Source organism: Streptomyces sp. ITFR-6, assembly GCF_031844725.1.
Lineage (GTDB): Bacteria > Actinomycetota > Actinomycetes > Streptomycetales > Streptomycetaceae > Streptomyces.
Window position 1 is genome coordinate 288,358 of sequence record NZ_CP134612.1, and the last position, 115,343, is coordinate 403,700.

Here is a 115,343-nt window from a genome sequence, read left to right on the forward strand (position 1 = left end):
AGCAGGCCCGATTCCGCGTAGACCCGGACGGTCCAGAAGCTGTCGGACTTCCAGCCGGGGATGGTGAAGGCGCCCTCGGAGAGCGATTTGGAGTCGCCGTAGAGCTGGGTGAGGCCGATGTCGGAGACGCTGCCCCGGCCCTCGCAGCGCGTGCACATGCCGCCGGTGCGGTTGAAGGTCGCCTTCACCGCCTTCTTCGCGCCGCGCTCGACGGTGATGGCCCCGCTCGCCCGGACCGAGGGAACGTTGAAGGCGTACGCGCCGGGCGGGCCGATGTGCGGCTTCCCGAGGCGGCTGAAGAGGATCCGCAGCATCGCGTTGGCGTCGGTGGCCGTGCTGACCGTGGAACGCGGATCGGCGCCCAGTCTCCGCTGGTCGACGATGATCGCGGTGGTCAGTCCGTCCAGGACGTCGACCTCCGGCCGCGCCTGCGTCGGCATGAAGCCCTGGACGAAGGCGCTGTACGTCTCGTTGATCAGCCGCTACGACTCCGCGGCGATCGTGTTGAACACCAGCGAGGTCTTGCCCGAGCCGGAGACCCCGGTGAAGACCGTGAGCCGCCGCTTCGGGATCTCGATGCTGACGTCCTTGAGGTTGTTCACGCGCGCGCCGTGCACGCGGATCACATCGTGGACGTCGGCAGCGTGCGGCGCGGGCGACGCCGCGCCCTTCCTGGTGGCCATGGTTGTCGGTTCTCCATCTGTCTGTCGGCCGGTAGGTCGGGCCATGATGACGTGATCGCGGCTCAGCTGTCCTGGAGCAGCCCGAGGACGTTGCCGTCGGGGTCCGTGAAGGTGGCCACCAGGCGGCCGCCGCCGACATCGTGCGCGGGCTCCTTCACGGTGGCGCCCGCGGCCGTCACCTCGGCCAGCTTCGCCTCGATGTCGGGCACCTCCCAGTAGCTCACGGGCGAGGCCATGCCCTCTCCTCCCCCGTCCGGTACCAGCCCGACGTGCTGGCCCCCGGCCTCGTAACCGACGTAGTAGGGCGCGTCCGCCGTCGGCGCCACGCCCAGCAGGGCCGTGTACAGCGCCTTGGCGGCTGCCAGGTCGGACACGGGATGCAGAACGGTCTTGATTCCCTGAGTGGCAGAGCCGGTCATGGTCGCTCCTGTGGTTCGTGGGGCGCATCGTCCCCGTGCGGACGTTCGCGCCGGGGTACGGGCCCGGCGGTCGCGGGCGGCGCGCGGTGTCCGTGCGCTCGGTGTCTGGCCATCACGCTAGCCGCGGCCCGGTGACCTCGCTTCTCCATTCCTGACCGGTCCGCGGGGCCGTCCGTGACGCGGCCGCGGCCCTTCGCCCGCCCGCACGCGTCCCAGGTCAGGGCTGTGCGCAGGACGTATTGCCACCTTCCGGCACCGGGTCCATGCTTATGTGCATGGGTGACGAGGCCGGCCCCGAGCTCATCGCGTATGTCGAGCGCGCCCTGCGAGTGATGGAGGCGGCAGGGGCGCACTCGTCGGATGTCCCTGTGCGGCAGCTGGCCCGGGAGGCGGGTCTGCCGATGGCCACCGTCGAGCGGCTGCTGAGGGTGCTCGCGCGGGACGGCTACCTGACCGAGCCGGCCGACGGCGTGTTCACTCTCCCCGCGGAACGCCTGTCACCGGGCGCCGGGCGCGGGCTGCCCAACCGCATCCGGCCGGTCCTGAAGACCTTGCGGGACGATCTCTCGGCCGCGGTCTACCTGACGTTGTACGAGGAGGGCGAGATCCGGGTCATGGAGATCGTCGACAGCGCCCGCGCGCCGCGTGTGGACCTGTGGGTCGGGTTCCAGGACGCCGGGCACGCCACGGCTCTCGGGAAGAGCGTGCTGCGGGAACTGGACGGGGCGGCGCGCGCCGAGTACTTCTCCCGGCACCCGCTGACCGACCTCACGCCCCGCACCATCACGCGCAGGGAGGAGTTGCTGCGGCAGCTCGACTCGCCGCCGGCGCCGCCGGTCGTCATGGATCGGGAGGAGTACGCGCGGGGTACGACCTGCATAGCCGTGCCCGTGTACAGCGGTGACCAGATCGGTTCGCTCGGCATCTCCTTCCGGTCGGACCGGATGTACCGGACCACCCAGGTCAGGGCCGGGCTGCTGTCCACGGCGATGCGCGTCACCATGGGCCTCTCGCTTCCCGACTGAGCCCCGCTGAGCGGGGGTTCGAGGGCATTCCGTGGCGTGCGCCCACGGCCGTGAGCCGACTGCGTACCGGACTCGCCGCCCGCGTGGGCCCGCCCCGGTGCGGGGCGGCGTTGCCCGGGAGGCCCGGTGGCGGGCCGCCTGCTAGGGTGATCACGCTGTTCAGCATGTACGGAGGAGATCAGACATGGCGGGTGACGACGACATCTCCGGGTGATACCCGGAGCTGACGGCCACCGGCGGGCGCCCAGGAGCGCAGCCGAAGTGGCCATGTCGTTGTTCCCTCTGTCCACTGCCCCGGGGCCGCACTCCGTGCTGTCCCGGAATCAGCCGCGAGGTCTCCCGCATGTCCGACGCTTCCATCATCTGCTCGGGTCTCTCCTTCTCCTGGCCCGACGACACCCCCGTCTTCCACTCGGTGGGCGGCGCCCTCGGCTACCTTCCGCAGAGCCTGCCCCTGACCGGTGATCTGACGGAGGCCGAGGTCCTGGGGATCGACGCCGTGATCCGTGCCCTCGACGCCGTCGAATCCGGCGATGTGGGCGAGGACCACTTCGCGGTGATCGGTGACGACTGGGCCATCGAGGAGCGCACCCGCGCCCAATTGGACCGGCTCGGCCTGGCCGGTATCGCGCTCGACCGGAACATCGGCACGCTCAGCGGCGGGCAGGTCGTCTCCCTCGGCCTGGCGGCCCAGTTGCTGAAGCGGCCCGATGTACTGCTGCTCGACGAGCCGACCAACAATCTGGACCTCGGAGCCCGGCACTCGCTCTATGACGCGCTCGACGCGTGGGGCGGCACCCTGCCGCTCGTCAGCCACGACCGTGCGCTGCTCGGCCGCATGGACCGCATCGCTGAACTCGGCAGCGACGAACTGCGCCTCTACGGGGGCACCTTCACCGCCTACGAGGAAGCCGTTCGGGCCGAGCAGGAGGTGGCGGAGAAGAACGTGCGCAACGCCGAGCAGGAACTGAAGCGGGAGAAGCGGGAAATACAGCAGGCCCGCGAGCGCGCCGAGCGCCGGGCGAGCAACGCGGCCCGCAATCTCAAGAACGCCGACCTCCCGCGCATCTTCGCGGGGAACATGAAGCGTGGCGCCCAGGAGTCCGCGGGCCGGGCAGACCCATGCCGCCCGGGTGGGCGAGGCCAGGGCGCGGCTGGACGAAGCCGGTCGCGCGGTACGCGACGAGCAGCGCATCACCCTCGAACTGCCGGACACCGTCGTCCCCGCCGGACGCACCGTCCTGCTCGCCGAGCGGGTGCGGGTGCGCCTCGGCGGACGGGAGCAGTTCACCGGGGAGGGTGTCGACCTGACGATCCGAGGCCCGGAGCGCATCGCGCTCACCGGCCCCAACGGTGCCGGAGAAAGCACCGTGTTGCGTCTGATCAACGGCGAACTCCAGCCGGAGGCAGGCGAGATCAGGAGGTCCGAAGGACGGATCGCCTATCTGTCGCAGCGGCTCGACCTGCTCGACCTCGACCGCTCGGTGGCGGAGAACTTCGCCGCGTCCGCCCCGCACCGGCCGGAGGCGGAACGGATGAACCTGCTCGCACGCTTCCTGTTCCGGGGCGACAGCGCCCACCTGCCCGTCAGGGCACTGTCCGGTGGCGAGCGCCTGCGGGCCACCCTCGCCTGTGTCCTGTGCGGCGAGCCGGCCCCGCAACTGCTGCTCCTGGACGAGCCGACCAACCACCTAGACGACGAGGCCGCCGCCTTCGTGGAGGAGCAGCTGCGCGGGATGCCGGGGCCCGTCGTGATCGCCAGTCACGACCGGGCGTTCCTGGACGCGGTCTGCACGGATCTGATCGATCTGGATCCGGCCGTCGACGGTCCCGTGCGGTACGGCGGGGGCTACAGCGCCTACCTTGCCGTGAAGCGGGCGGAGCGGGCGCGCTGGGAACGGCGTCACGCAGAGGAGCAGCAGGAGATCGAGGCGCTGCGCCGCTCGGCGGACGTGACGGCGCGGCAGGTCGCACCGGACCGGGGTCCGAGGGACAGCGAGAAGATGGGGTACGGCCTGCGGGCGGGCCGGGTGCAGAGCCAGATCGCGCGCCGGGTCCGCAACGCCTCGCGGCGACTGGCGGAGCTGGAGCGCCGTCGGGCCGGAGAGCCTCCGCAGCCTTTGCGGTTCCGGCACTCGGGGCTCGCGGACGCGTCGGCGGAGGGCACTCTCGTGTCCCTGCGCGGGGTGCGGGTGCCGGGGCGCCTGGCGGTCGACCGGCTCGATGTGGCGGCGACCGAACGGCTGCTGGTCACGGGCGGCAACGGGGCGGGGAAGTCGACGCTACTCGCCGTGCTCGCGGGGCGCCTGACCCCGCAGGGCCAGGTGAGCAGGCGGCCGGGGCTGACGGTCGGACTGCTCGCACAGGACACCCGGTTCGCCCGGCCGGACCGTACCGTCCGTGACACGTACGAACGCGCCCTGGGCGCGGACCGGGCCGAGGAGGTGCCGCTCACCTCGCTCGGCCTGATGCACGAGGCGGATCTGGACAAGCAGGTGGGGCGGCTGTCGGCCGGCCAGCGCCGCAGGCTCGCGCTGGCCCTGCTGACGGCCCGGCCTCCGCAGCTCCTGCTGCTCGACGAGCCCACCAACCATCTGTCCCCGCTGCTCTGCGACGAGTTGGAGGAGGCGTTGGGCACGGGCCCCGGCGCCGTCGTGCTGGCCAGTCATGACCGCTGGCTGCGCGAGCGCTGGCAGGGCTGCGGCATCCGGCTTCAGCCGGAGCGGGCCGCCGTCGGGTAGCGCACGAAGAGGATGCCGTGCACGTCGGCCTCCGGTGCGCGGTAGATGTGGGGGATGTCGGCCCGCCACCGCGCGGACGCACCGGGGCCGACCGTCCGGGTATCGTGCGGCGGGCCGACGACCGCGGTGCCCGTCAGCACCATCAGGCTCTCCCCCGTGCCGGGGACGTGCGCCTCCGACTCCTGGGTCGCGCCCGCCCGGATGATCACCCGGAAGACATCGGTGACGGCTGACGCGTCCTCGTGCCGCTCCAGCAGAACCGCGGTGACGGCGCTGCCGGAGACCCCGGGGAGGCTGCCGTCGGGGCCGCCACCGAACACCGCTCCGGCGCCCGGTTCCGGACCGGGGCGACCGGGGCTGCCTTTCGGCGGCGGATCGCTGAGCAGCGCGCTGAGCGGCCGGCCTAGCGCGATGGCGAGTGCGTACAGGGTCTCCAGGGTGGGGTTGCGCCGGCCGCTCTCCAGCTCGGAGAGCGTGCCCTTTCCGACCCGCGAGCGCCGGGACAACTCCGAGAGGGACAGTTCCTGTTGGTGCCGGAGCGCCCGCAGCCGGCGCCCCACGTCCTCGTTCAGCCCCATCGGCGTCCACCCACCTCCATTCCCGGTTGACGGGTGTCAGCCCGCCTCTCTACTGTTCCATAAACAGAACGTTCCGTATACGGAACACGCTCGCGGCACGCCGGTCCCGTCGCTGGTCAACGGCGTCCCGCACCGCACAGGGGAAGTGGCTCACTCATGTTCGTGATCGCCCGCATTCGCTCGGCCGCGCCGCCCTCGGCCGTGGCCGCCGGACTGATCGCCGTCATGGTCGGGGTCACCAGCTCCGCGGCCCTGGTCTTCACCGCGGCGAAGGCCGCCGGGGCGGACTCGCGCGAGATCTCCTCCTGGATGCTCGCGCTCGGCGTCGGCCTGGCCTGCACCTGCGTCGGCCTGTCGCTGCGCTACCGGGCCCCCGTCGTCACCGCGTGGTCGACGCCCGGTGCGGCGCTCCTCGCGACCGGCCTCAGTGGTGTCTCCATGCCCCAGGCGGTCGGCGCGTTCGTCTTCTCCGGGGTGCTCATCCTGCTGAGCGGGGTGACCGGCTGGTTCAGCCGCCTCATGGGCCGCATCCCGGTACCGCTGGCGGCCGCACTGCTGGCGGGGGTCCTGCTGCGGTTCGGCACCGGCCTGTTCAGCACGATGCACGGCAGTTTCGCGGTCGCCTTCCCGATGTTCGTGCTCTATCTGCTGGGGCGGCGCCTGCTCCCCCGGTACGCGGTGCTGCTGGCACTCGGCGCCGGGGTGGTGGCCACCCTGTTCACCGGCGGCTGGCAGCCGGACAAGGTCCGGTTCGCCCTGGCCACCCCGGTGTTCGTCACCCCGGAGTTCGACTGGAAGGTGCTCGTCAGCGTCGGCGCCCCGCTGTTCGTGGTCACGATGGCGTCCCAGAACCTTCCCGGGGTGGCGGTGATCCGGGGCGCCGGCTACGACGTACCGGTGTCCCCGCTGATGACGTGGACCGGGGCGGCCAACGCCGTACTGGCACCGTTCGGCGCGTTCGGCCTCAACCTCGCCGCCATCACGGCCGCCATCTGCACGGGCGAGGAGGCCCACCCGGACCGCGACAAGCGCTACCTCGCAGCGGTCTGGGCGGGGGTCTTCTACCTCTGCGTGGGACTGCTCGGCGCGACCGTCGCCTCGCTCCTGACCGCGATGCCGCACGCGCTGGTCCTGGCGATCGCCGGAATCGGCCTGCTCGCCACCATCGAGTCCTCCCTGTTTACGGCCCTGGCCGACAAGTCGTCCAGGGAGGCGGCGATCGTGACCTTCCTCGCCACGGCCTCCGGGGTGACGCTCCTGGGCATCGGCTCGGCCTTCTGGGGGCTGCTGGCGGGCCTGATCACCAGCGCAATCGCCTCGCTGGGGCGGACCGGCCGCGACACCCCCGCCCCGGCCCCCGAGCCGGAACCCTCACCGCGCGAACTCCGCGTCCCGTAGAGCCGGCCGGGGCCGGTACCCGGCAGACCGGCCGCGTGCGCGGCGGCCCCTGTCCTGTCCGTGGAACGGAGTTGCCGCGCACGGCGTGAGCACGGTGGGATGGACTCCATGCCGAAAGCGCTTGCGCCCGTCTCCGCCGAATCCCTGGCCCCCTTCGACCACCTGGACCACCGCTACTGCGGTGAGAACCCGGTACGCACCCTCGGTCATCTGTTCCGCCCCGACCGCGGCCGGCTGGCACTCGCGGTGCTCGTCTTCGTCGTGAAGCACAGCCCGATCTGGCTGCTTCCACTGATCACCGCGACCGTCCTCGACGTGGCGTCCGTGGAACAGATGATGCAGCAGAGCGCGGACATGGGTCTCGCGCCGTGGTGACCCTGATCGGCGGCCTCGTCGTCATCGGTGTGCGCGTACCGGCGTTCCTGCCCGTCTTCCTCATGGTGGTGCCGGCCGCCGGGTTCCTGGTGATGAAGCTGCGCGCGCGGCTGCGCAGCCACGACGAGTCCTTCCGCCGGGAGGTCGAGCAGCTCTCCTCCCGGGTGGGCGAGATGACCACGCTGATCCCCATCACCCGCGCCCACGGACTGGAGCGGACCGCGCTGGGCCGGGTCGACGGTTCGCTCCGCCAGGTGTTCGCGGCCGGGCTTCGCCTGGACACGGTCAACGGCCGGTTCGGCTCGCCGGCCTGGGTCATCCTCAACACGCTCGGGGTGCTGTGCCTGACGGGCTCCGCCCTGGTCGCCTATCACGGGTGGATGCCGGTCATCGCGGGCGACGTGGTGATGCTCAGCTCCTTCTTCACCGTGCTGACCGGTTCCGTGACCACGCTGCTCGGTCTGGCTCCGGTGCTCACCAAGGGCCTGGAGTCGGTGCGTTCGGCCGGCGAGGTGCTCCAGGCCCCGGACCTGGAACAGAACGCGGGCAAGGCGCAGGTGGAGCGGGTCACCGGCCATATCGACTTCGAGAACGTCGGATTCGCCTACGACGAAGCGGACCCGGCGGTCGCCGGATTCACCCTCTCGGCGCGGCCGGGCGAGACGATCGCGCTGGTGGGCGCCTCGGGCGCGGGGAAGTCGACCGTACTCAACCTGCTCATCGGCTTCTCCGGCCCACCTCCGGCCGCATCCTGCTCGACGGCGTCGACATGGCCGGGCTCGACCTGCGCAGCTACCGGCGTTTCCTCTCGGTGGTGCCGCAGGAGTCGATCCTGTTCGAGGGCAGCATCCGCGACAACGTGACGTACGGGATGGGCGACTCGGACGAGGCCACCCTGACCCGCGCCCTGGCGGACGCCAACGCCCTGGAGTTCGTACGGGAGCTGCCGCTCGGCCTGGACACGGTCGTCGGCCAGCGGGGCGCACGGCTCTCGGGCGGTCAGCGGCAGCGGCTCGCGATCACCAGGGCGCTGATCCGCGACCCCCGGGTGCTGGTGCTCGACGAGGCGACCTCCGCGCTCGACAACCGCTCGGAGGCCCTCGTCCAGGAGGCGCTCTCCCGTCTGGTGCACGGGCGGACCGTCTTCGTCGTCGCCCACCGCCTCTCGACGATCCGGAACGCGGACCGCATCGTGGCGATGGAGGGCGGCCGGATCGCGGAGGTCGGTTCGCACAACGAACTGCTGGACAGCGGCGGGGTGTACGCGGGGCTCCAGCCGGCCCGCCCCTGACACACGCCTGAAGTCCTCGTCCGGGTCATGCCGGGCGGGGCGTGAGGACCCGGTGGCCCGGGTCAGGGGCGCACGGTGCAGAGAGCCAGCAGGCACAGGTTGAAGCCCTGTACGCCGTGGTAGGCGGGCACGGCCCAGGCCGCCGGCTGCGCCGCCCGTATGGAGCCGCCGGCCGGGGCCGTCCGCCCGGCCGCTCCCGCACCGGCCGCCGACGTGATCACCAGTACTCCCGCGGCTGCCAGGGCCGCACACCAACGCGGGACTGCTGAGGGGATGTTCATGGACGCTCCAGAGATCTCGTGAGTACTCGACATCCGACATGGACGATGCGAGGCCGACGGGCCCCCGGCTTGCCCGACGGCTCGCATTGATTACTCATCCGACTGATACGCACTCGTGAAGCGCAAACCCCTCCCCCACCACGCTATGTCCCGCGTCACACCACCAATCCAACACCTCTGTGACTCCGAACGACTGATGTGACAGCCCAATTGGGGCGACGGTGGCATTTCCGGAGGTGTGCGGGGCCGTGCTGGTGCGTCAGAGGTGTGGTTCACAGCAGCGATGCGTGAACGCGCCCCGGCCCGTACTCATTCCGCCCTGCCCCGGCGCTCCGCCACGGGCCGTCCCCGCACCGCAGGCCTTCCACAGAGGTGAGAACGCGTGACCGACGCACCGCACACAACGACTTCGCATGATGATGTTCCGCTGACCTCGGCCCAGCGTGGCATCTGGTTCGCGCAGCGCATCGGCGCGGACAGCGCGGCGTACAACGTGGCCGAGTACGCCGATGTGCGGGGACCGCTGGACCCAGCCGTCCTGCGGACCGTGGTCGGCCGTGTGGTGGACGGCACCGAAGCGCTGCGGGTGACCTTTATCGAGCGTGACGGCGTTCCCGTACGACGGGTGCACCGGACCGGCGCCACGGACCGGTCTCCGCTCGACGTCCCGCTGGTCGACCTCTCGGGCCATCAGGACCCCCACGGCGAGGCGTTGCGGCGGATGGAGACGGCGCTGCGGCAGCCCGCTGACATCGCCACCGGCCCGCTGGTGCGTCTGACCCTCTACCGCCTCACGCAGACGCGGCATCTCTTCCACCAGCAGGTGCACCACCTCGCGCTCGACGGCTACGGCGCCGCCCTGGCGCTCGCCCGGATCGCCGACGCCTACACCGCCGCGCTCACCCCGTCCGGGGCGGAACCACCGCTGACCGGCGGTGCGCTCGCGCCGCTCATCGACGAGGAACGCGCCTACCGGGCGTCCGGGTGGCACTCCGAAGACCGCGAGTTCTGGACGCGCTATCTGTCGGGCTCCCCCGTTCCCGCCCGTCCGGACGCGGGTCACTGCGGGTTCGCGCCGAGGTGCCGCCCGGCCGGGCGGACCGGCTGCGCGCAGCGGCCAGGGAGTCGGGGGTGGGCTGGCCGACGTTCTTCATGACCGCGCTGGCCGTCTACACGCACCGGAGCCGAGGAGTCGGCGAGGCCGTCCTGGGCCTGCCGGTCACGGCGCGGCGCCCCCGTTATGTTTTTCGCGGTCCTGCAATGGGGCCGCTGGCCTCCGGGCCCGGCATGACTTGGTCCCCCTGTCCGAGATGACCTGGGGGGTGGTGTCACCGGGCCCGGGGGTGTTCGTCGGAGACGCTGATCAGAGGTCCGGCCACCGTCCGGTCCGGCGCAACGCCGGACAGTTCGCGGGCGGCAGGTCTGCATAACGTGGATGCGCGAGCACGACACCCGAGCCGAGGCCAGCACCGTCAAAACCCCTGGAAGGGCGCGATGTTCGAGATCGAAGACGTGGGCGTGTTCCTCGGCCTGGACGTCGGCAAGTCCGCCCACCACGGACACGGACTCACCCCGACCGGGAAGAAGGTTTTCGACAAGCCGCTGCCCAACAGCGAACCCAAGCTGCGGGCCGTGTTCGACAAGCTGACCGCGAAGTTCGGCACCGTCCTGGTCATCGTGGACCAGCCCGCCTCCATCGGCGCCCTGCCCCTGGCCGTCGCCCGCGACGCAGGCTGCCGCGTCGCCTACCTGCCCGGCCTGGCCATGCGCCGCATCGCCGACCTCTACCCAGGAGAGGCCAAGACCGACGCCAAGGACGCAGCCGTCATCGCGGACGCCGCACGAACCATGCCGCACACCCTGCGCTCGCTCGAACTGACCGACGAGATCACCGCCGAGCTGACCGTACTGACCGGCTTCGACCAGGACCTCGCCGCCGAGGCCACCCGCACCAGCAACCGGATACGCGGCCTGCTCACCCAGTTCCACCCCTCCCTGGAACGCGTCCTGGGACCGCGCCTGGACCACCAAGCCGTCACCTGGCTCCTGGAGCGTTACGGCTCCCCGGCCGCCCTGCGCAAGGCCGGCCGCAGCCGGCTCGTGGAACTGATCCGCCCGAAGGCCCCACGCATGGCCGCTCGACTGATCGATGAGGTCTTCGACGCGCTCGACGAGCAGACCGTCGTCGTCCCGGGCACCGGCACCCTCGACATCGTCGTCCCCTCCCTGGCCGCTTCCCTGACCGCCGTGCACACCCAACGCCGGGCTATGGAAGCCCAGATCAACGCCCTGCTGGAGGCCCACCCTCTTTCCCAGGTCCTGACCTCGATGCCCGGCGTCGGCGTCAGGACCGCCGCTGTCCTGCTGACCACCGTCGGCGACGGCACCAGCTTCCCCACCGCCGCACACCTGGCCTCCTACGCCGGCCTCGCACCGACGACAAAGTCGTCGGGCACCTCGATCCACGGCGAACACGCACCCCGAGGCGGCAACCGGCAGCTCAAACGCGCGATGTTCCTCTCCGCCTTCGCCTGCATGAACGCCGATCCGGCCTCCCGGACCTACTACGACAGACAACGAGCCCGCGGCAAAACCCACACCCAAGCCCTCCTCCGCCTCGCCCGCCAACGCATCAGCGTCCTGTTCGCCATGCTCCGCGACGGCACCTTCTACGAATCCCGGACACCGAAGGACGTCGAGCTCGCCGCATAACCCCAGCACCCCGAACCACACCAAACCCGACAGGGCCGCCTTGACGAAGGACATAGAGGCACCCCCTGGCCCGTGCCACGCCGGGCATGCTCAGCTCCATCCTGCCGATGCGTCTGGCGCTCGCCCCGTCCGACCGGGTGTCCGACGTGGCGAAGCGGGCGTCGGCGGAGGCCCGCAAGGTGCTGCGGCATCAGCGGTACGCGACGGAGGAGCTCCGGAACGATCTCGGACTCACCGGTACGGATGTGCCGTTGAGCGGCCCCACGGTCAACATCCTGGCGTTCGACGACAGTCTCAGCTTCGGCCCGCACCGGGCCACGCTGCACAACCTGTCCATCGGCCCGGTGGACGGTTTCGCCGTCGCCGTGCACGCCTCGTACGCGGACGGCGGGCTCCACATCGACCTGCACGGCAACTCCGCCCGCTACACAGCCGAGGAGCTGGCCGGGCACCACCGCCGGCTGTGCCGGCTGATCGAGCAGTTCACCGACGACCCGTCCCGCACGGTCGGCTCGCTGGACTTCCTCAGCGAGGCCGAACGCCGGCTGGTCCCGGGCCTGGCCGCGCCGCACCGCGCCTCCCCCGACAGCACCGGCAGTGTGCCGGTCACCCTGCCCGAGCAGCTCGACCGGCAGGCACTGGCCACCCCGCACGCGACCGCGGTCGTCTCGGGGAGCACCCGGCTGACGTTCGCGGAGCTGAACGGCCGGGTCGACGCCCTCGCCGCGGTGCTGGCCGCCGCCGGGGCGCTGCCCGGCGCGAAGATCGCCGTCGGCCTGCCCCGTTCCACCGAACTCGTCGTGGCGATGCTGGCCGTGATGCGCGCGGGAGCCGCGTACCTGCCGCTCGACCCCTCGTATCCGGCGGAGCGGCTCGCCCTCATGATCGAGGCCTCGGCCCCGGCCGCGCTGGTCGCGCGCTCCGGGTCCGCGCACGTCATCGATCCCGCACGGGCCCTGCCGCTGGTGGATCCGGAGCTCGTCCGGCAGGAGCCCGATGTGAGCACACCGGTCGGCCCCGGGCCGAGGGACGCCGCGTACGTCATCTACACCTCCGGCTCCACCGGAAGGCCCAAGGGCGTCGTCGTCGAGCACCGCTCGCTCAGCAATCTTCTCGAACACCACCGGCAGGAGTCCCACGCCCTGGCGGAGGAGACCTACGACCGGGGGCTGCGGGTCACTGTGACGGCGGCCACCTCCTTCGACGCGTCCTGGGACCCCGTTCTGTGGATGGCGGCGGGACACGAACTGCACATCATCGACGACGACGTCCGGCGCGATCCGCAGGCGCTGGTGAACCACCTGGTGCGGGAACGGATCGACGCCATCGAGACGACACCCACCTATCTGCGGCAGATGCTCACCGCCGGCCTGCTCACCGCCCCTGACCACCGGCCCCGTGTCATCGCTCTCGGCGGCGAACCCGTCGACGAGGCCCTGTGGAGGGAGCTCTCCGAGCGGGACGATCTCCTCGTCTTCAACTTCTACGGACCGACGGAGGCCACGGTCGACGCGGTCACGACCCGGATAGCCGGCCGGAACCCGGTCATCGGACGGCCGGTCACCGGCGCCCGCGCCTATGTGCTCGATCCCTCGCTCCACCCGGTACCGCGCGGCGGCAGCGGTGAGCTGTACCTCTCCGGGGAGGGCGTGGCCCGCGGCTACTCCGGACGGCCAGGACTCACTGCGGAACGCTTCATGCGGGACCCGTTCGGGCCGTCCGGCGGCCGGATGTACCGCACCGGGGACCTCGCGCGGTGGGGCGACGACGGGATGCTGGAGTTCCTCGGCCGCGGCGACGGCCAGATCAAGATCCGCGGTCACCGCGTGGAGACCGGCGAGATCGAGGCGGCCCTGCGCCGGCTGCCCGGGGTGAGCGAGGCCGCGGTGACGCCGGTCGCGGTACCGGGTGGCGAGGAGCGCCTCGCCGCCTATCTGGTGCCCACCGACGCGGGTGCCGCCCTCGGCCTCGAAGCCGTACGGGACGCCCTTGCCCTGGTCCTTCCCGGTCACATGGTGCCGTCCGCCTACGCGACGGTGGAACGGCTGCCGCTCACCCCCAACGGCAAACTGGACCCCGGCCGGCTGCCCCGGGCCCGCCCGGTGGCCGTCCGGGGCGGCGCGCCGCGCACACCGCAGGAGGAGCGGATGTGCGCCGCGTTCGCCGAGTGCCTCGGCCTGACCGAGGTGGGCCGGGACGACGGCTTCTTCCTGCTCGGCGGACATTCGCTGCTGGCGACCCGTCTGGTGGGCCTGATCCGGACAGAGTTCGGCGTCGAGCTGCCGATCCGGGCCCTGTTCGAGGCACCCACGCCGGCCGGGCTCGTCGCGCTGCTGGACACCGCGCCGCCCGCGCGCCCCGCGGTGGGCCCGGTGCTTCCCCGCCCGCGGCGGCTGCCCGCCTCGTTCGGGCAGCAGTGCCTGTGGATCACGGAGGCGATGGGCGACGCCGGAGCGGCCTACCACATGCCGCTGGCGCTGCGCCTGTCCGGCGCGCTGGACCGGGACGCCCTCCGCGCGGCGCTCGATGACGTCGTCACACGGCACGAGAGCCTTCGAACGGTCTTCTCCGAGGACTCCGAAGGGGTCCGGCAGCACGTACGTGAACCGGGTGCGGCCGGTTCGCTCCTGGTCGTGCGGGAGGCCTGCGCCGTGCGCGACGTACGGCCCGACCCCGCCCCGTTCGCGCTGGACCGCGAACCGCCGCTGCGCGCGGAGCTGTTCCCGACGGGCGCCGATGAGCACGTGCTGCTGCTGGTGCTCCACCACATCGCCGCGGACGGCTGGTCGGTCGGCCCGCTGCTGCGGGACCTCTCCGCCGCCTACGCCGCCCGCACCCTTGGCAGTGCGCCCCGGTGGGAGCCGCTGCCGGTGCAGTACGCCGACTACGCGCTGTGGCAGCGGTCGCTGCTCGGGGACCCGGGGCAGCCGGACAGCGTGGCGGGACGCCAGCTCGCGCACTGGACCACTGCGCTGGAGGGCCTGGCCGAGCAGTCCGGATTCCCCTCGGACCGGGCGCGGCCGGCCAGGTCCTCCGGCCGTGGCGGGCGTGTCCCGGTCGTCGTCGGCCCGGCCGCGCACCGGGCGCTGCTCGATCTGGCCGCAGAGAGCGGGGCCAGCGGGTTCATGGTCCTGCACGCCGCGCTCGCGGCCCTGATGAGCAGGCTGGGCGCGGGCGACGACATCGCGATCGGGACCCCGGTGGCGGGCCGCACCGACGAGAGCCTCTCCGAACTGGTCGGGTTCTTCGTCAACACCCTGGTACTGCGGGCCGACACCTCCGGAGCACCGAGCTTCCGGGAGCTCGTGGCGCGGGTGAAGCACACCGACCTCGCGGCCTACGCGCATCAGGATCTGCCCTTCGAGCGCGTCGTGGAGGCACTGGCCCCGGAGCGCTCCGCCTCCCGGCATCCGCTCTTCCAGGTCATGTTCAGCCTCAACAACACCCCCGTTCCCCGCCCGGAGCTGCCGGGCCTCACGGTCGGCCACGAGTCCTCGGTGCGCGGCACGGACGCCAAGTTCGATCTCACCTGGGACCTGGCCGAGCGCTTCGACGGGGCGGGGTGCCCACCGGGATCGAGGGGGAGCTGGAGTTCAGTCACGATCTCTTCGACCCGTCCACGGCGAAACGGTTCGCCGAGCACTTCTCCCGGCTGCTCACCGGCTTGCTCGCCGGTCCGGACGGGCCCGCCGACGACGTCTGCTTCCTCACCCCGGCCGAGCGCGCCGAGGCCCTCGACGAACCGTCGCGGCAAGCCGGCACCCGCCCGTCGCCGGGATCCTCCGACAGCGGCCTCCCGGACCGGACGGTGCTGGACGTCCTGGCCGCGCGCGCCGCCCTGCAGCCCGGCCGTACCGCCGTGGTCTCGCCCGACGGCCGGCCGGCCTTCGGTGAGCTGCTGGCCCGCACCGAGGACCTCGCCCGGCGCATCCGGCAGGCGGGGGCCGGCCACGGCGACCGGGTGGCCGTCGCCATGCCCCGTACCACCGGGCACATCGTGGCGCTGCTGGCCGTACTGCGCGCCGGGGCCGTCCACGTACCGCTGGACCCCGCCCAGCCGGCGGCCCGCAACCAGCTGATCCTCGACACGGCCGCGCCCCGGCTCCTGCTGACCACGGCCGGCACGGAGAGCTCCCTTCCCGCGACGACGCCCCGGCTGCTCCTGGACGGGCCGGTTCCCGGGGGCGCCGCCGCAGGTCCGCTGCCGCCCGCGCCCCGGTCGGCGGACGCCGCGTACCTCCTGCACACCTCGGGCTCCACCGGGCTGCCCAAGGGCGTCACGGTGGAGCACGGCGCCCTGGCCGCCCTGTACGCGAGCCACCGGGAGCGGCTCATGGAACCGGCGGAGGCCTTCAACGACGGCCGTCCGCTGCGGGTCGCGCTGACGGCGGCCATGACCTTCGACGCCTCCTGGGACCCGCTGCTCTGGATGATCGCCGGACATGAACTCCACCTGGTCGACGACGCCGCCCGGCGGGATCCCGAGGCTCTCGCCGCTCTGGTCCACGACCGCGCGATCGACGTCATCGAGACGACCCCGTCCTTCCTGGGACAGCTCGCGGCGAACGGTCTGTTCACCGCCGAAAGGCGCCGCCCGAAGGTGGTGGCGCTGGGCGGCGAGGCCCTGGGTGACCAGCTCTGGGAGGAGCTCGCCGCGCTCCGCGACGTCACCGTGTGGAACCTCTACGGGCCCATAGAGACCACCGTCGACAGCGTGATGGGCCGGGTTGTCCCCGGCGTCCGCCCGCATCTGGGCCGTTCGGTCGCGGGCACCCGGGCCCGGGTTCTGGACGCCCGGCTGCGGCCGGCCGCCCCGGGCACGACCGGCGAGCTCTATGTGTCGGAGGCAGGGCTGGCCCGCGGCTACGAGAACCTCCCGGCCGCCACCGCGTCCCGCTTCGTCCCCGACCCGTACGGGGCTCCCGGTGCCCGCATGTACCGCACCGGCGACCTCGTATGCCGGCAGGACGGGCTGCTGGTCTTCGTGGGACGGGCCGACGGCCAGGTCAAGGTCCGGGGTTTCCGGGTGGAGACCGGCGAGGTCGAGAGCGTGCTCGCCGGCCATCCGGATGTGGACCGGTGCGCGGTCGCCGCGGTCGCGGGGGCGGACGGCGGCGGGCGGCTCGCCTGCTGGGTCGTCCCGAGGAACGGCAGCCGTCCCTCCGCGCGCGAGCTGCGTTCCTTCGTGGCGGAACGGCTGCCCGCGTACATGGTGCCGGCCACCGTGACGCTCCTCCGCTCGATGCCACTGACACCGCACGGCAAGGTCGACTTCCGGGCGCTCCCGCTGGGCGAGGACGCCCCGCCCCGCCGGGACGCGGACGCTGACGGGGCGACAGCGCAGTCGCCGCGATCGCCGCGGGAGGAGATCCTGTGCGCGCTGTTCGCCGAGTGCCTGGGCCACGAGCACGTCGGCAGGGACGAGGACTTCTTCGAACTGGGCGGCCACTCGCTGCTGGCCACCCGCCTCGTCGGCCGGATCCGGACCGCCTTCGGTGCCGAACTCCCGTTGCGCGCGCTCTTCGAGTCCACGACCCCTGCGGCCCTCGCGAGACGACTGGACGGGGCGGACGGGGCCCGGCCCGCGCTGCGTCCGACGGTGCGTCCCGCTCGCCCCGCACTGTCCCCGGCCCAGCAGCGGCTGTGGTTCCTGCACCAGCTGGATCCGGAGGGAGCCTCGTACCACATCGCCTTCGCCGTGGATCTGGACGGCGTGCTGGACCGTTCCGCGCTGCGTCTGGCCGTGGCGGACCTGGTGGCCCGGCACGAGAGCCTGCGGACCCTCATCGCCGTCCACGACGGCGAGCCGTTCCAGGCCGTCCTTCCCCCCGACCGTGCACGGCCCGCCATGCCGGTCCGGACGGTGCCGGAAGGAGAGGTCCGGACCGGCACTGCGCGAGGCGGCGGGGCGTCCGTTCGACCTGGCCCGTGAGATCCCGCTCCGCGCGGAGCTGTTCCGCACGTCGGCGGAACGCCACACGCTGCTCCTGGTCGTGCATCACATCGCGGCCGACGGATGGTCGATGGGCCCGCTGGCGCGGGACCTGGCCGAGGCCTACGCGGCCCGGACCGCCGGGCGGCCGCCCGGCCGGGCACCGCTGTCGGTGCAGTATCCGGACTACGCCCTGTGGCAGCGCGGCCTGCTGGGGGAGACCGACAGCCCCGACTCGCTGATGTCTGGCCAACTGGCCTACTGGAAGGCGGAGATGGCGGGCGCGCCGGAGGAGACACCGCTGCCCGCCGACCGCCCCAGGCCGGTCGTGCCGAGCGGCCGGGGCGGTTCGGTCGCCTTCCGTGTTCCCCCGGCGACGACGGCGGGCATCACGCGGCTGGCCAGGAAGTCGGCCGCCAGCACCTTCATGGTGCTGCACGCCGCGCTGGCCGCCGTTCTGCACCGGACCGGCTCCGGTGACGACATCACCATCGGTACCCCCGTGGCGGGCCGGACCGACGAGGCGCTGGAGCCGCTGGTTGGGTTCTTCGTGAACACCCTGGCCCTGCGCGACGACATGAGCGGCGGCCCGGACTTCGACGAGCTGCTGGCCCGGGTGCGGGAGACCGATCTCGCCGCCTACGCCCACCAGCACCTTCCGTTCGAGCGGCTGGTGGAGGAGGTGCGGCCGGCGCGTTCGCTGAGCCGCCATCCGCTCTTCCAGGTGATGCTGACCCTCAACAACACCCTGCCGCCCCGCGCGGAGCTGGCCGGACTGCGTAGCCGCGTCCACGAGGTCGATACGGCGGCGGCCGAGTTCGACCTGTCGTTCAGCTTCACGGAACGGCAGGACGGCGACTCCGACGGCGGCACCTTCCTCGACGGCACGCTGGAGTTCGGCCGGGACCTCTTCGACACCGCCACCGCTCGCCGGATCACCGAGTGGTTCCTCACCCTGACGGCGCACGCGGTCGAGGCGCCGGACACATTGCTGGCCGATCTGCCGGTGCTGGCCGGCCCGGAGCGGTCCCGGCTGCTCGCCCTCGGCTACGGCGGCGACGGCGCGGCCGAGGCGGGAACCGTCCTGTGCCGGTTCGCCGAGACGGTCGCCGCACACGGCGAGGCCGTCGCGGTGGTCGCCCCGGACGGCGAGGCGACCTTCGCACGGCTCGACGCCCGCTCCGACCGCATCGCGGCCCTGCTGCGCGCCGAGGGTGTCCGGCCGGGTGCGTGCGTCGCGGTGCTGCTGCCCCGGTCCCTCGACTCCGTCGCGGCGCTGCTCGGTGTGCTGAAGGCGGGCGCGGTCTACGCGCCGCTCGACGCGAGCCTCCCGGACGGCCGGATCGAAGCGGTGCTGGACAACGCCCGGCCCGCGCTGGTCGTCGTCGCCGGGGCGACCGGGCACCGGCCGGCCGGCCGGTGGCGTCGGCTGGTGCTCGGCGGCGCCGGGGAACCGGAACCGGCCACCGCCACTCCCCCGCCCACGGTCCGCCCGTCCCCGGGCGACGCCGCGTACCTGATCCACACCTCGGGTTCCACCGGCCGTCCCAAGGGAGTACGGGTGGGACACGGTTCGCTCGCACGCCTGCTGGACCATCACCGGCACCAGGTCTTCGCACCCGCCGTCCGGGCGCGCGGAGGGCGACGGCTGCGGGTGGCGCTGACCGCGGCGCTGTCCTTCGACGCCTCCCTCGACCCCCTGCTGTGGATGATCGACGGTCATGAGCTCCATCTGCTGGACGACGGCACCCGACGCGACTCCGAGGCCCTGGTGGACGCCGTGCGCTCCCGGGAACTCGACGTCCTGGAGTCGACCCCGACCCATGTCGGCCATCTCCTGGAGGCGGGGCTGCTCTCGGCCGGAAGGGGCCATCGCCCGACGGCCCTGATCCTCGGCGGCGAGGCGGTCCCGGCCGCGCTGTGGACGGCGCTGCACGGCATTCCGGACGTACAGAGCTGGAATTTCTACGGTCCCACGGAGGCCACTGTCGACACCCTGGTCGCCCGGATCTCCGACACGGTCCGCCCGGTGCTCGGCGGGCCCATGTCCGGCACCCGGGTCTCGCTGCTCGACGAGCGGCTGCGCCCGGTCCCGCCGGGCGTGACCGGGGACCTGTACCTCTCGGGAGAGAGCCTGGCGCACGGCTACCACAACAGGCCGGCCGAGACCGCCCGCGGCTTCGTTCCCGACCCCTACGGCCCCGCGTCCAGCCGGATGTACCGCACGGGCGACCGCGCGGTGCGCGCGCAGGACGGCTCGCTGCTCTTCACCGGCCGCGGTGACGGACAGATCAAGGTGCGCGGCTTCCGGGTAGAACCCGACGAGCCGGCGACGGTGCTGACCACGCATCCCGATGTCGTGGCCGCCGCCGTGGTCGCGCGCGGGGACGGCACGGCGGGGACCCGGCTCGACGCCCATGTGGTGCTGTCCGTCCCGCCGGAGGGTGAGAGCGCCCCGGCGGAGCCCGAACGCCTCGCGGCGCTCAGGGAGTACGCGGCCCGGCAGCTGCCCGGTTACATGGTCCCGTCCGGCTGGCAGTCCCTGGACCGCCTCCCGCTCACCCCGAGCGGGAAGCTGGACCGCAACGCGCTGACCCGCCCGGTGCCCCTCGCTGTGACGGACACCGCGGGTCGCACCCCCGCAGCCCTCGCGAGGACGTCCTGTGCACGCTGTTCGCCGAGGTGCTCGGCGTCGAACGCGTCCTGATCGACGACGACTTCTTCGCGCTGGGCGGTCACTCGCTGCTCGCGACCCGGCTGGCCGGACGCATCAGGACCGCGCTGGGCGTCGAGCTCAGCATCCGCACCCTGTTCGAGGCGCCGACGGTGGCCCGGCTCGCGGAACGGCTCCTCGACGGCGCACAGGACAGCCCGCTGACGACGCTCCTCCCGCTGCGGACCACGGGTAGCCGGCCCCCGCTGTCTGTGTCCACCCGGCGGGCGGGCTCGCCTGGTCCTACGCCGGTCTGCTGCCCCATCTGGATCCCGGCCAGCCGGTGTACGGGCTGCAGACGCCGAATCTGGACGGCGGCGAACCGTTCCCGGAGAGCATCGAGGAGATGGCCGCCGTCTGCGTGCGCGAGCTCCGCGCCGTACAGCCGGCCGGGCCGTACCACCTGATGGGCTGGTCCTTCGGCGGCAACGTGGTGCAGGAGGTCGCGGTCCAGCTCCAGGAGGCCGGGGAGCAGGTGGCGCTGCTCGCCATTCTGGACGCCTTCCCGCTGGCTCCGCTGGACGACCTCGACAACGCGGACCGGGACACGGTGTTCCGGGCGCTGCTCTCCAACATGGGGGTGGGCGAGGAGGACCTCGGCCAGGAGGGCCCGGTCGAGGCGGGCGCCGTACGGGACGCGTTCCGCCGCAGCGGGAGCCCGCTCGGTTCGCTGGAGCCCGCCGTCATCGACGCGATGGTGGACAACTTCGCCGGCCAGGCCCGGCTGATGCGCACATACACACCCCGGCGCTTCGAGGGTCCGGCCCTCTTCTTCACCGCCACCGAGGGCCGCCCCGCCGGCACCTTCGGACTCGGCCTCTGGGCCCCGTACATCAGCGGCCCGGTCGAGAACCACGACGTGGCGTGCGCGCACGCCCAGATGATGCGGCCCGACGCCCGCGCGCGGATCGGGACCACGCTGGCCGCCGCACTCGGCGCCGGCCACGACACCACTCAGGGAGAGACCCGATGACCAACCCCTTCGACGACCCGAAGACCCAGCACCGTGTCCTGGTCAACGACGAGGACCAGCACGCCCTGTGGCCCTCCTTCGCCGAGATTCCGGCAGGGTGGCGGCCCGTGTACGGGCCCGCCGGCCACGCCGCGTGCCTGGACTACGTCGAGGTGCACTGGACGGATCTGACGCCCAGGAGCGCCCGCGTCGCCATGGCCTGACCCGCCCGATCAACGCGACCGCACGACGAGAGGCAACCATGACGGAGCGGCGCAACCAGCCGGCGATACGTGCCGAGGGGCTCACCAAGAGGTACGGCGACAGACATGCGCTGGCCGGGGTGGACCTGGAAGCGGCACCCGGCACCGTACTGGGTGTGCTCGGGCCCAACGGGGCGGGCAAGACCACGGCGGTACGGATCCTCTCCACCCTGCTCCGGCCGGACGTCGGCGAGGCCTGGGTGGCGGGGCACGACGTCCGCAAGGACCCCGAGAGCGTCCGGAAGAACCTGGGCCTCTCCGGCCAGTACGCGGCGGTCGACGAGAAGCTGACGGGCCGGGAGAATCTGTATCTCGTCGCCCGTCTCTACGGAATGGGCCGGCATGCCGCCCGGCGGAGAGCGGGGCAGTTGCTGGAGAGTTCCACCTCGAAGAGGCCGCGGACCGGCCGAGCGGCACCTATTCGGGTGGCATGCGCCGGCGCCTGGATCTGGCGGGCGCTCTCGTCGCCCGTCCGGTCGTCGTCGTCCTGGACGAGCCGACCACCGGCCTTGACCCACGGGGCCGGGCCGACACCTGGCGTTCGATCCAGGAACTCGTCGCGGGCGGCACCACGGTCCTGCTGACCACGCAGTACCTGGAGGAAGCCGACCAGCTGGCGGACACCATCGTCGTCATCGAGCACGGCCGGGTCGTCGCCCGGGGCACCGCCCCGGAGCTGAAGCGCCGGGTCGGCGGCGAGCGGCTGTCGCTGACCGTGCACGAGCCGCGTCTCGGGCCGACGGCCGTGGAGATCCTGGCGGGCCTGGGACCGCACCTCCCGGTGCTCGACCAGCGGACGGGGCGGCTCACGGTCACCACCGAGCACGGGGCCCTCACCCTGGAGGACGCGCTCGGACGGCTGCGGCTGGACGGGATCCGGGTCCGGGACGTGGAGCTCGCCCCGCCGACCCTGGACGACGTGTTCATGAGCCTGACCGGGCAGCCCGATCCGGCGCGCGGGCAGAGCACGCAGCCGGTCGGTGCGGCCGGCGGCGGGGAGGTGGCGCGATGACCGAGATCGGCCGGCTGGGCCGCGACGCCACCATCGTCGCCTGGCGCAATCTGCTCAACCTGCGCCGCACACCGGGTTCGGTGATCGCCGCCCTGGTGCAGCCGGTGATGTTCGTGCTGCTTCTGGCGTACGTGTTCGGGGGCAGCCTCGGCGGCGCCGGGTACCGCACCTTCCTGATGGGAGGGATCTTCGCCCAGGCGGTCACCTTCAACGCGGCGTTCACGGCCCTGGGGCTGGCCAACGACATGGACAAGGGGATCGTCGACCGCTTCCGCGCCCTGCCCATGCCCCGGCTCGCCGTGCTCCTCGGCCGCACCCTGTCGGATCTGGTCATGAGCGCGGTGACCCTGACCGTGACGTCGCTGTGCGGTCTGCTGGTGGGCTGGCGCATCACCGGGTCCGTGGCCGACGCGGTCCTCGCCTATCTGCTCGTGCCGCTCTTCGCGTTCGCCATGTCCTGGGTCGGGGCGGCCATCGGTCTGCTGGCCCGGAGCGTGGAGGTCGCCCAGAGCGCCGGCCTGATCTGGCTCTTCCCCGTCACCTTCGTGTCGTCGGCCTTCGTCTCGACCCACACCATGCCCGGCCCCCTGCGCGGCGTCGCCGAGTGGAATCCGGTCTCCGCCACGGCGACGGCGGTGCGCGGGCTCTTCGGCAACCCGCCACCGGTGGGCATGCCGGAGAGCGGGGCGTGGCCCGTCGTGCACGCGTTGCCGTACGCGCTGTGCTGCGCCGGGGCCGTGGTCGCCGTGTTCATGGCGCTCTCCCTGGCCCGCTTCCGGCGGATCACGCTCGGCTGACTACCAGGGTCCGGCCGCCGCCCTGAGGGGCAGGAGGGCGCCGACGGCCAGCACCAGTACCGTGGTCGTGGTCACCGTGGGCGGAACGGGCCGACGACGGCGCACACGGGAAGAATTCCGTGTGCCTTTCGCGGGGGCTGTGCCCGAGCCGGTCGTCGGGGCGACAGCGAACCACATTTCTCCGGGATGGATTCACGTATTTCCCGGGAATGATTTCTGGCTGCGCGCCCATCTTTCGACATAACCGCAGCTGAAGGCGTGAATGCGGCCCGTCGACCTCAAGTCAATTTTACGGAGAACACGCCGCCCCGTGTAGGCCATAAGTGACACCATCCGCTTATTGCGAACCTATCGCGTTAAGCGGTGGCCTCTCGCCCGCCGCAGCAGTACAAACATTCACCCGGGCGACAGGCTGTCCAGTCGGTAAATCATCTCAACGCCATCAGCTTTCGGGGGATCCTGACCAATTTCGCCCGGACGGCAATCCGTAGCCCACTCGGCTACGGATCACTTAGGAACGGCCGGACCAACGGCACCCGCGACGGCTTCGGAGAAGGGTTCGGACAGAGCCCAACCATTTCCCGTCAACGCGTTTCCGGTTATCGATAATTCGCGTGACGAATAGTCGGTACCGAATTTCGGTGTTGCCTTTCTCCTTGCAACCCGCACGAAACCGCTCACCCGTCCCGTAAGCACAGGAGGAAATGGTGTCCGACGTTCATATGCTGACCGGTGCGTACGCACTGGACGCGTTGGAGGGGCGGGAGCGCACAGCCGTCGAGGCCCACTGTGCGGGTTGTCCCACGTGTCTTCGCGAGTGCGAGGAGTTCCGGGCGACCGCCGCCCGTCTGGGGATGGCGTCGACGACGGTCCCGCCCGCGGCTATGAAGGGGCGGGTACTCGGCATCGTCCGCGCGACTCCCCGGCCACCGCCGTGGCGGCTCAGGATGAGCGGACTGGGGCGGCGTCTTCGCCATCGAGCGGCCGTCCGGCTGCTGAGCCGCGCCTTCCACTGAGCGGGACACGAACAGCCCCCCGGCGCACCGGAGGGGGCGGCACCGCGAAAAGCCCCGCTGCGGACCCGGACCGGGGGCCGATTCCGGCCGGGTCCGCAGCGGGGCGGCTCTGTGCGGGCTGCGCCCGCGACTACTTGGGCATCAGGACCGTGTCGATGATGTAGACCGTCGCGTTGGCCGTGGGCACGTTGCCGCACACCACGCCGGCACTGTCGTTGACCTTGTAGGACTCATCGGATCCGGAGGTGGTGAGCTTGGACTTCTCCAGGGTGTCGAAGCTGCCGTTCTCCAGCTGCTTCGGGGTGAGCTTCTGCCCCACGACGTGGTAGGTCAGGATCTTGGTGAGCGTCGCCTTGTCGCTGAAAACCTTGTCCAGGTCGGCCTTCGGGATCTTGGCGAAGGCCTCGTTGGTGGGTGCGAACACCGTGATGTCCTTGGCGTTGTTCAGCGTGTCGACCAGGCCGGCCTTCTTGACCGCCGTCACCAGGGTGGACAGGTCGGGGTTGTTAAAGGCGGCCGTGGCGACCGGGTCCTTCGACATCCCGTCAAAGCTGCCCGCGCCTTGCTTCGGGACACCCGCGCAGGCCGGGCCGAACGGCTTGTCCATCGAGGCGGAGTCGGCCGTGGCCGGCTCCGAAGCGTCCGGAGCGGCGGCAGCGGCACTGGACTTGCTGTCCGACGCCTTGTCGGAGCTGTCGTCCGAGCACGCGGTCAGCGCCAGCGGAAGAACGGCGGCTGCGGCGACGGCGACGGCTGCACGACGGTAGCGAAGGGCGTTCATGGTGTTCTCCTTGATGGAATGCGAGTTGGTGGAACGCGAGTTGGTGGAACGCGAGTTGATGGCTTACGGGTTCTGGAATACGGGGAACGGAGGTCGCGGCCGGCGGCTGCGTCCGCGACGGATGCCGGGCGGGGCCGGTCAGGACGGCCCGGTACTGAGCGCTCGCACCGGCGGGAAAGGCAGTGAGGTGCCTCCGGTCCGGACGCCACCGGCCCGGCCGATGGCTCGGGCAGCGGGCACGGTACGAATCGGAGTGGTCCGGAGGATCGTCACGCAACTGGTTCGGTGCCGACCGCCCGGCGGATTGGTCGATCACTCGATCAGGAGAAGAATTCCCGAAAGGCTGACAGCCGGGGCCGGTGAGGCTATGACAGCCGTTGTCCTGGTACACGCCGTTGTGCCGGCAGGCGCCGTTCTCCCGGTACGCGCCCTCGCGCCGAACGCCGTCCCGCCGGGCGGTCGATCATATGGTGATGTATGTGATCGTTCGTGAGCATGCGCTGAACACAAGTGGTAGCCGGCACCCGGGCTACCTGGCCGCGGCGGTGGTGTTCGCCATCGGGATGGCCGGTACCACGCTGCCCACGCCGTTGTACGGGCTCTACCAGCAGCAGATCGGCTTCTCCGAGCTGATGGTGACCGTGGTCTTCGCCGTCTACGCCGTGGCGGTCATCACCGTGCTGCTGCTGGCGGGCAACTACTCGGACAAGGTCGGCCGCAGACCCGTACTCCTGTGCGCGATGGCCCTGTCGGCGGCGAGTGCCGGATGCTTCCTCCTGGAGCGCGGTCTGCCGCTGCTCTTCGCGGGACGGCTGCTGTCCGGTTTCGCGGCGGGGCTGCTGAGCGGCGCCGCGACGGCCGCTGTCATCGAACTGGCCGGGCCCGGTCAGAAGGCGCGGGCCGGATTCGCCGCCACGGCCGCGAACATGGGAGGGCTGGGCTGCGGACCGCTGCTGTCCGGGCTCCTCGCCCAGTACACGCCCTGGCCGCTGACGCTGCCGTTCTGGGTCCATCTGGGGCTGGTGGCCGTGGCATCCGGGATCACCTGGTTCCTTCCGGAGACCGTCGCGGAGCCGCAGCGGTGGCCGCGCCCGGCGCCCCAGGGCATGGCGGTGCCGCCCGAGGTCCGGAGTGTGTTCGTGCCCGCCTCCGTGGCGGCCTTCGCCGGCTTCGCGCTGCTCGGGCTGTTCACGGCGGTCGCGCCGAGCTTCGCCTCGCAGACGCTGGGGGTGCACAACGCGGCCGTCATCGGGGCCGTGGTCTTCTCGGTGTTCCTGGCCTCGACGTTCGGGCAGTCCCTGACGCAGCGTTTCGGCGCCCGCCGCGCGCTCCCGGCCGGCTGCGGCATCCTCATGGCGGGCCTGGTGCTGGTGGCGTCGTCGCTCATCGCCGAGTCCCTGCCGCTGCTGATCCTGGGAGCGGTGTGCGGGGGCACCGGCCAGGGCCTCGCCTTTCGCGCGGCGCTCACCCTGGTCAGCGGCGCGGCCCCGGCCGAGCACCGCGGCGGCACCATCTCGGCCTTCTTCGTCGTCGCGTACACCGGCATCTCGGTACCGGTCGTCGGGGTCGGCGCCATCGCCACCTGGCTCGGGCTGCGCCAGGCCGGAATCGTCTTCACGGGCTGCGTGCTGCTGCTGGCGGCCGGGGCGGGAACGTACGCCGCGCTCAGGCCACCGCCGGGGGCGTGAGCAGCGGCGGGACGAACCAGGGGCGGGCCGGGCCCGGCCCGCCGCTCAGTCGGCGGCGCGAGGCCCTCAGTCGGCGGTGCGGCGCAGGACCAGACTGACGAAGCCCCAGGTGTCGCGGTAGCCGCGCAGCCATTCGGTGCGACGGGTGGCGGACAGGGCGAGCGTCTCGGCGCCGTCCGGGTGGGCGGGGTGGTCGAGCGCCCGGTGGCGCGTGTACGGGCATCCGCCAGCGCGCCCTCGGAGATGTCGACGCCCTCGGCCCGCAGTTCCGGCCGGCCGGACAGTGCGCGCACGAGCCACTCCCCGCCGCCGCAGCCCAGGTCGAGTGCGCGCTCGTCGCCGCGCGTGATGCCGTGGTCGAGCAGCTGACGTACCGATTCGTCGTCGAGCGGGGACTTGATGGGGTGGTGGGCATGGGCGATTCTGGAGATCTCTTCTCGGTTCACCGGCGCAGCGTGACAGCACCGGAGACCACGCGCATCCGCTTTTCCAGCCCGGTGCCCGGCGACGCGACGGGCACGTTTCAGACGGTGGCGATCAGCAGGTCCTCGCCGCTCGACGCGCGGAGACCGTCGGTCCGGTCCGCGAAGTAGCGTGCGGCCAGCTCGGGTCCCGACACGTGCCGGGCGCTCTCGAATCCGGCGGCGCGGGCCAGGGCGAGCATCTCCTGCGGGGTGTGGAAGCTGATGAAGGGTGTTCCGGACGCGCGCGCCTTCGGTTTGGTCTCCTCCAGCCGTTCGCGGTCCGCGTCATCGACGAGTTCGGCCGGCAGCATGAACGTCATGGCGAGCGTCGAGCCGGGGGCGAGCCCGCCGAGCGTGCGCAGGGTCGCCGCGATGGCCTCCCGGGTGAGGTACACCGTGACGCCGGCGCAGACGACGAGCGCCGGCCTGCCCGGGTCGAAGCCGGCGTCCGACAGCTGCTGCCACCAGTCGCCGCCCGCCTCGAAGTCGACCGGCACCAGTCGCAGCCGGTCGGGGATCCCGTAGCCGAGCTCGATCAGCCGCCGGCGTTTCCAGGCCTGGGTGGCCGGCTGGTCGATCTCGAAGACCCGGAGCCGGGAAGCCGTCTCGGGCCGGCGCTGGACATAGGTGTCCAGGCCCGCTCCCAGGATGACGTACTGGTCGATGCCCTGGCCGATCTCCTCCGCGACCAGGTCCTCGACGAACCGGGCGCGGCACACAGTGGAGGCCCGGAACCCGCTGGTGGCGTCCGGGTCCATGTCGGGGCGGCTCCGCCAGTCCTCTTCCGGCGCCACCAGCCGCAGGCCGATCTCGTCCTCGAACACGTGTGGCTCGGCGTCGACCTGTACGTGCATCGCCCGCCAGAGCGCGACCCGCACCGCGGTGTTGTCCGGCTCCTCGTACTGCTCGTCCGCCATGGCTGTCCCCACTCCTTACGGTCGGCTCCGGGCCGAGAACCACCTTACCTAAATAGTTTTATATATGGACTTTCAAGTTATTTGCCACAACCGGCACACCGATCACTTCGCGACGGCCTCCGCGCATGGCTTCGGGCTTCCGGGGAAGGGGCCCAGACCGCCGGGGTTCGCCCGGCGTCAGACGTACGGCCATCGAAAGGGCAGCACACGACGTGTCGGCACAACACACGATCCAGGTAGCGGGAGAGTGGCGAGCCGCCGCATCCGGCGCCACGCGCGAGGTTCTCGACCCCGTGGACGCGACAGCGTTCGCCGTCGTCTCCGAGGGGGACGCCGCGGACGCGGACGCCGCCGTCGCCGCGGCCCGGACCGCCTTCGACGCGGGTCCCTGGCCGCACACGCCCGTCGCGGAGCGCGCCGCGCTGCTCAGGCGGGTGGCCGGTCTGCTGGAGCGCGACCGGGAGCGGATCGGCGCGCTGGAGTGCCGGGACGCCGGGAAGACGCTCGAAGAGGGCCGGGTCGACGTGGACTGCGTGCGGGACGCCTTCCGCTACTTCGCCGACCTCGTCATGAACGAGAGCGGCGGACGTGTCGTCGATGCCGGGTCCGAGGAGATCCACAGCGTCGTGGTGCATGAACCCGTCGGTGTCTGCGGGCTGATCACCCCATGGAACTATCCGCTGCTCCAAGCCAGTTGGAAGATCGCGCCGGCTCTCGCCGCGGGCAACACCTTCGTGATCAAGCCGAGCGAGATCACACCGCTGACCACGGTCGCGCTGATCGCGCTGCTCGCGGAGGCCGGACTGCCGGCCGGGGTCGCCAACATCGTCACCGGCCCCGGCGCCACCGTCGGAGCCCGGCTCGCTGAACACCCCGGGGTCGACCTGGTCTCCTTCACGGGCGGGCTCAGCAGCGGGACGAAGGTGATGCGGGCCGCCGCGGAGTCGGTGAAGAAGGTCGCGCTCGAACTCGGCGGCAAGAACCCCAACGTGGTGTTCGCGGACGCCTGCGCCACAGAGGAGGGCTTCGACACCGCCGTGGACCAGGCGCTCAACGCCGCCTTCATCCACAGCGGCCAGGTGTGCTCCGCCGGATCGCGGCTGATCGTCGAGGAGCCGGTGCGCGAGCGGTTCGTCACCGAGCTCGCCCGGCGGGCCGAGCTCATCCGAATCGGCCGCGGCACCGACGACGGCGTCGAGTGCGGTCCGCTCGTCTCGGCGCGACAGCTGGCCAGGACCGAGGAGTTCGTCGCCTCCGCGCTCCACGAGGGTGCGGTGCTGCGGGCGGGCGGCGAACGCCCGGACGGGCCCGGGTACTTCTACCGGCCCACCGTCCTCGACCACTGCGACCGCTCCATGCGCGTGGTGCGCGAGGAGGTCTTCGGACCGGTCCTGACCGTCGAGACGTTCCGTACCGAGGACGAGGCCGTGACTCTCGCCAACGACACGGAGTACGGGCTGGCCGGCGGCGTGTGGACCGCCGATCCGGGGCGCGGCCGCCGGGTCGCGGCCCGGCTGCGCCACGGCACCGTCTGGATCAACGACTTCCACCCCTACCTGCCGCAGGCCGAGTGGGGCGGCTTCGGCAAGTCCGGCATCGGCCGGGAGCTCGGCCCGACGGGTCTCGCCGAGTACCGCGAGTCCAAGCACATCTACCAGAACCTCGCCCCGCGCCCGGTGCGCTGGTTCGCGGGCTGACAGGAGCAGAGGCGATGGAGAACATGACCCACTACGACTATGTCATCGTCGGCGGCGGCACCGCGGGCTCTGTGATCGCTTCCCGGCTCACCGAGGACCCCGACGTCACCGTCGCCCTCATCGAGGGCGGCCCCAGTGACGTGGGACGGGACGACGTGCTGACCCTGCGCCGCTGGATGGGCCTCCTGGGCGGCGAGCTGGACTACGACTACCCCACGACCGAGCAGCCCCGCGGCAACTCGAACATCCGGCACAGCAGGGCCAGGGTGCTCGGCGGGTGCTCGTCCCACAACACCCTGATCGCCTTCAAGCCGCTGCCGTCCGACTGGGACGAGTGGGCAGAGGCGGGCGCGGACGGCTGGGACGCCTCGTCGATGGACCCGTACTTCGCACGGCTGCGCAACAACATCGTTCCCGTGGACGAGGCCGACCGGAACGCCATCGCCCGCGACTTCGTCGACACGGCGCAGACGGCTCTCGGAGTCCCGCGCGTCGAGGGCTTCAACAAGGCGGCCTTCCAGGACGGTGTGGGGTTCTTCGACCTCGCCTACCATCCGGAGAACAACAAGCGTTCCTCCGCCTCTGTCGCGTATCTGCACCCCTTCCTCGACCGGCCGAACCTCCATATCGCCCTGGAGACCTGGGCGTTCCGGCTGGAGCTGGACGGTGACCGGGCGACCGGAGTACGGGTGCGGACCTCTGACGGCACGGAGCGGCTGGTGCGCGCCCGGCGCGAAGTGGTGCTGTGCGCGGGCGCGGTGGACACGCCGCGGCTGCTGATGCACTCCGGGATAGGCCACCGCGCGGAGCTGGAGAAACTCGGCATACCCGTGGTGCACGACCTGCCGGGTGTCGGTGAGAACCTGCTCGACCACCCGGAGTCGGTCATCGTCTGGGAGACCCACGGACCGATTCCGGAGAACTCCGCGATGGACAGCGACGCCGGGCTGTTCGTCCGCCGGGACCCGGAAAGCCCGGGGCCGGACCTGATGTTCCACTTCTACCAGATCCCGTTCACGGACAATCCGGAGCGGCTCGGATACGAGCGTCCCGAGCACGGGGTCTCCATGACGCCGAACATCCCGAAGCCGAGGAGCCGCGGCCGGCTGTATCTGACCAGCCCCGACCCCGAGGTCAAACCCGCCCTGGACTTCCGCTACTTCACCGACGCGGAGGACTACGACGGACGGACGCTCGTCGACGGGATAAGGATCGCCCGTGAGATCGCCGCGCGGCAGCCGCTGGCCGGCTGGCTGAAGCGGGAGGTCTGTCCGGGGCCCGAGGTCACCTCCGACGAGGATCTGAGCGAGTACGCGCGCAGGGTCGCGCACACCGTGTACCACCCGGCCGGAACGTGCCGGATGGGCGCGGCCGACGACGCGCTCGCCGTGGTCGCACCCGATCTGCGGATCCGCGGTCTGGACGCCGTCCGGATCGCCGACGCGTCGGTGTTCCCTACGATGCCGACCGTCAACCCGATGATCGGGGTCCTGATGGTCGGGGAGAAGTGCGCGGAGCTGCTCGGCGCCACGACTGGGGGTCATGCCCGATGAACACACCGCCGGACGTCTTCTCCGTGAACAACCTCTGGAAGGTCTTCGGACCGAAGGCCGGCCGGGTGCCCGCAGACGCCGCACTGGCCGAGCTCGACGCCACGGAACTGCGCGAGCGGACCGGCTGCACCGCCGCCGTGCGCGACGTCTCCTTCGACGTCCGCAAGGGCGAGGTGTTCGTCGTGATGGGCCTGTCCGGTTCCGGCAAGTCCACCCTCGTGCGCTGTCTCACCCGGCTCGTCGAACCGACGTCCGGCCGGATCACCATGGACGGCGAGGACGTGCTCTCGATGAGCGCGGGACGGCTGCGTGAACTGCGCCGCCACCGCGCCTCCATGGTCTTCCAGCACTTCGGTCTGCTGCCGCACCGCTCGGTCGTCGACAACGTCGCGTACGGGCTGGAGATCCAGGGCATGGGACGGGCCCAACGCCGTTCCCGGGCAGCTGAGTTCATCGCCAAGGTCGGCCTCGACGGGCTGGAGGACCGCCGTCCCGGGCAGCTCTCCGGCGGTCAGCAGCAGCGTGTCGGGCTGGCGCGGGCCCTCGCCGTCGACCCCGAAGTGCTGCTGTTCGACGAGCCGTTCAGCGCCCTCGACCCGCTCATCCGGCGGGACATGCAGGAGGAGGTGGTACGCCTGCACCGCGAGGAGGGCCGCACGATGGTCTTCATCACCCATGACCTGAACGAGGCGCTGAAGCTCGGGGACCGGATCGCGCTGATGCGGGACGGCCGGATCGTCCAGCTGGGCACTCCGGAGGAGATCGTGGGATCCCCGGCCGACGACTACGTACGGTACTTCGTGCGCGATGTTCCGCGCGAACAGGTGCTGACCGTGCGCGCGGCGATGCGTCCGGCCGACGGTACGGAGAGTGTCTCGGGTCCCGCGCTGGCACCAGGAACCACCGTCTCCGAGGCGATCGAGGCGGTCGTCCGTACCGGTGAGACCGCACGGGTGGTCGACGAGGGGCGCTGCCTGGGCGTGGTCGACCACGCCTGCCTGCTCGGCGTCGTGGCCGGGATTCCGGCCATGAAGGAGGCCGCGTGATGCGGACGACCCTCCCGGATGCCCCGCCGGGCCGCCCCGCGCCGGGTTCGCGCCCGGCCGCGAGGCCCGCCGTGCTGGGCCGGAGGTGGCAGCGATGACCGCGACCGCCACCCCCGCACGTCCCACGGGTCTCGTCCCCTCCGGGGCCGCCGCCGCCTTCGCCCAGCACCGCACCGCCCTCCTGCTGGGCGCCGCGGTCGTGCTGCTGGTCCTCGGCAGCGTCCTGGCCGGCCGGGGAGCCTGGCCGGGGGACCTCACCGTCGACCTCACCGGTCCGCTGGGCGGCGTCAGCGACTGGATCATCGACAACCGCGACACCCACCCGCTGTTCCTCTACTTCTTCGGGCACATCAGCAACGGCGTCGTGCTCTCGGTGCGCGCCGTCTACCTGGTCCTGCTCGCGGCCGGCTGGGCCGGGGTCACCGCGGCGGTCGGGCTGATCGCCTGGCGGGTGGCCGGTGTCCGGCTCGCGCTGTCCGGGGTCGTCGCGTTCCTGCTCTGCGGGCTGCTCGGCATGTGGGTGCCGACCATGCAGACCCTGGCGCTGATGGTGGTCGCGGTCCTGGTCTCGGTGGCGCTCGGAGCGCTGCTCGGACTGGCCGCGGGCCTTTCTGACCGGGTCTTCCGCCTGCTGCGGCCGGTGCTCGACACCATGCAGGTGATGCCGGCCTTCGCGTATCTGCTGCCGGTGGTGCTCGTCTTCGGCATCGGCGTGCCGGCCGCCGTGCTGGCGACGGTCGTCTACGCGGCACCGCCGATGGCCCGGCTGACCGCTCTCGGGCTGCGCGAGGCGGACGCGGGTGTCATGGAGGCGGCGGCCTCGCTCGGCGCCACCGGACGGCAGCGGCTGCTGACGGCCCGGCTGCCGCTGGCCCGCAAGGAGCTGCTGCTCGGCCTCAACCAGACGATCATGATGGCCCTCTCGATGGCGGTCATCGCCTCGGTGATCGGCGCCGGCGGTCTCGGTGACCGCGTCTACCAGGCGCTGGCCTCCGTCGATGTCGGAGCCGCGCTCGCGGCCGGCGTCCCGATCGTGCTCCTGGCCGTGGTGCTCGACCGGGTCACCGGCGCGGCCGGCAACGGGCTCGACACCGCGCCCCGCGCCGGATCGGCCCGGCTGGGCTGGGCCGTCGCCGCGGCCGGCACCGTGGTCGTCGCCGTCGTGGCGCGCCTCGTCTCCGGGACGACCTGGCCGGACGGCCGGACATTCGCGGTGGCCGAACCCGTCAACCGGGCCGTCGACTGGATGACCGACCACCTGTACTCAGGCGTCCCGGTCGTCGGCGGTACGGCGGACTGGGCCGGACGCTTCACCACCTGGGTCCTGGACCCGGTGCGCGACGGACTCCAGTGGCTGCCCTGGTGGGCGGTGCTGCTGCTGATCGCCGTGCTCGCCATGCTGATCGGCACCTGGCGCACCACGGTGACCGCCGTCCTCGCGATGGCCGCCATCGGGGTACTCGGCGTCTGGGACCCGGCACTCGACACGCTCTCCCAGGTGCTGGCCGGTGTCGCGGTGACCCTGGTGGCCGGTTTCGCCGTCGGGGTCGCCGCCTCCCGCAGCGAACGGCTGGAGCGGCTGCTGCGTCCGGTGCTGGACGTGTTCCAGACGATGCCGCAGTTCGTGTATCTCATCCCCGTCGTGGCCCTGTTCGGTGTCGGCCGCGCCCCGGCGGTGGCCGCCGCCGTCATCTACGCGCTGCCCGCCGTCGTCCGCATCACCACCCAGGGCCTGAACGGCGTCGACCCGGTCACCATGGAGTCCTCCCGCTCCCTCGGCGCGACGGGTGTCCAGCAGCTGCTGAAGGTCCAGCTTCCGCTGGCCCGCCCGGCGCTGCTGCTCGCCGTCAACCAGGGCGTCGTCCTGGTCCTCGCCGTGGTGGTCATCGGCGGTCTCGTCGGTGGCGGGGCGCTCGGCTACTCCGCCGTGTTCGGCCTGGCGCAGGGCGACCTGGCGACCGGGCTGGTCGCCGGCGCCGCGATCGTCCTGCTCGGCCTGATGCTCGACCGCGTCACCCAGCCGACGGCACGCCGCTCCGGAAAGGGGGCCTGACATGGCTCGTCCGCGCACTCCACTCATCGCGCTCGTCTCCGCCACGGCACTGGTCGCCGTGGCCGGTTGCGGGGCTGCGGACATGACCCAGCAGTCCTCGCCGTTCGCCAACGCGCGGGGCGCGAAGACCGTGACCCTGTCCGTGCAGTCGTGGGTCGGCGCCCAAGCGAACGTCGCCGTCGCCCAGTACCTCCTCGAACACGAGCTGGGCTACCGCGTCGACACCGTCCAGATCGACGAGGTGCCCGCCTGGGACGCCCTCAGCCAGGGCCGGGTCGACGCGATCCTGGAGGACTGGGGCCATCCGGACCAGGAGGCCAGGTACGTCCAGGACAAGAGGACGATCAGCGCCGGCGGCGAGCTCGGGGTCACCGGGCACATCGGCTGGTTCGTACCGACGTACTTCGCCAAGCGGCATCCCGACGTCACCGACTGGCACAACCTCAACAAGTACGTCAAGCAGTTCGCCACGGCGGAGAGCGGCGGCAAGGGCCAGTTGCTGGACGGCTCCCCGTCGTACGTCACCAACGACAAGGCCCTCGTGCAAAATCTCGGCCTGGACTACCAGGTCGTCTTCTCCGGCTCCGAAGCTGCCCAGATCACCCAGATCAAGCAGTTCGCCAAGGAGAAGAAGCCCTTCCTCTCCTACTGGTACAAGCCGCAGTGGCTGTTCGAGAAGGTGCCGATGACGGAGGTGAAGCTGCCCGCGTACAAGGAGGGCTGCGACGCCGACGCGAAGAAGGTCGCGTGTGCCTACCCGCAGACGCCGCTCAAGAAGTACCTCAACGCCCGCTTCGCCAGGAGTGGCGGGAAGGCGGCCGGTTTCCTCAAGAGGTTCGCCTGGGACACCGAGGAGCAGAACAAGGTGGCGATGATGATCGCCGACCAGAAGATGTCGCCCCAGGACGCGGCGGAGAAGTGGGTCCACGAGAACGAGAAGACGTGGCGGGCCTGGATTCCCCGCTGATCGCTCCCTCAGTACCGTGACGGGCGGGGGCGCCCGGTCTCAGACCGCGGCGCCTCCCCCGGGCTCGCCCTGAGACGCCTCCGTGAGGGCGAACCAGGCGGTCTTGCCCTCGGGTTCTGGCCGCACACCCCACTGGTCGGCCAGGATGTCGAGGAGCAGCAGGCCGCGCCCCGAGGAGGCGAGTTCGACCGGGGTCCGTTGGTGGGGCAGTTCGTCGCCGCGGTCCATGACCTCGACGAGCAGCCTGCGCCGGCCGGTCTCACCGGCGACGTGCGCGGTGAGCGAGCCGTCCTGGTCGGTGTGCACGAGTACGTTGCCGAGCAGTTCCGTCGCCAGGAGCACCGCGGTGTCCACCTGGTCCGGCCGTGCCCAGTCGTGCAGCAGCGCCTTCAGTTCGGCCCGCGCCTCGGCCAGCCCCTCACCCTGGTCCTGACCGATGGTCAGCACCAGCCGGCGCTGGTTCACCTCGGCGCGCGGCTTCACGGAGTCGCGGCGCAGCAGCAGGAGCGCGATGTCGTCGCCGTCGCGGGCGACGCCCTCCCGGGCCCCGGGTTCGGGGCTGAGCACGGCCGACATCAGCCGGTCAGCCATCCCTTCGAGGTCCTCCACGGGGCCGGGCGAGAACGCGTCGCGCACCCGCACCCAGCCGCTGTACATGTCGTGGCCGCCGTTCTCGATCAGGCCGTCCGTGCACAGCATCAGAACCTCGTCGTCGTGCAGGCGCAGGATGTCGACGGGGTAGTCCTCCTCGCCGGGCATCAGTCCGAGCGGCAGGCCGCCGCTGATGTGCTTGAGCAGACAGGTGCCGTCCGGCATCCGCAGGACCGGGTGCGGGTGGCCGGCGCGGGCGATGTGGAGGTTGCCGGTGGACGGGTCGGCCTCGATGTAGAGGCAGGTGGCGAACCGGTCCTCGTCGAGGGTGGTGAGGAAGCGGGAGGCCCGTGCCAGTACGGCGTCCGGGCCGTGCCCCTCGGCGGCGTACGCGTGCACGGCCGTGCGGAGCTGGGCCATCAGCCCGGCGGCGTGCACATCGTGTCCCTGGACGTCTCCGATGACCAGGGCGAGGCGGCCGTTGGGCAGGTCGATGCTGTCGTACCAGTCGCCGCCGACCATGAGTCCTCCCCCGGTCGGCACGTAGCGCGTCGCGACGCTCAGTCCGGTCAGCGCCGGGCCCGCGGCGCGCATGCTCTGTCGCAGGCCGCGGGAGAGGGCGAGTTCCGCCTTGCCGGCACGGGCGCGTTCGAGGACCTGGGCGATCATCCGGCCCGTCACGGTCAGCAGGGCGCGCTCGCTCTTGGTGAAGGCGACCGGTGAGCGGAAGGCGGCGAGCCACACTCCGACGACCCGTCCGGCGTTCACGAGCGGCAGGAAGGCCCATGCGTTGAGGCCCTTGCGGGCCGACATGTGCCAGGTGGCCGGGAACGCGGCCCGGTACTCCTGGGTGGAGGCCAGGAACACCGCCCGGCCGGTTCTGGCGACCTCGGCGGCCGGATAGCCGGTCGTCAGGGGCATCCGGAAACCCTCGTCGATCACGCCGCCGGGCCGGAATCCGTACTGCGCCAGCGCGGTGAGGGAGCCGTCACCGATGGCGAACACGTACTGGGCGTCCATCGTGAAGTCCGGCGCGTACAGACCGGCCACCAGCCTCAGCGCCTCGTCGAGCGAGTCGGACTCCGCGACCGTGTGGCCGGCCGAGAGCAGGAGCGCGTCGCGGCGCCTGACCGCCTCGCCGGGCGGGACGCCCTCACCGGCCGTCCGGCTGCCCCCGTCCCTCGGCGCCGGGGACTCCAGCCGGTTCAGCTCGGCGATCTGGTCCAGCTCGGCCTCGAACTCGTCCGGCGGCGGTTCATGCCGTTCACCACCCATCCGGCATCCCTTCCCGATGTCCGTCGCCGACTGTTCGTACCATGCTCCGACGGCGGAGCCGGGTCCGCAGTGCGAGAGACCCCGAAGGTGCGCGGCACGGGGCCGCGCGGGGGCCGGGGCGCGGGGGTCAAAAGGGGTGCGGGGAGGGGGCGTGCTGCTGCCGGAACGGGGCCGGTCAGCTGTCAGCGATACGCCGCGGACCTGCGTACATCGCTGAAGTCGACGGCCAGGTCGGCCTCGCGCAGAGTCTCCTCAGCCACTCGGCGCACCTCCGCCAGGACGTCCCCGTGCTCCTCCACGAGACCGGCGTAGATCGGTGCCTCGGAACTGTCTGTGAAACTCACGTCGAACTGCCTCAATCGGTTGGGTATGCCATCGTTCGGCCGGAAACAGGGGCCGATTCTACGTGGTCCGCCGTCCGGGCCGTGGGCGGCACCGGGGAGTGGGCGTTCCGGGCGGTACCCGGTTCCGGGTGTGCTCGCGGGCCGGTCCGCCGGACGGGGCATGAGATCCTGCGCCGGGCGCGGAGAGAGCGGTTGACCTCAAGTCAACTTGAGATCTTAGCGTTCTGTCCGCGCCCCTGGCCGTGTCCGGCCGACGGAAGCATCGATTCGTTCCCGGAGGCACGCATGAGTATGGAAGTCACGGCGTGGTCGTCGCTGCACAGTGCGATGAACGCCCAGCAGGACCGCCGGCCCTTCTCCCGGGCGACCGTGCGCCGGATCGGCGCCTTCGCCCGGCCGCGCCGCCGTGAGCTGTACCGCTTCCTGGTACTGAGCGTGGTCATGGCCCTGCTGGCGGTGGCCACGCCGGTGCTGGCCGGCCGGGTGGTCAACGCGATCGTGGAGGGCAAGGAGACCGGCACGGTGACCCGGCTGGCCCTGCTGATCGCCGTCATCGCCGTGGCCGAGGCGGGGCTCGGGCTGCTGACCCGGCTGCTGTCGGCCACCTTGGGCGAGGGGCTGATCCTGGACCTGCGCACAGCGGTCTTCGACCATGTGCAGCGGATGCCGGTCGCCTTCTTCACCCGGACCCGCACCGGAGCCCTGGTGAGCCGGCTCAACAACGACGTCATCGGGGCGCAGCGGGCGTTCAGCAACACCCTGTCCGGTGTGGTCTCCAATCTGGTGACCCTGCTGCTGACCCTCACGGTGATGCTCACCATCTCCTGGCAGATCACCTTGCTGGCGCTCGTCCTGCTGCCGGTGTTCGTCGTGCCCGCGCGGCGGATGGGCTCCAGGATGGCCCGGATGCAGCGTGAGGCCGCAGGTCACAACGCCGCCATGGGCACCCAGATGACCGAGCGTTTCTCGGCTCCCGGCGCGACCCTGGTGAAGCTCTTCGGGCGCCCCGCCGACGAGTCCGCCGAGTTCACCGCGCGCGCCTCCAGGGTCAGGGACATCGGTATCCGTACGGCGATGGCGCAGTCGACGTTCATCACGGCGCTCACCCTGGTGTCCGCGCTGGCTCTCGCGCTCGTCTACGGGCTCGGCGGCTACTACGCACTGCGCGGGAGTCTGGAGCCGGGCGCGGTGGTGTCGCTCGCGCTGCTGCTCACCCGCCTCTACGCCCCGCTGACGTCACTGGCCGGTGCCCGGGTCGAGGTGATGAGCGCGCTGGTGAGCTTCGAGCGGGTCTTCGAGATCCTCGATCTGAAGCCGCTGATCTCGGAGAAGCCGGATGCCCGCAGGGTGCCGGACGGTTCGGTCTCGGTGGAGTTCGACGGGGTGTCCTTCGGCTACCCGTCGGCGGACAAGGTCTCCCTCGCCTCCCTCGAAGAGGTCGGGACCCTTGATTCCCGGGGCGGTACGGAGGTGCTGCACGAGGTCTCCTTCCGTGCCGAGCCCGGCCGGATGGTCGCCCTGGTCGGCTCCTCCGGTGCGGGCAAGTCGACGATCGCCCAGCTGCTGCCCCGGCTTTACGACGCCGATTCCGGCTCCGTGCGGCTGAACGGCGTCGACGTACGTGATCTGACCGCCGAGTCGATCCGCGAGACGCTCGGCATGGTCACCCAGGACGGGCACCTCTTCCATGAGTCGGTCCGCGCCAACCTCACGCTGGCCAAGCCCGGAGCGAGCGAGGACGACATCTGGGACGCACTGCGCCGTTCCCGCCTCGACGAGCTGGTGGCCTCGCTGCCCGACGGTCTCGACACGGTGGTGGGTGAGCGCGGCTACCGGCTCTCCGGCGGTGAGCGCCAGCGGCTGACGATCGCCCGGCTGCTGCTGGCCCGACAGCGCGTCGTGATCCTTGACGAGGCGACCGCGCACCTGGACTCGACCTCGGAGGCGGCCGTGCAGGAGGCGCTCGCCGAGGCGCTGGAGGGACGCACCGCCGTGGTGATCGCCCACCGGCTCTCCACCGTGCGGGCGGCCGACCTGATCCTGGTCATCGAGGAGGGCCGGGTGGCGGAGCGGGGTACGCACAGCGAGCTGCTGGCCGCGGGCGGACGGTACGAGGAGCTGTACCGGACCCAGTTCGATCCGGCGGCGGCGGACGGGGCGCGGCCGGAGTCCGTACCGGCCGAGTGACCGGACGACAGGCGCCGCGCCCCCGGTCCGTGCGGACCGGGGGCGCGGCGTGTGTGAGGCCGTGCCGGAGCCGGGTCAGTCGTTGTCGACGTCCTCGCCGGTGACGGAACCGCTGGCGGCGTCGATGTCGACCGTCGTCTCCTTGTAGTCCTTGGCCACGACGTCGACCGACCAGACGAGGACGTCCTTGTCGTTCTCGTCCAGTTCGAGGGAGGTCACGGTGCCCTTGGCCTTGTCCGACGCGGCCTTGGCCGCCTGCTGCGGCGTCCGGGTGGCCTTGGCGATCCGCTCGGCCGTCCGGCTCTTGTCCTCCGTGTCCTGGTCCGGGTCCTCGACGGACCGGAGCACCTTGCCGGTGACCGCGTCCATGCGCACGGTGTGCTCGGTGCCGTCCTTCGTGACGACGGTCGCCACCCATTCCGGGCCGGTGGCGGAGGGGGAGGCGCTGGAGCCGCTCGGTGAGGAGCTGGCACCGGTCGGGGAGGCGCTCGTGGACGCGCTCGCGGAGGTGGACGCGGAGGCCGAGGCGGACGCGTCGGTGTCGTCGTCCGACTTCCCGGGGCCCTTCAGGTCGAGTTCGGTCACCTTGCCGCCCTTGACGGCGCCCTCAGCCGTGGTGACCGCCTTGTCGAAGGTGATCTTGGTGGAGGCCAGCAGCTTCTTCCGCTTCTCCTGGTCCTTGGTGAGGGAGGCGCTCGGGCTGGGCGAGGGGCTGGTCGTGCGCTCCGGGACGGCACGCGCGGCTTCGGAGGTCTCCGTCTTCGTCGACGTGCTGCCGCTGTCCTGGCCGCAGCCGGTGAGCAGGGCCGCGGTCAGGACGACGCAGGCGGCGCCGGCCGCACGGAGGCGGTGGGCGCGCAGGAATCCGGTGTTCTTCGGTCGGGGGTCGTATGTCATGCCGGCATGCCTAACCGCCCTGCGGCTCCGGCATGTGGGGTGACGGGTCGTAGTCACCCGATCAACCGTGTTCCGGGTCCGGACCCGCTCGTCCGCGACACCGGAGCCCCGGGCGACGGAGCAGCGAGGCGGCAGGGCCCGATTCCCCAGACGCGCCAAGGGATATTGCCTCCCGCGGGTCGCGATCCGGGCGTTTTGGTGCGAGCCTGGAAGAATGACCTGGGCGTCCTGGACGACTCGCGGAGTGTATTCGGGGCACGGTGGCGTGCTCACCGAGGAGGTCGGGCCGCTGTCCGGCGATCTGACCGTCCACACCACATGGGCCGACGACACTGCACAGATCACGGTGCAGTACACCGATGCGGCCGACTGGTTCACCATGTCCGGCAGTCCCGTTCCCTGCTCCTCCGAGCAGGAGAGCCGGGCGCTGCACGAGGCCGTGGTGAACGCCGTCCGGCGGGGTTCCGCGGCCACGGTTCCGGCCGCGTCGCTGGAGCCGGACCGGCCGGCCGGTGAGACCGCCGCCGAATAACCGACGACCGCAGGGCCGCCACTGCCGGTACGTGGCCGCGCCCGCACGCGAAGGCGTACGGGCGCGAGCCGGTTCCGTCCTGTTCAGTGCGCCTTCTTCACGAACTCCGTGGTGTACGTCTTGGCCAGGTCCACGTCCGCGTTCTTGAGGTTGGGGTTGAAGGCCTTCAGGACCCGCTCGACGGTGGCCGGTCCGTCCGGGGGCATCACCCCGTCCGTGGTGAACATCGGCAGGGTGTTCTTGATGGACTGCGCGTACAGCGCCGCGCCGCCGCCCTGTGCGTAGTCGGCCGGCATCTTCGCGGCGATCTCGTCGGCGCTGTGCGTCGACATCCATTTCAGGGTCTTCACGAAGGCGTTGGCCAGCTTCTGCACGGTCGGCTTGTGGGCATTGACCCACTCGGTCTGCATGTAGAGGCTGGCGGACGGGTAGAGGCCGCCGAGCGCCTTCCTGGAGCCTTCCGGGGTCCGCATGTCGACGAGGATGCTGCCGAGCTTCTTGTCGAGGATGGTGGCCACGGTCGGGTCGGTGGTCATGCCGCCCTGGATGGAGCCCTGCTGGAGCGCGGAGATGAACGTCTGGCCGGCTCCGACCGCGACGGGCGTGAACTCGCTGGTCTGCACACCGTTCTTCACGGCCAGGTACTTCGTCAGGAAGTCGGTCGAGGAGCCGAGGCCGGTCACGCCCAGCTTCTTGCCCTTGAAGTCCTTCGCCGAGCCGACGTCGCCCGCCGCCTTGTTGGAGACCATCTCGACCTCTCCCGGGGCCTGGGAGAGCTGGACCACCGACTCGATGTGCTTGCCCTTCACCTGGAGGTCGAGGGTGTGGTCGTAGAAGCCGACGGTTCCCTGTACGTCGCCGGAGACCAGCGCGGTCTCCGCCTGGACGCCGGCGGGCTCGGTCAGCAGCTGGACGGCGACGCCCTCGTCCTTGAAGTAGCCGAGCCGCTCGGTGAGCATCGCGGGCAGGTAGATGACCTTGTCGAGGCCGCCCACCATGATCTTCACGCTGTCGTTCTTGTCGCCGGACGCGGAGGTGGAGTCTCCGCCGCAGGCGGTCAGGCTCGCCGCGGCGAGGGCTCCGGCGACGGCGAGGGCCGGGATCCGTGGGGACATACGCATCTGGTTCACGTCCTTGTGAAGAGGGTTCCCGGGAGGGGAAGAGGTGTCACGGAGGAAGGAGAAGGGCTCGGGTCAGCGCGCGGTGTCGGCGTCGGCCGGTTTCCAGCGGAAGAGCTTCTTCTCCAGGAAGGTGAGCAGCCCCTCGGCGAGCAGGGCGACGACCGCGAGGATGGCCATGGCTGCGTAGACGCCCGCCGCGTTGAAGGTGCCCTGCGAGGCGGCGACCAGCAGCCCGAGGCCCTTGGTGGCGCCGATGTACTCACCGACGATGGCGCCGATCAGCGCGAAGCCGAAGCTGACGTGGAGGCTGGTGAAGATCCACGAGGTGGCCGACGGAATGACCACCTGGAGGGTGACCTGCCGGTTGCTGGCGCCGAGGATGCGGGAGTTGGCGACGAGGTTGCGGTCGACCTCCCTGGCGCCCTGGAAGGCGTTGAAGAAGACCGGGAAGAACACCAGGACGACCGCGGAGGCGACCTTCGACGCGGGGCCGAGGCCGAACCAGATCAGGAAGATCGGGGCGAGCACGATGCGCGGCAGGGCGTTGAGCACCTTGATGTACGGGCCGAGGACATCGGCTGCGAAGCGGACCCGGCCGAGCGCGATACCGAACAGCACTCCGGCGATCACGCCGATGACCCAGCCGAGCAGCGCCTCGTAGAGGGTGTACCAGATCTGTTCCCACAGGGAGCCCTGGGCGGTTCCGTCGGTCACCCAGGTACGGATCTGTTCCCAGATCTTCGACGGCATGGAGAAGTTGAACGGGTCGATGACGGCTGTCCTGGCCAGCCACTCCCACAGCCCGACGACCGCGACGAGCACGGCGATCCGGCTGGCCAGCACCAGCATCCTGCGGTTGCGGGCGGCCCGCGCCCTGGCCTCGGTCCGGCCGGCCGGGATCACGGCGGCGTCCTTGGTGACGGTCTCAGGCAGCATCGGCCGCACCCCTCTCGCGGGTGATGCGGACCTCTTCACCGAGCGAGGACCAGATCTCCCGGTAGATCTCCAGGAACCGGGGCTCCAGCCGCACCTGTTCGACCTTGCGCGGACGTGGCAGTCCGATCTCGAAGACCTCCTTGACGGTGGCCGGGCCCGCGGTCATCACGACCACCTTGTCGGCGAGCGCGATGGACTCCTCCAGGTCGTGCGTGACGAAGACGACGGAGGCTCCGGTGCCGCCCCACAGCTCCAGCAGTTCGTCGGACATCAGGGCCCGGGTCTGCACGTCGAGGGCCGAGAACGGCTCGTCCATCAGCAGGATCTCCGGGTCGTTGACGAACGTCGCCGCGAGTGCGACCCGCTTGCGCTGGCCCCCGGAGAGCTGGTGCGGATAGCGGTCCTCGAAGGAGGACAGGCCGACCCTGTCGAGCCAGGCCCGTGCGCGTTCCCTGGCCTCCGCCTTCGGCACGCCCCGGAAGCGGGGACCTGCCATGACGTTGGACAGGACGGTCCGCCAGGGGAAGACCGCGTCCTGCTGGAAGACGAAGCCGACCTTGTCACCGATGCCGCGCACCGGTTCGCCGGAGACCAGTGCCTCTCCCTCTGTGGGCTCCTCAAGGCCGCTGATGAGGGTCAGGGTGGTCGACTTGCCGCAGCCGGTGGGGCCGACGACCGCGACGAACTCACCCCTGCCGATCGTCAGGTCCAGATCCCGTACGGCGGTGTGGAGCGCCCCCGACGGAGTCCGGAACGCTTTGCTTGCCCCCCGCAGCTCGATGGCGGGGCTCAGTTCGCTGTTCATGGGGCGGGACGCTAGGGGCGGTCCGGCAGCGGCGGGAGCCTTGCGCTCACAACTCCTGGTTCTGCCTGTTACCCGTGGTTCTGCTCATTGTGCTCACTCCCGTACAACGAAGCGAAGACGAGGGCTAGGCAGCGGGGCCGGCGCCGTTTACCTTGCGTTTACACCGAGCGTGATCGGAGTACCGGATCGAGGACCGCGGGAGAGCAGAGGACACGGACATGCGGATTCACTGGCCCCGCCGTGTCTTTGCCCAGGTCCTGGTCACCCAGGTGGCGATCACGACGGGGGTGGTCATGCTCGTCACCGGGCTCTTCCTCGCCCCGCTCAGCCACGAACTGGACGACCAGGCGATGCGCCGGGCCCTGTCCATCGCCCAGACCACCGCCGCGGAACCCGGCCTGGTGGACCAGCTGCTCAGCACCCGGCCCGATCCGTCCGGGCCCGTACAGGCAGAGGCGGAGCGGATCCGGCGCGCCACCGGGGCGCTGTACATCGTGGTGATGGACACCCGGGGAGTGCGCTGGTCGCACACCGAGACCGCCCGGATCAGCGAACGCGTCTCGACCGATCCGAGCACGGCGCTGGCCGGCCGCGAGATCATGCAGATCGACATCGGCACCCTGGGGCGCTCGGCGCGGGCCAAGGTCCCGCTGCGTGACCGGACCGGCACCGTGGTCGGAGCCGTCTCGGTGGGCATCGCGTACAAGAGCGTCCGGCAGGGGCTGCTCTCCACCATTCCGGTGCTCCTGCAGTACGCGGGAGCCGCGCTGGCCGCGGGGGTGCTGGCCGCGCTCGTCGTCTCCCGCCGCCTCCAGCGCGACACCCACGGACTGGCCTTCGCCGACATCTCCTCGCTGCTGGACGAGCGGGAGGCGATGCTGCACAGCATCCGGGAGGCGGTGCTCGCGCTCGACGCACGCGGGCGCATCCGGCTGCTCAACGACGAGGCGCAGCGGCTGCTGGAGCTGACCCCGGACGCCGTCGGCCGGGCGCTGGGCGACGTGCTGCCGCCGGGGCGCACGGCGGAGGTGCTGGCGGGCCGGGTCGAGGGCGCGAATCTGCTCACCGTCTGCCGGGGGCGGGTGCTGATCGCGAACCGGATGCCGACCGGCGACGGCGGCGCCGTCGTGACGCTGCGCGACCGCACCGAGCTCGAACTGCTGGGCCGCGAGCTGGACTCCACGCACGGGCTGCTCGACGCGCTCCGGGCCCAGGACCACGAGCACGCCAACCGGCTGCACACCCTGCTGGGTCTGCTGGAGCTGGGCCGGCACGAGGCGGCGGTGGAGTTCGTCACCGAGGTGTCTGACGGGCACCGGGCCTCGGCCGAGCAGGTCGCGGAGCGGGTGAACGATCCGCTGCTCTCCGCGCTCCTGGTCGGCAAGTCCGCGGTGGCCGCGGAGCGCGGCGCGTCCTTGCTGGTCTCCCCCGCGACCCGGCTGCCCGATGTGGTGGTGGATCCGCGCGATCTGGTGACCGTACTGGGCAATCTCATCGACAACGCCCTGGACGCCGCCACGCTGGTCGAGGTGGAACTGTTCGCCGAGGGCACCACGGCGGTCCTGCGGGTCAGCGACAACGGGCCCGGGGTGCCCGTCGCGATGCGGGAACAGATCTTCACCGAGGGCTGGTCGACCAAGGAGTCCCCGGCCCACCGGGAGCGGGGGCTCGGACTGGCGCTGGTGCGCCGTCTCGCCGAGCGCTACGGCGGCGCGGCCCGAGTCACGGCCAGGGCCGGTGGCGGCGCGGTCTTCACCGTCGTCCTGCCGGAGGCGCTCGCCGTCCGGCAGCGAGCCGAAGTCGGAGGGGTGCAGTGATTGACGTTCTGGTGGTGGACGACGATTTCCGGGTGGCGGAGATCAACGCGGCGTACGTGGCCAAGGTGCCGGGCTTCCGGGTCGTCTCCCGTGCCCACACGGCCGCGCAGGCGCTGTCCGTCCTGGAGCGCGAGCATGTCGATCTGATCCTGCTCGATCACTATCTGCCGGACCGGACGGGGCTCACGCTGGTGCGTCAGCTGCACCAGATCGGCCATCCGGCCGACGTGATCATGGTGACGGCGGCCCGTGATGTGGTGACCGTGCGGACCGCGATGCGGTACGGCGCCCTGCAGTACCTGGTCAAGCCGTTCAGTTTCGGCGGTCTGCGCTCGAAGCTGGAGAGTTACGCGACGCTGCGCCGCACCCTGGAGGGTGTGGAGAGCCGCCGCGGGGAAGCCGGTCAGGAGCAGGTCGACCAGATCTTCGGGGCGCTGCGCACGCCGGAGTCCGTCGCCGCGGCCGGGCTCCCCAAGGGGCACTCGGCGCCGACCGCCGATGTCATCCGCCAGGTCCTGTCGGCGGCCGGTGAGCCGCTGTCCGCGCACGAGGTCGCCGCGCGGGCCGGACTGAGCCGCTCGACCGCCCAGCGCTACCTGAAGTACCTGGAGGGCTCGGGCCGGATCAGCCTCACGCTGAAGTACGGGGACACCGGCCGCCCGGAACACCGCTACGCCTGGGCGGCGGTGGGCTGAGGGGCCGCTTCCCGGTCCGCGCAACCCCGCCGCAACGTCCGGCCGGGTTGCATGGGGGCCATGCGCGTACCGCGATCCGCGCGGTGCCCGGAGGGAGGCCGGTCCGTGAACCGATGCGAGAGGGTGCGGCCATGAGCGCCGAGGACGCGCCGCCGGTGGAGCTCACGCCTGCGGCCGCCGATCTGCTGCGACGGCTGCGCGGGCTGCACGGACCGTTGATGTTCCACCAGTCGGGCGGCTGCTGCGACGGCAGCGCACCGATGTGTTACCAGGACGGTGAGTTCCGTACCGGCGGCTCCGACGTACTGCTCGCCTCGCTGGGGGTCGACGGGGTGGCGGAACGCATTCCGTTCTGGATGTCGAGGAGCCAGTCCCAGGTGTGGGCGCACACCCGGCTGATCGTGGATGTGGTGGAGGGCCGGGGCAGCGGTTTCTCGCTGGAGGCCCCGGAGGGGGTGCGGTTCCTGATCCGGTCGCGGCTGGTGGGCGGCTGATCGGGAACCGGGCACCCCCGGCCGGGGATTCAGCCGGCGTCCCGCACCGCCACGATGCCGTTGAACACACCGACGTACGCCGTGCCGTCCGGACCGATCGTGACGGGCGCCCAGTTGTTGTCGTACGAGGGGCCCGTGCCGGTGAGCTTCGTCCAACGGCGCTGTCCGGTGCGGAAGTCGACCGCGGTGAGGTACCAGGCGTCGATGCCGAGGCTGTTGGGCTGCTTCTCGTAGAAGTAGAGCAGGCCGTTCGCGGTGGACAGTTTCGGCACGGTGGAGGGCGAGCGGACGGCGCTCTCCCACACCGTGTCGCAGCCGCTGCCGTCGGGCCGTACGTCGATGCGGGCGGCTCCGGCGACGACGCTGCGGCCGAGCAGCAGCGAGGTGAGGTTCTCGTAGCCGTAGTTGTTCTCGACGACGAGGCTGTTGCCCCAGCTGATCATGGAGTTGTCGGTGGTGGAGGCTCCGGAGCCGAAGACCGGGACCTCGCAGACGAGGCGTTGGCCGTCGGGCACGCCGAGGCCGCGCCGGTAGACGAGGACGTTCATCCGGTCGTCGGCGTTGTCGGTGATGGCCACGTAGTCGTCGCCGTCACCGAACAGGTCCGGGGTGGTGCCCGAACCCTGGTTCACGGAGCCGGGTTTGGTGCCGGTCCCCCGGTCGTACGTCTGCCGCCACTGGACCGTGGGCGTGCCGTCGGCCGAGGCGGCGAAGCTGTAGAGGGCGTGGTCCGTGACGATCGAGACACCGTCCTCCGCGACGGAGAACGAGTTCTGGATCTCCTCCCCCGGGAGCTGCGTGGAGCGGATCGCGGAGGTCCGCGGGTCGACCGTGCCGACCCTGCCGAGCCGGGTCACCCACCAGATTCGGCCCTGCCAGTCGGGCATGACGGAGGTGACGGGATCGCACGTTCCACCGGGGTAGAGGTCGGTCCAGCTGACGCAGTCGTGCGGCACCTGTGCGGTGAGGTCCCAGTCGTCGTCCACGACGAAGCGCCAACTGCCGTCGGGGGCCTGTTCGTGGGCGATGCGCTGGATGTGCTGACGGGAGTCGGCGAGGACCACCCGGTCCTGGTCGTCGAGGTAGAAGTAGGCGCCGCCCGAGGTGTCCTTGAAGATCTTCGAGAAGTCGAGCCGGGTGATGGCCTCGACGGTCGAGGACCGCTGCGGCAGCGCGTATTCGGCGAGGGTGTCGAGCGTGCGCGGGTCGAGCAGTTTGAGCAGGAACCCGGTGAAGGTGCCGCACACCGTGATCAGCCGGCCCGCCGCGTCGAAGGTGGCGGTGGCGCATTCGCCGCCGAGCGGGGCGATCTGTTCGCTGCTGACCCGGGGATCGCGGCCGAGCGGCCCCGAGTACGGGTGGGTGCCGCTGCCCGCCGCATCGGCGTGCATGCCGCTGCGGCCGTTCGGTGCGAGGAAGGGGTGCTGCGGCGGAGCCTGCCCGGGGACGGGCGAAGCCGTGGCGGGTGCGCCCGTGTAGTCGCTCACCAGGCGGTGTCCGGGTGCGCGGGGGATCTCACCCGCCGCGGCCGGTGAGCCCGCGACCATGAGCGCGGTGGCGCAGAGGGCGAGGATCAGGGCCGGCCCACGGGCCGGTCCGCTTCTGGACAACGGGAACAGCGGGGACATCGGGCTCCTCGGTCGGGACGGGGGTCGCGCCGCCGCCCGACGCTAAGCCGAGGCCCTTGAGGTGTCCATGGAAATGCACGGTGTTTCATCGATGCTTCACGGCCGTGCAATGTTGCCGGATCCCCCGCCGCCCCGGCGCGCTCCGCCCGCTCGGCGCCGCGCGCCGGTCCGGCGGTCGAGCAGCTCGCGCCGGATCTCGGCGGCCGTGCTCCTGGCCCGCTCCGAGGTCGCCCTGCGGTCCGCCTGGGCGGGCACGAACCGGTGCGCCGCCCGGCCGCACCGGGGGCACGCGGTGTCGGTGTGGATCAGCCGGCCGTCCTCGCACCGCGGGTCCTCGCAGAAGGACGGGCCGAGCAGGTGCCGGGCGATCTCCAGGGGCGGCCAGCGGCGCCCGCCGTCCTCGTCCTTCTCCTGGAGGGTGTGGGCCCAGCGCGCGTTCCACCGGCGCTCCACTCGGTCCAGGAGCTGGTCCGGGCTGCGCCGGCCGAGCTCCCGGTGGATCATCTCGACGAGTTCGGCCGGATAGCAGGGACCGAACTCCCTCATCAGCGGCTGCGGAAGCACGTGCAGGAGGTAGCCGACCGGGTCGGCGCCCGGCCGCTGCCACTTCCGGCACTGGCAGTCCCCGTCCGGGGTCAGCGGGGTGCGGCAGCGGTTGCACAGGCCCCGGCAGTCGCCGCACAGTCCGTGGTCCAGCCCGTCCAGATGCGGGGCGGGTGCCCGGCCGCACTCCCGGCAGCAGGAGGCGCACAGTCCGCAGAGCCGTTCGAGGCCGACGACCGTCGCCCAGGGCCGCTGCTGGCAACGGCAGCAGCGGCTGCTGCGGCAGTGCTCGTGGTGCACGGCGCCCGGTTCGCGTCCGGGTGGGGGCAATGACATGGCTGCGTTCTCCGGGTCCCGGCTCGGTGCGGCGCCCGGCAGCCGTTGCCGCGCCGGACGGGGATACGGTACGCGCTGCTGTGCACCCCACCGGACCGTTTCATACCCGAATGCCCAGGGCCCCCGAACGGCCGCACAAGGTAACCAACCGACCGAAACTTCAATGTTCCTGTACGTATGAGGCTGTACGGGACCGTAGGTGCGCGTTTCCATGCCGCTGCTTGACCTTGCCATTGGCGGCGGGGTTGAACGATTGCCGCATGAACAGCAGCTCAGCACCTTCCACATCTTCCGCCGACCGGGTCGTCGCCATCACCGGAGCCGGGACCGGCATCGGCCGCGCCACCGCCCACGCCTTCGCCGCCGAGGGCGCCACCGTGCTCGTCATCGGGCGGCGCCCCGGCCCGCTGGAGGAGACCGCCGCCGGGCACGACCGGATCGTGCCGCTGGTGGCCGACATCACCGGCCCCGGTGAGCCCGAGCGGATCGTCCGCACCGCGCGGGAGACGTACGGGCGGCTCGATGTGCTGGTCAACAACGCCGCCGTGGTCCGCAGCGCCGCGCTCGACGCCGTGACCCCCGAGATCGTCGAGCCGCAGATCGCCACCGACCTGGTCGCGCCCCTCCTGCTCTCCCGAGCCGCGCTGCCGCTGCTGGAGGCCTCCGGCGGCGTCATCGTGAACATCAGCACGTCGATCGGACAGCGGGGGTGGCCGGGCGGCTCCGTCCACGCGGCGACCAAGGTGGCCATGGAGCTGTTCACCCGCACCTGGGCGGTCGAGCTCGCGCCGCGCGGCATCCGCGTCGTGGCGGTCGCGCCCGGTGCGATCGGGACCCCGATCGGCAAACACCAGGGGCTGACGCCCGAGCAGTTGGCGGCGCTGCGGGAATGGCAGCTGGCGCACACGCCGATGCGCCGGCGCGGCACCCCGGCGGAGGTGGCGCGCTCGATCACGTATCTCGCCTCACCCGACGCCTCGTTCATCACCGGTGCGGTTCTCCCGGTCGACGGCGGTGCGGTGGTCGCGTGATAGGAGTGAACGGGGAGGTGGTGGGCGTGCTGATCGGCGAACTGGCCACGTTCACCGGGACGACCGCGCGTGCGCTGCGCCACTACGAGCAGGCCGGGCTGATCACTTCGCGGCGGGCCGCCAACGGATACCGCGTGTACGAGGCGCGCGCGGTCGTCCGGGTCCGGAACATCCGCCACCTGCTGGCCGCCGGGCTCACGCTGGACGACGTGCGCGCGTTCCTGCCCTGCCTGGACGGCGATGTCGCCGCCGCCCTGCCCTCCCCGCAAGGGCTGCGGATCGCCCGCGAGCGGCTCGCGGTCCTCGAAGCGCGGATCGCCGCCCAGACCGAGGCCCGGGACCGGCTGGCCGCGGCGCTCGGGGCGCTGTCCGGCGGCGGGGTCAGGCCGGGCGGAGCCACCGGACCGGCGGCGGGGTCAGGGCCTGATGCTGCTCACGACGTCGGCGGTGGCGGTCAGGCCCTCCTGGATGGTGGGCGCCATGCTCGTCCCCGCGAGGAAGAACCCCAGCAGACCGCAGACCAGCGCGTGTGAGATCTTCAGTCCGCCGTTGCGGAGGAAGATCACCGCCAGGATCAGCAGAAGCAGCACCAGTGAGATCGAAATGGCCATGGCCAACCTCCTCCGCCGCGCCTGAATCGCGGCATTCGGCGGCCAGTTTGGCGTAGCGGAGGAGCCATCCGGCGCGCTGGCGTGTCCGCCAAACGGGTACGGCTGGGCGGCCCCGGACAGGGCTTGGGCGGCCCCCGGCCGGCCGGTCCTGCCGGGGGCCGCCCAACGGGTCTCAGGGCGCGGGCAGCTCCATCAGTTCGGCGACGGTCTCGCGGTGGCGGCCCGCCGTGCCGTACGCGATCGAGTCGGCCTTGGCGCGCTTCAGATACAGGTGCGCCGGGTGCTCCCAGGTCATCCCGATACCGCCGTGCAACTGGACGCACTCCTCCGCCGCGTGGACGGCGGCCTTGGAGCAGTACGCCTGCGCGACGGCCACCGCCAGCGGCGCGTCGGGGCTGCCGGTGGCCAGCGCGTCAGCGGCGTTGCGCGCCGCCGCCCGCGCCGAGACGACCTCCAGCCAGAGCTGCGCCATGCGGTGCTTGAGCGACTGGAACGAGCCGACGGGGCGGTTGAACTGGTGGCGCTCACGGGTGTACCCGACCGTCTCTGTCAGGCACCACTCGGCGATCCCGAGCTGCTCAGAGGCGAGAAGGCCGGCTCCGGACAGCAGCCCCGCGCGCACCGCTTCCCGAGCGGTCCCGGCGTCCGCGAGGCGGGTTCCGGTGGCGCCGCTCAGGGTGACGGTCGCGAGCGGGCGGGTCAGGTCGAGCGCGACGAGCGGCTCGACGGCGACGCCCGTGGTGTCCGCGTCGACCGCGTACAGGCCGTCTGCGGTGGGCACCAGCAGGACGTCGGCGGCGGCCGCGTCCGCGATCGGGCCGAGCGTGCCGTCGAGGGCGGCGAGCGGGGTGCCGGTGTCCGGCGCGGCGGCGGAGAACGGCACCACGAGCACGGCGGTCCTGCGGCCCGTGGCCAGTTCGGTCAGCAGCGCGGCCACCGGCCCGTCCTGGCCGCCGAGCGCGAGCAGCGTCCGGGTGGCGACGACGGAGCTGGTCAGGTACGGGACCGGGGCGACGCTGCGGCCGAGTTCCTCCAGGACCACGGCGGCCTCGCGGTGCCCGGCCCCCTGACCGCCGAGCTTCTCCGGCACCAGGAGTCCGGCGGCGCCGATGCCGGTGGCGAGCGCCTTCCAGAGCTCCGGCTCGTACGGCGTGGCGGACTCGGTGCGGGCGATCACGGCCGGCGCGTCGCACCGGGCGTCCAGGAGCGAGCGAACAGCGGCGCGCAGGTCCTCCTCGGCCTCCGAGTACAGCAGATCGGGTGCCTGGCTCTCTTCGGTCCGTGCGGTCATCGGGACAGGTCCTTCCAGGCGACGTCCTTGTCGTTGCGCGGTTCGGCGGGCAGGCCGAGCACGCGTTCGGCGACGATGTTGAGCAGTACCTCGCTCGTGCCGCCCTCGATGGAGTTGCCCTTCGAGCGGAGGTAGCGGTACCCGGCGTCGCGGCCGGTGAAGTCGACGAGTTCGGGCCGGCGCATCGTCCAGTCGCTGTACAGCAGCCCCTCGCCGCCCAGGAGTTCGACTTCGAGTCCGCTGATCTCCTGGTTGAGCCGGGCGAAGGCGAGTTTCATCCCGGAGCCCTCGGGGCCCGGTTGTCCGGCGACGAGCTGCTGGCGCAGGCGCGCCCCGGTGAGCCGGGCGACCTCCGCCTCCACCCAGAGCGTGAGCAGGCGCTGATGCAGATCGTGGGTACGCAGTTCGGGGCGCTCGCGCCAGGTCGCGGCGACCGGTCCGATCATGCCGCCCTCGCGCGGGACGCGCGCCCCGCCGATGGAGACGCGCTCGTTCATGAGCGTCGTCTGTGCGACCTTCCAGCCCTCACCGACCGGGCCGAGCCGGTGGCTGTCGGGGATGCGGACCCCGGTGAGGAAGACCTCGTTGAACTCGGCCTCGCCGGTGATCTGCCGCAGCGGCCGGACCTCGACACCGGGGTCGGTCATATCGCAGATGAAGTAGCTGATGCCGCGGTGCTTGGGCACGTCGGGATCGGTACGGGCGATGAGGATCGCCCAGCGCGCCAGGTGGGCGCTGGACGTCCAGACCTTCTGCCCGTCGACCACCCAGTCCTCCCCGTCGCGGACGGCGCGGGTGGAGAGGGCGGCCAGGTCGGAGCCGGCGCCCGGTTCGCTGAAGAGCTGGCACCACACCTCCTCCCCGACCCAGAGCGGGCGCAGGAAGCGCTGCTTCTGCTCGTCGGTGCCGAAGCCGAGGACGGTGGGGGCGGCCATGCCGAGGCCGATGCCGATGCGGCGCGGATCGTTGTCCGGGGCTCCGGCGGCGGCGAGTTCGGCCTCCACGACGGTCTGGAGGGAGCGCGGTGCGTCGAGGCCGCCGAGTCCGGCCGGGTAGTGCACCCAGGCCAGTCCGGCGTCGAAGCGCGCCTTGAGGAAGTCGGTGCGGTCCGTGGTGGCAGGGGGGCGGGCGGCGAGCAGGTCCCGGGTGCGGCGGCGCAGGTCGGCGGCGTCGGGGGCGGTCATCGGGCGGTTCCCGACGGGAGGACGACGATGCGGCCGGTGCTGGTGCCGTCGGCGACACGCTGGACGGCGGCCGCCGCCCCGTCCATCGCGACACGCTCGCTGATCAGGGGTTTGATGACGCCCTCCGCGGCGAGCCGGGTCAGCTCCCGGTGACAGTCGCGGACCGCCTGCGGGTCCTTCGTGTTGTACAGGCCCCAGTGGAGCCCGAGGACCGAATAGTTCTTCACGAGCGCGTGGTTGAGCCCCGGGGTGGGGATCACGCCGCTGGCGAAGCCGACGACGATCACCCGCCCCTCGAAGGCCACGCACTTCACGGACTTGGCGTACGCGTCGCCGCCGACCGGGTCGTAGACGACATCGGCACCGCGTCCACCGGTCGCGTCCTTGACGGCGGCGACGATGTCATCGGTGCGCCGGTCGATGACCAGGTCGCAGCCGAGCGCGGTGGCGGCCTTGGCCTTCTCCGCGCCGCCGACCACGCCGATGACGGTCGCGCCCGCGGCCTTGCCGAGCTGGACCGCCGCGCTGCCCACGCCGCCGGCCGCCGCGTGGACGAGCAGCGTCTCCCCCGCCCGCAGCTGCGCCCGCCGGTGCAGCCCGAACCAGCCGGTCTGGTAGCCGATGTGCAGCGCGGCGGCTTCGGCGTCGTCCAGGGCTTCCGGGGCGGGCAGCAGGGCCGCCTCGTCCGCGACGACGTACTGGGCGAATCCGCCGTGCGGCAGCGCGGGGGTGGCGAGCACCCGGCGCCCGTCCTCGGTCCTGCCGCAGATCTCCACGCCGGGCGTGAACGGCAGCGGGGGCCTGACCTGGTACTGGCCTCGGCAGAGCAGCGCGTCGGGGAAGTTGATGTTCGCCGCGAGCACCTCCACGAGCACCTGCCCGTCGCCGGGCGTGGGCCGGTCCGTCTCTTCCAGCCGCATCACCTCGCTGGGTTCGCCGTTCCGGTGCACTCGCCATGCCTGCATGAGGGGCCTCCACAACACTGTCGGCATTACCACTGCTCCGGCGCATACTAAGCGGTCGCTTGCCCCTCTGGGAACAACCTGCGGGTGACCGATCCGACCGGCCCCGACCGCCGGGCCGTGACGGGCGGACCGTGACATGGCTGTGCGCCCGGCCCCGACCGCGGGGGCGCCGGGCGCACTGCGGGCGGGCCGCTACCTGCCCGCCACCACCTCCGCGATCTGCGGCGCCTCCGCGCCCTCGCGCCAGGTCAGCCGCACCGCGTCGGCGGTCCGGCCGTGCGTCTCGATACCGGTGTACGCGCCGCCGAGCCGGCCGACGGTCCGCCAGTCGCCGTCCGCGTTCCGCAGCTGGATGTCCGCCGCGCCCTTGGCACCGGCCGGCCGCAGGACCGTGACCGAGCCGACCGCACGCGCGCTGCCGAGCCCCACCTCAAGGAACTCACCCTCCTGCGGGGCCCGTGCGGCGCGGTAGACCGTGCCCGGGTCCCCGGCCGAGAACTGCAGCACTCCGTCGTGCAGGTAGTCGTCGGTGCTGCCGGGCTTGCCCATGGCGAGGGTGATGTCGCCGATGGGCCCTGGGGCAAGGCCCGTACTCTCCTGCTGATGCTGACGGCGGGGCAGGAGACCACGCTGAGCCTCATCACCAACGCGGTACGCGCACTGCTGTCCCATCCTGATCAGCGTGCTCTCGCCACGGGTGGCGACGCCTCGGTCTGGGCGGACGTGGTGGAGGAGACCCTGCGCTGGAACGCGCCGATCGGCGACTTCCCCTTCCGCTACCCGCTGGAGGACGTGGAGATCGCCGGGGGTCCCCATCCCCAAGGGCGAAGCGATCACGGCCCCGCACAGCGCAGTCGGCCGCCACCAGCGCCAACACGGTTCCGATGCGGACCGGTTCGACATCACCCGTGAGCAGCACAGGCACCTGGCATTCAGCCCGGCCCCCACTTCTGCCTCGGGGCCCCGCCGGCACGCCTGGAGGCCGGGCTGGCCATCCCGGCCGTCTTCCGGCGCTACCCGGATCTTTCGCTGGCGGTCGACCCCGGCGCGGTGGCCCCCGTGCCGTCCCTCTTCTCCAGTAGTTCCTCGACTCTGCCGGTATGCCTCGGCAACTGATGGCTCCGCGGTCCGCCCCGCTCGTCGGGCACTGCCAGGAGCTCCCCCGCACCACTGCGCGGGGGAGCTCCACCCATCGCGCGACAGCCCGCCGCGCCGCCACCTCACACGAGTGCCCGCGCGACCTCTGCCACCGCCTCGCGGGTGATGCCGAAGTGTTCGAAGAGTTCCTGGGCCGAAGCGGAGGCGCCGAACTTCTCCACGCAGATCGCCCGCCCCTCCAGCCCCAGAAGGTCATGCCAGCCCTGACTCACCCCGGCCTCTATGACAACCCGACGGCGTACCGACGGCGGGATGACAGTTTCACGGTACGAGGCGGGCTGTGCGTCGAACCACTCTCGGCACGGCATGGAGACCACGCGGGCCCGGATCGACTCCGCCGCCAGGGCACGAGCGGCCTCGATGGCCACCCACACCTCGGATCCGGTGGCGATGAGGATGACGTCCGGAGCACTGCGCTCCTCCTCCCCGGCAGGCATTTCGTAGCGGATGTAGCCGCCGAGCGCGGCTCCTTCGGTCGGTCTCAGACCATCCCCTTCCTCGGGCAGCACCGGTAGATCCTGTCTGCTCAGGCTGAAGCCCACGGGACCGCCTCTGGTGCTCAGAACCCGCCAGAGGGTGACTGCGGTTTCATTGGCGTCGGCGGGGCGTACCACGTCCAGACCTGGCATGGCACGAAGCGAGGCGAGGTGCTCGACCGGCTGATGGGTGGGACCGTCCTCGCCGAGGCCGATCGAGTCATGCGTCCAGACGTAGAGCGTGGGCAGCCCCATGAGCGCCGCCAGGCGCACAGCCGGACGCATGTAGTCGCTGAAGACGAGGAAGGTCCCTCCATAGGGGCGGCTGAGCCCGGAGAGGGCGATGCCGTTCATGGCCGCGGCCATGAAATGCTCCCGGATGCCCCAGTGGATGGTCCGGCCGGCGGGATCGGCGCCGGGCAGAGCGCTGGAGGCGGGCAGGAAGGAGGAACCCGGCTCGACCGTGGTGTGGTTGGAGTCGCCCAGATCCGCGGATCCACCCCACAGTTCCGGCAGCAGCGCGGCTGCTGCACGCAGCGCCTGGCCGAATGCCTTGCGGGTGGCGACCGGCGGGCCGGGGCGGAACACCGGGCGCGCGTCGGGGAAGTCGGCCGGGGGCCGGCCGCTCCTGATACGGGTCAGCAGAGCGCTGCGGTCGGGGTGCGCCTGGGCCCACCTGGCGAGCGCCTGCTCCCAGGCGCCGCGCGCGGTAGCCCCCTTGCTCCGGGCCGTCCTCGTGGTCGCCTCGTACACGTCCGCCGGAAGAGCGAAAGTGGCGTCGGTGTCCGCACCCAGCACTGCCTTGGCCTTGCGGACCGCTTCGGCGCCGAGGGCGGAGCCGTGGGAGGCAGCGGTGTTCTTCGCCCCGGGGACGGGCCAGGCTATGGTGCTCCGCATGATGATGATCGAGGGCCGGGACGTTTCTCCAGTCGCCGCCTCAAGTGCCTCGGACAGCCCGGCGACATCGACATCCCCGTCCGCTGCCAGTTCCACGCGCTGGACGTGCCAGCCCTGGGCGGCGTAGCGGGCGCCAACGTCTTCGCTCGTCGCCAGTTCGGTACTGCCCTCGATCGAGATCCGGTTGTCGTCATGGATGACGACGAGGTTGCCGAGCTTCTGATGACCGGCGAAGGACGCCGCCTCCGCGCTGACTCCTTCCTGGATGTCGCCGTCTGAGCAGAGCACGAACACCCGGTGATCGAAGGGGCTCGCACCCTCCGGTGCGTCCGGATCCAGCAGCCCCCGCTCCCGTCGGGCCGCCATCGCCATGCCCACTGCGGTGGCTATCCCCTGTCCGAGCGGCCCGGTGGTCGTCTCGACGCCTGGCGTGTGTCCCCACTCCGGGTGCGCCGGGGTGAGGCTGTTGCTCTTCCGGTAGTCGCGGAGGTCGTCCAGGGTGAGGGGGTAGCCCGAGAGAAGGAGCTGAATGTAGAGCGTGAGACTGGAATGGCCGCACGAGAGCACGAAACGGTCACGGCCCGGCCAAGCGGGGTCGGCGGGATCGTGCCGCAGGAAGCGCTGGAAGATCAGGTGGGCCGCCGGGGCCAGGCTGACCGCGGTACCGGGATGGCCGTGTCCGGCCTCTTCGACCGCGTCCATGGCCAGGACCCGGGCGGTGACGACCGCGCGCCGGTCCAGATCGGTCCAGTCGAAGGGAGCAGAGGCCGGCGTCTGATCCGGCGACGGGGTGTTTACCACAGCGTGTACCCACCGTCCACGACGAGGATCTCCCCTGTGACGAAGGACGAGGCGGCGCTCGCCAGGTACAGCGCGGCCGGGGCGATCTCCAGGGCTTGCGCGTACCGTTCCATAGGCACTTCGTCGATCCAGTAGTGCTTGTACTCCGGGCTGTCGATGTCGGAGATCTCGGTCTTGGTGTATCCGGGTGCGATCGCGTTGACCCGGACCGAACGGGGGGCCCATTCGGCGGCGAGCGACTTGGTGAGGTGATGCACGCCCGCCTTGGACACGGCGTACGGGGCGTGCCACTGCGGCCGGTTGATGATCATGCCGGACATGGAGCCGACGTTGACGATCGAGCCGGTGCCGCGTTCGACCATGGAGGCGCCGAACACCTGGCTCGCCTTCCACACCGCGCTCAGGTTGGTGGCCAGTACCCGGTCCCAGCCCTCGTCGCTGATTGACAGGGACGCGCCGTGGATGCCGATCCCCGCGTTGTTGACCAGGACATCGACGGGGCCGAGTTGCCGGGTCACCCGGTCGTGCAGGGAGGTCAGGTCGGCACGGCTGGTGACGTCGGCCCGCACCGCCAGTGCCGTGGCTCCGTCGGCAACGAGTTCGGCCGCGGTGCGCTCGTTGCGCTCCTCGTCCCGTCCGACAACTGCCACCGCGGCACCCGCCTGGGCGAAGGCCGTGGCGATGGCCTTGCCAATGCCCCGGTTCCCTCCCGTGACGACGGCGACCTGGCCGTCGAGGCGGAATCTGTCCAACACGTTCATGAGGTGCGCTCCTTGATGTGATCATTGTTTTCGTCCGACGCCACGACGCGTATGACGCGATCGGCGCGGCGACGGGTACGGGTGATCAGTTCGGCGTTGGCCTGGTCGGAACCGTGCGAGCGGTCATGAGCCTCTTCGGGTGAGCGTCCGTACGACATGTGCCGGGTGATGAGCCGCCGCAGCCGGGTCGCCTCCCCGGGTTCCAGGAACCAGCATGTGTCGAGCAGCCCGCGTATCTGCTCCCATGGCCCGTCCTCGACGAGCAGGTAGTTGCCCTCGGTCACGACGAGGGGGACATCGCGGGACACCGGTACGGCGCAGGCGATGGATTCCTCCAGACTCCGGTCGAACAGAGAGGCGTAGACGACCTCTTCGTCGCGCGCCCGGATTCTGCGCAGAAGGTTGACGTAGCCCGCGGCGTCGAACGTGTCGACGGCTCCCTTGCGGGGATGCCTGCCCAGCCGGTCGAGTTCGGCGTTGGCCAGGTGGAATCCGTCCAGTCCCACCAGGACCGCCTGTCCGCCGAGTGCGGACACCAGGGCCTCACCGAGCGTCGACTTGCCGGAGCCCGGAGCCCCGACGATGCCCAGGACCGTGCGCTGCCCGGGAACGATCATCGACCTGGCGGCGGCGATGAGCTCCGCGTGGCCGGCCTCCTCCACCGCCGGTGTGCGGTCCTCCTCGGCATCCGTACTCCGGGTCATTCCCGCTCTCCCCTCTTCTGTCCGGGGGCCGGCTCGGCCTTGCCCGGGGCCGACGTGGCATTGGCGCGGCCGGGATCGGGCTGCTTGGCCCCGGTCATGATCGCGACGACCTCCTCCATGGAGCTCAGCGCGGGCTCGACGAGCGCAATGCGGCGTCCCAGCCGATGGATGTGGATGCGGTCGGCGACCTGAAACACATTGGGCATGTTGTGGCTGATGAGCACGACGGGCAGTCCTCTGTCCCGGACACGCAGGATCAGGTCCAGGACCTGGTTGGTCTCGCGTACGCCAAGGGCCGCCGTCGGTTCGTCCATCACCACCACCCGTTTGGCCCAGGCGGCGACACGTGCCACCGCGACGGCCTGGCGCTGTCCTCCGGACAGGGTCTCCACCTTCTGGGTGATGGACTGCACCCGGATTCCCAGGTCCGCCATCTGCCGGGCAGACTCGTGCCGCATCCCCCGTGTGTCCAACTGGCGGAAGACGGTGCCCAGCAGCCCCTTGCGGCGCTGTTCGCGGCCGAGGTAGAGGTTCTGGGTGATGTCGAGGGCCGGGGCCACCCCCAACTCCTGGTAGACGGTCTCGATGCCGGCGCCCCGGGCGTCCAGCGGACTGCGGAACCGTACGGGCTCCCCGTCGAGGAGCAGGGTTCCCGAGTCCGGGACGACCGCGCCCGTCAAGGACTTGATCAGGGTGGACTTGCCCGCCCCGTTGTCACCGATCACGGCAAGGATCTCGCCGGGGCGCAGGTCGAAGTCGCAGTTGTCCATGGCGACCACGTGCCCGTAGTGCTTGGTCAGCCCTCGTGCCTCCAGCACGTTGGCCGTGGGATCGGACCCGGTCATCGCTGCTGCCTCCTTCGTGCCAAGTGGTCCACGCCCACCGCGACGATCACCAGGACGCCTGTTGCGACCTGCTGGTAGAGCGAGTCGATGCCCGCCTGGGTGAGCCCGTTCTGGAGCACACTCACGATGAGGGCTCCGATGAACGTCCCCACGACGCCGCCCCGCCCACCGAGCAGGCTGGTGCCGCCGATGACGACAGCGGTGATGCTGTCGAGGTTGCCGTTGGCGTACCCGCTGGGGTCGGCGGTCGGCGTTCGGCCCAGCGCCTGCCAGGCAGCCAGGGCGTACACAAGGCCCGCGACCACATAGACGCTCAGAAGCACCCGCCGCACCTTGATCCCGGACAGTTCGGCCGCCCGGGTGTTGTCGCCGACCGCGTAGACCCGAACACCCCAGGAGGTCTGGGTGAGAGCGAAGCCCAGGACCGCGGTCAACCCGATCCAGAGCATCACCCCGTAGGTGACAGTGACCCCGCCGATCGTCGGTCCGTCGTTCAGCACGGTGAGGAAGTCGGACGTGATGGGGTAGCTCTGTGAGTCGGTGTAGAGGCGGGCGGCGGCCATGACCACCGACATGACGCCGAGGGTCACGATGAACGGCGGCAGTTTCAGCCAGGACACCAGAGCGCCGTTGACCGCGCCGAGGGCGACGCAGACGACCAGGCCCACCACGGCTGCCAGAACCGGGTCGTTGCCGACGGCCATCTTGCCGATCACCACGGAGCCCAGCACCATGATGGCGCCGTTGGCCAGGTCGATCCCTGAAGTCAGGATGATCAGCGTCTGCCCGAGAGCCAGGGTGCCGACCACCACGGACTGCTGAGCGATCAGCGCCAGATTGCCGGAGTTGAAGAAGGTGCTGGTCGTGAGGGCGAACACGATCACCGCCACCACCAGGGCGAGCAGTGGCCCGAAGACCTGGTGGGTGACGAGGCCGCGCAGGTCCCTTCGCGCGCGGAGCGGTGTCTCCAACTCGGCGATGTCGGACTCCCGGAGGCCGGCCGCCATCACTTCGGTCCCCAGCAGCGCTCAAGACCCCACTGCGAGGTCTGGGAGGCAAGCCCCTTCACCGGGTGGTCCGTGATGAGCTGCGTCCCGGAATCGACGATCCCGCCTTCGGGCTTTGTCCCGTCCTTGATGTAGGCGGCAGCGGCCTCGACAGCCTTCTCGCCCATCTTGTCGGGGAACTGCATGGCGGTGGCGCCGATCACGCCGTCCTTGACGTCCTGCACACCGCTGCACGCTCCGTCGACCGACACCAGCACGACCTTGCCCGCGCGCCCCTTGTTCTTGATGGCGGTGTGGGCGCCGCGTGCGGTCGGCTCGTTGATGGTGTAGACGACGTTGATGCCGGGGTGCGCCGACAGGAGGTTCTCCATCTCCTGCTGACCGGTGTCCTCGGTCCCCTTGGTCAGGGCCTTGCCCGTGAGCGCCGACGCGGCGATGCCGTATCCGGCCAGAAAGCCCTTGTGCCGGTCGGCTGAGGGCGCGTCCGACAGGTCGAAGTCCAGCATCGCCACGCGAGGACCGGCCGGCGCGGAAGCCTTGGCCCACTGCCCGATGAGCTTTCCGGCCTCGACGTTGTCGGTGGCGTACGTGGCATCCGCGGTGTTGTCGGGCTTGAGCGGGGCGTTGACGGCGAGGACCAGGATGCCCTGGTCCTCGGCGCGCTTGAGGACCCCGTTGAGGGCGGTGGCGCTGGCCGGGGTGACCACGATCGCCTTCACCTTGTTGGCGATCATGTTCTCGATGGCCGTGACCTGGGTCGCGGAGTCGCCAGGTGTCTTGGCCTCCGCCTTCATGACCTTCCACCCCTTGGCTTTGGCGGCGTTCTCGGTCGCCTTCTCCAACGTGCCGAAAAACGGATTGCTGAGGTTCAGCGCGACGATGCCGATGGTCGGCTTCCCTCCCGTGTCACCCGCGCCGTTCTCGCCGCAGGCGACGGCGGTGACGGCACAAGCGAGGGCGAGAGCCGAGACTCTGAGGCCGGCGGAGCCGGCGGCGCGTCGGACGATCTTCATTGACTCAGTCCTCCATGGACGGGGGCCACCCGCCAGGCCCGTGGGTCCGGAGTTGCCTCCGAGGCCGGCGTGACGGGGATGTTACGTCGATGCTGCGCACTATTACATTGACTGTCAAGCATAAAGGACCTCTTTATGTATACTGCCCGACATAAAGAGGTCGGATTCCGCACCGACCGGCCATGGAACGGGAGTGAGATGACCGGTACGCCCCGCGCGGCCACGTCGAATGCGGCGCCTTGGCGTCCTGATGACGGACCGGGCCGCATCCTTGAACTGATCACCACAGGCCAGGCCCGGACACGCAGCGGCATAGCCCGGCTGACCGGCCTGTCCCGCTCGACCGTGAGTCAGCGCCTCGACGTCCTGTTCGAGGCCGACCTGGTACGGGAGGGCGATGTCAGCACGTCATCCCGCGGCCGCCCGTCCCGCTCGATCCAGCTGAACGGCACCGCAGGGATCGTCATCGCGGTGGACATCGGCGAATCGCGCACGCGCGTGGCCGTCACCGATCTGCACGCCGGTGTCCTCGCCGACCGCGTCGAGCCTCTCGCCGTGAGCGAGGGTCCTCGCGCGCTGCTCGACAAGGTCACCGCAACGGTGCACGACCTCATCGAGGAGGCCCGGACCGAGGACAAACCGGTCGCGGGTATCGGCTTCGGACTGCCCGCCCCCGTCGACTACGAGGCCGGACGCGTGCTCGGCTGGTCCATCATGTCCGGCTGGGACAACTACGACATCCGCGGCCACCTGCGCGAGGCCTGGCAGGTGCCCATCCTCATCGACAACGACGTCAACCTGCTCACCCTCGCGGAACACCGCCGGTTCTGGAGCGACCGGCAGAACCTGCTCTACATCAAGGCGGGTACGGGCGTGGGCAGCGGAATGGTGATCGGCGGCCACATCCACCGGGGGGCCCAGGGGGCCGCAGGAGACATCGGGCACGCACACGTCAGCGGGTTCGGAGATCCGCAGTGCCGCTGCGGCAACCAGGGGTGCCTCGAATCCCTCGTCGGAGGCTGGGCGCTGACGCGCGATCTGCGCGACGGCCGAGACAGCGCCGGAGACGACGCCCGTCATGTCGTCGATCGCGTGAGGCATGGCGACAGCCGCGCGATCGCCGCGCTCAGAACCGCTGGGCGCGTACTGGGCGAGTCGGTCGCCCACGCCACGAGTCTCCTCAACCCGGACGTCATCGTCCTCGGTGGAATCCTGGGCGCGACGGGGGATCACCTGATGGCAGGCGTCCGGGAAGTCGTGTACCAACGCTCACTGCCTCTGGCCACGCGGCAACTGCAGATCGTCCCCACCCGGTACAAGTCCCACGCCGGAATCACCGGGGCCGCCCTCCTGGTGCGCGACCATGTGCTGTCCCCCACCGCGCTCGACGCAGCTCTCGCCACCGGACGAAACGCGTTCCTGCCTGCCTGACTTTGCGTGAGGGGGAGACAGGAGCGCTCGCCGCGCCTCAGACGATGATCCCGTACGTCCGGAGCTTTCGGTACAGACTTGAGCGGGACATGCCGAGGTGGGCGGCGGCGGCGACCCTGTTGCCGTCCTTGTCCTGGAGAGCCGCGATGATGGCGTCGCGCTCGGCGACCTCGATACGGGTGAGGGACTTGCGGGAACGGGTGAGGCAGTAGTTCGGCAGGTCCTGGCTCTGGATCTCCCCCACCGGTCGGGCGCGCAGCGCGTGGACCAGAGCCTCGCGGAGCTGTGAGATGTTGCGTGGCCAGGTGTACTGCGTGACGGTACGCAGGGCCCCGGGCGACAGCCGTACTCGTCGACCCGGGGCGATCTCCTCCAGGACGCGGCTGACGACGAAGGAGAGGTCCTCGGTGCGACAACGGAGCGGGGGCACGGTCACGGCTACCTCGAAGTGGCCCAGGAGCGAGTGAAAGGGCAGGTCGGAGTCGAGACTGGAGTCCGAGACCGTGGCGGCGAAGGTGACGGGTGCGGTCGAGTCGCCGAGTGAGGCGAACAACGCGTCGATTCGCTCAACACCCTCCGTACTCGCCTGGTCGATGTTGCGGACGATGCACAGTGTCCGTTCCCGGGCCCTGCTCAGCAGTACATCGAAGTCGCCCTCCACGCTGGAGTGCAATTGGGCGGCGTCGACGGAGACATCGCGGCCGCCGGGGTGATCGGCATGGAACAGTTCGGCCACCAGCGTGAACTTCCCGACGCCCGTCTCGCCGAGGACAATGGTCGGCGTGTGCGCCGCGAGGGCCTCGCGCAGCTCCCCGGCGGCGCGCACCCAGGCCGGGCACGCGCCGGAAGAGAGCGGCACGTGGGGGCGGCACAGGTCGCTGATGAGTCTCTCGCTCGCGGCGCTCACCGTGTCGACCGGAGGCCGCAGACGCTCGTCGAACCCCGTCGCACGTACGGGTGCCAGGTCGTTGGGGGTCTGTTCCGCCGGCACCTCGGCGACGACGACGAGGCCCGCCGTGCCGGAGCCGGAGACGATGCGTGTGCCCCGGATGCGGACGGTGCGACCCGACTGGAGCGTCATTGTCTCGTCCACCCTGTCGCGGTGGGTCATGAGGAAGACCGCGTGCTCCCGGACGGCCAGTTGCTCGATCGGGTCGAACATGGACTGCGCGGCGGCGTTGGCCATGAACACCGACTCCGCGATGGCGAAGACCGCGCGCCGGGCCGAGCGCGCGTCGGTCCTCATATACGTGTCGAACAAGGCCTGTTGGGCCTGGTTGCGGTCAAGGAGGAGGTTGCGCCCGATGTCCTTGGCCGCAGTCTTGACCAGCGTGTTCACGAGCGGGTTCCACGCGTCCGCCAGCGTCGAGATATCGAGAATGCCTTCGATGCGCCCGGTCAGCGGATCAATGACCGGCGCGCCGGTACACGCGAACGCCTGCAGTTCCTCGGTGAAGTGTTCCGGCCCGACGACGGACACAGCCCGCCCCGCCTCCAGCACCGTTCCGACGCCGTTGGTCCCCTTCTTTCCCTCTGCGTAGTTGTAGCCCGGGGCGAAGTCGACCCGGTCCAGCAGTCGTCCGACAGCGGATGAGGCGTCCTGGCGCTGTACCAGGCGAGCCCGGCTGTCAGTGAGCGCGATGACGAGCGGCAGGTCCACGGTGTCATTGCCGAGTTGTTCGAGAACCGGCTCGGCGCAACGGACCAGCCGCGAGCGGGTGTCGATGTCGTCGCTGAAGTCCGTGGGCGGGTGGGCGATGTCGACACCCGCCCGCTGACTGCGCAACCACGACGCGGCGAGGACATCCGGAACGCCCGCGGCCCCCCGCTGCCCGAACTCCAGGAAGTCGGCCCGGGCGGCGGCCATGCGCAACTGCCTGCTGTCCCTGTACTGCATACAGCCTCCTCGTCGCGGCCCATGACGGGTGAGCCCTCACACGCCGGTTTCGCTCATGATGCCCGGGGCCAGGGCCCGAACCAACGGGCGTGCGTGTCCCAACTTGGGACGCTCCCTGTGCGTGAGACACCGCCACGGTGGACTCACCGTCGAGGACGACGGGCCGTTCGGACATCTGATGTTCAACTCCGGGAAACGGCCGCGTCCCCGCGGACCCGTTGCACCCCAAGGAGTGGTATGGACACGCTCATCAACATCGACAACGGTGGAACGCTCACCGACATCTGCGTATGGGACGGCACCGGCTTCACCTTCACCAAGACCCTCACCACGCCCCACGACCTCTCCGAGTGTCTCTTCGCCGGTGTGGAGAAGGCGTCAGCGGCCTTGTACGGTACGCCCGACACCGAGCGGCTGCTGCATGACACCCAGCACATCCGGTACTCCACCACCCAGGGGACGAACGCGCTCGTCGAGAGGCGCGGTCCCATGATCGGCATCCTCACGCCGCTGCCGGAACTGGCGGCGGCGATGCGAAGCACGCCCGCGCGGGAGGTCCTCTTCGCGGATCTCGTCGGCGACCGCGTCCTGACCGTCGACATGAACACCACCGATACGGCGGTCGAGTTCGAGCTCGTCCAGCAGATCAACCGGCTGGCCACACTCGGGGCCGCCCGGGTGGTCGTCGCGGGCGGCGACCCGGACCAGGAGCGGACGCTGCGCAAGATCCTGCTCCGCAAGTTCCCCCGCCATCTGCTCGGCTCCATTCCGGTCATCTACAGCTGGGACCTCGCCGGTGACCGCGACAATGCCCGAAGGGCCTGGTCGTGCGTCATCAACTCCTTCCTGCACCCGACGATGGAGCGGTTCCTCTACGGGGCGGAGCGCCGCCTGAAGTCCTACAAGGTCCTCAACCCGCTGCTCGTCTACCGAAACGACGGTGCCTCCTCCCGCGTCGCCAAGTCCGTCGCGCTCAAGAGTTACTCCTCCGGCCCGCGCGGCGGGCTGGAGGGTACGGCGGCCCTGGCACGCGCCTACGGACTCGGCCACACCCTCATGATCGACATCGGTGGGACCACGACCGACGTGGGAGTCGTCGACGGTGAGCGGATCACCGCCGCCGAGCGGGGCTCTATCGAGGGCGTACCGATCTCGTACCCGATGAGCGACATCCACTCCAGGGGCGTCGGCGGCTCCTCCGTCATCGCCGTCGAGGACGGGCGGATCACCGTCGGTCCGACCTCCGTCGGGGCCGCCCCAGGACCGGCGTGCTTCGGCTTCGGCGGCCGCCGCGCGACCATCACCGACGTCAACCTGTTGCTCGGTGTCCTGGACCCGGACACCTACCTCGACGGCACGTTCCGGCTCGACGCGGAACGTGCGCGCGCGGTCGTCACCGAGACGATCGCCGAGCCGCTCGGGATCGGTCTCGAAGAGGCACTCATCCGTATGGAACAGGCTTACTTCGAGGCACTCTCCGCGTCCTTCGCTCACCTGGTGCGGGACGACACGACGCTGGCCGCGTTCGGCGGGGCCGGTCCGATGAGCGCGACAGGCGCGGCCCGCCCCGCCGGTATCCGGCAGGTACTCGTCCCGCGCACGGCGGCGGTGTTCTCCGCCTTCGGTATCTCCTTCTCCGACGTGTCCAAGACCTACGAGGTCGGTGTCCCGGAACCGACGACAGGCGCGACGCTCACCACCTACGGGGAACTCCTCGTACGGGCCGAACGAGACATGTTCCAGGAGGGCTACACCCTCGCCGGCTGCCGGTCGTCCTGGGAGCTCAGCGTCGACGCCGAGGACGGCACACCCGTGTCACGCGCGCCCTACGAGCGCGGTGAGCGGGCCGACCACCCCGGCCGCCGCGTATCGCTGCGCCTCACGGTCACCGCCGCGCTGCCGCACCCCGAGCTGCCTCCGCGGGAGGAACCCGCAGCACGGCCGGCCAGGGCATCGGGCACCCGTCCGGTCCGGTCGGCGGCCGACCGGGTCGACGAGGTGCCCGTACACGTTCTGGCCGAGCTCGAACCCGGGGACACGGCCGAGGGGCCGGCCATCGTCGAGGGCCCCTTCTTCACCGCGCGGGTCCTGGCCGGCTGGACGTTCCAGGTGACCTCGGCCGGCGACCTGCTGCTCCGCGACTCCCTCTGAATCCGCCCCCGCCTCAGCGAAGGAGGGCTCCCATGCGAGTCCCCATGACCGAGTACCTCGTCATCGACCTCGACACGGAACGGTGGGTCTGCCGGGTCTGCGCCCAGGACATGGGCAGCGCACACGGCAACTACAAGGAGGGCACCCTCGTCCACAACCGGGACCCCCGCGAGATCCACCAGCCGGTCATCGACCCCGAGCAGTACGAGTTCACCTTCTCCCCCGATCCCGCCTACTGCCGGATCCTGGAGTACTACTGCCCTGGCTGTGGGACCCAGATCGAGGCCGAGTACCTCCCGCCCGGCCACCCCCCGACGGTCGACATGCTCATCGACGTCGCCGCGCTGCGGGCGCAGTGGGAGCAACTGGGTGTGGACGCGGAGGAGGTCCACAACTACGGCCCCGGCGAGGACGCCCAGAAGCACACTGCGGCGCTCCGGGCCATCGGCCACATCCGCTGATGCCCGTCGGTACAGCACCGCGACCCGTCCGACCCCGCGCGCGCCACGAGAATCCCCGGGAGCAATCTTGAAACGCATTTCAGTCGACATCGGAGGCACGTTCACCGACTGCTTCTTCGTCTGGGACGAGACGTACATCGAGGCGAAGGCCCTCACCACACATCACAATCTCGCCCTCGGCTTCAACGAGGCCCTCGACCTGGCCTGCGAACGGGCCGGCCTCGACCGGAGCACCGTCCTCAAGGAGGTCGACTCGGTCCGGTACGCCACAACCCTCGGCACCAACGCACTCATCGAACGCAAGGGCCCCAAGGTCGCCGCGATCGTCACCCACGGCTTCGAGGACACCATCCCGCTGTCCCGGGGACGGGGGTACGGCGAAGGCCTCGACTACTCGATGCAGCAGAACCTGCCTGCGGCCGAACGCCCGGAGCCGATCGTGCCGCGACACATGATCCGCTCGGTCAGGGAGCGCATCAACTCGGCGGGCCGGATCGTCGCCCCTCTCGACGCGGAGGACGTGCGCACCGTCGTGCGTGAACTCGTCGACGCCGGCGCGGAGGCGCTCGTCATATCCCTGGTCAACGCGACCGAGAACCCGGTCCACGAGCTGGCGATCCAGGAAATCCTGCTGGAGGAGTTCCCCGCCCACGAGCTGGGGGCCATCCCCGTCCTCCTGGGCCACCAGGTGTCGGGCCGCAAGGGCGAGTACGTCCGGGCGACTTCGACGATCATCGACGCCTTCCTGCACGAGATCATGTTCCACGCGCTCTCGCAGCTGTCCAACAACCTGCGCGACTCCGGCTACGACAGGCCGATGCTGGTCATCCACAACTCCGGTGGCATGGCGCAGATGAACTCGACCGACTCCCTCCAGACCATTCACTCGGGCCCGATCGCCGGGGTCGGGGCGGCCGAGCACCTGTCTGGAGAGACCGGGCTCGGGCACGTCATCTCCACCGACATGGGCGGCACATCCTTCGATATCGGCCTGGTGCCCGAGGGCGGCGTCAAGCACTACGACTTCCTTCCCACCATCGACCGCTGGCTCGTCTCAGTGCCGATGGTCCACCTGGACACCCTCGGCGCCGGCGGGGGTTCGATCGCCAGCTACGACCGCATCCACGACTCCATCAAGATCGGCCCGGAGTCGGCGGGGTCCAACCCGGGACCGGCCTGTTACGACCGGGGCGGGCTGCGGCCGACCGTCACGGACGCCGACCTGCTCCTGGGCTATCTCGACCCGGACAACTACGCCAACGGGTACATCAAGCTGAACCCGAAGCGCTCGCGGTTCGCTGTCGAGGAAACGCTCTGCGATGTCCTCGACATGGAGGTCTCCGACGTGGCTCGGGCCATCAAGGACGGCGTGGACGAACAGATGGCGATCGGCATCGGCAAGGAACTGCGGGTCCGCGGCTATCTGCCGGAGGACTTCACGATGCTGGCGTACGGCGGCAACGGTCCGCTCCACGCATGCGGAGTCGCCCGGCACGCGGGCATCAAGCGGGTGCTGGCTCCGCCGTTCTCCTCGGTGTTCTCAGCGTGCGGGGCGGGGAACATGAAGCAGCTCCACTTCCACGAACGCGGCGTGCACGTCACCCTGTACAACCCGACGACGCGCCGTCTCTACGACGACTACGCGGAGTTCAACTCCGTGGTCGAGGAGCTGGAGGCGCGGGGAAGGGAGGACCTCGTCCGACAGGGCTTCGCCACCGAGGACGTGAAGCACCGCCTTGAGGTGGACATGCGTTACGGCAACCAGCTCCTCACCCAGGCGGTGGCGATGGAGGAGATCAGCCGCATGACCGGGGTGGGCGACGCGCTCGCCATGATCAGGACCTTCGGTGACGTCTACAGCCACCGCTTCGGCGCGTCGAGTGCCGCCCCGGAGGCCGGAATCCGGTGCAACACCATCCGGGTCGCCTCCTACGTGGACGGCGATGTCGTGGGCTTCGACTCCCTGGAGACCGGTGGGAAGCGCACCGTACCGGCCGCGGCCGGGATGCGCCGGGCCGCGTTCATCGGCCACGACGGGCTGACCGACACCCCGGTCTACGGCCAGACCGCACTCACCCACGAGCACGTCGTACCCGGCCCGGCGATCGTCACCACCGAGAACACGACGTACCTCGTCGAACCCGGCTGGCGGCTCGAACCCACACGCCAGGGCGCGGTGTGGTTCCTCCAGGACTGACCCCCAAGACCGCCGACCGGACACGTGAGACTGAAGGAGCCCCCTGAGATGACCAGCATTGACGACAGGCCGACAGCGCCCCTGACCCCCCAGGAGCAGGAGTGGGTCGACGCCTTCATGGACGAGACGACACTCTTTCTGGGCCCCGACCCGGAGATCATGCGTGACCACAGCATCACGCCCCGCTCTGCGCACGAGGAGCGGGCGATCTCTGCGGGCGTCGACCGGCTCCAGGTCGAGCGCATCCGCAAGCGCATCGCCGGGGCCCTCGACGAGGGCTATGAGATGTGTGAGGCACAGGGCGCCGCACCGGGCGCGAAATGGGGCGACCTGACAACCGCGATCTACACCGCGGCGGGCGATGTCTCCTACCTGTCCTGCCACGGGGTCATCGCGTTCAGCGCGATCCTGCACCACCCGATCCGGTACATCATGAAGTACTGGAAGGACGAGCCGACCGTGGGCATCCACGAGGGCGACGGGTTCATCCACAACGACGCCAGGTTCGGCAACATCCACAACACCGACCAGTCGATGATCATGCCGGTCATCCGCAACGGAGAAATCATCGCCTGGGTCGCGGCCACCATCCACGAGGGCGAGAACGGCGCCTGCGAGCCGGGCGGTATGCCATCCGGCTCGGAGACGGCCTTCGACGACGGGCTGCGCATGAGCCCGTTCAAGATCGTGGAGCGCGGCCGGCTCCGCCGCGACCTGCTCACCTTCCTCCAGCACTCGGTGCGCGACCCGAAGCTCCAGCTCGCCGACCTCAAGGTGAAGATCACCGCCGTCCGCAAGATCATGGACCGCGTCGACAGGCTCATCGACGAGGTGGGCGTGGACTCGTTCGTCGCGGCACTGCGCACCACGGTCGAGGACGTGGACACCGAGGTGCGTCGTCGCATCGGGGAACTCCCCGACGGCACGTACCGGTTCGACCAGTTCATGGACTCGACCCTGAAGGAGAACATTCTCATCAAGTTTGCCTGCAAGATCACGGTCAAGGGCGAGAAGATGACCGTCGATCTGCGCGGTACCGGCCCGGAGATCCTCAACCGCGCCATGAACAGCCCGCTCTGCTCGGTGAAGTCGATGATGATGCAGGCGATCCTCGCCTTCTGGTGGCCCGATCTGCCGCGCTGTACCTCGGCGATGAGCTGCATCGAGATCATCTCGGACGAGGGAACCTGGGCCGACGCCTCATACGACGCCCCCATGGGGCAGTCCCTCCAGGCGTCGTTCCGCGGCTTCTCCGCGATGCAGGCGCTCTACAGCCGCATGGCCTTCTCCACACCGAAGAAGTACAGCAACACCGTGGCGAACTGGTTCAACCAGATCAACACCTTCCTGTGGGGCGGGGTCACCCAGCACGGCGACATGGTCGGCAACCTCTGCGCCGACCTCAACGGCATGCCGGGCGGCGCCAAGCCCTTCCGGGACGGCGAGGACGCGATCTCCCCGCTGTTCTGCGCGATGGCCGACACCGCCGAGCAGGAAGTCATGGAGGAGGAGGTCCCCTTCATGCAACTCGTGTCCAAGCGCCTGGTACGCGACAACATGGGTTACGGCAAGTTCACCGGCGGCATGGGCTACGAGATGATCGTGGCCGCCGAGGGCACTCCGCAGTGGGGCTTCATGACGGTGACCTCCGGAGCCAAGTTCTCCTCCATCTACGGCATGTACGGCGGCTACGGCTGCGGTACACATCCGCTGGCCATGGTCAAGGGCACCAACGTCTACGAGCACATCAGGCGTGACCCGTCGAAGTTCGATCTCTCCATGGAGAAGGTCATGAACGAGCGGCCCTTCGAGGACGGCCGCTACTCCACCCACCACATGGGCCTCCAGTTCGACATCGCCAAGGACGGCGAGCTGTACATGATCAGCCAGGGGGCCGGCGGCGGATACGGCGACCCGCTCGAACGGCTCCCCGAGTCAGTTGTCAAGGACGTCGAGCTGGGCCGCATCGGCCAGAAGGCTGCCGAGGACGTCTTCGGAGTGCGTTATGACCCGCGGACCTTCCGTCTCGATGTCGAGGGAACGCGTGCCGCGCGCGACGCCGCACGCGCGGCACGGATCGAGCGGGGCAAGCCCTACGCCGAATTCTGCGCCGAGTTCGTCAGGCCCGAGCCACCCGAGGACCTCCTCTACTACGGCTCGTGGGGCTCGGACACCGACGACATCACCGCCACCGTCTTCACCAACGACGGCCCCCAGCGGGTGGCGGGCCCGCTGAAGGAACTCCCGATCGTCATGGTCCCCGACCGCCGCGAGGTCAAGATCGCCGCGCTTGAGGCACGGGTCCACGAGCTCGAAGCCCGGCACGGGGAGAACGTGAAGCGCCTCACCTGAGCCGCGCGGCACACGGGGCGGGGCCACCGGCCCCGCCCCGTTCCCTCCACCGAACCGTCCAGGAGCACGTATGCCTTCCTCTCTCCGGTCCCTCGCCTCGGCCCCACCGAGCGGCGCCGCCCGGCCGCTGCTCGTCGATCCCGACGCCTACGCCACAGCCGTACTCCGCCAGGGAGCACCGATCCCCTGGGCCGACCTGGCCGCGCTCACCGGTCATGTCGGCCAGATCCACTCCCTCCTCGACCCCGACGCCGTATGGGTGGATGTCGAGGCCCTGCTCCGCGCCCGCCTCGCCACCGAACCCGCCGCCGTCGCCGCGATGAGGGAACGGTCGCGCACCGGCTACGCCCTGCGTTCCCTGCTCGGCGACGAGTCCGGTGCGGACCTCGTCCGCACCGCGGTCCGCACCCTCTCCGACGCCACCCGGCGTCCGGCCGTCCTCGCCGTACCGTCCCCCGCACGCTGGCTCTGCCGGGCACACGCGCTGGCCGGCACCCCGATCACGGACGTGGACGAGGACCACGCGGACAGCGCCTCCATGTACGTAGCCGAGTGGCTCGGCAAGCTGGGCTCCCTTCCCGTCGCGCTGGTCCTGCTCGACGCCACGGCCGCCGGCGACGATCCCGCGACCACGCTCACGGAGACCCTCGGCGCCTACACGTCCCTCACCAACGTGGTCAGCCACTTCGAGTGGGCCATCGCCCTGCGCGACGGAGACGCGGTGGACGTCCCCGTCGGCGAACCGGAGATCGCCGTCGTACCCACGACGTACTGGACGAAAGACACCGAGCCACCCGCGGCCGATGTCCTGCTGACGGCCATCCCCCCAACGGCGACGCCGGAGGACGTACTCGACCGGCGCGCCAGGCTGAGGTGAGGGAGACACCATGGACAAGGTCATCACCAGCGCCGACGAGGCCGTCGCACGGGTCTCGGACGGCATGATGCTCGCCTCGGGCGGCTTCGGGGTCTGCGGCATCCCCGCCCAGCTCCTGCGCGCCCTCGCCAGGCACGGTTGCGGGGACCTCACCGTCGTCTCCAACAACTGCGGCGTTCCCGGCGTCGGCAACTCCCTGCTTCTGGAGAACCACCGCATACGACGCCTCATCGCCTCCTACGTCGGGGAGAACAAGGAGCTGACGCGCCAGTACCTCACAGGCGAGGTCGAGATCGAACTCACCCCGCAGGGAACCCTCGCCGAGCGCCTGCGCGCAGGCGGGGCCGGCATCCCCGCCTTCTACACCCGCACCGGTGTCGGCACCCAGGTGGCCCTCGGCGGGCTGCCCGTCAGGTACACCTCCGACGGGGCCGTCGCCGTCGCCTCCGCCCCCAAAACCACCGAGACCTTCGCCTGGGACGGCGAGGAGCGCCTCTTCGTCCGCGAGGAGGCCCTGCGTCCCGATGTCGCGCTCGTACGGGCATGGAAGGGCGACCGGCACGGCAACCTCGTCTTCCGCAAGGCGGCCCGCAACTTCAACCCGCTCTGTGCCATGGCCGCCCGGTGGACCGCTGCCGAGGTCGAACACCTCGTGGAACCGGGCGAGATCGACCCCGACGAGGTGCACCTGCCGGGGATCTACGTCGACCGGGTTCTTCCCCTCACCGCCGAACAGGCCGTCGACAAGGGCGTGGAGCGACGGACGACACAGCCGCGCCACGCCACTACCGCGCACGGCGAAGGAGCACTCTGATGGCGCGCACCCGTGAGGAGATGGCAAGCCGGGCCGCTGCCGAGCTCCGGGACGGCGACTATGTGAACCTGGGCATCGGGCTGCCGACGCTCGTTCCCCAGCACGTCCCCGAGGGCGTTCACCTCGTCCTCCAGTCCGAGAACGGCATTCTCGGCCTCGGCCCGTACCCGGTCGAGGGAGAGGAGGACCCCGACCTCATCAACGCCGGAAAGGAGACAGTCACCACGACGGCGGGCGCGAGCTTCTTCGACTCCGCCACCAGCTTCGGCATGATCCGGTCGGGCAGAATCGACGCGGCGGTCCTCGGCGCCATGCAGGTGAGCGCGCGCGGCGATCTGAGCAACTGGGTCGTCCCCGGCAGACTCGTCAAGGGCATGGGCGGCGCCATGGACCTCGTCCACGGCGCCCGCCGGGTCATCGTCCTCATGGAACACGTCGCCAAGGACGGCAGCCCGAAGATTCTCCGCGAGAACACCCTCCCCCTCACCGGAGAACGCGTCGTGGACCGCATCATCACCGACCTCGCGGTCATCGATGTCACTCCCAGCGGCCTCCGCCTCGTCGAATGCGCCCCCGGAGTCCACCCGGAAGAGGTCCGCGCCCTCACGGACGCACCGCTGGAACTGACCTGACACCGGAACCACCGTTCCACCCTCCAACAGCTTTCGGCAGCCCCTCAACGAGACGGGCCCCGACTAGTCTCGCGCTTTCACAAGGTGGCCTGTCCGAGGCTTGATCACCAACGCGAGAAGTGCTCCTGACCTGCAACGATAGGACTTGTCGAGGGTCCGGATCGTGCCGTGGAAAGAAGCACTTCTCAGGTGAAGAAGCGTATCGGGTCGTACCCGCGTGTCCGCGTTTGACGGCAGTGGTCGTGGAGTGGTCTCGCAGGCCGGGGCTGTGCTGCTGGTGGAGACGAGCCGCAAGACGGGCCTGGATACTGCGATATCTGCGGCTCTGGCGCCCTGGCGCAAGCCGCAGGCGGTGCACGATCCCGGTAAGATCCTGCTGGACACGGCGCTCGCGGTCACCCTCAGCGGCGACCGCCTGGCCGACATCAGCGCCCTGCGGGCCGAGCCGGCCGTGTTCGGGCCGGTGGCCTCGGACCCGACAGTCTCCCGGCTGGTTGACACGCTCGCGGCGGGCGGCCAACGCGCCCTGAACGCGATCCGCGGTGCACGCTCCCAAGTGCGCCAACGCGTATGGAAGTTGGCTGGCACGTCGGCGCCGGATGCGACCGATTCCGTGACCGTGGACATGGCGGCGTCCTGGTGATCGCGCACTCCGACAAGGAGGACACGGCTGCGACCTGGAAGCAGACCTTCGGCCACCACCCGCTGATGGGCTTCGTCGCCCCTGGGACGGGCGGGTCCGGCGAACCGGTGGCCGGTCTGCTCAGGCCTGGAAACGCCGACAGCAACACCGCCGCCGATCACCTAACGACCACCCGACTGGCCTTGGCCCAGCTGCCCAAGTCCTATCGGCGCGCGGCCGGACGCTGATCCGCACCGGCTCCGCAGGCGGCACCCACGAATTCGTGGCCTGGCTCGCGAAACGGGGACGGTGGCTGTCGTATTCGGTCGGCATGACCATCACCGACGCATTTCACCAGGCCGTGCTCAAGGTGCCGCCCACCGCATGGACACCGGCCGTCGAGCCCAGTGGGGAGATCCGCGACGGCGCCTGGGTCGCCGAACTCACCGGCGGCATGCTCGACGGCTGGCCGAAGGGCACGCGGCTGATCGTCCGGGAGGAACGACCGCACCCCAGACCCCAGTTGAGGATCACGGATGCCGACGGCACGCGGATCACGTGCTTCGCCACCAACACCACCGCCCGGCCGATCGCCGAGCTCGAACTCCGCGACTCCGCCTGTCCAGCCCGGCCGGCCAGCTCATCACTACCGGCCGCCGCCGGATCCTCCGCCTCGCTCGCCACTGGCCATGGACCCATGTCGTCACCGGCGCCCTCCGACGGCTCGACCAACTACCCAACCCAACCTGGCCAGTAGCTTTCCTGTCCCTGCGAGCAGCACCACGTCTCCGGAGCAGTAGAACCCCGCGCCCACCCGACACGTCAGTCGGGCTACCGGCGTGCCCGCCAACAGCCACAGAACGCGAAACGGTCGCCGACTCCGTCGACAGACCTTCATGAAAGATCGAGGTTACACGGGCATGAGGGAATCGTCGCTACCAGATTCTGGATCCCCCTTTTTGCCTCTGCTCGCAGGATAGCGAGGAAGGCAAGGGCGGCCATGGAGATCATTATGTGCCGATACCAGGCGGCATAGCCGCGAACCTGGTAGTAATCGAGTCCGGTTTCGTTTTTCGCGGTCTGAAAACACTCTTCTACCATCCACCGGGATCCCGCGACCTGCGCAAGTTCCAATCGGGTCGCGGCCGGGGAGAAGCAGATGTAGAAGGCGATTTCCGCGGAGTCTGTGAGGCTGCGGCGTGCGAGCAGCCAGTGATCCCACCCTCGGGAAGGCTGCTGACCAACTCGTGCGCGCGGTTCTGATCGAAGAATTCCATGGTCATGACCATCTGCGATTCCGGAACCGCGAGGACGTGAGGAATGTCGTGTTCCTCCAGCCACAGCCGGATACGGCTTGTCTGGCCGTAGAGGGCATCGGCGGTCACCCACCCGAACGGGATGCCGGATTCCACGGCACGCTTCAGCATGCGCAGGCCCAGATCGGGCTTGGTGACCAGTCCGACATCGTCACCGATACCGGCAGCGTCTGCGGTCCGAGGCCCAGCCCTTCGGAAGATACAGTTCGCGGTCGATCAACGCCCGCCCCCGGTCGGATCCGTAAGCCAGAAACACCCCGATCTGGAAATTCTCGATCCGTTGCCGGTGAACGCGAGGTACTTCGCCCAGCCCGCCCCGGCCCTGCGGGCGATCCGCGTGTCGCCGCGGGCGTCGACGGCGACCCCGATACCGGCCTCCGGGAGCGCGAACACGGCGTCATCGGCGGCGATCCGGATATCGGACACGAGCGCCAGCTCGGAGCCGAAACCCAGGCAGTAGCCCTGGACGGCGGCGACCACCGGCTGCGGGAGCCCGGCGAACGCGGCAAAGCGTTCGTGCACCCGGCGGATGCCCTCGCAGTAGTTCTGGGTGCGTTCGGAGGGGGAACGCCCGGTGATGGCACCACCAGGCGCGGTGACGTCGATCCCGGCACAGAAGGCCCGGCCCTCGCTCCTCAGCAGGACGGCCCGGACCTAGCCGTCGAATCCGAGCCGGTCCGCCATGATGCCGAGCTGTCTGCTGGACTCCCGGCTCCAGCCGTTGAGCCGGTCGGGCCGGCAGAGGGTCAGCACACCCACGCCGTCCTCGATCCGGAGCGTGATCCGCCCCTCACCCTGCGGCATACCGTGATCGAGGATGTCGAGCACCGCCATCCCCTCCCTCGCTCCCTGCCTGAACTGACACGGCGTCAGAATTTGTTGCGCGAAACAGGGTACGGCGGGACACCTGGGGCGGCCAGAGCCCTTCCGGCTCAGCGCGGGAACAGCTCGAAGGTGACGGCGGGCCGGCCGCCGAACCGCTCGCCCGAGGTCTCCGCGTTTCCGGCCAGAAAGGTGCGGCGGTACTCCTCCGGGTCCTGGTCCGTGAGCACCTCGATGTACGCGCGGTGGGCGAGCAGCGAACGCACGGAGCGTTCGAGTCCGGCCGTCACATCGACGGCGTGCGTCGGCGTGGCCGATCCGGCGACGGCCACCCAGCGCACCCCGTCCCACGGTTCGAGCCCCCGCTCGGCCAGCTCCGGGAAGATCCAGCGGTTGCCCGCGCCTCCCGCCGCGTCCAGGGCCGCCCGGCCGACCGCACGGTGGTCGGGGGTGTTTTAGGCGACGCCACCCCAGGCGTCGCGGTGGTTGAGCGTGACGATCAGCTCGGGCCGGTAGCGGCGAATGGCGGCCGCGATGTCGCGGCTCAGCTCCACGCCGTCCTCGATCACCCCGTCGCGATGGTCCAGGAACTCCACCTGGGAGACCCCGACGACCGCCGCGCTCGCGCGCTGCTCCCGCTCGCGCAGCGGTGCGCACCTCTCCGGTTCGAGGGTGTCGATGCCGGCCTCGCCCCGGGTGGCCAGCAGATAGCCGACTTCGCGCCCTTCGTCCGTCCAGACGGCGACGGCCGCCGCGCAGCCGTACTCCAGGTCGTCGGGGTGCGCCACGACGGCGAGCGCGCGCCGCCAGTCCACGGGCATGGATTCCAGCTGCTCGGTCGTACCGGCAGGCTAAGGGCTGCCCCCCGATCGGCGGCGGATCAGCACGCGGACCCGTCGGCACGACTCCGCCCCGACGGCGCGTCCACGAACCCACTTTGCATGATCATGCGTAATAGCGCATACTCTTCCCATGTCTAAGGTTCTTACCTCCCTGCCGGCCGGCGAGCGCGTCGGCATCGCCTTCTCCGGTGGTCTCGACACCTCCGTCGCGGTCGCCTGGATGCGCGACAAGGGTGCCGTCCCGTGCACCTACACCGCCGATATCGGCCAGTACGACGAGCCCGACATCGCATCGGTCCCGGGCCGCGCGTCGGCCTACGGCGCCGAGATCGCGCGTCTGGTCGACTGCCGTGCGGCGCTGGTCGAGGAGGGCCTGGCGGCGCTCACGTGCGGCGCGTTCCACATCCGCTCGGGCGGGCGTGCCTACTTCAACACCACGCCGCTCGGCCGCGCCGTCACCGGAACCCTGCTGGTCCGGGCGATGCTTGAGGACAACGTACAGATCTGGGGCGACGGCTCCACGTTCAAGGGCAACGACATCGAGCGGTTCTACCGCTACGGTCTGCTCGCCAACCCGCACCTGCGGATCTACAAGCCCTGGCTCGACGCGGACTTCGTCCATGAGCTGGGCGGCCGCAAGGAGATGTCGGAGTGGCTGCTCGCCCACGACCTCCCCTACCGCGACAGCACCGAGAAGGCGTACTCCACCGACGCCAACATCTGGGGCGCCACCCACGAGGCCAAGACCCTGGAGCACCTGGACACGGGCGTGGAGACCGTCGACCCGATCATGGGTGTGCGGTTCTGGGACCCGTCGGTCGAGATCGCCACAGAGGACGTCACGATCGGCTTCGACCAGGGCCGCCCGGTGACGATCAACGGCAAGGAGTTCGCCTCCGCCGTCGACCTGGTGATGGAGGCGAACGCCATCGGCGGCCGCCACGGCATGGGCATGTCCGACCAGATCGAGAACCGGGTCATCGAGGCCAAGAGCCGCGGCATCTACGAGGCGCCGGCCCTGGCCCTGCTGCACGCCGCCTACGAGCGGCTGGTCAACGCGATCCACAACGAGGACACCGTCGCGCAGTACCACAACGAGGGCCGGCGCCTGGGCCGTCTCATGTACGAGGGCCGCTGGCTCGACCCGCAGGCGCTGATGATCCGTGAGTCCCTCCAGCGCTGGGTCGGCGCGGCGGTCACCGGAGAGGTGACGCTGCGGCTGCGGCGCGGCGAGGACTACTCGATCATGAACACCTCCGGTCCGGCGTTCAGCTACCACCCGGACAAGCTGTCCATGGAGCGCACCGACAACTCCGCGTTCGGCCCGGTGGACCGGATCGGCCAGCTCACCATGCGCAACCTCGACATCGCCGACTCCCGCGCCAAGCTGGAGCAGTACGCCGATCTCGGCATCGTCGGCAACACGCACGCCACGCTCATCGGTGCCGCCCAGGCCGCCTCGACCGGGCTGATCGGCGCGATGCCGCAGGGCGGCGCCGAGGTCATCGCCTCCCGCGACCGCGCGGAGGGCGACGACGACCAGATGCTCGACCGCGCCGCCATGGAGTTCGGCACCGACTGACCGGAGCCCGTACGAATCCGCCCGGCAGGGACGCCGCACCCGCGTCCCGCCGGGCGGAGCGCGGCCCGCCCGGACTCCGTTGACCACGGCTTCGGATACCCCGACGGGTACCCTGGCCCGTCCGGGGCAGGAGAGAACGAGAACCCCGCCCCGCCCGGTGAACGAAAGGAAACACCACTCGTGACCAGCCCCGTATCGCTCTCACCAGCCCAGGCCGCGGCCCGCCTCACGGAGTTCACCGTCATCGATGTGCGGGGCCCTGGCGAGTACGCCTCCGGACACGTTCCCGGCGCCCTGAACATCCCGCTCGACCGTCTCTCCGAGGCCGTCCCCGCGCTCAAGTCCGCCTCCGCACGGGGCGCACTGCTCGTCGTCTGCGCCTCCGGGGTCCGCTCCACCCGGGCCTGCGACATCCTCTCGGCCGCCGACATCGACGCCGCCACGCTGACCGGCGGCACCTCCGCCTGGGAGGGCGAGGGGCGCGATCTGGACCGCCCCGCCGGCTCCCGGGCCGGCTGGCCGCTGGAGCGGCAGGTGCGGCTCGCCGCCGGTTCGCTGGTGGTGGCCGGTCTGCTGGCGGGGGTCAGGTATCCGGCCGCGCGCTGGCTGTCCGCCGGTATCGGCACCGGTCTCGTGTACTCCGCGGTGACCGACACGTGCGGCATGGCGGCGGTCCTGTCCCGGCTCCCGTACAACCGTGACCCGCGGGCGGCGGCGAGTCTGGACGCGACGCTGGACGCCCTCCAGGGCTGACCCGCCCGGCCCCGTCGCGGGGCCGGACCTCGTCGCCGGCTCAGACTTCGTCGCGGTCTCAGACCTCGTCGCGGACCAGGGCGAGCAGCCGGTCCAGGACCTTCGGGCCGCCCGCGCGCAGCCCGTCGTGCTCGTACTCGTCGGTCACCCAGGTGCGCAGCCCTCGGATCGAGGCGGCCGTACGCAGCGCGTGGGCCGTGTCCACGTACATGTCGTCGTGGTAGACGGCGGCGGCCACCGGTACCTCGTTGGCGGCCAGCCGCTCCGCGTCGTACAGCGGCTCCCAGTCGGCGCGGGTGGCGAGCAGCTCTGCCGTCTCGCGCAGCGGGCGCAGGGCCGGGTCCACGTCGAAGTGCCAGGGGTGGATGCTCTCGCCCGTGAACAGGACCGGGCCGTCGCCCCGGAGCGCGGCCGCCGCGTCGAACTGCGGGAACTCGGCGCGCACCCGCTCGGCCGCCCAGCCGGTGGGGCGTTCGCCCTGACCGTAGATCGCCTCGTGCAGGAGCGCGTACAGCGGGTGCCCGGCGAACGAGCAGGCCGTGCGCATGGCCTCCTGGAAGCTGTCGGAGAGCTCGGTGCCGTGCGGGGTACGGACGAAGGCGTTCTCCAGCAGGTAGTGGAGCTGGTGGCTGCCGCTGCCGCCGCCGAGCATGATGCCGAGGGACTGGAACCCCTCGGGCGTCAGCCGGTGCCCGGCGCTCTCGGGGTGGTGCTCCGCGAGGTGAGCGGTGATCTCGCGGGCGCGCTCGACGTCCTGCGGGTAACGGGCGTAGTGCGCCGCGTTCTTCCGCTCGATCCTCGGGTACGCGGCCCGGTAGACGTCGTCCGCGTGGGCGTCGAGCGAGGGCAGGCCGCCGGTGATCAGGACGGTACTGAGCCCCTCCGGCGCGGCGGAGAGGTAGCGGACGGCGCAGAAGCCGCCGAAGGACTGGCCCAGCACCGTCCAGGGTGCGCCGCCCGTCAGCTGCGGGCGGATCAGCTCGCAGTCCCGCACGATGCTGTCCGACCGGAAGTGCGTCAGGTAGTCGGCCTGCTCACGCGGGCCGCCGCGCAGCGGCAGCGTCTGCCGGTTGGCCGGGGTGGACAGCCCGGTGCCGCGCTGGTCCAGGAGCAGCACCCGGAACTCCCGCACCGCACGGCCCAGCCAGGCGTCCGTGCCGGTGAAGCGGCGGGCGCCGAAGCCGGGACCGCCCTCCAGGTACAGCAGCCACGGCAGTTCCTCGGCGGCCCTGGAACCCGCCACCACCTCCCGGCCGAAGATCTCGATCTGCTCACCGCCGGGGTCGGTGTGGTCGAGCGGCACGGTGAAGTGGCGGTCGGTGAGGACGACGCCGAGCTGACGGTAGCTGTTCAAGGGTGCTCCTGAATCCGATGTTTCCCGGACAGTTCAGCACACCCGGGTGACCCGGACAGTCCCGGCCCGTGTGCGGCGGGCCCGGCCGCCTCCTAACGTGCAGTCATGATCCGGTTCGAGCAGGTCGGCAAGGTCTATCCGGACGGCACGACGGCGGTGCACGAACTGTCCTTCGAAGTCCGCGAGGGCGAGCTCGTCACCCTCGTCGGCCCGTCCGGCTGCGGCAAGACCACCACGATGATGATGGTCAACCGGCTGATCGAGCCGACCTCCGGGCGGATCCTGGTGAACGGCGAGGACATCTCGACTCTCGACCCGGTCAAGCTGCGCCGCGGCATCGGCTACGTCATCCAGCAGGTCGGGCTCTTCCCGCACCGGACGGTCCTCGACAACACCGCGACGGTCCCGGCACTGGTCGGCTGGAAGCGGTCCAGAGCGCGGGAGCGGGCGGCCGAACTGCTGGATCTGGTCGGCCTCGATCCGGCGACGTACGGCTCCCGGTACCCCGCCCAGCTCTCCGGCGGCCAGCGCCAGCGGGTCGGCGTGGCCCGCGCGCTGGCCGCCGACCCGCCGGTTCTGCTGATGGACGAACCGTTCGGCGCGGTGGACCCGGTGGTGCGGGAGCGGCTGCAGAACGAGTTCCTGAGCCTCCAGGCGACGGTCAGGAAGACGGTCCTGATGGTCACCCATGACATCGAGGAGGCCGTGCGGATGGGTGACCGCATCGCGGTGTACGGGGAGGGCCGCATCGAGCAGTACGACAGCCCGGGGGCGGTGCTCGGGTCCCCCGCGACCCCGTACGTGGCCCGGTTCGTCGGCGCCGACCGGGGTCTCAAGCGGCTCTCGGTCACCGAGATCGAACCGGAGGACCTGGAGGAGCCCCCGGTCGCCCGGCTGGACGAGCCGGCCGGGGTGGCGGCGGCCCGGCTCGTCGCCGCGGGCTCGCGGTGGGCCGTGGTCCTGAACGGCGAGGGCGAGCTGCACGGCTGGGTGGCGGCGGACGCGCTGCGGATCGCCGGGGAGCACGGCACGGTGGGCGAGCTCGCCCGCCGGATGGACGCGTGGGTGCCGGTCGGTGCCCCGTTGAAGCAGGCGTTCAGCGAGATGCTCCAGCACGACGCCGGCTGGGTGGCGGTGCTGGACGGGGCGCGGTTCCTCGGCGTGCTGACTCCGGCGAAGCTGCACGAGGCGCTCCGCCGCTCTGTGGACGCGGACGCGCAGGGCGTGGGACGCGACGAGGTCGACTTCGACTCGGTGTCGGACGCCTGACGGGTGCGCGTCCCCAGCTCCGCCCTCGCCTACACACCGGCGGACAGCCGCTGTCCGGCCTGTTCCCACGGCTCGGGTTCGGCCACGTCGTCCCTTTCGCAGGCGTCCTCCTCGAACCAGCCCGTCCCCGCGAGCCAGGTCTCCAGCCACTCCGCAAGGCCGGCGGAGTCGAGGAACCAGCACTGCTCCCACGATCCGCCGCCGTACGCGTTCGGCTCGAAGAGCAGGACCTGACCGTCCTCACTGAGACAGTCGACCCCCGCGTACATGGCACAGCCCCAGGTCAGGACCGGTACGACGCCTGCGGGCCACTCCGGGTGCGCCACTGCGACGGATGCCTCACGCCGGGTCAGGTATTCCCCGACGACACCGGCGTCCGGCCTGTCCGGACCGATCAGCGGCAGCAGCCGGTACTCGGGCCCGAACCCGCCGTCGGCGACCTCGCGGTACAGGCGCGCGAGCAGGGGATGCAACGCGAAGCCCAGTTGGGCCTCGGCCTGCGCTATCCGGGCATCGCCCGCAGGCGTGGGAAGGTCCTCGTTGTCCGCTGCGGCCCGGACGGCGACGCGTTGCACCAGGTCATCGATGTCGGTCATGCCCGTGATGCTGCCAGAGCCCTCTGACATGCCGGTGATCAGGACCGCCGGGCGGATGCGGTCCTCAGGGCTGCTCCGGCCTGCGGGCGAGGAAGGTCGCGAAGGTCCGCTCGGCGCCTTCACGGGGTTCCTCCACCAGTCGTGCGGTGAGGGCCAACCCGGCCTGCTTCAGGAGCTCCGCGATCCGGTCGGGCGGCAGCAGGTACGACTCGTAGGAGACGAGGTGACCGCCGTACGCCCGGGTGGGACGCAGGTGCTGGCCGGCCCCCACGTGGCCTGCCAGCATCAGGCAGCCGCCCGGCGCGAGGGTGCGGCGGAACTCACCGAACACCACGGGCAGCAGCGCCGGTGGGGTGTGGTGGGTGGAGTAGTAGGCCAGGATGCCGCCGAGTCCGCCGTCCTGGACCGGGAGCGAGGTCATCGAGCCGACACCGAAACGCAGATCCGGGTGGGCGCCGCGGGCCAGCTCGACCATGACGGGCGACAGGTCCAGCCCGAATACGTCCACCTGCCGCCCGGCGAGGTAGGCCGCGACTCTGCCGGGCCCGCAGCCCAGGTCGGCGACAGGCCCGAGCCCGGCCGTTCGCACCGTCTCCGCGAAGACGTTCAGCATGCCCCGCGACAGCGGGTCGAGCTCCTCGGGAGGCTTGACCCGTTCGAAGTAGTCGGAGGCGACGGTGTCGTACGACTCCCGGACGGCGGCGAGGTAGGCGTGCTCAGGCATGCGGGCGACCCTAGCGAGGAGCCGCCGCGTGCTGCCAGAAGTCCCGCATCATGACCGGCGGGGTGGGGCCCGCCATCGCGACCTGGCTGAGCATGACGGCGACCGTACCGGTGGACGGGATGATGTGCGCCGTCGTGCCGGTGCCACCGACCCAGCCGTAGCGCCCCGGCACGTTCCAGGGATCGAGCGTCTCCACGTCGACGGCGCCGCCGAATCCCCAGCCCTGCCCCTCGGTGAACAGCCCGCTGGCCGCGCGCTGAGCGGGTGTCAGGTGGTCGGTCGTCATCTGCCGCACCGATGCGGGCGTCAGCAGGCTGCGGCTGCCGACCTCTCCTTCGTCGAGCAGCATCCGGGCGAACGCGTACCAGTCGTCGACGGTCGAGACGAGCCCGCCGGCCCCGGACGGGAAGTCCGGCATGCTGCTCCACTGTCCGTCAGGGGCGTCCAGCAGTTCCAGGGCTCCTTCCGCGCCGGCCCGGTAGTAGCCGGTGAACCGGTCGAGCCGGTCCGCCGGGACGGCGAAGCCGGTGTCGGTCATCCCGAGCGGCTCGAACAGGCGCTCGGCCATGAACTCCGGCAGCGACTGGCCGGAGGCCCTGGCGATCAGGACGCCCAGGATGTCAGAGCAGGTGTTGTACAGCCACGCCTCCACCGGCTGGTGGAGCATCGGAATGCGGGCCAGCGCGGCCATCCACTCGTCCGGGGCGGCGACGCCCTTCGGTTCCGGCGAGCCCTGGTGCAACTCGCTGAACAGGGGTGCGGCGGCGGGCAGCGAGAAGTCGGACGGGAATCCGTACCCGGCGCGGAAGGTGAGCAGGTCGAAGACGGTGATCGGCCGGACGGCCGGGACCACGTCGTCGACCGGGCTGTCCGGGGTGCGTACGACCTTCGGTGACTCCAGTTCGGGCAGCCACCGCCCGACCGGGTCCGAGGCCGCGATCCGGCCGTCCTCGATCAGCATCATGGCCGCGGCCGCGGTGACCGGCTTGGTGATCGAGGCGATCCGGAAGATCGAGTCGCGGGCCATCGGCGCGCCGCCGTCCGCGAGGGCGGAGCCGGCGGACGCCACCTCGATGGGCCACCAGCCCCACCGCGCCCGGCACAGAGCCGTGACGGACATGCGTTTCGAGTACTTCGCGCAGGGTGCTCGTCGCTCCGCCTTCTCAGTCGTGGGGTTCAACAGGATGACTCCACCGGAGGCGCGGACTCATCGCCCGCGCCGACCGGGCGCGACCGGGCCCGATCTCCCTGAGCGGGTCCGGCCATGCTCAGTCGGCCGGAATGAGGTGCTCGGAGCGCAGATAGTTGCGGGCCACGTCCTCCGGGAGCCGTCGCCAGCTGTCGACCTGCTCGTTCAGCCGGGCCAGGTCCGCGGTGGTCAGTACGGTGTTGAGCCTGCCCAGCGCCTTGCGCACGCCTTCGCTGCCCGCCCGGGAACGGTTGACGACGGGGACGAGGTAGTCGGCGTTCTGCAGGTGCTTGTCGTCCGCGAGCAGGACGAGCCCGAACTCGCCCAGGGTGGCGTCGGTGGTGGTGGTCAGCGCCATCTGGTCCCGGCCGCTCTGGACCGCCTGCTTGGCCTGGGTGGTGCCGACGCCCTTGGGGTCGACGGCGGTGATGTCGATACCGTACGTCTTCTTCAGGCCGGGTGCGCAGTACGGGCGCTGCACGCATTCGTCGCCTGCCGTCAGCCGGACCGGCAGCCCTGATCTGCCCAGGTCGCTCAGCGACTTCAGGTGGTGCTTCCTCGCGTACGCGGAGGTGACCGCGAAGGCGTTCTGGTCGACGGCGCGTCCGGGGTCCAGGACGGTGAGGCCGCGCGGTGCGGCCAGGGCGCGCAGGGCCTTCATGGTGGCGGCGAGGTCCGGGGAGCCGACGGGTTCGGCGTCGGCGCCGTTCTTCTTGGCGTTCAGCCAGTCGGCGAAGGTGGCGGCGTACTCCGGTACGACGTCGATCTGGCCGCTCTCCAGCGCCGGTTCGTAGATCTCCCGGTTGGTGACCGAGATGATCTTCGTGGAGTATCCGGCCCGGTCGAGCAGCAGGGCGTACATCTGGGCGAGCAGATCGCTCTCGGTGAACCCCGCGGAGCCGATGGTGAGGTGTCTGCTGTCGCCGGGCGGTGCGGTGACCTCGCCCTGGTTCTCCAGCGCCGGTCCGGTGGTGCAGGCGGTCACCGGCAGCGCGAGGAGCAGGATCGCGGGGAGCGTGCGGCGGGCCCTCATCCGGTGTTCCCGTCGCGGACCCAGTCGGGCGCGAGCCGCTGCGCCAGCTCGAAGAGCCCTTCGACGATCAGGGCGAACACAGCCACCAGGACCGCTCCGGCGACGACCTGGGCGGTGGAGGCGAGGTTGAATCCGGCGGTGATGATCCGGCCCAGGCCGCCGCCGCCCGCCAGGGCGGCGATGGTGGCGGTGGCGACGAGCTGCACGGCCGCGATCCTTACGCCGGTCAGGATGAGCGGCAGGGCGAGCGGCACCTCGACCTGGAACAGCAGCTGCCTGCCGGTCATCCCCATGCCCCGGGCCGCCCGCACCACATCCTGGTCGACCTCCCGCATGCCGACATACGCGTTGGTGAGCAGCGGCGGTACGGCGAACAGGACGAGGGCGACGATGGTCGGCCCTTCTCCGAACCGGCCGACCGGGGTGAGCAGGAGCAGCACCAGTACGGCGAAGGTGGGGACGGCCCGGCCGACGTTGGAGATGTTGACGGCGAGGGCGCCGCCCTTGCCGAGGTGGCCGAGGACCAGAGCGACCGGCAGCGCGATGAGGCAGCTGATCAGCAGGCAGACGACGGTGAGGTAGAGGTGCTGGCCGAGCCGGGTCCAGATGCCGTCGTCGCCGTACCAGTGCGCTGAGGTCGTGAGCCAGGACCAGGCCTTGGAGAGGGTGTTCACGACTGCCTCCGGGTCCAGGGGGTCAGCAGGCGCTGCACGAGGAGGAGCAGCAGGTCGGCGGCGACGGCGATGACGACGCAGAGGACGGACGCGGTGAGCACCTGGGCCTTGAAGTAGGTGTTCATCCCGGAGTAGATGAGGTTGCCGAGGCCGCCGTAGCCGACGATCGCGCCGATGGTGACCAGGGAGACCGCGGAGACGGTGGCGATGCGCAGGCCCGCCATGGCGGCGGGCAGGGCGAGGGGCAGTTCCACGGCGACGAGCAGCCGTACGGGGCCGTATCCCATGCCTCGGGCCGCCTGCCGGGTCTCCTCGGGTACGGCTCGGAGTCCGGCCAGGATGTTCCGTACGAGGAGGGTGAGGGAGTAGAGGACGAGGCCCGCGACGACGAGCGCGGCGGAGAGTCCGTACACCGGCAGCAGCAGCGAGAACATCGCGAGGGACGGCACGGTGTACAGGACGGTGGTGACCCCGAGCACCGGGCCCGCCGCCCAGCGCCAGCGGCGGGCGGCGAGGGCGAGCGGCAGGGCGAGCGCCAGGCCGATGAGCACGGCGATCACGGTCAGTTGGAGGTGCTGGAGCACGGCCTCCCACAGGATGTGCCGGCGGCTGCTCAGATAGGCGCCGCAGATCCATTCGTTGCGCGCGAGGCAGTCGTCCGGGGGCGCGGTCACCCGTCCATTGCAGCCCGGGACTGTGCGGGAGCGCGCGTACTGATCGACTGTTCGTGGCGGGGGCGGCGGACGGTGCCGGGCCGCGGGGGCTGTTGGCGCCCGATCGGGCCGGCGCCGGCTCAGACCCCGCGCCCGCTCAGCCCCGGCGCTCGGCCGCCCCGGTGAGGATCCGGACCAGCTCCGCCGGCCGGGAGTACATCGGCCAGTGTCCGGTGTCCATGGTGACCAGCTCCCAGCTGTCCCCGGTCAGCAGCGCGGCCACGTCGTCGCTGGGTTCCGGTCCGTCGAGCAAACACTTGACGTAGGTGGCCGGGAGACTGTCGAGCGGGCGCCCGAGCACGGCGGGATCGCTCAGCGAGGCGCCCGGGTGCGGCGTCGCGTCGGCCACGATCCGCGCGGTCTGCTCCGCCGTGAGCCCCTGGCCCTCGAAGTCGGCCGCGGCCGGCGGCGCCCAGGAGCCGCCGTTGCCCGCGAGCTCGGCCTCCATCGCGGCCGGGCCCTGCCACCAGGCCGAGACGAAGGACTCGCCGTCGGCCGGAACGCCGGCGTCCACGAAGACGACCCGGGCCAGCCGGTCACCGATACGGGTGGCGGCCTGGCCGACCGGGATGCCCGAGTAGCTGTGGCCGACCAGGACGACGTCGCGCAGGCCGAGGCGCTCCACCTCATCGACGATGTCGGCCACATGGGTCTGCGGGCCGACCGGCAGTCCCCGCTTCTCCCCGACACCGCTCAGGGTCACCGGGTGGGCGCCGTGCCCGGCCGCGCGCAGTCCGGGCACCACCTCGTCCCATGCCGACGCTCCCAGCCAGGCACCCGCCACCAGTACGAATTCAGTCATGGGAGAAGCCTAACCGAGGGGTCTGACAACTCCGTTGAGCCGCCCGCCGGTCCAGCTCCCGGTAGAGCCGTGACGCCGATATGACTAACCTCTTCAACACCTGTTCGACAAATTGACTGTGGAGCGCCGCATGCACCCCTTCCGCGAAGCCGTCGCGGCGCACGATCTCGACGCGATCGAGGCGATGCTGGCCGAGGACGTCGTCTTCACCAGCCCGGTGGCGTTCAAGCCGTACTCCGGCAGGCCCCTCACCGCCGCGATCCTGCGCGCGGTCACCGAGGTGTTCTCGGACTTCCGGTACGTCCGGGAGATGGCGAGTGCGGACGGCCGCGACCACGCGCTGGCGTTCACCGCGAAGGTGGGCGACCGGGAGATCAGCGGCTGCGACTTCCTGCACCTGAACGAGGCCGGTGAGATCGACGACATGACGGTGATGGTCCGGCCGCTGTCCGGGGCGCAGGCGCTGGCGGCGGCGATGGGCGCGCGGTTCGACACGATCACCCGCGAGGCCTCGGCGGGCTGACCGCCGGGCGCGAACCGGGCACCGTCTCCGACGGCGTTGATACGATCAGTGCTCCATGGACACAGTCACGGACATCCGGATGATCACAGTCCCGGCGGGCCGGGTCACGCTGTCGGACCGGCGTACGCAACGCAGTTGGACGGTCGCTCTCGCCCCGTACCGGATCGCCGCGTCCGTGGTCACCCAGGACCTGTACGCCCAGGTCACGGGCGAGCGCCCGGCCACCGCTCAGGGCGGCCGGCTGCCCGTCGAGGGCGTCTCCTGGCTGGACGCGGTCCGGTTCTGCAACGCCCTGTCGGTACAGTCCGGACTGACCCCCGCCTACCGCGTCGAAGCCGCCGCCGACGGGGCGGAGGGCACGGAGTGCGTCGGCCGGGACAGCGGCGCCGACGGGTACCGGCTGCCCACGGAGGCGGAGTGGGAACACGCCTGCCGCGCCGGCACGACCGGCGCGCGTTACGGGGAGCTCGACGACATCGCCTGGCACCGCGGCAACTCGCTGGAGCGGATGCACGAGGTGGGCGGCAGGCAGCCCAACGCCTGGGGCCTGTACGACATGTTGGGCAATGTCTGGGAATGGTGCTGGGACGTCTACGACGCCGAGGTGTACGGCGGCTACCGGGTACTGCGTGGCGGCGGCTGGTTCGACGAGCACTGGAGCTGCCGGGCATCGGTGCGGCGGCGCAGCCACCCGACGTTCCGGATCGACGACACCGGGTTCCGGGTGGCACGTTCCGTCCTGTGACGTGGCCCCTAGGAGGACCGTTCCCGGCGGAACGGGCTCCGCCGCCGGCTTGCGGATCCGTGGTGCACGGTGTCGACTCGAAGAAGGTATGCGGACGGCTGTCCCTCCTCTCCCGGTCCGGGGTGAATCCCCGTGCTGTTCTCCGATCGCGCTGACGCGGGACAACGGCTCGCGGCGGCTCTCCGCTCGCTGGCGGCAAGTGATCCCGTCGTACTGGGCCTGCCCCGTGGCGGGGTCCCGGTGGCCTTCCGGGTCGCCCAGGAGCTCGGCGCGCCGCTCGATGTGATCGTGGTCCGCAAGCTCGGTGTCCCGCGCCACCCGGAACTGGGCTTCGGGGCCCTCGGGGAGGGCGGTGTGCGGGTCATCAGCGAGGACATCCTGCGGCGCAGCGGGGCCTCCGCCGAGGAGCTCGCCGCCGTGGAGCGCGCCGAGAGCGCCGAGCTGCTGCGGCGGGCCCGCGCCTTCCGCGGCGACCGGCCGCGCATCCGCTTCGAGGGACGCGTCGTGATCATCGTGGACGACGGCGTCGCGACCGGCGCGACCGCCCTGGCCGCGTGCGAGGTGGCCAGGGCGCAGGGTGCGGCGCGTGTCGTGCTGGCCGTACCGGTGGCGGCGCCGGACGCCGCAGAGCGGGTTCGCGGCCGGGCGGACGAGCTGGTGTGCCTGTCGACGCCGCTCCGGTTCGCCGCGGTGGGTGAGTGGTACCGGAACTTCGGCCGGACCCCGGACGAGGAGGTCGTCGCGCTGCTGGCGCGGGCCGGGGGCCGGGCGGCCGCGCCGGCGCCCGTCGAGGTGGAGGCGGGCGGCGTCGTGCTGCCGGGTGAGCTGACCGCCGCCGGATCCGCTCGCGCTCTCGTGGTGTTCGCCCACGGCTCGGGCAGCAGCCGGCACAGTCCGCGCAACCGCTCGGTGGCGGCGGCCCTGCACCGGGCGGGGTTCGGCACCCTGCTCTTCGACCTGCTCACACCGGCGGAGGAGGCGGACCGCGCCAACGTCTTCGACATCGGGACCCTGGCGGAACGGCTGGTGGACGCCACCGCCCGGCTGCTGCGTCGCGAGTCCCTGCCGGTAGGTGTCTTCGGGGCGAGCACCGGGGCCGCCGCCTCGCTGCAGGCGGCCGCGGCCATGGGCGCGGAGCGCGGTACGGGGATCGGCGCGGTCGTCTCCCGGGGCGGCCGGCCCGATCTGGCGGGCCCCTGTCTCGGGGACGTCCGGTCTCCGACACTGCTCGTCGTGGGTGGCCGCGACACCCGGGTCCTGGAACTGAACCAGCAGGCGAAGTCGGCGCTGCGCTGCGAGAACCGGCTGGACGTCGTCGCGGGTTCGACGCACCTGTTCGAGGAGCCGGGCGCGCTGGACGAGGTCGCCGGGCTGGCCCGGGAGTGGTTCACCGAGCACCTGACGGACCGGTCCGGCTGACCGGGCGAACGCCGGGCGCGGTTCTCTGTACGAATAGGTGAACTCGAAGCAACCCTGAGCGCGCAAGAGCCGTCTTGATCCACAACAAGGCGGTACGCCGCACACGACAAGCCTCTTCCGACCCCCCCCATGAGCGCACAGGTCGGACCACCGGGCAACTATGCACTGCGCGTATACATCACGCGTATAGTTGACGCGGCCGACCCGTTCGCGCGTGAAAGGCTCCCATGCACAGCAAAGCACTGGCGCCCGAGTACCAGGGCGCCCTCACCAAGATGTCCGTGAACGCCTCCCTCACCGACGTACTGGCCGAGGGAGAACGCCACTTGAGGGCGGCCGAACTCGCCGGATCCCAGCGGGAGGTGGCCCGCACCGGCCTCGCGGTGGCAGAGGCGCACCGCAGGCTGGGCCATGTGCAGGACGCCGACCGCGCCTGGAAGGCCAGCTACCGCGCGGCCCGGTCGGCCGAGGACACCGGGGCGATGGCCTGGGCGCTGTGGAGCGGCGGCACCCTCGCCCGCCAGCGGGGCGCGCTGCGACTCGCCTTCCGGCTGCTGGGTCTGGCGGCGGACCTCGGCAAGAAGGGCGGCGATGTGGTCGCCCGGGGCTACTCGCTCGCCGGGCTCGCGGAGACCGGCCGGATCCAGGGCGACTACCGGACCGTCGCGGCGCTGCACGAGCAGCTCCTCGCGGAGGCGCGGGCCCGTGGCGAGGCGCGGCACACCGTCTGGGCCCTGGAGGGGATCGCGCAGATCCACCGCAACACCGGCTCGTTCGACACCGCCCTGGAGATGTTCGAGGAGGCGGCGCAGCTCGCCGGGGACGCCGACGACCGGCGCGGCCGGGCCTGGGCCCTGCGCGGTATGGCCGACATCATCTCCGTACGGGACAACGACCCCGAGCGGGCGCTCGCCCTGCTGTCGGAGGCCGAACTGACCTGCCGCGAAATGAACTTGTCCAGCGCCCTCGCCTACAACCACAAGATGCGCGCCAACGTGCTCTACCGTGCCGGGCGGTACGAGGAGGCGCGGCAGGTCTACGAAGAGGCGCTGGGGGAATTCCGGGCGATGACCGAACCCCGGGGCGAGGCGCTGGCCCGCCTCGGCCTGGTCAAGTCGCGCGCCCGGCTGGGCCGCGACCGCGCGGAGACCGCCGAAGAACTGGACAGACTGCGGGTCACGCTGGACCGGATCGGACTGCTCAACGCCCGCGACATGGTCGACAAGGCCTACGCGGAACTCGGCGTGTCACCGGCCGGTGACACGGTGGCCGGGGAAACCGGCCGCCGATGACACCGCCGGTGACCCAGCAGGCCACGGCGCCGGAGATACTCGCCCGCTGCCGCGCTCTCGTCCGGCCCGGCCTGGAGCGGGCCGTGCGGCAGCTGCATCCCTGGCACGCCGAGATCACCGCGTTCTCGCTCGGCTGGGACGGGCCCGGTGGCCGGGCCGTCCCCGGTGGGCAGGGCAAGGGGATCCGGCAGGCCCTCGCGGTGCTCGGCGCGGAGGCCGTCGGCGCGCCCGCACGCTGTGCGGTACGGGGCGCCGTCGCGGCCGAGCTGATCCACACCTTCTCGCTGCTCCACGACGACATCATGGACGGCGACGAGACCCGCAGACAGCGCGCCACCGCCTGGAAGGCCTACGGGACCGGGCCCGCCGTCCTGGCGGGCGACGCGCTCTTCGCGCTGGCCGTGCAGACCCTGGCGGACGCCCCCGGCACGCACTGTGTGCAGGCCGTGCGGCTGCTGTCCGGGACGCTGAACGACCTGGTCCGCGGCCAGGCCGACGACCTGCTCTTCGAGTCCCGGCCCTGGACCGGACCCGATGCCGTGCGGCCGCACGAGTACCGGCTGATGGCCGAGCACAAGACGGGCTCGCTGCTCGGCTGCGCCGCCGGTCTGGGCGCCGTGCTCGGCGGGGCCGGACGGACGGCCGTCGACGCCCTCACCTCTGCCGGACGCCATCTCGGGGTCGCCTTCCAGGCCATGGACGACGTGCTCGGCATCTGGGGCGACCCGGAGGTCACGGGCAAGCCGGTGCACAGCGATCTGCGCCGGCAGAAGAAGACCTTCCCCGTTCTCACGGCCCTCGCGGCGGGCGACCGGGCGGCGCTGGAACTGGGCGCGCTGCTGCGTACCGGCGAGCCGCTCGACGACGCGGCGGCCCGGCGCGCGGCCCGTCTGACCGAGGAAGCCGGCGGGCGGTCGGCGACCGTGGCCGAGGCCCACCGGCACCTGGACAGTGCCCGCGCCTGCCTGGAGAGCGTCGCGTTGCAGCCGGCGGCGGCCGGGGAACTCCTCGCACTGCTCCCCTACTTCGTCGAACGCACCGTGTGACGGGCCGGGCGCGCCGCCGGCCCCGTACGCGCCGGGCCGGCGGCGACCATGTTCAGGAGTGCATGGACGCGCCCTTGAGGATCTTGTCCACGGCGTTGCGGGGCCGTGCACGGCCAGCCCGACGAGGTCCATCCCGTCCCGCCGCACGGCCCGGACGGCGGCCCGGTTGTCCCGGTCGTTGCCCATCGAGAAGAGGTCGGACGTGAACACCGAGAGCGGCACACCCCGGCCGACCGCACGGGTGTGGGCCGCCGTCAGCACCTCCTTCCCTCCTTCGAGGACCAGGACCGGCTGGCGGAACATCGGCAGGTAGGGGGTGCCGTCGGCGTCGGCGTACGGTTCACCGACGAGTCCGGGCACCGCCGTGCCGAGCCCGCTGACCTGGAAGGCCGTGACGTTCAGCCGCTGCCAGGTCAGCAGGTCGTCCCGGAGCAGTACGGCGATCTTGGTGTCGAAGCGGACGGGGGCGGTTTCGTGTGTCATGGCCCCGAGCCTGCCCGCCCCTCCCCCGGCCCGTCTTGTACGAACTTTGCATGCCGCCCGGGAGCGGCAGGGCGGCGTGGCGCGCCGGGCGCACGATCGGTGCATGGCTGCTCGTCCGGACATCACCGCGTGGTGTCCGCCCGTGGAGGGGATCGAAGAGGTCTTCCACGCCCACTTCATCGATCACTCCTACCCCATGCACACGCATGACGCGTGGACCCTGCTCATCGTGGACGAGGGTGCGGTCCGCTACGACCTGGACCACCACGAACACGGCGTGCTCAGTCATGTGGTGACGCTGCTGCCGCCGCACATTCCGCACAACGGCGGCGCCGCGACCGCCGAGGGCTTCCGCAAACGCGTCCTGTACCTCAACACCGCGCAGGTCGACGAGCGGCTGATCGGCATGGCCGTGGACAGCCCCGTACTGCACGATCCGGCGCTGCGGCGCCGGATCGCCCGGCTCCACACGACGCTCTCCCGGCCGGGCGACGAGCTGGAGGCGGCCAGCCGGCTCGCTTTGGTCGCCGAGCGGCTCGACCGGCATCTGCGCAACCGGCTGGAGCCCGTCCGGTACGTCCACGACCGCAGGGTCGCCCACCGGCTGCGCGATCTCCTCGACGAACGGTTCGTAGCGGGCATCACGCTCCAGGAGGCGGCGCAGCGCCTGCACGCCCATCACACGCATCTGGTGCGGGCCTTCAGCCGGGAGTTCGGGATGGCACCGCACCAGTACGTGACCGGGCGCCGGGTCGATCTGGCGCGCCGGCTCCTCCTCCAGGGGCTGCCGGGGCCAGAGGTGGCGATGTCGGCCGGTTCCTACGACCAGTCCCATCTGGCCCGCCATTTCAAGCGCGTCGTGGGCACCAGCCCGGGGCACTACGCCCGCACCCGCGGACCGCTCGCCCCGCCCGCGGCCTGAGGCCGGCTACCGGCGCTCCAGCGAACCGCGTACGAAGGCGGCCTGCCCGGCGTGCTGGAGATCGTCCGACAGCACGCTGATCAGCCGTACGCCCAGGGTGACCGGCGGCGACCAGGCCTCGTCCACGACCCGGTCCAGCGCCTTGCCGTCGAGGCCCTGGACGAAGCTGATGGTCTGGAGGTGCACCGCGTCGTGGTAGCCGATCAGCAGCTCCGCCGAGTCCACCTTCACCTCCCCGACCTGCTTGCTGCTCTGCCCGTAGCCGGTGGCCCCCTCGGCGAAGGGCAGATCGAAGCGGGCGGACCAGTCCTGGGCCGACCAGACCTGTTCGATGCCGGCCGCGTCCGCGATGTGGTCGTCCTGGACCCGGGTCAGGTGCCAGACGAGCCAGGCGATCGAGTTCGCCCCCTTGTCGAGGCGGGCGTGGAGATCATCGGGTTCGAGGCCCTCGACGGCCGAGTGCACCGTCTCACGGACGCGGGTGTATCCATCCACCAGAATATCTGCGACGTTCATGTCATCACCATGCCGTTCCCCTGCCCCGGCCGAGCCGGCGACACGCCCCGTGGGACGCGGCGCCGGTGAGGCGGACTCCCCTCACCGGCGCCGCCGGGTGATCAGCTGTAGATGCCGAACTCCCAGAGCGAGTAGCCCCAGGCCGTGCCCCGCTGCGTGAGGCTGAGCTTCACGTAACGGGCCGTCTGGGCGATGTCGAGATCGTCGGCATCGCCGTTCCCGCTGGTGGTGGAGTACACCGAGCGCCAGTTGCTGCCGTCGTCCGAGACCAGTACCTCGTACGACTTGGCGTAGGCCGGGTCCCATACGAGCTGGAGGTGGCGGAAGGACTTGCGCTCACCGAGGTCGACCTGGATCGACTGGGGGTCGCTCCAGTCGCTGGCCCAGCGGGTGTCGGTCCTGCCGTCGACCGCCATGGCGGGGGTGCAGGGGCAGCCGGTGCTGCCGGCCTGGGCCGAGGTGGCGGTGGCCGGGCGGCCGAGCGCCACATTGGTGCCGGTGACCGGCGGCACCACGACCTTCACCGACTTGGTCTCGATGCCGGCGTTGCCGTGTCCGTCCTCGGCCTGGATGTAGACCTTCCACACCCCGAGCCGCTCCGGCGCCCTCACCGCGAAGGTGCCGTTGCCCGTGGACCGCCAGTCCGCTTCGACCAGTGCCTTGTCACCCGTGGCGTAGTTGCCGCTCAGATAGATCTTGTACGTGAGGGCGTCGTTGTCCGGGTCACGGATGTCCGCGCCGACGGTGAACTCCTTGCCGGCGGGAGCCCCGCCCGCGTTCTGGACCGTCATGTCGCTGATGACGGGCGGGGTGTTGTCCCCGGCGGTGGAGCCCTTGTACGCCTTCTTCAGGGCGTAGTACGAGAGCCGCTTCTTGCCGTCGGGCACCAGGTTGAACCATACGCCGCCGAAGTCGTGCTCCGTTCCGTAGTGGAAGAGCGTGGCGCCCAGCGCGACGCCCCGGTGGGCGGTGATGCAGTTCCAGGCCTTGGTGTAGCCCTCGGCCTTCTGCACGTCGGTGGGCTCGTCCGGGACGCCGTTGGCGTCGTCGGGGACCTCCCACTCACCCGCCGGGCCGCCCTCGGTGATGATGTAGGGCTTGGTGTAGCCGCCGGACTCCCACGCGCCCCGCACCCCGCAGATGTCGCCGTAGGAGTTGACCGAGTACAGGTCGAGGTCCGGGGCGTTGCGCTTGTAGTACGGCCAGGCTCCCGTCCAGGCATCGGTCGAGGTCACCGGGTGGTCGGGGTCGATCGTGTGGATCTTCTTCGCCACGTCGTTGACGAAGGTGGTGTAGGCGTTGCGCTGCTTCTCCAGTTCGTCACCGCTGTAGCAGTTCTGGAGACCGAGCACCGACTCGTTGCCGACGTTCCACATGAGTACGCCGGGGTGGTTCCTGTACGTGTCGACCCACTTGGCGAACTCGGTGAGCGAGGACGCCTTGTACGCGTCGTCGGTCAGGTAGTTGACGCAGCCGCCGCTGCCGGGGCCGCCGCCCGGCTGGAGCCAGAAGCCGCTGACGACCCGGATGCCGTTGGCCGCGGCCTCGTCCAGCAGCGGCTTGGAGGAGCCGTCGGTGCCCCAGGTGCGGATGGTGTTGACACCCATCGACTTCAGGTCGGGCAGATAGCGTGCCGCGTCGGCGACGGACGGGCCCCAGGTCAGTCCCTTGACCTGGTAGGGCTTGCCGTCGACGGTCAGCTGCCAGTTGCCCTGGGAGCCGGTGACCCGGACCGCGCCGCCGGTGGCGGGCGGTGTGCCGTCGGCGCTGCCGTACACCTGGAACTCCCAGAGGGAGTAGCCGTATCCGCCGGCGCGGGCGGTGCCGTACATCCTGACGTACCGCCCGGATCCGGAGACGGCCAGCTCGTCGGTGCCGCCGTCGCCGTCGGTGACGGTCTTGAGCGTGCGCCAGTCGGATCCGTTGTCGGACGCCTCGATCCGGTACGCCTTGCCGTAGGCGGATTCCCAGGTCAGGACGACCCTGCTCAGGTCCGCGGTGGCGCCCAGGTCCACCTGGATCCACTGCGGGTCGCTCCATTCACTGGCCCAGCGGGTGCCGCTCGTATTCCCGTCCACGGCCGCCGACGCCGAGTAGCCGTCTCCCTCGCGGGAGGAGGCGGTGGCGGTCTTCCCCTGGGAGAGCAGGGAATCGGCGGCTCGGGCGGAGGTCGCCGTGAGTATCACGAGCGACGACGCGAGAAGCGCGAGAAGAGTGATCAACAGCGTGCCCGTACGCGGTCTCGCGGGCAGGGCTGCGCTAGGTCTGTGCACATTCTCTCCTGGCAGAAGAGTGCGGGACGGTGTCCCGAAACCGAATGGGAGAGCGCTCTCCCAGAGAGTGACGTGTAGCTGTTCAGCTGTCAACGAGCTTGACGCGACGGGTTCGGCGAGACGGGGCAGCGGCGCGTTCAGCGGGCCCGGACAGGCTCTAGGGCACGAGCCGGGTGGACTCGGCCGGCCGCTCGGCGTGGCCGCCGACCCCGGCAGCCCGCGCGGCGGCGTGCAGGGAGCGCAGGGCCAGCATCAGGAAGCCGATGTCGTCGAGGTAGACGGGGTCGGGCAGCAGGTCGACAGGTGACACGGTGTAGATCATCGCTGCCCAGACCAGCGCCTTGTTCTGCAGCGGTATACCGGCGTCGACCAGCAGTTTCCTGGCCCGGAACACCCGCACCAGAAGGACTGCGGCGATACCCACGGTGAGCAGCACGAGAACCGCGCCGATGATGAGCCATGCCGTGGTGTCCATGACTCACCGTGTACCCGGTGACGGCGGGATCATCACGCGGGGCGGCCGCCGATGGTACGAAGGCCCCGGCTCAGCCGTACTCCTTGGCCCTTCGGCGGCTGCGCCGCTTCAGCGCGCGCCGCTCGGCCTCGTCCGGACCGCCCCACACGCCGGTGTCCTGGCCGTTCTCCAGGGCCCAGCTCAGGCACTCGGCCCGTACGGGGCAGCCATGGCACACCGCCTTGGCGTCCTCGGCCTGTACGAGTGCGGGGCCGGTGGTCCCGATGGGGAAGAACAGGTCCGGGTCCTCGTCGCGGCAGGCCGCCCGCTCGCGCCAGTTCTGCATGGGGTTCGGCATGGGTCTCACTCCAGACTGTCGTGTCGTGTGCAGGGGTCAGTACGCTGCGGGTGACCGTCGTGCGGCCTCCGAAACCTCCCGCGACCGGATCTCCCGGTTCGCAGGAGCTGCGGTGGCGGCGGGTCCGGGGCGACCATGGGAGAGCGCGAACCTTGTGTCCGGGCACGGCGACGGCTTGGGAAGGATGGTCCGTGGACGGCACCGATGACATACGGACCCGCTCAGGCGACGCCCGCCGGGCAACGGTGCGCCGCTCCTCGGAGACCGGTCTGGTGGACGTCCTCGGGACGGCCGCGATGATGCTCGACACCGAGGGCCGCATCGTGCTGTGGAGCCCGCAGGCCGAGCGGCTGCTGGGCTACACGCCGCAGGAGGCGCTGGGCAGGTTCGCCGCCCGCATCCTGGTCGACGAGGAACACTTCGAGCTGGTGCTGAGGCTGTTCTCCGAGGTGATGGAGAGCGGTGAGACCTGGGCGGGGAGCTTCCCCGTACGGAGCAAGGACGGCACCAGCCGGCTGCTGGAGTTCCGCAACATGCGGCTCCAGGACGACCGGGGTGACTTCTTCGCGCTGGGGCTGGCCACGGACGGGGCGACGCTGCGGCAGGTGGAGCGCGATCTGGCGCTGTCCGTGCGCCTGGTCGACCAGTCCCCGATCGGTCTGGCGGTCCTGGGCAGCGATCTGCGGTATCTGGCGGCCAACCCGGCGCTGGAGCGGATGGACGGTCTGAGCGCGGCCGAGCACTTCGGGCGCCGGGTCGGGGACGCGCTGCCCTTCCTCGACGCCGACGTGGTCGAGGCGGCGATGCGCGAGGTCCTGGAGAGCGGTGTGCCGCAGGTGGGCCATCAGGTGGAGGGCCGTACCGCGGCCGATCCGGAGGCCGACCGCGCCTGGTCGATGTCGCTGTACCGGCTGGAGGACTCCGGTGGCCGGGTGCTGGGCCTCGCCGTGTCGCTGATCGACAGGACCGGCCACCACCGGGCGGAGGCCGAGGCGGAACGGGCCCGGCACCGGCTGGCGCTGGTCGCGGACGCCTCCGTGCGCATCGGGACCACCCTCGACCTGGAGCAGACGGCGCGGGAGCTGGCCGAGGTCACGGTTCCGGCGCTCGCCGACGTCGCGGCGGTCGATGTCCTGGACAGCGTACTGAACGGGCGTCCCAGCCAGACCGAGGGCCCCGCCCTCATCCAGGCGCTGGCCGTCGTCGCGGCCCGGCCGACGCCGGTCGTGGAAGCGGCGGATCCGCCGGGTCACGCGGCCCACTACGGAGCGGACCGGCTGATCACGCGCTGCGTGCGTACGGCCGAACCGGTGCGGGTGCCGTACCTCGACGCGGAGGCGCTGTCGCGCGTCGCCCGCGACAGCCGCTCCGCGGGGCTGCTGGCCGAGGCCGGCGCGCACTCCTACCTGGCGGTGCCGCTGATCGCCCGGGGCGAGGTGCTGGGCGCCATCGACCTCATCCGGACGGACAACCCGCTGCCGTTCACCGAGGACGACGAGGTGCTGACCTGCGAGCTGGCCGCCCGCGCGGCGGTCTTCATCGACAACGCCCGACTGTTCCGGCAGCAGCGGGAGACCGCCCTCACCCTCCAGCGCAGCATGCTTCCGCACAACCACCACCCCCGGGCCGGGTTGGAGGTGGCGTCCCGCTACCGGCCGGCCGCCTCGCGGTACGAGGTCGGCGGCGACTGGTTCGACGTCATCCCGCTGCGGGAGGGCGGAACCGCCCTGGTGGTCGGCGATGTCATGGGCAGCGGTATCAACGCGGCCACCACGATGGGGCGGCTGCGGACGGCCACCCAGACGCTGTCCAGGATCGGTCTGCGGCCCGCGGAGGTGCTCGGGCACCTCGACGAGATCACCGCCGATCTGGACCCGTGGTTCGCCACCTGCGTCTACGTCGTGTACGACCCGGCCCGCGACAGCTGCCGGGTGAGCACGGCCGGGCATCTGCCGCCGGTGCTGATCCCGGCCGGGGGCCCGCCCCGACTGCTCGATCTGCCGGCCGGGGCGCCGCTGGGCGTGGGCGGTGTTCCGTTCAGCGACGTCACGTTCGACCTGGGACCGGGTGACCGGCTCGTCCTGTACACGGACGGCCTGGTCGAAACCCGTGACCAGGACATAGACACCCGGCTGGCCGCCCTGCGGGAGCTGCTGCGCGAGCCGGACGCCTCGCTGGAGGAGTCCTGCGACCGGCTGCTGCGCAAGCTCCGGGACCCCAGCCACCACGACGACGTGGCGTTGCTGATGGCCCGGGTGCGCGACTGACGGCGGGCGGTGGCTCGGGGCACGGGCCACCGCCCGCGGCCGGGTGGTTCAGCGGCGGCCGCGGTGCCGGCGGCAACGGCGGCGCGGCGTGCCGCAGCGGTGGGCTCCCGCGCCGAGGAAGCCCAGCCCGATGCCGAACATCCAGGCGTCCTTGGCCAGCGGAACGCCGGCCTGGCTGGGGCGCAGGCTGCCCGGCTCACGCATTCCGGGAACCCGCAGGTACAGGCCGAGCAGTCCGCCGGAGAACCCGGTCAGCGCCAGTCCGGCGAGCCGGGTCGGTACGACGGGGACCAGCAGTGTGCTGCCGACCGCGATCTCGGACCAGGCGAGCAGCCGGGTGAACCGCCCGGCCTCGATCCGGTCGAGGAAGGGGTAGGCGGTGCAGGCCATGCCGTGCAGGGTCTGTGCGGTCTCCTCGTCGGCCTTGAGCTTGCCCAGGCCGGAATTCAGGATGAACGCGCCAGTGGCGAGGCGCGGAGGAATGTCACGCGGTTCGAGCACCGACAGCATCGAAAGCCTCCACAGATCAGGTCCAAGGCCCCCGGTCGATCATAGGCAGCGGTCTGCCGGACCGCTCGCAGAGAACGGCCGCGGTGCCGCCGTCCGGTCCGCGATACTGGCCGCGGCGGGACGGGAGAGGCGGCACGGTGAACCAGCGACAACCCGGGTACGACGTGGTGGTGGTAGGCGGCAGCGGGGTGGATACGATCGTCCGCGTCGACGCCCTGCCGGTCCCGCTCGCCGACTCCGTCATGGTGGGGCCGATCGCGGAGTGGGCCGGGCAGACCGGGGGCAATGTCGCCCTCGGCGTGCGGGCGCTCGGTCTGGACGTGGCGCTGCTCGACTGCATCGGTGACGATCCGACCGGTGCCCTGGTGCGCGAGCGGCTGGCCGAGGGGATGTGGAGTTCCATCCGCTGATCTCCGCGGCGGGCACCCGGCGCGCGGTGAACCTGGTGGACGCGAAGGGCCGCCGGATGTCGTTCTACGACGCCCGGGACCCTGCGGAGCTGCGGATGCCCCGGGACTTCTACCTGCCCCGGCTGCGGCGCGCCCGTCATGTCCACCGATCACGGGCTTCACCAGATTCCTGTACGACGACATCGAGGCCCTCGGTGTCCCCGTCTCCACCGATCTGCACGACTGGGACGGACTCGCCGAGCACCAGCGGGAGTTCGCCCTGCGGTCCGATCTCGTCTTCTTCAGCGCCGCCTCCTCGGGCGACGGCGCGCCCGCGCTGATGCGGCGGATCCTGCGCGAGGGCCGCGCGCGGACCGTGGTCGCCACGGCGGGGGCGGAGGGCTCCTGGTTCCTCACCCGCGACGGCGGACCGGACCCGTACCACGTACCGGCGACCGTGCCGCCGGCCCCGGTGGTGGACACCAACGGCGCCGGCGACGCGTTCGTCACCGGCTTCCTGTACGGGAGGCTCGACGGCAGGGACGTCCACGACTGCGCGCGGCTGGGCGCGGTGGCGGGTGCCTATGCCTGCACGGGGCCCGGCTCGACCGCCCTCATCGGCCGGGACGCCCTGCTCGCGGCCGGCCCCGACGGTTCGCCGGGAGCCTGACCCCGCCCGTTCCGCCCGCGGGCGGCACGGGCCCCGGCATCACAGCGCCACGGTCAACTGCGCCTGCACATGGGCCCGCAGCACGCCGGCCATGTCCGTCACACAGCCGCTGATGAGCCACTGGACCTGAAGTCCGTCCATCAGCGCGATCAGTTGCTGCGCAGCCTCGTCGGGCTCGATCCCCGCACGCAGCGCGCCCTCGTCCCGCGCCTCCCGGTAGGCGACGGCCGTGCTCAGTACCGAGGTGCGGTAGCGCTCCACGAAGTACGCGTGGGCCGGGTGGTCGGCGGCGGTCGCCTCCGCGGCGAGTACGGAGAACAGCTCGACGATTCCCCGGCGTTCGGCGTTCAGCGCGGCGAGGTCGATGAGCCGGCGCAGCCGGCCGACGCCCTTCGGACTGCCGAGGGCGAGCCATTGGGAGTCCACCTCGTCGCGGTGTTCCAGCACCGCGAGCAGCAGCGACTGCTTGGTCGGGAAGTGGTGCAGCAGACCGGGATGCGAGATCCCGCAGCGGGTGGCGATCACCCGCAACGACGCGCCCCGGTAGCCGGCCTCACCGAAGATGGCCATGGCCTGGTCGAGGATCTCCACGCGTTTGGCCCGGCCCTTGGCGTAGCCACGCCGTGTGTCGCCGGTCATGTGCCACTCTCCCCGGCCGTCCCTGACGGCGTCAATGAGTACAGTTGCATACTCACATACTTACCACCCGGTCGGGATTCGGCGTACGGTGGGACCGGGTGGCCGAGTTGGGCCGGCCGGTCCTCCCGCCACCCCAGGCATCCGCCCGAAGAGAACGTCATCGACGTTGTGAAAGGAACTCCTGTGGGCTCCTCACTGCCCTATCTCGACCCCGCGCTGTCCGTCTCCGAGCGCGTCGCCGATCTGGCCGGGCGGATGACGCTGCCCGAGAAGGTCGGCCAGATGCTCCAGTTGAACGCGAAGGACGGGGTCCGGCACCACATCGAGGACATGCACGCGGGCTCGATCCTGCACGCCTCCCCCGACCGCGTCCTGGAGGCGGCCGCGCTCACCGAACGGACCCGGCTGCGGATCCCGCTGCTCGTCGCGGAGGACTGCATCCACGGCCACTCGTTCTGGGAAGGGGCCACGATCTTCCCCACCCAGCTCGGCATGGCCGCGAGCTGGGACCCCGAACTCGTCGAGCGGATCGCGCGGGCGACTGCCGTAGAGGTCGCAGCGACCGGCGTGCACTGGACGTTCTCCCCGGTCCTGTGCATCACCCGGGACCTGCGCTGGGGCCGGGTGAGCGAGACGTTCGGCGAGGACCCGTTCCTCATCGGTGAGCTCGCCTCCGCCATGGTGCGCGGGTACCAGGGCGACGGCCTCGACGACCCGACGGCGATCCTGGCCTGCGCCAAGCACTTCGCCGGCTACTCCGAGACCCAGGGCGGCCGGGACGCGAGCGAGGCCGATATCTCGCGCCGCAAGCTCCGTTCGTGGTTCCTGCCTCCGTTCGAACGGGTCGCCAAGGAGGGCTGCCGGACGTTCATGCTCGGGTACCAGTCGATGGACGGGGTCCCGATCACGGTCAACAACTGGCTGCTGAACGAGGTGCTGCGCGGCGAGTGGGGCTACACCGGGACGCTGGTGACCGACTGGGACAACGTCGGCCGCATGGTGTGGGAGCAGCGGGTCTACGCCGACCACGCGCAGGCGGCCGCCGCCGCGGTCCGCGCGGGCAACGACATGGTGATGACGACGCAGGACTTCTTCGCGGGCGCGCAGGAGGCGGTCGCCGCCGGCACGCTCGACGAGGCGGAGATCGACGCGGCGGTCCGCCGGATCCTCACGCTCAAGTTCGAGCTGGGCCTGTTCGAGAACCCGCGCCACCCGGACCGCGAGCGGCAGGCCGCGGTCATCGGGAGCGCCGGGCACGCCGAACTGAACCTCGAAGCGGGCCGCCGCTCGCTGGTGCTCCTCACCAACGACGGCACCCTCCCGCTGGCCGGCGGTCTCACGGCCGGTCCGGACGGCCGCGCGCTCGCGGCCACCGGGGCGGAGCCCCGCACGGTCGCGGTCATCGGGCCCAACGCCGACGACGCGCAGACCCAGCTCGGTGACTGGGCGGGTTCCTCCGGTCAGGCGGACTGGCTGCCGAACGGTCATCCGCGCGACATGATCCGTACCGTGCTGGACGGCTTCCGGGAGCATGTGCCGGACGGCTGGTCCGTCACCCACGCACGTGGGACCGACATCCTCACCGTGGGGCCCGACCCGCTGGGCGCGTTCTTCCCCGACGGGCAGCCCCGGCCGGAGGTCGTCGTCCCCGCGGAGCCCTCCGAGGCGCTGATCGGCGAGGCCGTCGCCGCGGCACAGGCCGCCGACTACGTCGTCGCGGTCGTCGGTGACCGTATCGAGCTGATCGGTGAGGGGCGCTCGACCGCGACCCTGGAACTGATCGGCGGCCAGGTCGCGCTGCTCGACGCGCTCGCCGCGACGGGCAAGCCGCTGGTGGTGGTCGTCATCAGCTCCAAGCCGCTGGTGCTGCCGCCCTCCGCGCACAACGCGGCGGCGATCGTGCACGCCTTCAATCCGGGCATGCTCGGCGGCCGGGCGGTCGCCGAACTGGCGCTCGGCCTCATCGAGCCGTCCGGCCGGCTGCCGGTCTCCTTCGCCCGTCACTCGGGTCAGCAGCCGACGTACTACAACCAGGTGCGCGGCCAGCACGGCTCCCGTTACGCCGACCTGACGCAGAGTCCGGCGTTCGTGTTCGGTGAGGGCCTGAGCTACACGAGCGTCTCGTACACCGGGCTGGAGGTACTCACTGAGGACCTCGGCGCGGACGACACCCTTCGCGCACGCGTTCTCGTCAGCAACACCGGCGACCGGCCGGTGCGGGAGACCGTGCAGGCGTACGTGAGCGACACCGTCACGTCGGTGACGTGGGCGGAGAAGGAGCTCAAGGCCTACCGTCAGGTGCTGCTCGAACCCGGCGAGTCGCGCGAGGTGGTCATCGAACTGCCGGTCGCGGAGTGCAGTCTGGTGGACGCCGCGGGCAACCGTATCGTCGAGCCGGGCGCCTTCGAGCTGCTCGTCGGCCCGTCCTCGCGCGAGGAGGCACTGCTGCGGGCGGGCTTCACCGTCAAGGGCTGAGAGCCGCCCCCGGGCGCCCGGTGCGGCTGCCGGGGCCGGGAGTCATCGTTCCGGATCGGGGGGATCCTGGCCGCCCGGCCGCCACGGCCGGGCGGGCTCGTCCGCGGCGCCCGGTGCCTCTGCTCCTCCCGGAGCGTCAGCGGCCTCCGCCGCCGCGGGCATCACGGCGCCGCCGCCCCGCAGCCGCTCGATGTCAGAGGGGCGCACCTTGACGATGATGAGCGCGACCAGCGCGGCCACCACGGCGAACACGACGGCGGTGACGAAGGCCCTGGAGATGCCCGTCACCAGCACCTGCTCGCCCCACTGCCCGGGGAGCTGGCCCGTCCTGCGGAACTGCGCCACCTCCGCAGGGGGCGCCTGCGACAGGAAGCCCGGGACCTGATGGGTGGCCTCGTCGCGGCTGGCCGTACCGAAGACCGTGACCAGGATGGACAGGCCGAGCGAACCGCCCACCTGCTGCATGGTGTTGAGGATCCCGGACGCCGCGCCCGCCTCCCGCGACGCCACACCGGACACGGCCATCAGCGTCAGCGACACGAACTGCAGCCCCATGCCCAGCCCGAACACCAGCACCGGACCGAGCAGACTGCCCAGGTAGGTGCTGTCCGCGTCCGCCTGCGTCAGCCAGCCGAGCCCCACGGCGCACAGGAGCGAGCCCGTCACCATGAAGGGTTTCGGCCCCCACCTGGGCAGCAGCCGCGAAGTGAATCCGGCCCCCACGGCGATGATCGCGCTGACCGGCAGAAAGGCGAGGCCGGCCCGGAGCGGGCTGAAACTCAGGATGTTCTGCACGAAGAGGGTCAGGAAGAAGAACATTCCGAACATCGCGGCGGACAGGCACAGCATCATTCCGTACACGCCCGCGCGATTGCGGTCGCGGAACATCCACAGCGGGGTGATGGGCTGCCTGGACCGGCTCTCGATGGCGATGAACAGGGCGAGCAGCACGACGGCCGCGGCGAAGGATCCCAGGGTGAGGCTGTCGCTCCAGCCCTCCTCGGACGCGCGGATGAATCCGTAGACGAGCAGCACCATGCCCAGCGTGGCCGTCAGCGCCCCCGTCACGTCGAAGTGGCCCGGATGGCGTATGGACTCCCGGATGAAGCGGGGTGTGGCGAGCACGATCAGCAGCCCGATGGGGACGTTGACGAAGAAGATCCACCGCCAGTCGAGCCACTCCACCAGCAGCCCGCCGGCCAGCAGCCCGATGGCGCTGCCGCCGGCCGAGACGGCGGCGAAGACGCCGAACGCCCTGTTGCGGTCGGGCCCCTCGCGGAAGGTCGTGGTGATCAGTGAGAGCGCGGTCGGCGAGGCGATGGCACCGCCGACGCCCTGGAGGGAGCGCGCCGCCAGCAACTGCCAGGACTCCTGGGAGAGCCCGCCGAGCAGCGAGGCGAAGGCGAAGAGCACGACGCCGAACATGAAGACTCTGCGGCGGCCGAGGATGTCACCGAGCCGCCCGCCCAGCAGCAGCAGCAGTCCGCCGAACGTCAGCATGTAGGCGTTGACCACCCAGGATAGGTTCTCGGTGGAGAATCAGCGCGGTCTGGATGTGCGGAAGGGCGATGTTCACGATGGTGATGTCGAGGACCACCATCAACTGACATGAGCAGATGACGAGTAGGGCGATTCCGCTGCCGTGTGCCCGCTTCGGGGACTCGGCAGACCGCTGGGGTGTCGCGTGGGATCCGTCATGGGATCGCTTGCAGACTCAAGCCGTTGAGTGAACGCATTCGTTCACTCACACGAGATTAGTCCTGCCCGTCCGCCCTCGCCAATCGATGGAGGTCCCGGCGGGAGGCGCGGGGCGGGCGCGACATTACGGCGGCGTGAAATCGCGCGGGACCTCGCGGCCGGTTCCCGGGCACCGTGCGCGGACGGCCGGTCGCGGACCGCGAAGCCCTGATCGGGGGCGGTTTGCCGGTGCCCGCCGGGACGGGGCACGGACCGCGCTCCGGCGCCCCGCGTGGCGCGGGTACGTGGTTGACGTATCCGGCGGGGCGCTGCGAGTCTCCGGAACATGTTCGCGACGGCCACTCCCGATGCGCGGCCCGCCCCGCGCGTCGGCCGCACCGCACTGCCGCCCGGGTGTCCGGGCCGCTGTAGCGCTGCCTGACCTCCCCTGCCGCACCGCACCTCCGCTTCCCGCGCCACCGCCCCGTCCCGACATCCCCGCATCTGCGCGTAACCGCGTCCGGACCCGCCACGTCCGGCGGTGGCAGTCCGCCGCCTCGCGGGGCGTGCCTCTCGAAAGGATTACCGCAATGTCCTCGGCAACCACCGCTCCCGCTCGCGCCTCCACCGTGACCGTCCAGAAGGTCGGCGGCCGCATCGGCGCCGTCATCTCCGGGGTACGTCTCGGCGGTGACCTCGCCCCAGGGACGGTCGCGGCCGTCCGGGCCGCGCTGCTGGCCAGCAAGGTCGTCTTCTTCCGCGGCCAGGACCACCTGGACGAGGACAGCCACGAGGCGTTCGGCAGGCTGCTCGGCACCCCGGTCGCCCACCCGACCGTCCCGTCCGCCGACGGCCGCTACTCACTGGGCATCGACTCCGACCACGGCGGCCGGGCCAACCAGTGGCACACCGACGTCACCTTCGTACCCGCCTATCCGGCGTTCTCCATCCTGCGCGCGGTGACCGTCCCGCCCTACGGCGGCAACACCCTGTGGTCCAACACCGCCGCCGCGTACGCCGGGCTGCCCGAACCGCTGCGCACCCTCGCCGACGGTCTGCGGGCCGTCCACTCCAACGACTACGACTACGTGGCGCTACGCCCCGACGCCCTGCCGGAGGCGCTCGCCCAGTACCGGAAGGTGTTCACCTCGACGAAGTTCCTCACCGAGCATCCGGTGGTCCGCGTCCACCCCGAGACGGGCGAACGGGTGCTGCTCCTGGGCAACTTCGTCCAGCGCGTCAGCGGGCTCACCGGCCGCGACTCCCGGGCCCTCATCGACCTGTTCCAGTCCCACATCGAACGCCCGGAGAACACCGTGCGCTGGCAGTGGCAGACCGGCGACGTCGCCATCTGGGACAACCGCGCCACCCAGCACTACGGGGTGGACGACTCGGACACCCACGAGCGCAAGCTGCGCCGCGTCACCATCGACGGAGACGTCCCGGTCGGCACGGACGGCCGGCACTCCACCCTGATCAGCCCCGCGAAGGTGCCGGAGCCCGCCTTCGGCATCGCGTCGGGCGCCTCGGCAGAGGCCCGAAAGGAGCGGAGGCACACACTCCTTTCATTGCGCAACCTTTAAAATATGGGCATGGATACCGATTGCACGACACGCGAGGAGCACGCGGTGCTCGTGTACCGGCTCGGCCTGCCCCCGGGCGAGGGCCCGCTGCGCTACGGCTACGACGCGGCGGGCCCGTGACCCCGGCCGGCGGTGCACCAGCCTGCCCCACCCGGGCCGGCCGGTGCACCGCCGGTCAGCTCGCGGACATCTGCGCCGCGACCTCGATCAGCAGGGCCTGCCCCGGGCTGAGCGTCGGCATCGGCAGCCCCGCGCCGGTCAGCACGGTGCCCGGCACCGGGACCCAGCCGTCGAGCGCCGCCGTGCACCAGAGGGGGCCGGTGACCTGGTGGAGGGCGGGCAGTCCCGCCTCCGTACGGATCCGGACCCGGTAGGGCCGGCCGGGGGTGAGGCCGGGCAGCCGGACCCGGCCGGACTGCCCCGGCACCGAGGTCTCCGTGCGCACCCAGCAGTACAGCGCGGCGCCGGCGTCCGGTGCGACCACACCGTGCAGCTGGGTCGCCTCGTCGTCGAGGTCCGCCCTGACGACCCGTCCACCGTGCAGGAGACCGCGCAGCTCCTTGTACAGCGCCGCCCACCGGCCCAGCGCCGCGCGTTGCTCCGGGGTGCGCGCGGTCAGGTCGTCCTCGATGCCCGCGTGCCCGAACAACGCGGTGATCAGCCGGAACGAGTCATCGGTGACCCGCCCCGTCGTATGGCTGCGCGGGCCCCCGACATGGGCGCCGATCAGCTCGGGCGGCAGCAGCTGCGCCGTCCAGCGCTGGATCGACTGGCGCTCCACCGGGTCGTTGCAGTCGGACGCCCAGACCCGGTCCGTACGGGCGAGGACGCCGAGGTCCACGCGTCCGCCGCCGCTGGAGCACGACTCGATCTCCAACCCGGGGTGGCGCGCCCTGAGTTCGTCCATCAGCCGGTACAGGGCCGCCGTCTGGGCGTGCACGCCGGGCCGGTCGGCGCCGTGCGCTCCGCGCCGCACCGCTTCGTGCAGGTCCCGGTTGTGGTCCCACTTGAGATAGTCGACGCCGTACTCGGTGACGAGCGCGTCCAGCCGCTCCAGCAGATGGGCGAAGGCGTGCTCGTCGGCGACGTTCACCACGTACTGGTGGCGGGAGCTGGGGCCCACCCCGGCGGACGGGCCGAGAATCCACTCGGGGTGCTCGCGGGCCATCCGCGAGTCGAGGTTGACCATCTCCGGCTCCACCCAGAGCCCGAACTGCATCCCGTGGGCGTGCACCCGGTCCGCCAGCGGGGTCAGCCCCTCGGGCCACACCCGCGGGTCCACCGTCCAGTCACCGAGCCCCGCCGTGTCGTCCCGGCGGCCGAGGAACCAGCCGTCGTCCAGGACCAGTCGCTCCACCCCGACGGCGGCCGCGGCGTCGGCCAGCGCCAGCAGCCGTTCGGGGCGGTGGTCGAAGTAGACCGCCTCCCAGGTGTTCAGGGTCAGCGGCCGAGGCGACGAGGGATGGCCGGGACGGGCGCGGAGCATCGTGTGGAAGCGCCCGGCCAGCCCGTCGAGGCCCTCGCCTGACCAGGCGAAGAAACACTCGGGCGAGGTGTACCGGTCGCCCGGCGCGAGCCGGATCTCACCGGGCGCCAGCAGTTCGCCGCCGCCGAGGACTCCCCCGTGCACCCCGGCGCCCTCGGGCAGCTGCTCGGCGAGCCAGCGCTGGTTGCCGCTCCACCCCACGTGCAGGGCCCAGACCTCGCCGGTACGGAACCCGAATCCGGGCACCCCGACCGTCAGGAGGTGCGGCGCGTCCACTCCGGGCTTGCCCCGGCGCACCTCACGGACATGGCCGGCGAAGGCCAGCCGGCCGCGCTGCGGGGAGCGTTCGCGGCACCACTTCCCGGTGAAGTCCAGGATCTCCTGGGCCCGGTTCGGCAGCGGGAGCAGCGCGGTGGTGGCGGCGAGGTCGTACGGGACGGCGGCGCCCGTGCCGGATTCTCCGCGGGCCGGGCACGACACGCTGGTGCGCACGCCCAGGACGCCGGACGGGTCCAGCCGGTAGGTGAGGGTGATGTCGAGCGCGGCGTCGGTGTCGTGGAGGGCGATGAGCAGTTGCCCGGGGCTCTCCTCGACGCCGGTCATCACGACCCGGGGCGCGGTGGCCGTCCCGGCGCGGTGGCCCTGCTGGGCCGGGGTGCCGAGCCAGCCGTCGGCCTCGGTGGGCCAGACCGTGAACTGACGTGGTACGTCGGGGGCGTTGTTGAGCGTGGCGGCGTCCGCCGTCAGCCCGAGGGCCGCGAGACCGTCGCCGGTCAGCTCACCGAGGTCCTCACCCCAGTGCAGGACACGGGGCAGCGGAGCGCTGAGTTCGACGACGAAACTCACCCCGGCCGCGCGCAGGTTCACGATCCGGTTGGTGATGCGGGTCATGGCATGTCCTCTCGAAACCACTGGGTGGGCGCGGGGCCCGCGTCGGCACCCCCGTACGAACCGGCCCCCTGCCGAGGCCCGCCGCCTTCGATGAGAGCGTGGTGACTGTAACGATAGTTTCCTTCCATCGTCAATATATTCAACACCGTCCCACGATCACTTCTCGTTTTCTGGGCACTGCGCCGTTCCGGACCCGCCCCCTTGCTTTCGGCCAGAAGGTAATCTCCACCGGGTGAACCTCTCCCGGCAGCCACCGTCCGCAGCCCTTGTCCTCCAGGCCCTGCTGACCCAGGGACCGTTGACCCGGGCGGAGCTCGGACGCCGCACCGGGCTCTCCTCCGGGGCCGTCACCAAGGTCTCCGCTCCCTTGGTCGACGACGGCTGGATCACCGAGCTCGGCCCGTCCGGCAGTCGGCAGCCCGGCCGTCCGGCCACGTTGATGGCGGTACGGCCCGAGCGGGCCGGGTTCATCGGGATCAAGATCACGTCGGACGAGCTGATCGGGATGCTCGTCGACCTCACGGCAGCACCGCTGACCACCCACCGCACCCCGCTGCGCTCGCGGGATGTCGGCACGGTGGTCAGGGCCGTCGCCCGGCTGGTCGGCACCCTCTCCGGACGGGCCGGAGAAGGGGAGGGCGGGTCAGGGCCTGCGGTGCACAGCATCGGCGTGACAGTCTCCGGCGATGTGGACGGCCCGTCCGGCACGGTCCGCTACTCCCCCTTCCTCGACTGGCACGGGGTGCGCCTCGCCGCGCTGGTCGAGGAGGCCACCGGCATTCCGGCGGTGATCGACAACGACGTACGGGCCCTCACCGTCGCCGAGCAGTGGTTCGGCGCCGGGGTCGGGCTCTCCTCGTTCGCCCTGGTCACGGTCGGCGCGGGGGTGGGCTGCGGAATGTCCGTCCACGGCCGGGTGGTCTCGGGGGCGTTCGGGGTCTCGGGCGAGCTGGGGCATCTGCCCGTCGGCGGCAGCGACCGGGTCTGCACCTGCGGCAACACCGGCTGCGTGGAGGCCGTCGCGTCGACGCAGGCCATCGTCGACCAGGTGCGGGAGCAGACGGGGGACGCGGATCTGTCGCTCGCCGACGCCGTGCGCCTGGCGCGGTCGGGGGACACCACGGCGCGCGGCGTCTTCACCCGGGCCGGGCGGGCGCTGGGACTGGGAATCGCCTCGGTGGCCAACCTCATCGGCCCGGAGCGCGTCATCATCTCCGGCGAGGGAGTGGCGGCGTACGACCTGTTCTCCGACGAGATCCGCCGGACCTTCGCGGACCAGGCCTTCGGCGCGGCCGCCCGGTGCGAACTCGTGGTGCGGCCCCTGCCGTTCGAGACGTGGGCGCGGGGCGGCGCGGCGATGGCGGCCCACCGCGTCTTCGCCCCGCTTCCGGCCCGGTCCGCCGGGGCGGCGGGGCGCTGACCGGTGCCCCGCCGCCCCGCCCCCGTCAGGCGTTGGGGTCGAAGGGGATGCCCGCGGGCATCGCCTTTTCCAGGTGGCCGGCGAAGTTTCCGTCCTTCAGGCCGAAGACGGCACTGCCGAAGTCGGCCTGCACCAGCTTGTCCCGGATGCCCTCGGGGTAGCCGTTCCAGCCGACGAGGTCGGGGAACTGCCACTGGTGGTAGTGGTTCTCGGGCGGCTCGTCGCCCGTGGTCGCGGGACGGAAGCAGTGCGTACCGATCCCGTCCTTGTGGTAGACGGCCTTGGGATGGGTCCCGTCCCACTGGATCTGATCGCGGCCGTAGACGCTGAAGCCGCCGTGCGCCGAGGTGGAGACGTACTTCGCCTCGTTGTCCTGCACCCAGACCACGACGTGCTCCCAGTCGTGGCGGTGCCCGCCGAGACCGCTCCCGGCCACGGCCTGGTCCTTCTCGAAGTAGAGGCCGTAGATGATGGCGCACCAGCCGTTGTTGCACTTGGAGCGCGCGTAGCCGTTGGTGTTGTCCAGGTCCCAGGAGTCGTGGCAGCTGCCGTTGACGGCGCCGGTGGTCTTCAGTCCGGGGGCGACGGTGCCGTCGGGGCCGATGGCGGGGGTCGGATAGCAGCCGTCACCGTCGTAGTCGTAGGCCGGCTGGAAGGTCTGTTCCAGTCCGTCCGCGTTCGCGGGCAGAGCACCCGGCACGTCCGCGAAGGCGCTGCCCGGCGAGGCCAGGACCAGCATCCCGGCCGCGGCCAGCACGAGTGACACCTTGCGGATCCGTTGTCTGTTCTTCACTGCTTCCTCCTGGTCGAAGCGCGTCGGGCCATGCCATGGCATGCCCATGACCACACTCCGCGAACCCCGAAGCCCCGCCGGGTACGGGGATTTCGCGGCGGTGAGGACTCGGCCAACAACCGGGCGGCACACCGGGATCGGCCCGCGCGGCATACCGGGACGCGGTGGACCCGGGCGGTTCCGGGCCGCCCGCACGACATCTCGTCCGGGTTGACTTTTTTTCTTGACAGAGGAAATTAACTCCCCTACGTTTCCGGCCATGTCATCGGCCAACCTCGTCGAGACGTTCCCGGCCCCGACGCCGGCTGCCTCTCTCGTTTTCACCACAGCCCTGTCCCAAGGGCCGCTCTCCCGGGTGGAGATCGCCCGCAGGACCGGGCTGTCCTCGGCCGCCGTGACCAAGGCCGTGCGCCCGCTCATGGCGACCGGGTACTTCGTCGAGGACGCCGACGACAGCACGCCTCCGGCGGTCGGCCGGCCGGCCAACCCGGTGCGGGTCAACGGCGGGCGCGCCCTGTTCATCGGGGTCAAGGTGACCGCGGACGAGGTCATCGCCGTTCTCGCGGACCTCTGCTGCCGGGTCAGGGTGGCCCGTCATGTGCCGCTGTCCGAGCGGTCGCCCGCTGCGGTGATCTCCGTGATCGCCGCGCTCACCGGCGAACTGGTCACGCGGGCGCAGCCGTTCGGCGTCGGGGTGCGCGGCCTGGCCGTCGCGGTGTCCGGCGATGTCGACCGGGCCGCGGGGGTGGTCCGCTACTCGCCGTTCCTCGGCTGGCGGAACGTCGCACTGGCCGGGCTCGCGGAGACGGCCACCGGTCTGCCGGCCACGGTGGACAACGACGTACGGGCGCTGACCGTGGCGGAGCAGTGGTTCGGCGCCGGGGTCGGGCGGTCCGACTTCGCGCTGATCACGGTCGGGGCCGGGATCGGCTGCGGACTGGTCGTCCACGGCCGGGTGGTGGCCGGGGCGCACGGGGTGGCCGGTGAGATCGGCCATCTCTCCATCGACCCGCACGGGCCGCTCTGCCACTGCGGCAACCGGGGCTGTGTCGAGGCGATCGCCTCCGACTCGGCCATCGTGCGCCGCATCCAGCAGGAGACGGGCCGGCC

88 protein-coding genes and 15 pseudogenes (2 of these 103 only partly in view) are annotated in these 115,343 nt (G+C 71.2%); 54 read left to right on the forward strand and 49 right to left on the reverse strand.

All coding sequences use genetic code 11. The features are described 5' to 3' along the window. Both RLT59_RS01105 and RLT59_RS01110 read right to left on the reverse strand, forming a co-directional pair. Positions 1-683, reverse strand: a pseudogene (locus tag RLT59_RS01105) (ATP-binding cassette domain-containing protein); it reaches 1,698 nt to the left of the window's first position. Positions 684-745: 62 nt separating this feature from the next. Beyond that, positions 746-1,102: a VOC family protein gene (locus RLT59_RS01110; RefSeq protein WP_311301599.1), complete on the reverse strand. Its 357-nt coding sequence runs from the start codon at positions 1,100-1,102 to the stop codon at positions 746-748. Positions 1,103-1,377: 275 nt separating this feature from the next. Between RLT59_RS01110 and RLT59_RS01115 the strand changes: the two genes are divergently transcribed. The 3 genes and pseudogenes from RLT59_RS01115 to RLT59_RS01125 all read left to right on the forward strand — a co-directional run bounded on the left by RLT59_RS01115 (position 1,378) and on the right by RLT59_RS01125 (position 4,868). Beyond that, positions 1,378-2,127: an IclR family transcriptional regulator gene (locus RLT59_RS01115; RefSeq protein WP_311301600.1), complete on the forward strand. Its 750-nt coding sequence runs from the start codon at positions 1,378-1,380 to the stop codon at positions 2,125-2,127. Between the two features lie 343 nt (positions 2,128-2,470). Next, positions 2,471-2,806, forward strand: a pseudogene (locus tag RLT59_RS01120) (ABC transporter ATP-binding protein); the annotation flags it as partial. Between the two features lie 526 nt (positions 2,807-3,332). Further along, positions 3,333-4,868: an ATP-binding cassette domain-containing protein gene (locus tag RLT59_RS01125; protein ID WP_399126805.1), complete on the forward strand. Its 1,536-nt coding sequence runs from the start codon at positions 3,333-3,335 to the stop codon at positions 4,866-4,868. Here the strand turns inward: RLT59_RS01125 and RLT59_RS01130 are convergent. Then, the gene (locus RLT59_RS01130; protein ID WP_311301602.1) at positions 4,841-5,446 is read right to left on the reverse strand and encodes a helix-turn-helix domain-containing protein; all 606 of its coding nucleotides are present in this window, start codon (positions 5,444-5,446) and stop codon (positions 4,841-4,843) included. The genes RLT59_RS01125 and RLT59_RS01130 overlap by 28 nt on opposite strands. A 156-nt stretch (positions 5,447-5,602) precedes the next feature. Between RLT59_RS01130 and RLT59_RS01135 the strand changes: the two genes are divergently transcribed. Together RLT59_RS01135 and RLT59_RS01140 are read left to right on the forward strand one after the other, a co-directional pair. Then, complete coding sequence (locus tag RLT59_RS01135) at positions 5,603-6,844, forward strand: benzoate/H(+) symporter BenE family transporter (protein WP_311301603.1); 1,242 nt, start codon at positions 5,603-5,605, stop codon at positions 6,842-6,844. Between the two features lie 108 nt (positions 6,845-6,952). Beyond that, positions 6,953-8,510: pseudogene (locus tag RLT59_RS01140) on the forward strand (ABC transporter ATP-binding protein). Positions 8,511-8,572: 62 nt separating this feature from the next. On the opposite strand, the gene RLT59_RS01145 reads toward RLT59_RS01140, so the two are convergent. Further along, on the reverse strand, positions 8,573-8,791 hold the full coding sequence (locus RLT59_RS01145) for a hypothetical protein (protein ID WP_311301604.1): 219 nt from the start codon (positions 8,789-8,791) through the stop codon (positions 8,573-8,575). A 382-nt stretch (positions 8,792-9,173) separates the two neighbouring features. Here RLT59_RS01145 and RLT59_RS01150 point away from each other — a divergent pair, with 382 nt between their 5' ends. From RLT59_RS01150 to RLT59_RS39260, 11 genes and pseudogenes are all read left to right on the forward strand, one after another. After that, positions 9,174-9,947, forward strand: a complete 774-nt coding sequence (locus RLT59_RS01150) for a condensation domain-containing protein (RefSeq protein WP_311301605.1) — start codon at positions 9,174-9,176, stop codon at positions 9,945-9,947. 338 nt (positions 9,948-10,285) lie between these two features. Next, entirely contained in the window at positions 10,286-11,503 is a 1,218-nt protein-coding gene (locus RLT59_RS01155; protein WP_311301606.1) for an IS110 family RNA-guided transposase, read from the forward strand. A gap of 107 nt (positions 11,504-11,610) precedes the next feature. Further along, positions 11,611-14,898: pseudogene (locus tag RLT59_RS01160) on the forward strand (amino acid adenylation domain-containing protein); the annotation flags it as partial. Between the two features lie 464 nt (positions 14,899-15,362). Further along, entirely contained in the window at positions 15,363-17,435 is a 2,073-nt protein-coding gene (locus RLT59_RS01165; RefSeq protein ID WP_311301607.1) for a non-ribosomal peptide synthetase, read from the forward strand. Further along, complete coding sequence (locus tag RLT59_RS01170; protein WP_311301608.1) at positions 17,338-20,142, forward strand: non-ribosomal peptide synthetase; 2,805 nt, start codon at positions 17,338-17,340, stop codon at positions 20,140-20,142. Before RLT59_RS01165 ends, RLT59_RS01170 begins: the two co-directional genes overlap by 98 nt. Next, positions 20,118-20,225: pseudogene (locus RLT59_RS01175) on the forward strand (phosphopantetheine-binding protein); the annotation flags it as partial. The gene RLT59_RS01170 and the pseudogene RLT59_RS01175, both read left to right, overlap by 25 nt. A gap of 188 nt (positions 20,226-20,413) precedes the next feature. Beyond that, complete coding sequence (locus tag RLT59_RS01180; RefSeq protein ID WP_311307577.1) at positions 20,414-21,121, forward strand: thioesterase domain-containing protein; 708 nt, start codon at positions 20,414-20,416, stop codon at positions 21,119-21,121. Beyond that, on the forward strand, positions 21,118-21,324 hold the full coding sequence (locus RLT59_RS01185) for an MbtH family protein (protein ID WP_311301609.1): 207 nt from the start codon (positions 21,118-21,120) through the stop codon (positions 21,322-21,324). Before RLT59_RS01180 ends, RLT59_RS01185 begins: the two co-directional genes overlap by 4 nt. 38 nt (positions 21,325-21,362) lie before the next feature. Then, positions 21,363-22,375, forward strand: a pseudogene (locus RLT59_RS01190) (ATP-binding cassette domain-containing protein). Further along, positions 22,372-23,172, forward strand: coding sequence for an ABC transporter permease (locus RLT59_RS01195; protein ID WP_311301610.1), 801 nt, complete (start codon positions 22,372-22,374; stop codon positions 23,170-23,172). Before RLT59_RS01190 ends, RLT59_RS01195 begins: the two are co-directional and overlap by 4 nt. 722 nt (positions 23,173-23,894) lie before the next feature. Continuing rightward, positions 23,895-24,188 carry a hypothetical protein gene (locus tag RLT59_RS39260; RefSeq protein WP_399126807.1) on the forward strand — a complete coding sequence of 98 codons (294 nt, stop codon included), beginning with the start codon at positions 23,895-23,897 and terminating at the stop codon, positions 24,186-24,188. A 130-nt stretch (positions 24,189-24,318) separates the two neighbouring features. On the opposite strand, the gene RLT59_RS01200 is transcribed toward RLT59_RS39260, so the two are convergent. Beyond that, complete coding sequence (locus tag RLT59_RS01200) at positions 24,319-24,969, reverse strand: fasciclin domain-containing protein (RefSeq protein WP_311301611.1); 651 nt, start codon at positions 24,967-24,969, stop codon at positions 24,319-24,321. A gap of 473 nt (positions 24,970-25,442) precedes the next feature. Between RLT59_RS01200 and RLT59_RS01205 the strand changes: the two genes are divergently transcribed. Next, entirely contained in the window at positions 25,443-26,657 is a 1,215-nt protein-coding gene (locus tag RLT59_RS01205; protein ID WP_399124613.1) for an MFS transporter, read from the forward strand. 66 nt (positions 26,658-26,723) lie between these two features. Here RLT59_RS01205 and RLT59_RS39265 read toward each other — a convergent pair whose 3' ends face one another. Both RLT59_RS39265 and RLT59_RS01215 read right to left on the reverse strand, forming a co-directional pair. Then, positions 26,724-26,957 carry a hypothetical protein gene (locus tag RLT59_RS39265; protein WP_399124615.1) on the reverse strand — a complete coding sequence of 78 codons (234 nt, stop codon included), beginning with the start codon at positions 26,955-26,957 and terminating at the stop codon, positions 26,724-26,726. Positions 26,958-27,180: 223 nt separating this feature from the next. After that, positions 27,181-28,038: a class I SAM-dependent methyltransferase gene (locus RLT59_RS01215; RefSeq protein WP_311301612.1), complete on the reverse strand. Its 858-nt coding sequence runs from the start codon at positions 28,036-28,038 to the stop codon at positions 27,181-27,183. Positions 28,039-28,250: 212 nt separating this feature from the next. Between RLT59_RS01215 and RLT59_RS01220 the strand changes: the two genes are divergently transcribed. From RLT59_RS01220 to RLT59_RS01240, 5 genes are all read left to right on the forward strand, one after another. Further along, positions 28,251-29,735 (forward strand): aldehyde dehydrogenase family protein, encoded by a 1,485-nt coding sequence (locus tag RLT59_RS01220; protein ID WP_311301613.1) that lies wholly within the window; start codon positions 28,251-28,253, stop codon positions 29,733-29,735. 14 nt (positions 29,736-29,749) lie between these two features. Further along, complete coding sequence (locus RLT59_RS01225) at positions 29,750-31,288, forward strand: GMC family oxidoreductase (RefSeq protein ID WP_311301614.1); 1,539 nt, start codon at positions 29,750-29,752, stop codon at positions 31,286-31,288. After that, positions 31,285-32,334: a quaternary amine ABC transporter ATP-binding protein gene (locus RLT59_RS01230; RefSeq protein ID WP_311301615.1), complete on the forward strand. Its 1,050-nt coding sequence runs from the start codon at positions 31,285-31,287 to the stop codon at positions 32,332-32,334. The genes RLT59_RS01225 and RLT59_RS01230 overlap by 4 nt, the downstream gene beginning before the upstream one ends. 94 nt (positions 32,335-32,428) lie before the next feature. Continuing rightward, entirely contained in the window at positions 32,429-34,387 is a 1,959-nt protein-coding gene (locus RLT59_RS01235; protein ID WP_311301616.1) for an ABC transporter permease, read from the forward strand. Position 34,388: 1 nt separating this feature from the next. After that, positions 34,389-35,354, forward strand: coding sequence for an ABC transporter substrate-binding protein (locus tag RLT59_RS01240; protein ID WP_311301617.1), 966 nt, complete (start codon positions 34,389-34,391; stop codon positions 35,352-35,354). Between the two features lie 39 nt (positions 35,355-35,393). On the opposite strand, the gene RLT59_RS01245 is transcribed toward RLT59_RS01240, so the two are convergent. After that, positions 35,394-37,220 carry an ATP-binding SpoIIE family protein phosphatase gene (locus RLT59_RS01245; RefSeq protein ID WP_311301618.1) on the reverse strand — a complete coding sequence of 609 codons (1,827 nt, stop codon included), beginning with the start codon at positions 37,218-37,220 and terminating at the stop codon, positions 35,394-35,396. A gap of 182 nt (positions 37,221-37,402) precedes the next feature. Beyond that, positions 37,403-37,564, reverse strand: coding sequence for a hypothetical protein (locus RLT59_RS01250; RefSeq protein ID WP_199884365.1), 162 nt, complete (start codon positions 37,562-37,564; stop codon positions 37,403-37,405). Positions 37,565-37,849: 285 nt separating this feature from the next. Between RLT59_RS01250 and RLT59_RS01255 the strand changes: the two genes are divergently transcribed. Next, entirely contained in the window at positions 37,850-39,751 is a 1,902-nt protein-coding gene (locus tag RLT59_RS01255) for an ABC transporter ATP-binding protein (RefSeq protein WP_311301619.1), read from the forward strand. Between the two features lie 75 nt (positions 39,752-39,826). On the opposite strand, the gene RLT59_RS01260 is transcribed toward RLT59_RS01255, so the two are convergent. Further along, on the reverse strand, positions 39,827-40,648 hold the full coding sequence (locus tag RLT59_RS01260; protein WP_311301620.1) for a PepSY domain-containing protein: 822 nt from the start codon (positions 40,646-40,648) through the stop codon (positions 39,827-39,829). A 214-nt stretch (positions 40,649-40,862) separates the two neighbouring features. Between RLT59_RS01260 and RLT59_RS01265 the strand changes: the two genes are divergently transcribed. Next, positions 40,863-41,180 (forward strand): hypothetical protein, encoded by a 318-nt coding sequence (locus RLT59_RS01265; protein WP_311301621.1) that lies wholly within the window; start codon positions 40,863-40,865, stop codon positions 41,178-41,180. Positions 41,181-41,263: 83 nt separating this feature from the next. Here RLT59_RS01265 and RLT59_RS01270 read toward each other — a convergent pair whose 3' ends face one another. The 3 genes from RLT59_RS01270 to RLT59_RS01280 form a co-directional block, all read right to left on the reverse strand. Beyond that, the gene (locus RLT59_RS01270) at positions 41,264-42,301 is read right to left on the reverse strand and encodes an ABC transporter substrate-binding protein (RefSeq protein WP_311301622.1); all 1,038 of its coding nucleotides are present in this window, start codon (positions 42,299-42,301) and stop codon (positions 41,264-41,266) included. Between the two features lie 72 nt (positions 42,302-42,373). Then, a complete protein-coding gene (locus RLT59_RS01275) occupies positions 42,374-43,237 on the reverse strand; it encodes an ABC transporter permease (protein WP_311301624.1) in 864 nt (287 codons plus the stop codon). Further along, on the reverse strand, positions 43,227-44,042 hold the full coding sequence (locus tag RLT59_RS01280) for an ABC transporter ATP-binding protein (RefSeq protein WP_311301625.1): 816 nt from the start codon (positions 44,040-44,042) through the stop codon (positions 43,227-43,229). The genes RLT59_RS01275 and RLT59_RS01280 overlap by 11 nt, the downstream gene beginning before the upstream one ends. 218 nt (positions 44,043-44,260) lie before the next feature. Here RLT59_RS01280 and RLT59_RS01285 point away from each other — a divergent pair, with 218 nt between their 5' ends. The 3 genes from RLT59_RS01285 (at position 44,261) to RLT59_RS01295 (ending at position 47,048) form a co-directional block, all read left to right on the forward strand. After that, a complete protein-coding gene (locus RLT59_RS01285; protein WP_311301626.1) occupies positions 44,261-45,859 on the forward strand; it encodes a sensor histidine kinase in 1,599 nt (532 codons plus the stop codon). Beyond that, positions 45,856-46,554, forward strand: coding sequence for a response regulator (locus RLT59_RS01290; RefSeq protein ID WP_311301627.1), 699 nt, complete (start codon positions 45,856-45,858; stop codon positions 46,552-46,554). Before RLT59_RS01285 ends, RLT59_RS01290 begins: the two co-directional genes overlap by 4 nt. A gap of 131 nt (positions 46,555-46,685) precedes the next feature. After that, positions 46,686-47,048 carry a DUF779 domain-containing protein gene (locus tag RLT59_RS01295; protein WP_311301628.1) on the forward strand — a complete coding sequence of 121 codons (363 nt, stop codon included), beginning with the start codon at positions 46,686-46,688 and terminating at the stop codon, positions 47,046-47,048. Positions 47,049-47,077: 29 nt separating this feature from the next. On the opposite strand, the gene RLT59_RS01300 is transcribed toward RLT59_RS01295, so the two are convergent. After that, complete coding sequence (locus RLT59_RS01300) at positions 47,078-48,676, reverse strand: hypothetical protein (protein ID WP_399124622.1); 1,599 nt, start codon at positions 48,674-48,676, stop codon at positions 47,078-47,080. Between the two features lie 96 nt (positions 48,677-48,772). Continuing rightward, positions 48,773-49,555 carry a hypothetical protein gene (locus RLT59_RS01305; RefSeq protein ID WP_311301629.1) on the reverse strand — a complete coding sequence of 261 codons (783 nt, stop codon included), beginning with the start codon at positions 49,553-49,555 and terminating at the stop codon, positions 48,773-48,775. A gap of 260 nt (positions 49,556-49,815) precedes the next feature. Here RLT59_RS01305 and RLT59_RS01310 point away from each other — a divergent pair, with 260 nt between their 5' ends. Then, positions 49,816-50,586, forward strand: coding sequence for an SDR family NAD(P)-dependent oxidoreductase (locus RLT59_RS01310; RefSeq protein ID WP_311301630.1), 771 nt, complete (start codon positions 49,816-49,818; stop codon positions 50,584-50,586). 26 nt (positions 50,587-50,612) lie between these two features. Further along, positions 50,613-50,972, forward strand: a pseudogene (locus RLT59_RS01315) (MerR family transcriptional regulator); the annotation flags it as partial. A gap of 30 nt (positions 50,973-51,002) precedes the next feature. Here RLT59_RS01315 and RLT59_RS01320 read toward each other — a convergent pair. The 5 genes from RLT59_RS01320 to RLT59_RS01340 form a co-directional block, all read right to left on the reverse strand. Beyond that, the gene (locus RLT59_RS01320; RefSeq protein WP_024489726.1) at positions 51,003-51,197 is read right to left on the reverse strand and encodes a hypothetical protein; all 195 of its coding nucleotides are present in this window, start codon (positions 51,195-51,197) and stop codon (positions 51,003-51,005) included. 172 nt (positions 51,198-51,369) lie between these two features. After that, positions 51,370-52,488, reverse strand: coding sequence for an acyl-CoA dehydrogenase family protein (locus RLT59_RS01325; RefSeq protein ID WP_311301631.1), 1,119 nt, complete (start codon positions 52,486-52,488; stop codon positions 51,370-51,372). Further along, the gene (locus tag RLT59_RS01330) at positions 52,485-53,672 is read right to left on the reverse strand and encodes an acyl-CoA dehydrogenase family protein (protein ID WP_311301632.1); all 1,188 of its coding nucleotides are present in this window, start codon (positions 53,670-53,672) and stop codon (positions 52,485-52,487) included. The genes RLT59_RS01325 and RLT59_RS01330 overlap by 4 nt, the downstream gene beginning before the upstream one ends. Then, positions 53,669-54,637, reverse strand: coding sequence for an NADPH:quinone oxidoreductase family protein (locus RLT59_RS01335; protein WP_311301633.1), 969 nt, complete (start codon positions 54,635-54,637; stop codon positions 53,669-53,671). The genes RLT59_RS01330 and RLT59_RS01335 overlap by 4 nt, the downstream gene beginning before the upstream one ends. Positions 54,638-54,829: 192 nt before the next feature. Continuing rightward, positions 54,830-55,186, reverse strand: a complete 357-nt coding sequence (locus RLT59_RS01340; protein ID WP_311301634.1) for a hypothetical protein — start codon at positions 55,184-55,186, stop codon at positions 54,830-54,832. Between the two features lie 42 nt (positions 55,187-55,228). Between RLT59_RS01340 and RLT59_RS01345 the strand changes: the two are divergent. Beyond that, positions 55,229-55,753, forward strand: a pseudogene (locus RLT59_RS01345) (cytochrome P450); the annotation flags it as partial. Between the two features lie 104 nt (positions 55,754-55,857). Here the strand turns inward: RLT59_RS01345 and RLT59_RS01350 are convergent. From RLT59_RS01350 to RLT59_RS01375, 6 genes are all read right to left on the reverse strand, one after another. After that, on the reverse strand, positions 55,858-57,870 hold the full coding sequence (locus RLT59_RS01350) for a transketolase family protein (protein ID WP_311307580.1): 2,013 nt from the start codon (positions 57,868-57,870) through the stop codon (positions 55,858-55,860). Between the two features lie 92 nt (positions 57,871-57,962). Then, positions 57,963-58,730 (reverse strand): SDR family NAD(P)-dependent oxidoreductase, encoded by a 768-nt coding sequence (locus RLT59_RS01355; RefSeq protein ID WP_311301635.1) that lies wholly within the window; start codon positions 58,728-58,730, stop codon positions 57,963-57,965. Continuing rightward, entirely contained in the window at positions 58,727-59,434 is a 708-nt protein-coding gene (locus RLT59_RS01360) for a nucleoside/nucleotide kinase family protein (RefSeq protein ID WP_311301636.1), read from the reverse strand. The genes RLT59_RS01355 and RLT59_RS01360 overlap by 4 nt, the downstream gene beginning before the upstream one ends. After that, a complete protein-coding gene (locus tag RLT59_RS01365; RefSeq protein WP_311301637.1) occupies positions 59,431-60,279 on the reverse strand; it encodes an ATP-binding cassette domain-containing protein in 849 nt (282 codons plus the stop codon). The genes RLT59_RS01360 and RLT59_RS01365 overlap by 4 nt, the downstream gene beginning before the upstream one ends. Next, positions 60,276-61,286, reverse strand: a complete 1,011-nt coding sequence (locus RLT59_RS01370; protein WP_311301638.1) for an ABC transporter permease — start codon at positions 61,284-61,286, stop codon at positions 60,276-60,278. Before RLT59_RS01370 ends, RLT59_RS01365 begins: the two co-directional genes overlap by 4 nt. Continuing rightward, the gene (locus tag RLT59_RS01375; RefSeq protein WP_311301639.1) at positions 61,286-62,299 is read right to left on the reverse strand and encodes a substrate-binding domain-containing protein; all 1,014 of its coding nucleotides are present in this window, start codon (positions 62,297-62,299) and stop codon (positions 61,286-61,288) included. Before RLT59_RS01375 ends, RLT59_RS01370 begins: the two co-directional genes overlap by 1 nt. A 198-nt stretch (positions 62,300-62,497) precedes the next feature. On the opposite strand from RLT59_RS01375, the gene RLT59_RS01380 reads away from it, so the two are divergent. Then, positions 62,498-63,730 carry an ROK family transcriptional regulator gene (locus RLT59_RS01380; protein ID WP_311301640.1) on the forward strand — a complete coding sequence of 411 codons (1,233 nt, stop codon included), beginning with the start codon at positions 62,498-62,500 and terminating at the stop codon, positions 63,728-63,730. Positions 63,731-63,767: 37 nt separating this feature from the next. On the opposite strand, the gene RLT59_RS01385 is transcribed toward RLT59_RS01380, so the two are convergent. Continuing rightward, the gene (locus tag RLT59_RS01385) at positions 63,768-65,627 is read right to left on the reverse strand and encodes a sigma-54-dependent Fis family transcriptional regulator (protein WP_311301641.1); all 1,860 of its coding nucleotides are present in this window, start codon (positions 65,625-65,627) and stop codon (positions 63,768-63,770) included. 237 nt (positions 65,628-65,864) lie between these two features. On the opposite strand from RLT59_RS01385, the gene RLT59_RS01390 reads away from it, so the two are divergent. The 8 genes and pseudogenes from RLT59_RS01390 to RLT59_RS01425 all read left to right on the forward strand — a co-directional run bounded on the left by RLT59_RS01390 (position 65,865) and on the right by RLT59_RS01425 (position 76,633). Continuing rightward, complete coding sequence (locus RLT59_RS01390; RefSeq protein WP_311301642.1) at positions 65,865-67,778, forward strand: hydantoinase/oxoprolinase family protein; 1,914 nt, start codon at positions 65,865-65,867, stop codon at positions 67,776-67,778. A 32-nt stretch (positions 67,779-67,810) separates the two neighbouring features. Beyond that, positions 67,811-68,239 (forward strand): acetone carboxylase subunit gamma, encoded by a 429-nt coding sequence (locus RLT59_RS01395; protein WP_311301643.1) that lies wholly within the window; start codon positions 67,811-67,813, stop codon positions 68,237-68,239. A gap of 67 nt (positions 68,240-68,306) precedes the next feature. Continuing rightward, positions 68,307-70,436, forward strand: a complete 2,130-nt coding sequence (locus RLT59_RS01400; RefSeq protein WP_311301644.1) for a hydantoinase/oxoprolinase family protein — start codon at positions 68,307-68,309, stop codon at positions 70,434-70,436. 48 nt (positions 70,437-70,484) lie between these two features. Then, a complete protein-coding gene (locus tag RLT59_RS01405; protein WP_311301645.1) occupies positions 70,485-72,788 on the forward strand; it encodes a hydantoinase B/oxoprolinase family protein in 2,304 nt (767 codons plus the stop codon). Between the two features lie 70 nt (positions 72,789-72,858). After that, entirely contained in the window at positions 72,859-73,665 is an 807-nt protein-coding gene (locus tag RLT59_RS01410; protein ID WP_311301646.1) for a hypothetical protein, read from the forward strand. 10 nt (positions 73,666-73,675) lie between these two features. After that, positions 73,676-74,479 carry a CoA transferase subunit A gene (locus RLT59_RS01415; RefSeq protein ID WP_311301647.1) on the forward strand — a complete coding sequence of 268 codons (804 nt, stop codon included), beginning with the start codon at positions 73,676-73,678 and terminating at the stop codon, positions 74,477-74,479. Continuing rightward, on the forward strand, positions 74,479-75,111 hold the full coding sequence (locus RLT59_RS01420; RefSeq protein WP_311301648.1) for a CoA transferase subunit B: 633 nt from the start codon (positions 74,479-74,481) through the stop codon (positions 75,109-75,111). Before RLT59_RS01415 ends, RLT59_RS01420 begins: the two co-directional genes overlap by 1 nt. Before the next feature lie 189 nt (positions 75,112-75,300). Then, positions 75,301-76,633 (forward strand): annotated as a pseudogene (locus tag RLT59_RS01425) (IS1380 family transposase). On the opposite strand, the pseudogene RLT59_RS01430 reads toward RLT59_RS01425, so the two are convergent. From RLT59_RS01430 to RLT59_RS01445, 4 genes and pseudogenes are all read right to left on the reverse strand, one after another. Further along, positions 76,628-77,329, reverse strand: a pseudogene (locus tag RLT59_RS01430) (IS701 family transposase); the annotation flags it as partial. The pseudogenes RLT59_RS01425 and RLT59_RS01430 overlap by 6 nt on opposite strands. Continuing rightward, positions 77,266-77,691, reverse strand: a complete 426-nt coding sequence (locus RLT59_RS01435) for an enoyl-CoA hydratase/isomerase family protein (protein WP_399126809.1) — start codon at positions 77,689-77,691, stop codon at positions 77,266-77,268. The pseudogene RLT59_RS01430 and the gene RLT59_RS01435, both read right to left, overlap by 64 nt. A 12-nt stretch (positions 77,692-77,703) precedes the next feature. Beyond that, positions 77,704-77,883, reverse strand: a complete 180-nt coding sequence (locus RLT59_RS01440; protein WP_311301649.1) for a hypothetical protein — start codon at positions 77,881-77,883, stop codon at positions 77,704-77,706. A 98-nt stretch (positions 77,884-77,981) separates the two neighbouring features. Continuing rightward, positions 77,982-78,692 (reverse strand): annotated as a pseudogene (locus RLT59_RS01445) (PIG-L deacetylase family protein). Positions 78,693-78,843: 151 nt separating this feature from the next. On the opposite strand from RLT59_RS01445, the gene argG reads away from it, so the two are divergent. Both argG and RLT59_RS01455 read left to right on the forward strand, forming a co-directional pair. Further along, a complete protein-coding gene (gene argG, locus RLT59_RS01450; RefSeq protein WP_311301650.1) occupies positions 78,844-80,295 on the forward strand; it encodes an argininosuccinate synthase in 1,452 nt (483 codons plus the stop codon). 180 nt (positions 80,296-80,475) lie between these two features. After that, the gene (locus RLT59_RS01455; protein ID WP_311301651.1) at positions 80,476-81,048 is read left to right on the forward strand and encodes a rhodanese-like domain-containing protein; all 573 of its coding nucleotides are present in this window, start codon (positions 80,476-80,478) and stop codon (positions 81,046-81,048) included. Between the two features lie 58 nt (positions 81,049-81,106). Here the strand turns inward: RLT59_RS01455 and RLT59_RS01460 are convergent, their stop codons facing one another. Continuing rightward, complete coding sequence (locus RLT59_RS01460; RefSeq protein ID WP_311301652.1) at positions 81,107-82,402, reverse strand: alpha/beta fold hydrolase; 1,296 nt, start codon at positions 82,400-82,402, stop codon at positions 81,107-81,109. 105 nt (positions 82,403-82,507) lie between these two features. Here RLT59_RS01460 and RLT59_RS01465 point away from each other — a divergent pair, with 105 nt between their 5' ends. Next, positions 82,508-83,671: an ABC transporter ATP-binding protein gene (locus RLT59_RS01465; RefSeq protein WP_311301653.1), complete on the forward strand. Its 1,164-nt coding sequence runs from the start codon at positions 82,508-82,510 to the stop codon at positions 83,669-83,671. A 29-nt stretch (positions 83,672-83,700) separates the two neighbouring features. Here the strand turns inward: RLT59_RS01465 and RLT59_RS01470 are convergent, their stop codons facing one another. The 7 genes and pseudogenes from RLT59_RS01470 to RLT59_RS01500 form a co-directional block, all read right to left on the reverse strand. Beyond that, positions 83,701-84,267, reverse strand: a complete 567-nt coding sequence (locus tag RLT59_RS01470; protein WP_311301654.1) for an SMI1/KNR4 family protein — start codon at positions 84,265-84,267, stop codon at positions 83,701-83,703. A 64-nt stretch (positions 84,268-84,331) separates the two neighbouring features. Further along, the gene (locus RLT59_RS01475; protein WP_311301655.1) at positions 84,332-84,991 is read right to left on the reverse strand and encodes a class I SAM-dependent methyltransferase; all 660 of its coding nucleotides are present in this window, start codon (positions 84,989-84,991) and stop codon (positions 84,332-84,334) included. A gap of 10 nt (positions 84,992-85,001) precedes the next feature. Further along, positions 85,002-86,133: pseudogene (locus RLT59_RS01480) on the reverse strand (serine hydrolase domain-containing protein). Between the two features lie 126 nt (positions 86,134-86,259). After that, positions 86,260-87,213 carry an ABC transporter substrate-binding protein gene (locus RLT59_RS01485; RefSeq protein WP_311301656.1) on the reverse strand — a complete coding sequence of 318 codons (954 nt, stop codon included), beginning with the start codon at positions 87,211-87,213 and terminating at the stop codon, positions 86,260-86,262. Beyond that, the gene (locus RLT59_RS01490; RefSeq protein WP_311301657.1) at positions 87,210-87,887 is read right to left on the reverse strand and encodes an ABC transporter permease; all 678 of its coding nucleotides are present in this window, start codon (positions 87,885-87,887) and stop codon (positions 87,210-87,212) included. Before RLT59_RS01490 ends, RLT59_RS01485 begins: the two co-directional genes overlap by 4 nt. Continuing rightward, positions 87,884-88,561, reverse strand: a complete 678-nt coding sequence (locus RLT59_RS01495) for an ABC transporter permease (protein ID WP_073734020.1) — start codon at positions 88,559-88,561, stop codon at positions 87,884-87,886. The genes RLT59_RS01490 and RLT59_RS01495 overlap by 4 nt, the downstream gene beginning before the upstream one ends. A gap of 136 nt (positions 88,562-88,697) precedes the next feature. After that, positions 88,698-89,402, reverse strand: a complete 705-nt coding sequence (locus RLT59_RS01500) for an alpha/beta fold hydrolase (protein ID WP_311301658.1) — start codon at positions 89,400-89,402, stop codon at positions 88,698-88,700. 130 nt (positions 89,403-89,532) lie between these two features. Between RLT59_RS01500 and RLT59_RS01505 the strand changes: the two genes are divergently transcribed. From RLT59_RS01505 to RLT59_RS01525, 5 genes are all read left to right on the forward strand, one after another. Further along, positions 89,533-89,925 (forward strand): nuclear transport factor 2 family protein, encoded by a 393-nt coding sequence (locus RLT59_RS01505; protein ID WP_311301659.1) that lies wholly within the window; start codon positions 89,533-89,535, stop codon positions 89,923-89,925. 55 nt (positions 89,926-89,980) lie between these two features. After that, positions 89,981-90,670 carry a formylglycine-generating enzyme family protein gene (locus tag RLT59_RS01510; protein WP_311301660.1) on the forward strand — a complete coding sequence of 230 codons (690 nt, stop codon included), beginning with the start codon at positions 89,981-89,983 and terminating at the stop codon, positions 90,668-90,670. A gap of 132 nt (positions 90,671-90,802) precedes the next feature. Then, positions 90,803-92,089: a phosphoribosyltransferase family protein gene (locus RLT59_RS01515; RefSeq protein WP_311301661.1), complete on the forward strand. Its 1,287-nt coding sequence runs from the start codon at positions 90,803-90,805 to the stop codon at positions 92,087-92,089. Between the two features lie 227 nt (positions 92,090-92,316). Further along, entirely contained in the window at positions 92,317-93,381 is a 1,065-nt protein-coding gene (locus RLT59_RS01520; protein WP_311301662.1) for a tetratricopeptide repeat protein, read from the forward strand. Next, positions 93,378-94,427 (forward strand): polyprenyl synthetase family protein, encoded by a 1,050-nt coding sequence (locus RLT59_RS01525; protein WP_311301663.1) that lies wholly within the window; start codon positions 93,378-93,380, stop codon positions 94,425-94,427. The genes RLT59_RS01520 and RLT59_RS01525 overlap by 4 nt, the downstream gene beginning before the upstream one ends. 52 nt (positions 94,428-94,479) lie before the next feature. On the opposite strand, the pseudogene RLT59_RS01530 reads toward RLT59_RS01525, so the two are convergent. Beyond that, a pseudogene (locus tag RLT59_RS01530) lies at positions 94,480-94,910 on the reverse strand (DUF2000 family protein). 103 nt (positions 94,911-95,013) lie between these two features. On the opposite strand from RLT59_RS01530, the gene RLT59_RS01535 reads away from it, so the two are divergent. Beyond that, on the forward strand, positions 95,014-95,832 hold the full coding sequence (locus tag RLT59_RS01535) for a helix-turn-helix transcriptional regulator (protein ID WP_311301664.1): 819 nt from the start codon (positions 95,014-95,016) through the stop codon (positions 95,830-95,832). 6 nt (positions 95,833-95,838) lie between these two features. Here the strand turns inward: RLT59_RS01535 and RLT59_RS01540 are convergent, their stop codons facing one another. From RLT59_RS01540 to RLT59_RS01555, 4 genes are all read right to left on the reverse strand, one after another. Then, positions 95,839-96,348 (reverse strand): mycothiol transferase, encoded by a 510-nt coding sequence (locus tag RLT59_RS01540; protein WP_311301665.1) that lies wholly within the window; start codon positions 96,346-96,348, stop codon positions 95,839-95,841. A gap of 101 nt (positions 96,349-96,449) precedes the next feature. Beyond that, positions 96,450-98,621, reverse strand: coding sequence for a discoidin domain-containing protein (locus RLT59_RS01545; protein ID WP_311301666.1), 2,172 nt, complete (start codon positions 98,619-98,621; stop codon positions 96,450-96,452). A 157-nt stretch (positions 98,622-98,778) separates the two neighbouring features. Next, on the reverse strand, positions 98,779-99,096 hold the full coding sequence (locus RLT59_RS01550; RefSeq protein ID WP_311301667.1) for a YkvA family protein: 318 nt from the start codon (positions 99,094-99,096) through the stop codon (positions 98,779-98,781). A gap of 70 nt (positions 99,097-99,166) precedes the next feature. Next, positions 99,167-99,421: a WhiB family transcriptional regulator gene (locus RLT59_RS01555; RefSeq protein WP_311307581.1), complete on the reverse strand. Its 255-nt coding sequence runs from the start codon at positions 99,419-99,421 to the stop codon at positions 99,167-99,169. A 308-nt stretch (positions 99,422-99,729) separates the two neighbouring features. Here RLT59_RS01555 and RLT59_RS01560 point away from each other — a divergent pair, with 308 nt between their 5' ends. Further along, entirely contained in the window at positions 99,730-101,700 is a 1,971-nt protein-coding gene (locus RLT59_RS01560; protein ID WP_399126811.1) for a SpoIIE family protein phosphatase, read from the forward strand. A gap of 48 nt (positions 101,701-101,748) precedes the next feature. On the opposite strand, the gene RLT59_RS01565 is transcribed toward RLT59_RS01560, so the two are convergent. Then, a complete protein-coding gene (locus RLT59_RS01565) occupies positions 101,749-102,210 on the reverse strand; it encodes a hypothetical protein (protein WP_311301669.1) in 462 nt (153 codons plus the stop codon). Positions 102,211-102,377: 167 nt separating this feature from the next. Here RLT59_RS01565 and RLT59_RS01570 point away from each other — a divergent pair. Beyond that, positions 102,378-103,269: pseudogene (locus tag RLT59_RS01570) on the forward strand (carbohydrate kinase family protein). A gap of 39 nt (positions 103,270-103,308) precedes the next feature. Here the strand turns inward: RLT59_RS01570 and RLT59_RS01575 are convergent. Then, a complete protein-coding gene (locus RLT59_RS01575; RefSeq protein ID WP_311301670.1) occupies positions 103,309-103,908 on the reverse strand; it encodes a TetR/AcrR family transcriptional regulator in 600 nt (199 codons plus the stop codon). Positions 103,909-104,091: 183 nt separating this feature from the next. Between RLT59_RS01575 and RLT59_RS01580 the strand changes: the two genes are divergently transcribed. Continuing rightward, on the forward strand, positions 104,092-106,383 hold the full coding sequence (locus RLT59_RS01580) for an exo-beta-d-1,3/1,6-glucosidase (protein ID WP_311301671.1): 2,292 nt from the start codon (positions 104,092-104,094) through the stop codon (positions 106,381-106,383). 42 nt (positions 106,384-106,425) lie between these two features. On the opposite strand, the pseudogene RLT59_RS01585 reads toward RLT59_RS01580, so the two are convergent. After that, positions 106,426-108,076 (reverse strand): annotated as a pseudogene (locus tag RLT59_RS01585) (MFS transporter); the annotation flags it as partial. Positions 108,077-108,650: 574 nt separating this feature from the next. Between RLT59_RS01585 and RLT59_RS01590 the strand changes: the two are divergent. Beyond that, complete coding sequence (locus tag RLT59_RS01590; RefSeq protein WP_311301672.1) at positions 108,651-109,643, forward strand: TauD/TfdA dioxygenase family protein; 993 nt, start codon at positions 108,651-108,653, stop codon at positions 109,641-109,643. 175 nt (positions 109,644-109,818) lie between these two features. Here the strand turns inward: RLT59_RS01590 and RLT59_RS01595 are convergent, their stop codons facing one another. Beyond that, a complete protein-coding gene (locus tag RLT59_RS01595) occupies positions 109,819-112,020 on the reverse strand; it encodes an alpha-galactosidase (RefSeq protein WP_311301673.1) in 2,202 nt (733 codons plus the stop codon). Positions 112,021-112,252: 232 nt separating this feature from the next. On the opposite strand from RLT59_RS01595, the gene RLT59_RS01600 reads away from it, so the two are divergent. Beyond that, on the forward strand, positions 112,253-113,440 hold the full coding sequence (locus RLT59_RS01600) for an ROK family transcriptional regulator (protein ID WP_311301674.1): 1,188 nt from the start codon (positions 112,253-112,255) through the stop codon (positions 113,438-113,440). A gap of 25 nt (positions 113,441-113,465) precedes the next feature. Here RLT59_RS01600 and RLT59_RS01605 read toward each other — a convergent pair whose 3' ends face one another. After that, positions 113,466-114,275, reverse strand: coding sequence for an NPP1 family protein (locus RLT59_RS01605; RefSeq protein WP_399124638.1), 810 nt, complete (start codon positions 114,273-114,275; stop codon positions 113,466-113,468). Between the two features lie 217 nt (positions 114,276-114,492). Between RLT59_RS01605 and RLT59_RS01610 the strand changes: the two genes are divergently transcribed. Further along, positions 114,493-115,343 carry the 5' portion of an ROK family protein gene (locus RLT59_RS01610; RefSeq protein WP_311301676.1) on the forward strand. The gene runs 337 nt beyond the window's last position, so 851 of the gene's 1,188 nt are visible here — the first part of the coding sequence; its start codon is at positions 114,493-114,495; its stop codon lies off the right edge, out of view.

Coding starts and splice junctions, on each gene's coding strand:
- RLT59_RS01380 (WP_311301640.1), top strand. CDS start 62,498: ATGACCGGTACGCCCCGCGCGGCCACGTCGAATGCGGCGCCTTGGCGT.
- RLT59_RS01305 (WP_311301629.1), bottom strand. CDS start 49,555: ATGTCATTGCCCCCACCCGGACGCGAACCGGGCGCCGTGCACCACGAG.
- RLT59_RS01525 (WP_311301663.1), top strand. CDS start 93,378: ATGACACCGCCGGTGACCCAGCAGGCCACGGCGCCGGAGATACTCGCC.
- RLT59_RS01500 (WP_311301658.1), bottom strand. CDS start 89,402: ATGACTGAATTCGTACTGGTGGCGGGTGCCTGGCTGGGAGCGTCGGCA.
- RLT59_RS01365 (WP_311301637.1), bottom strand. CDS start 60,279: ATGACCGGGTCCGATCCCACGGCCAACGTGCTGGAGGCACGAGGGCTG.
- RLT59_RS01300 (WP_399124622.1), bottom strand. CDS start 48,676: ATGTCCCCGCTGTTCCCGTTGTCCAGAAGCGGACCGGCCCGTGGGCCG.
- RLT59_RS01130 (WP_311301602.1), bottom strand. CDS start 5,446: ATGGGGCTGAACGAGGACGTGGGGCGCCGGCTGCGGGCGCTCCGGCAC.
- RLT59_RS01155 (WP_311301606.1), top strand. CDS start 10,286: ATGTTCGAGATCGAAGACGTGGGCGTGTTCCTCGGCCTGGACGTCGGC.
- RLT59_RS01485 (WP_311301656.1), bottom strand. CDS start 87,213: ATGAGGGCCCGCCGCACGCTCCCCGCGATCCTGCTCCTCGCGCTGCCG.
- RLT59_RS01385 (WP_311301641.1), bottom strand. CDS start 65,627: ATGCAGTACAGGGACAGCAGGCAGTTGCGCATGGCCGCCGCCCGGGCC.
- RLT59_RS01470 (WP_311301654.1), bottom strand. CDS start 84,267: ATGACCGACATCGATGACCTGGTGCAACGCGTCGCCGTCCGGGCCGCA.
- RLT59_RS01205 (WP_399124613.1), top strand. CDS start 25,443: ATGTATGTGATCGTTCGTGAGCATGCGCTGAACACAAGTGGTAGCCGG.
- RLT59_RS01355 (WP_311301635.1), bottom strand. CDS start 58,730: ATGAACGTGTTGGACAGATTCCGCCTCGACGGCCAGGTCGCCGTCGTC.
- RLT59_RS01520 (WP_311301662.1), top strand. CDS start 92,317: ATGCACAGCAAAGCACTGGCGCCCGAGTACCAGGGCGCCCTCACCAAG.
- RLT59_RS01225 (WP_311301614.1), top strand. CDS start 29,750: ATGGAGAACATGACCCACTACGACTATGTCATCGTCGGCGGCGGCACC.
- RLT59_RS01295 (WP_311301628.1), top strand. CDS start 46,686: ATGAGCGCCGAGGACGCGCCGCCGGTGGAGCTCACGCCTGCGGCCGCC.
- RLT59_RS01510 (WP_311301660.1), top strand. CDS start 89,981: ATGGACACAGTCACGGACATCCGGATGATCACAGTCCCGGCGGGCCGG.
- RLT59_RS01310 (WP_311301630.1), top strand. CDS start 49,816: ATGAACAGCAGCTCAGCACCTTCCACATCTTCCGCCGACCGGGTCGTC.
- RLT59_RS01215 (WP_311301612.1), bottom strand. CDS start 28,038: ATGGCGGACGAGCAGTACGAGGAGCCGGACAACACCGCGGTGCGGGTC.
- RLT59_RS01200 (WP_311301611.1), bottom strand. CDS start 24,969: ATGAACGCCCTTCGCTACCGTCGTGCAGCCGTCGCCGTCGCCGCAGCC.
- RLT59_RS01540 (WP_311301665.1), bottom strand. CDS start 96,348: ATGAACGTCGCAGATATTCTGGTGGATGGATACACCCGCGTCCGTGAG.
- RLT59_RS01420 (WP_311301648.1), top strand. CDS start 74,479: ATGGCGCGCACCCGTGAGGAGATGGCAAGCCGGGCCGCTGCCGAGCTC.
- RLT59_RS01405 (WP_311301645.1), top strand. CDS start 70,485: ATGACCAGCATTGACGACAGGCCGACAGCGCCCCTGACCCCCCAGGAG.
- RLT59_RS39260 (WP_399126807.1), top strand. CDS start 23,895: ATGCTGACCGGTGCGTACGCACTGGACGCGTTGGAGGGGCGGGAGCGC.
- RLT59_RS01240 (WP_311301617.1), top strand. CDS start 34,389: ATGGCTCGTCCGCGCACTCCACTCATCGCGCTCGTCTCCGCCACGGCA.
- RLT59_RS01440 (WP_311301649.1), bottom strand. CDS start 77,883: ATGGCGGTGCTCGACATCCTCGATCACGGTATGCCGCAGGGTGAGGGG.
- RLT59_RS01370 (WP_311301638.1), bottom strand. CDS start 61,286: ATGGCGGCCGGCCTCCGGGAGTCCGACATCGCCGAGTTGGAGACACCG.
- RLT59_RS01560 (WP_399126811.1), top strand. CDS start 99,730: ATGATGCTCGACACCGAGGGCCGCATCGTGCTGTGGAGCCCGCAGGCC.
- RLT59_RS01115 (WP_311301600.1), top strand. CDS start 1,378: ATGGGTGACGAGGCCGGCCCCGAGCTCATCGCGTATGTCGAGCGCGCC.
- RLT59_RS01565 (WP_311301669.1), bottom strand. CDS start 102,210: ATGCTGTCGGTGCTCGAACCGCGTGACATTCCTCCGCGCCTCGCCACT.
- RLT59_RS01340 (WP_311301634.1), bottom strand. CDS start 55,186: ATGGGCAAGCCCGGCAGCACCGACGACTACCTGCACGACGGAGTGCTG.
- argG (WP_311301650.1), top strand. CDS start 78,844: ATGTCTAAGGTTCTTACCTCCCTGCCGGCCGGCGAGCGCGTCGGCATC.
- RLT59_RS01270 (WP_311301622.1), bottom strand. CDS start 42,301: ATGCGTATGTCCCCACGGATCCCGGCCCTCGCCGTCGCCGGAGCCCTC.
- RLT59_RS01185 (WP_311301609.1), top strand. CDS start 21,118: ATGACCAACCCCTTCGACGACCCGAAGACCCAGCACCGTGTCCTGGTC.
- RLT59_RS01265 (WP_311301621.1), top strand. CDS start 40,863: ATGACCTGGGCGTCCTGGACGACTCGCGGAGTGTATTCGGGGCACGGT.
- RLT59_RS01135 (WP_311301603.1), top strand. CDS start 5,603: ATGTTCGTGATCGCCCGCATTCGCTCGGCCGCGCCGCCCTCGGCCGTG.
- RLT59_RS01410 (WP_311301646.1), top strand. CDS start 72,859: ATGCCTTCCTCTCTCCGGTCCCTCGCCTCGGCCCCACCGAGCGGCGCC.
- RLT59_RS01390 (WP_311301642.1), top strand. CDS start 65,865: ATGGACACGCTCATCAACATCGACAACGGTGGAACGCTCACCGACATC.
- RLT59_RS01260 (WP_311301620.1), bottom strand. CDS start 40,648: ATGACATACGACCCCCGACCGAAGAACACCGGATTCCTGCGCGCCCAC.
- RLT59_RS01575 (WP_311301670.1), bottom strand. CDS start 103,908: ATGACCGGCGACACACGGCGTGGCTACGCCAAGGGCCGGGCCAAACGC.
- RLT59_RS01255 (WP_311301619.1), top strand. CDS start 37,850: ATGAGTATGGAAGTCACGGCGTGGTCGTCGCTGCACAGTGCGATGAAC.
- RLT59_RS01335 (WP_311301633.1), bottom strand. CDS start 54,637: ATGCAGGCATGGCGAGTGCACCGGAACGGCGAACCCAGCGAGGTGATG.
- RLT59_RS01145 (WP_311301604.1), bottom strand. CDS start 8,791: ATGAACATCCCCTCAGCAGTCCCGCGTTGGTGTGCGGCCCTGGCAGCC.
- RLT59_RS01395 (WP_311301643.1), top strand. CDS start 67,811: ATGCGAGTCCCCATGACCGAGTACCTCGTCATCGACCTCGACACGGAA.
- RLT59_RS01465 (WP_311301653.1), top strand. CDS start 82,508: ATGATCCGGTTCGAGCAGGTCGGCAAGGTCTATCCGGACGGCACGACG.
- RLT59_RS01475 (WP_311301655.1), bottom strand. CDS start 84,991: ATGCCTGAGCACGCCTACCTCGCCGCCGTCCGGGAGTCGTACGACACC.
- RLT59_RS01330 (WP_311301632.1), bottom strand. CDS start 53,672: ATGACCGCCCCCGACGCCGCCGACCTGCGCCGCCGCACCCGGGACCTG.
- RLT59_RS01555 (WP_311307581.1), bottom strand. CDS start 99,421: ATGCAGAACTGGCGCGAGCGGGCGGCCTGCCGCGACGAGGACCCGGAC.
- RLT59_RS01375 (WP_311301639.1), bottom strand. CDS start 62,299: ATGAAGATCGTCCGACGCGCCGCCGGCTCCGCCGGCCTCAGAGTCTCG.
- RLT59_RS01235 (WP_311301616.1), top strand. CDS start 32,429: ATGACCGCGACCGCCACCCCCGCACGTCCCACGGGTCTCGTCCCCTCC.
- RLT59_RS01535 (WP_311301664.1), top strand. CDS start 95,014: ATGGCTGCTCGTCCGGACATCACCGCGTGGTGTCCGCCCGTGGAGGGG.
- RLT59_RS01280 (WP_311301625.1), bottom strand. CDS start 44,042: ATGAACAGCGAACTGAGCCCCGCCATCGAGCTGCGGGGGGCAAGCAAA.
- RLT59_RS01285 (WP_311301626.1), top strand. CDS start 44,261: ATGCGGATTCACTGGCCCCGCCGTGTCTTTGCCCAGGTCCTGGTCACC.
- RLT59_RS01590 (WP_311301672.1), top strand. CDS start 108,651: ATGTCCTCGGCAACCACCGCTCCCGCTCGCGCCTCCACCGTGACCGTC.
- RLT59_RS01415 (WP_311301647.1), top strand. CDS start 73,676: ATGGACAAGGTCATCACCAGCGCCGACGAGGCCGTCGCACGGGTCTCG.
- RLT59_RS01230 (WP_311301615.1), top strand. CDS start 31,285: ATGAACACACCGCCGGACGTCTTCTCCGTGAACAACCTCTGGAAGGTC.
- RLT59_RS01360 (WP_311301636.1), bottom strand. CDS start 59,434: ATGACCCGGAGTACGGATGCCGAGGAGGACCGCACACCGGCGGTGGAG.
- RLT59_RS01605 (WP_399124638.1), bottom strand. CDS start 114,275: ATGCCATGGCATGGCCCGACGCGCTTCGACCAGGAGGAAGCAGTGAAG.
- RLT59_RS01350 (WP_311307580.1), bottom strand. CDS start 57,870: ATGGACGCGGTCGAAGAGGCCGGACACGGCCATCCCGGTACCGCGGTC.
- RLT59_RS01550 (WP_311301667.1), bottom strand. CDS start 99,096: ATGGACACCACGGCATGGCTCATCATCGGCGCGGTTCTCGTGCTGCTC.
- RLT59_RS01595 (WP_311301673.1), bottom strand. CDS start 112,020: ATGACCCGCATCACCAACCGGATCGTGAACCTGCGCGCGGCCGGGGTG.
- RLT59_RS01275 (WP_311301624.1), bottom strand. CDS start 43,237: ATGCTGCCTGAGACCGTCACCAAGGACGCCGCCGTGATCCCGGCCGGC.
- RLT59_RS01325 (WP_311301631.1), bottom strand. CDS start 52,488: ATGACCGCACGGACCGAAGAGAGCCAGGCACCCGATCTGCTGTACTCG.
- RLT59_RS01320 (WP_024489726.1), bottom strand. CDS start 51,197: ATGGCCATTTCGATCTCACTGGTGCTGCTTCTGCTGATCCTGGCGGTG.
- RLT59_RS01110 (WP_311301599.1), bottom strand. CDS start 1,102: ATGACCGGCTCTGCCACTCAGGGAATCAAGACCGTTCTGCATCCCGTG.
- RLT59_RS01505 (WP_311301659.1), top strand. CDS start 89,533: ATGCACCCCTTCCGCGAAGCCGTCGCGGCGCACGATCTCGACGCGATC.
- RLT59_RS01195 (WP_311301610.1), top strand. CDS start 22,372: ATGACCGAGATCGGCCGGCTGGGCCGCGACGCCACCATCGTCGCCTGG.
- RLT59_RS01245 (WP_311301618.1), bottom strand. CDS start 37,220: ATGGGTGGTGAACGGCATGAACCGCCGCCGGACGAGTTCGAGGCCGAG.